Origin of the sequence: Serratia sp. 14-2641 (assembly GCF_001692375.1) — a bacterium.
In the GTDB taxonomy this organism is placed as follows: Bacteria; Pseudomonadota; Gammaproteobacteria; order Enterobacterales; family Enterobacteriaceae; genus Chania; species Chania fonticola_C.
Genome location: NZ_LXKR01000066.1, coordinates 57,860 through 171,179, shown reverse-complemented (window position 1 = coordinate 171,179; position 113,320 = coordinate 57,860). Strand labels below are relative to the sequence as shown.

The window sequence follows — 113,320 nt, the reverse complement described above, 5'->3', positions numbered from 1 at the left end:
TCTATGTCCATTACTCCCTCCCGCGCCCATGCCGCTTAGCGTCGATAGCCAATGCTTGCAGCAATTTTGTTAGTTCTTCCTCAGTCAGCCACTCGATCGCTTGCCGCCCCTTGAACATGCGCTTAGCCATAGACTCAGCGTATGGCCACGGACGGCCTGCGTCAGCCAAAAGGGCTTCAATCTTGCTTAAAAGCGACTTCTTGTTGACCGCAACACGGGGTTTTCGGCCATGTTTGGCTACTTTTCGAGGGTAACCTTGTTCATGCATATACTCACGAACGGCTTGCAGCTCCGACAGCGAACACTGCGTTGCAGAAGTTTTACCCGTGAGTCGCGATAGAACGCCGCGATAGGTCGCATCGTCCCAGCCCAGGTGAGACTGGCCCGCCTTAATCGCGCCAATCAGGCCGCGCGCGTTGGGTGTCTTGGTCATGATCTTGCTCCATCGGTGGCCGTGGTGGGGTTTCAAGGGTGCGCATCCTGGCACGATGGCGGCGCTTTCGCGCCGCTGTCAGTCGCTTACTCATCCCGCGCTACCGCTGGATTTTGTGTAATCCGCAATGACTTTCCCTTCGGCGTCAAAATACTTAACCTCACAGGTCGGGTGGCAGTTGTGCTTATGTTTCCCATATTTCAACTGATTGGTGAAAACGACATCGAGATTAGCGCTACCGTTCATGCCAACGATGGTTCCCTGGTCACCATAGACTTCAACCATCATTCCAAGGCGGGCAAAGTCGATACCCCTGCAACGGATCATATCTTTGATGAATTGCTTTTCCTTATTCATGACCCGCTCTCCGTAAAATGGACGGCCCCCAACGCTTGCAATACAGTTCGCGGGACTCGCACCAGTTGAAGTTCTCCGGGGTGATCGATAGGTCGGCCGCTTCGCGCCACAGGTTGGCAGCTCTATCAAATAAGCAAGCCTGCTCCGCCTTGGCCGCCAGGTTGCTGGCAACTTGAAACGCCACATTGTGGCAAGTGATGCGCCGAGTGCGCACCGCTGGCACATAAACGGGCTTTGCTTTGGCGGGTTTAAGCTGGCCTGGCAAACCGTAGAGCCGCTTGTTACCCTCCCAACCACATACAACCGTGCCAACGTTGGTACTACGCGTTAACAAAGGCCCGATGCGGCTAGCAGGAAAACCGGTAAACTCTTCCAGCTTTTTACTGGTTGCAGGGCCAATCATTGCCAATGCCTGGCGCAATGTTTCGGTTTTATTTAGGCTTTCCATCACGCGGCCCCTCCTATTTTTAGCTGCTCGGCACTTACACCCTGATTTAGCTTCGCGTTCTTACCGGCTGTATAACCCGCGTTAGCCGCACCATCAGCTCCCCGGCATTTATTCGCCGGGCGTGTATCTTTGGTTGTCAGCCCCTGGCTTTCAGTTAATTTATGGCGATAGGCCGCTATTAACGTTTCTTCGGCTTCGGTAACTGTCAGCGGGGTAATTGCCTGGTAAGCCCCGATAATCCAATACTCGCAGAACGTGTCCCCGCGTGCGGTTTTGGTCGCTGGTTTAGTGTTGGATCGCATCCCGCCGATATATTCACGGCGTCCGTTCATCATTTGACGGGACAAGACATCAAAGGCATAGGCGGCAATCTGCGGCCGCTCTGCTGGACCAAAGAACGTCACCACATTTTTAGCTGTAGAACGATAACCCGCTGGGGTGTGGGTGCAAAAATACCGCACACCGAAAGCCCTAGAAATCAACAAGCATAAATCAGCCATATAGGCTGGAACGCTGGCAGCGTTTGATGGTGCGCCTTTACTGTTAAATTCGCTGATTTCCAGCAAATCGACATCACCGGCGCTAATGTTGTGGGCGGCCATAAGTTTCTGCGCCTGCTGAATAGCAATCCCGGCCTCATTCGGGTTAGTGCTACGGCGGCCGAGATTCAACAGTTTTTTGATTTTCTGCAAATAGCGCTCTTTATTCATGGCAATTGCTCCATTTCATTAATTTTGATGAAAGTATTAAATACAGCGTGGCACTCGACGCAGGTGATAACAACATCAACTAACTGTTCATCGTGCACCGATTCTTCCGCTGCCATATCCAACACATCAGACACACCACAGGCTGGGCATTTAGCCCCTGATAAAGATATGCTCATGATTAACCCCAAATAAGAAAGCCGAGATAAACAGCGTTAGTAACAAAAACAGCAAATAGTAAAAAAATGCCAACCAAAACCGAACGCCGCGAAACATAGAATTCCATTTTCATTTCACACCTCACTTATTTTGGCGTAAGCGTGCCCAAGGCATGAATACGCCATGAATTTAATTAAGTGGCTTTAGTTTGCCGGTTTCAGACTATCGATATTAACGAAATGAGGTATAACGTTGATTTCAACGATTGTCCCACATTTTAAATCATTCGCTTTCGCAACAGTCTTTACCGTACGTCCATCGATAAGGTCGTGTTTCGATTGCTCAATAAACAACGTTCCTACCGGGTAAAGTTTATTGAACTGTGCGGCGGTCATATCACACCGCCGCGATATCTAATGGAATGCTGACCAGTTTCCCTTCATCATCCTTTTTCAAGAAACGAATGTAAGTTTTACTGACCGCAACCAATAAGGACTCTGAGATACAATCCTGAGCCTGAGTCCAACGAGGGTCATCAATCTTGATCCGGCGTAAGGACAGGATGCGCCCTGTATTCAATTTGCCTTCCTGGTCAACCTGGAAAGCATCAGTAATGACGGATTTAAGTTTCTTATCTGCACCTTCTGACCATTCGTTAAGGCACTCGTCAATTATGTCTTTGGCTATCTGCAGTTCCGGCCCGAACGTTAATGAGTCCTGGACAGCAATGCGGATTTGTTGGCTGCCATCAAACGAGGAAAAGGAAACGTTACCTTTCATACCGCCACGTTGGCGGTTATATTTTTCCGCCACCAAATCCAGCCAGGCGTAGCAATCATCAAAGGCTTTATTTTTAAATACTTTGATACGCATGCTTTCCGTTACGGCTTCATCAACTAAAGAGCGTACAAAGGCGTCCATTTCGAGATCGAACGGAGACACTTGCTCTGTTGGCACCAGGCGACCTTTACGGTCAGCCATATATCCCTCTGGGATTTGTAATTTAGTGGGCATGTATCACCTCTCTTTTAGCTATGTTACGTTCGCAAATGAAAACCTTGATTGCATTGGTGATTTCATTTGCCGTGTCCAACTCATGCTGACATGCAGCACGATCATTTTCACCGGATTGGTATTCAACTTTCAGTAACCCGTTTTCTTGCCTCTCTATGCTGACTAACACAAGCGCTGCCATTCATCACCCCAATTAATGTAATGATTCTGACCAAACAATGCGGCAATCATTGATTTCAAACACACCTTGACGGCCACGCCAACTATCGGAGGATGTATTAACATAGGCATAATTCGCCTTGCCATCTTTTATCCACTCTTCACAAATAGGACTTTTAACAATATTCACAACCACTTTGCCAGACCGGATAATCACATTCTGGATCGCAATGCCATTCTGGGTCATTGCGTCAACAATCGGCGCGGCTTTCAACAGCATTTGAGTGATATTCTGATTCCCAACGATTTTCATATGGTCACCTATAAATTATTGCGTTTCATGAATGCAATATCTTGCGGTGTTACAGCCCTCCAACCCTTATGATAAGCAGACTGCCACGTTGCATTACGGCTATAGAGAGGAACATTATTGGTGTCCAACCCTTTATATTCAGCAGCTAGGCGAGCCCGACGACCATCATCAAAAATTGTGCGCAATTTTGCATTCTTCAATTCGGGGTAAAACCGCTTTAATAATTCGACAGGACACAAATAGCTAATATCTGCACCCATATACCCTCCGCTAGTTGATTAGCATTTCGGTAAATTTATTAATCATGACCTTATCGATAGGTTTCTGATTAATCTCACTGGCACGACTCACGCCACGCGCTAATTTGAACATGCGCCGGGCATTCCCTTTAGCTGCCTTGCAGAATGCCTCACCAACAGCAATGTTCTCGGCTTCTGGCACCATACTGATCAGCATTTTAAGTAAATCTTCTTGCGGTAATTGTTCACCTAAATCCAGGGCAAACCCGACGCGGCTATAGAGTTGGGCGAATTCGCCACGCCTACCCTTAAGGTTGATAATAAGGCGTGGCATACCCGCCAGAACGACGCCTACACCGGCTTTATCATGGATGCGGCGCAACACTTCCAGGGCGCGATAAGGCAGCAACTCAGCCTCATCGATGAGTATTACGCGGCCCGATTCACGCAGAGCGGTGATACAGCTCTCACTCAGTTCATGCATGTTGCCGCGCTTGCTCTGGCCCAGACGGTTGCACAGCTCTTCGAGCAGAACGCGGGCCGTGTAGCCAGGATCAGCTTCAATCAGGATTGCATCGCGATAGCGGGTGGCGTACTCACGCAGGATCATGGTTTTACCCAATCCCGCTGCGCCATAAATCACGTTAATATCTCAGTCAAGGTGCGCCATACGTGCCACTTCAAGACCATGTAACGCCATGGACGTTGGTACAAATTTGGATGCAACGCGGCGAATACGGTCTTTATCCGTCTCGCGCTGAATAAATACGGCCAGTTCTTCTTCGAGATTATTTACGTCGCCGTTGTATTTATCATTGATGTAGCTACTGATAACAGCAGGACTCTTACCAATCGCCCGAGCAATATGAGATTGGTTATAACCTTTACGCTGCATGACCTCTTTTAACCGTTCGATAATCGCTGTCATTTAAACTCTCCTAACGGTGTGTGCCGGTTTTACGCAAATACTCGTCACGCTGTGACTGCAAAAGGAATATTTCTTCGTTTTCTATATGTTTAAAATCATCTGAGCCGATCAGACTGCCAAAATCAGGTACTACCTTGGCGTTAAGCATTGGCCTTGCTTCGGCTTCGATTTCGCTACGCTGCTCATCAACACGCTTCATGCGACGCTGACGACGTTTCTCAATGGCAGTCTCCATGACATTAACTGGAATAGCTGCTTTCTTATTACCGTTCCAAATGGCCTCACAAACAAAACTGCCATCCATTCGACGCACAATTACTCTGGTAGCATCGTGGATATCAAAAGCAACTCTGACGTCCTCACCATCTACATTAATCAGAGTTTCAGCGAAGTAATCATTATTAAATAACGAGAGCCACCCACGCTGAGCGGTACGGATTTGCTCGGGCATAAAGGCTTCGCGTAGCTCAAGCTCTGACAGATATTCAATTTCATCACCTTCAGCTTCTAACACAGCACGGCGGTATGCTGCCGGGGTAAGATGCTTGCCATTAACTTTCGGCAATTCGCTGTGCTCGTGATGGTTGTTATATTTATTGACCTCTTCTTCTACCGTATCAATCAACTGTCGCCAGGAAGGTAGCTTAGCGAGGGCATTACGCTGCCTGGATGAAAGCTCCCGGTCTTTATCCTGTGCATTGATTGCTGAGCCAATATCTCGCGAAGTCACGCGCACATACTCAGCATCGGCACCATGGCCATTATAGGTATCGTACTGTTGCGCTATTGAGCGCGGTATAACGCCGTTCAGACGTTCGATAATGCCGCGTGACTGTGCTCTACCGGGTATGCTGGTAGGGTGAGTTATCCCCATACGTGGTAATATCCCGGTAATATCCGCATCAAGTGCCAGGTTGGTTTCACCTCCCCCGTTATCGGAATAAACGAGTAGCGGCTTACCGTAATGCTGCATTCCGTGTCGGTAAGCATCGGCAACAGCAATCATGCTTTCTGATAGAGACAAACTCCAGCCGACAACAAAGCGTGTCCGGCCATCAATAATAATCGTCATTTCAGGCGTAAATGGGCGCCCATGTACGGGGTGCGCCACCTTCATGTTGAGCGACTTACCATCCGCTATCCAACACCCATTAACGGGCATCTGCGACCAGTCACGCTTCTGATACACCTCATACGCCAGCGCAGCAGAACCGGTTACACGGCCTCGCGCTTTCTCCCTGCGCGGCAGCTTGTCCATTGCTCGCCGAACGGCATCATAAGAGGGACAGACGCCCAACATTGCAGGCTGATCATGATAGGTCTGCCCCCATTCAGTACAAAACCGGTTATAAGCCTCCGTCAAACTCGGCCCACGCGGGTCACGCCAGTGGGCCAGGAAATCAGGCAACCATTTAATCTGCTCCGGCCGCTTGGCCTTGAGGTGACCAGGGGCCAATAAAGCCAGGCGCTCGCCACCTGATGTTGTGCTGAGAAATATACTCAGCCACTCCTGAAGGCTACGTTCGCCAACCCCGGTGCGTGTGGTGCCTTTACGGGCATTAGCAATATCGGCATGGCCTTGCAGATGTGAAGGGAGTGACCGATCACGGGAAGCCTTGACGATATATTTCACTGCGCCAGCACGGGACATACCAGCGCCACGCAGCCGTTCAACTTCCATGGCCAAGGCGGCACGTGCATCTGCAACAAGCTTCTGTTGCGCCGTCAGCGCTGAAACCTCGCGCTCAACCAGTGCCGGACACTGGCGCATAAGCGCCAACTCATCACTGGGCTTGATGGTGTTGCTGCGCTTGACTGGCACATCAGCAGACTTACACCCAGACTGTTCCAGCACGGACTTATAGTGCCGTTGCTGAACGACCTCACGAGCCTGCTCAGGCAGACAATCAATGTGATACTCAAAAGCCTTGGTGCCAGAGCGCTTACGAACAAACTCAGGTAAACCGCCAGCAGACTTATTAAGCGATTCGCGAATACCCTTGATTGTGGCGGGTAGCCCTGGAATCCCAACTAACTCTTTCGCGACAAGAAACATAATTTAGCCCCTGATCCCGAAGTGCATCATGCTTAACCAACCATCCAGATCGTCCTGGGTTTTAAAATCAACCACTGCCAACTTGTCACCCCAAAGATGTAAAACACGCCCATGAAACACAGGAACGCCGCTGTATTGAGTAACAGACGTACCATTTACGCGATACTCTTTGCCAGTGTGCTTGTCCGTATAAGTAGCTGTTTTCATATCCCACCCATCACGATGCTTTGCGCATGTAGCTTTCAGTTTGGTAACGGCTAGGCCAGATAATTTCAGGCTCAACCCCCAGAGCATCAGCAACGATCTGCTGATAGGGCTTACATGGCGTGCGTAACACGGTCTTTAGCGAATCTTTCTTGTAGCCAGCTTTGAGGGAAAGAGCGCGAAACGACAACCCACGCTTGTGGATTTCCGCCTTGATGATTTCAGGGTGCCAGTCAGCACCAGCACGCAGATCTTCTCTTTGGCTCATCATTCATCTATCCTAAAAAGTTATCCGTGCGGATAACCGGAGGGTTATCCCTACGGATAAAGATTAAGACACCAAAAGAACTAGATCAAGGTGTTTTTGGGGTCTTTTAATATTTGTTTTATTTATTGTTTATTATCAACACGTTAAATGGAAAGAAACGCCATATGAGAAAAGAACCAAAAGGTGTTTTTCATGAGGAAGGAAAAGAACCTGTCATTGAAAGGGTTTTCCAACTGATTGATAGGTATCCATCAAGAAGCGCCGCAGCTAGAGCCTGGGGGATAAACGTTAATACCCTCAAGAATTACTATCGCAGACAAGACATACAGCCCACGCCACGTAAGAGCCAGCTATCAAAGATTGCTGACGTAGAGGGCGTATCGCTTGAATGGTTGATGACAGGGAGCGGGGATGCACCAAAGAGCCAAGAAAGAGCCGATAGGAGCCAGGAGGGGGCCACTAAGAGCCAGGGTGGGGATCAGCTTATCAATGTGCTTTCTTTCTTAACTGAAAGAGAGCGGCAACAACTAACAGAGTTGCTGGTTCGTAAAGGGGTTGAAACAGTCCTTTACCTTCTTGATGACAATAATATCAAGCTGTTGCAGCTTCCAGATGATGAGAAAGAGCGCTTGATGGCGTTGCATGAGGCCAAAAAGGGGGCATTTGAAGATAATCAAGACAATGAGTTGAGCCGCCCAACGCACAAGGCCGGGTGAGGCGATCACGTCTCATCCGTGTGTAAATCCAGGGGATAAAAGTAGTTGCTATTATGGTTGTATCAAAGACCGTTTGAAATGTTTTCAAACTCCGATCAAACTGAATTGAACTACGATCATTTAAGTGCAAAATTAAACGCAAAAAATCACATTTTTGTTCATTTCTAAATGAGTAGTGCAAAATCAAAAAAACTCTCCCAGCCCACGTCCCTCAAGGCTTTCGCGCCGCGCCGAGCCTCCCTCTAACTGTGCAGAAATGATCACCTCCCCACACGGTGCCGTGGGGCAGAATGACACCCACCTCGGCCAGCCCCGGATTGACCAGCAGCACCGCCTCGACCACGCCCTCGGTGCGGCCATAATGCCGGTGGCAAAGCGCATCAAGGGTGTCACCCTGCAGTGCAATGACCTCCATCAGAGCTGCCCGACGATACAGCGCGGCTTGCCCTGCAACCGAGCCACAGCCCAGCGCATATCCCGCCAATGCTCATCAATCGACGCCTCAACGTCATCGGCCTTTTTATCGCCCTTGGCACTGGCATCGACGGTGCGGTAACGCTCGTACAGGACAGCGGTGGCCATGGCACAGACCGCGCTCAAGTAGTGAAAACACTTCTCGCTCTCCCCGTCGATATGCTCGGCGGGCACGTCCGTCAGGCACGTAAACCCGGCGGCCATCTGCTGCTCGCGGTACAGATACAACTCGGCATTGGTCTCCGCGATACCGCTTTGAATGGCGCGGCGCAGGCGCTGCGGGGTGACGGTATGCTCCAGGCGCATCAGCTCACGTACGCGCTTCGGGTCTACATCGGGGAAAAAGAAGGTGTTTCTAATCACCGCCTCCGCCACATCCGTGGGCGGAATAATGGCCGTCAGCTCGTCGGGCGGCGCAACGGGGTTATGCATAATCACTGTTGTCATGACGACCTCAAAATAGGGGGCGGTGGACGATGGCGTTGATAAGCCCTAAGGCAGTCGCGGCCATCGTGCCGCCCAGCGCGGGGCGCATTCAGTTAACCGGCGACTTTTTTCGCTTTCGGTGGCCGCCCGCGTTTTGCCGGGATGGCGGCAGTCTTACGCGGGCGCGCGGTTGTTCTTTTGGCGGCGGGGGTCGGTTTGGGCTTGAGCGCACTCTCACACCGTTGGATCTCTTTTTTTACCCCGGCGGCCTTGTCCTTTCGCATGGCGATGTTGAGGTGTTCCAACGCCTGCGCAAAATCACCCACCTCGCTGAACATCAGGCCAATGACCTTGTGCAGCTTGGCGCGTACCTCTTCGGGCATGTCCGCATCGCCGACCAGTTCCAACGTGGCCAGCAGGTCGCTGATGGCCACCGGCGTCCCCGCCTTGCGGCAGCGCTCGGCGGACAACGCAACATCTTCAACCAGCAAATAGGGTGCCGGACGCTTGTTGTTCGGTGTCGCAAGCCGGTGTTGCAGCGCATAGGGCGCAATCACCAGCGCGCCGGGGATGTCGTCGGCATCGAGCCGCCACTGCATGACGGTCATCAGGATGTCATCCTGTGCGCCACGCCCTTCGGCCAGCACGCCCGCCACCCAGGGTGCATAGGCAGGCAACATGGCCCGCTTGTGCTCGGCTTTCTTCTCGACGGAGTAGATTTGTTTTAACTTTGCGCGGTCTGCGGCCAGCTTGACGAGCATTTGCTCGTAGGCGTTGGCATGGCGCAGCGGATCATCCACCCGCTGCGCAGCCTCCATGGCCGAGACCCGCATCATGTGACGCTGTGCGGGACTCGTCATGGTTTACGCCTTATCGTCTGCAGGTTGTTCGCCGGTGGCTTCTTGCTGAGCAGCCTCTTTCATTTCCTTTACCAGTTCCCCCGCCAACGCTTTAACCGCGTCCGGGTTGGTTACGGTTGTCTGGGCCAACAATTTGATATTTTCAATCAGGCACCCGAAGGCGTAATCCTCAACCACATAGTCGATGTTCATTGACTCGTAGTTTTCCACGCGGTCACGCTTGGCGTTTTCTTCCATGTGACGGCGGTGGCTCTCGTCCATAAAGTAGATAGAGAGGTTTTCCAGGCTGGTGACCATGATGGCGTTGGCCGGGAAGAACGGCACGCGTACTGCTGGCAGGTTGCCGATGCGCTTTTGGCTGACAATCACGTCGGCGGCCATCGCCTCGGTGTTCGCCTGCTCCTGGTTAACAATCGGGAAATACTTGTCCGCCAGCAACTTGCGACCACAGATGACTACCAAGTCAGGTGACTCCTGATGCCACGGTGCAATCAGGTTGTTGGTGGCGTCCATCACCAGCGCATCCAGGTTGGCATAGTCACCTCCCTTACCGATGCGGATGGTATTGGAAATCACCTCCCCCGCCTCGTTTGTGACGTTGCTCATCACGCGCGCTGGCGCTTCATCGCGGTACTTTTGCAGCCAGCCAACGGCGATATCTTGTAGCAGGGGGGATTTGATGCGGTCAGAGGTGGGCGCGCGCTTGATGCCGTTGAACCCGGCCATGATGAAATCCAACGCCTGACGCTTCACGATGGCGTTACGGATACGCAACTGGAAATCCTGATAACGCGCCCAGAGGTCGAGCTGCTTATAGCGCAGGTGGAAATCAAAGTTCATTTGCTGACACTCGTAGCCTTTTGACTCCAGCGCGGTGAAATCAGCGGTCTGACGCTCTTTGCCACCGTCGGTGTCGGTGGTGCTGGCAATAGAGCCATTCACTCCGACGCCCACTTTTTCCCCTTTCAACTCATCCACCGGCACCATGTTGATACGGGTCAGAAAATCAGAGGTCTCCTGCACGGTATTCATCAGGGTTTGTGTGACCGACGGCTCCACGCTGAACTTGTTGGAGATGTCACCGACATCGATGCCGTTGAGCTTCGCAACCTGCGTCAGATAAGCGTTAAATTTAAAGCGGGTCTCTTTTTTCATTAGGGTTTCCTAGTCAATAAACAGGGTGACAACAGAGGGGGCGCACTGCGCCCCGATCAGTCGGTTAGCAGTTGGTCAGCAGGCTATCCCCACCCTCGCCACCGGTTGCCGCAGGGCGACCCGGCTGACTAAAGCTCTCGGTGTTGTCGAGCGTGGTTTTCAGCTCGGTAAACTGCTGCTGGCTCTCTTTTGCTGCGGCTTTCAGCCCGGCGATTTTCTGCTCCAGCTCGGTAAAACGCTGTGCGGTGCTTTCGCCGCTTGCCTGTACCTGCTCCACCACCGCCGTGACAGCCTCATGCACATCGCCGAAACGTGCGTCATCGCTCTCCTGCTTGCGGCTGAACATCGCTTTCACTTTTTCGCTCAGGCTGGACAGGAGGGTATCGGGCACCTCTTCGAACTCCAGATCGACCAGCGTGGCCACCGAGAACAAATCACCTGGCTCGGCCTTACGGCCCGCGAGGGGGTTGGTTTTGGCAGTTGAGCAGAATTCAAGGTATTCCGTACCCAGGCTGGCCGGGTCATCGGTCACCGCGAGGCCAACGAGATAGCACTTGCCGGTATTGGCAAAGTTCGGGCGGATCTCCATGGAGGTGTAAACCTTCTGGCCCGCCTTCACCATGGCCGCCAAATCGTCGGTGGGGGTCAACTTGGCGAACAACGCCCATTTGCCGTTAAGGATGGAATCGTCAGCGATTTTCTCGGCTTTCAGCTCGACCACATCACCTAGACGCTTGAAATCGCCGTTGGGGAATAGCCCTTTGATGTGTTCCAAATTGATGCGGCAGCCATAGACACGCGGGTCAAAGCTGTCACCCATTTGCTGGATATCATTGCCGTCAATCACACGGCCATCGCAGGTGTCACCTTCAACGCCAACGCGAAACCACTTTGATACTTTTTTTGCCATGGTCATTGTCCTGATTGGGAGTGTTATGTCGGGGGCTAGTTTCCCGGTCAAACACCCACGCGACCAGCGATGGCCGACGGACTACCCCTGACACAACAGCACATTAGCGCGCTGCCGGTGCCGGTTGCGTAGCCTTGCCCTCGTCACCACCACGAGGGCACAGCATGCACATTCAGACCGACACCACACTCCTGAGCGACCCGCGACGACAGGCGTCCTTGCTCTACTGGCAAGGGTTTTCCGTCAAGCAGATTGCCGAAATGCTCAACCAAAAGGCACCCACCGTTCAGAGCTGGAAGCAGCGCGAAAAATGGGACGCGATTGCGCCGATTTCCCGCGTGGAAACCAGCCTTGAAGCGCGGATTATTCAGCTTATTTTGAAGAGCAAGAAGGAAGGCAGTGACTACAAAGAGATTGACCTGCTCGGACGCCAGATTGAGCGCCTCGCGCGGGTTAATCGCTACATGGCCACCGGCAACGAGGTTGACCTCAATCCCAACGTGGCCAACCGCAACAAGGGCGAGCGCAAGAAGCCGAAAAAGAACACTTTCAGCGAGGAGGCTATCGAGAAACTGGAAGCCGTTTTTTATGACGAATCGTTTGAGTATCAGCTCGGCTGGCACAAAGCCGGACTGGCGCACCGTATTCGCAACATCCTGAAATCGCGCCAGATAGGCGCAACGTTTTATTTCTCGCGCGAGTCGCTGCTGCGTGCCCTAAAGACCGGCCACAATCAGATTTTCCTCTCAGCGAGCAAGACGCAGGCGTATGTGTTCCGTGAATACATAATCCAGTTTGCCCGGATGGTTGACGTTGAGCTGACCGGCGACCCGATTGTCCTGGGTAACAATGGCGCGAAGCTGATTTTCCTTGGCACCAACTCCAACACCGCACAGAGCCATAACGGCGACCTGTTGGTCGATGAAATCTTTTGGATCCCAAACTTTCAAAAGCTGCGCAAAGTGGCCTCCGGCATGGCCTCGCAAAAGCACCTGCGGTCAACCTACTTTTCCACCCCCTCCACCCTGGGGCATGGGGCGTTCCCGTTCTGGTCTGGCGAACTGTTCAACAAGGGGCGCAAAAGCACCAAAGAGCATGTGGAGATCGATATCAGCCACAACGCGCTCGCGGCGGGCAGACTTTGTGATGATGGCCAATGGCGGCAAATTGTCACCATTGAGGACGCACTCGCCGGGGGCTGCGACCTGTTCGACCTGGACACGCTTAAGCGCGAAAACAGCGCCGATGATTTCCGCAACCTGTTTATGTGCGAATTCGTGGACGATAAAGCCTCGGTGTTCCCGTTTGAGGAATTGCAGGGCTGTATGGTGGACAGCCTGGAGGAATGGACAGACGTTAACCCGTATGCGGCCCGGCCCTTCGGTGACCGCCCGGTATGGGTTGGCTATGACCCTGCGCACACCGGCGACAGCGCCGGGTGTGTGGTGTTGGCTCCACCGATGGTTGCGGGCGGTAAATTCCGCATCCTGGAGCACCACCAGTGGAAAGGCATGGACTTTGCCGCCCAGGCCGAGGCCATCAAAGCGCTAACAGAAAAGTACCGCGTGGAATACATCGGTATCGACGCCACCGGCATCGGCCAGGGTGTATTTCAGCTAGTGCGCGCTTTCTACCCGGCAGCACGAGAAATCCGCTACAGCCCGGAGGTCAAGACCGCCATGGTGCTGAAAGCCAAAGACACGATTGGCAGTGGCCGCCTGGAATACGACATTGCCCACACCGACATCACAAAATCGTTTATGGCCATCCGCAAAACCATGACTGCCAGCGGGCGCAGTGCCACTTATGACGCCAGTCGCAGTGAAGAAGCCAGCCACGCCGACGTAGCGTGGGCGACCATGCACGCCTTGTTAAACGAACCGCTCACCGCCGCCAATGGTCAGCCGTCAAAATCTATCCTGGAGTTCAACCGATGAGTAAGCGCAACCGTCGTAATAAAAAGGCCACCACAACCACCGCGCAGCCCGCCCAGGCTGCGCAGGCGTTCACCTTTGGCGAGCCGTCAGCGGTATTGGATCGCCGTGACATTTTGGATTACACCGAGTGCGTCGGTAACGGTAAATGGATAGAGCCGCCCATCAGTTTTTCCGGGCTGGCGAAAACCTTTCGCGCCGCCGTACATCACAGCTCACCGATTTACGTGAAGCGCAACATTTTGGCCAGCACCTACATCCCGCACCCACTGCTATCTCAGCAGGATTTTAGCCGCTTTGCGCTTGACCATCTGGTCTTTGGTAACGCTTTTTTAGAGCAGCGCTTAAGCGTCAGCGGCAAGCTGATGAAGCTTGCCACCTCCCCGGCCAAATACACCCGGCGCGGCGTGGAGCGGGGTGTTTACTGGTTTGTGCAATCCTTTACCGAGCCACACAGCTTCGCCCCGGACAGTGTTTTTCACCTGCTGGAGCCGGATATTAACCAGGAGCTTTATGGGATGCCGGAATACCTGAGCGCGCTTAACTCGGCATGGCTGAACGAGTCCGCCACCCTATTCCGCCGCAAGTATTACCAGAATGGCGCACACGCCGGTTACATCATGTATGTAACAGATGCAGCCCAGAGCACCACCGACGTCGATGCGCTGCGCGAGGCGATGAGCCACTCAAAGGGTTTGGGGAATTTTAAGAACCTGTTTTTCTATGCGCCGAACGGAAAGCCTGACGGGATTAAAATCGTGCCGCTCAGTGAAGTGGCCACCAAGGATGATTTTTTTAACATCAAGAAAGTCAGCGCGGCTGACCTGATGGACGCCCACCGCATCCCCTATCAGTTGATGGGGGGTAAGCCGGAAAACGTCGGGTCAACGGGCGACGTAGAGAAAGCGGCTAAGGTCTTTGTGCGCAACGAGCTGACGCCGCTACAGGAGCGCATCAAGGAGGTTAATGACTGGCTTGGTATTGAGGTCATCCGGTTTAAAAAATACAGTCTCGACAACGACGACGAGTAACTCTACAGCTGCCAATTTAGGTGTATTAGTCGCGACCTGACACGTCTACGGCACAGAGCCAAATCCAATCTGACAGGCAGCTCTGTGCCAGGAGCGGGCGTTGCTCATATCACATCGTATTAAAAAATGGGAAACAGGTCACCGCTAAACTAACAGTTTACTGGCTATGGCCGGTTGTGTAAGGGCAACATACCCGAGGCCCGATGCAACGCGGGCAGACAGAGATAACATCTTCAATGTCTTACCTAGTAAGGGGCAAGATGGAACTCTATTCCGCACCGCTATTCAGACGAACTCTTTTATAGTTATAAGTGAGTTATGCACCTTTTAGTGGAACACTATGTGTGTAAATTGTACAATGTATGTCCACATGTACAGAAGTCGAGATACGAAATGCAAGAATTTTGGAAAATCTTTGGCAGCGAACCTTTTGTAGCTATCGCTTGGGTCTGTACCGTCGCCAGTTGCATCTATGCCTTTGTCCAAAAAAGCAATGTTACCAAGATTGAACAGAAATTCAGTGATCTAAACATTACACATAGCGACCTAAAATTTCAAAACAGTACTCTTAAGCAGAAAAACGAGATCCTAGAAATCTCTAATAATGAGTTAAAGATCCAGAATACAATTCTGCAACAAAAAATAATCAACATAGAAAAAAATGATATCCATGATAACTATCAAGAAGTACACCAACACGGAAAAAATAACTTTAACCAAGGTGTAATTAAAGGCGACTTTATTTACAACAAATAAGATTCCTGGGCTTACCTATGTGTGAAACAAGATTTGACATTCATAGCATCGAAGGCGACTTCTACAATGTGGAGGCTCCGGAAAACAATGTTGACTCTATTATCAACGTTATAATAGGAGATATTGCGTCTACTAAAGTCAATATCGACCGCAGTGATCGGTCTTTTCCTGCTAATGTTGCTAACAAAATAGAACACAACATGCTTAACAGCAAGCGTCGCATAGTCTTGCAATATAAATCATACTCCTCTCATATTGAAAAAGCCTACACACTTGCAGAACAAAATATAATCAATGGAAAACAATCAGCTATGGAGCTGCTGAATGGAATGTACTGTAATTCATTAGACAAGTATGAGATCGATTCTTTTGAACCAGACATAGCAAAAGTACGACTGCATGCTGACGACATCATAAGTGATGTAATTAAACAGCTGAGGAAATTCGTTTATAGCTCAGCAAATGTAACTCAATACAAAGAACAAGTAGAAATTGGCTTAAATGTTGTTGTTGCACATGCCTTTGTTGAATGTTGTGTCTTGGAGAATCCGAATAATGCTACCAACTAAAGGCTCTCATCCGGAGATGAACGTGCTCTACATTGGTGGATTTATTCTGAAGCAGCTTCATGAGTGCAAAAGAGGACGTATGACGATCACTCAATTAATGAAAATTGGGGCCAAAGAGCTTTCTGTTTCTGTAGACCACATAATTTTAGCACTGGACTGGCTGTATATAATTTCAGCTATCGGCTACGATAGACAAGAGGTTTTTATTAATGAAGCTGCTTAGATTTCTATTGGAGATAGACGGTGAGGAAATACGATCGATACCGTTTTTCGACAACTTAAATATCATAACAAGCAAAAAGAAGTCTGATACTCCTGGCAACAGTGTTGGCAAATCCACGTTGGGAAGAATCTTAGACTATTTGTTTGATGGCTCAATTAAGCCTATCTATATTGATGAAGAGTTTCAAACACCTAAACAAGAGATTGAACGGCTTTTCACCCAAAATGAAGTATACGTTTCATTAGAATATTTAGGTTTGGACAACCAATACTGCATTATCAAGCGTAGACTTTCTACTAATGTTGAATTACAAAGTTATATTTTAAATGGAAGCGAAGTAACAAACAAAGAATACATATCTCATATCATGAGTAGTATTTTCAATGTTTACTCTGCTAAACCAACGCTCAGAAAACTTGCTCCAAAATTCTTTAGAACAACACAACACCGTATGACAAAAACAGTTAATTTTGACAATGGCAGGAACGTTTCCAAGTCGGATGTCAGTACTGTTTTTCTATATTTATTCAACTTTAATGACACTGAAATACTCACTAAAGTACATAAATTAAAGACTGCCATCAAAGGTTATGAAAGAAACCTAAAAGCATTAAAAAGCATTATTTCTCAAGACAAAATTGTTAGTTCGATAACTAATATGAGACGAGAAATTGCTAAGTTGGAAAAGTCTCTTTTATCGTCTGAAAAAGGAATCGACAAGCTAGAAATTGTATCTAAAATCAATACAGTAGATGATGAGCAAAACACCTTGTCTGATGAAATATTTTCGTTAGATTTAAAGATAAAAAACATCTTAGAAACTAATGAAATACTTAAGAGTGATGAACAAGTTTATTTGTTAGATGAATTACAGACAATTTATGAATACGCATCAGTTAAGATAGAATCCACACTTGAGGATTATCAACAAGCACTTGCGTTCCATGCCCAACTTCTAAACACAAAGCGTGAGTTTGTTTCTCATGGGCTAGATAAGCTTCAAGAGGAACATGAAAAAGCAACGGTTAAGTTCGGTCAGCTAAAAAATCAGAAGCAGAGTCTTTTCGACGAACTTAAGTCGAAAAAGAAAATTGAAGAGATTTCCGACACAATGAAGGAAATTGGTAAATTTGACAAAGAGTTAGCCAAACTGACAGCCATTATTGACAAAAAAGATGACATCGACTCAAAGTTGCTACTAGAAAGAAAAAACTTAACTGAATTGTCAGGGGAGCTGGAAACTGAGCTTACTAAAGTAACCTCTTTCGAAGATAAATTCATCGATAATTTCAAAGAATACACTCGTAATTTTTATGGTGTTGAATACAAATTCAGCCTCCATTTAGATCAAGATAAGGGCGAATGTACGCCACATGTAGATGATGTGGAGTCAAATAACGAAGGCGGGTTAAAGAGACTTGAGGTTGTTACGTTCGATCTAGCATACATCAAGACCGTTTGTGATAAAAAGGCTTTGAGGCCTAACTTTGTACTGCACGACTCTATTGATGAAATCGATATTCAACATATTCGCAAAGTTTTTGACATGTCGATTAAATTGTCAGGGCAACATATTGTATCTATGCTGTCTGATAAACTAATCCAAGAAGATTACCAGAAATATAAGAATTACATCATTCTGGAATTATCTCAAGATAACAAGTTCTTTAAAATTTGATGCCGCCGGATGCTAAATTAGCAGCCTTTTCTGGAATGTTATTACTTATAAAATCAATGATAAAAAAAGTAAAAATCTGAATCATCACTATTTTAACATTCATGATTTTCTAATTAATGATGACGTCCTCTCCTCGCTCAAATCCGACTGTCAGATAAGATTGTTTTCTATCCGCGGTAACTGTCAGATCTGGTCTGAGCTAATACAATTTTAGGCGGCTTTTCTATACCACGCTGTAACGCTCTCAGACGCCCGTCACGACGTGCAGTCCGTTAACCCTACCCTGATTTAACTCCAAAAATCCAACGCCGCCACGACGCGAAAAAACAATTATTTTTTGAAAATAAAATTCACTCTGCGCGCAATGCTATCCCCACCACGCCTGCCCGCTTCATGAGTCGGTTTTCATGCGAATGCAAGCTTAAGGAAAGCCTAGATATGTGCTGGCCTGCCACACCTCTTCTACCTATCCCCAAAGAATGCAAAATCATGCAGCAGCGCGATGCATGCCCCATTCCTTACTTTTTAAATAGCGGCCTATATTTTTCTAGCGGTTTTTTGAAAGCATCCCCCTCTGAAAGTTTAAAATCGCCACTCCCTCCTGGCAGATTGAAATTGTTGAACTTTTGTATATTCGCCCTAATTAACCAAGACATCGACAGCATCTCCAAAGAAACTCTCAGTAGCATTTGTCGAGAAACTCCCCATATCATGTCATCATTGAATTTTTTAAACAATAATGAATAGTCTCCATCCAAATCAATAACAAGCTCAACCCCTTCAGATTCTGAGGTTTTTTTCATCTCATCCAGAGAAATAAAGCAAAAAATCGACAAGTCACCACTTATGAAGTCACATAAATCTGATTCATCCTCTATCAGAAGAGTAAATGGACTCAACGGCATCCATTGCGAGGCATTTTTAATATCATTCAAATAAACACATTGTGTTTCACTCGTGATAAAATCAAATTTATCTTTAATTTCCTGAGGGTCATACTCTCGAACTGCAACTATATGAAATCCCTTTTCCGGCTCTACGACTGAATATCCATTTTCTTTGCATTCTCGCAGACAATCATTTAAAGCCTTTACATGATACTCTGCTGGCAGGTTCATGGCCTCTCTTTTGATTAACGGGATACCACGAAACCCTTTTGCTTCATCAGTCGTAATGAAATTGGTTATTTTTTCAAGACTGGCTTTCTGCCTCTCGATTCTTTTATTAACGTTTGAGCTAGATTTAACCTCTATAAGAAATGGCTCGTCATTTCCCAACAAAGAAATGTCACCATGTCTAACACTCATGGTAATATCATGTAATAAAGCCGGAATGCCTTGTCTAAATGCAATTTTTATTAGGGCCCACTCGTCACGTAATCCAGACTTACCGCCCAAGTCACCAGCATGCTCCTTAACATTATAATCCAATGAATTATAAAAAAGCTGCTTAATTGTAAACCTATCTATGTATATAAACGCCACGCCATCACCAAACATTCTATAGATATATACATCGAATTTCTTTTCATTGATTAGGCTGGCGATATTTTTTATTTCGGATTTAACTAAAGCCGACTCCTCCTTTGATAGTCTATTTTTCCTCAACGAGCTTTTTAACATGGCCGACTTTCTTTTAAGCCTCTTTATATCTCGCTCCCGCCTCAATATTAAATAAACTATTTTAAATTGAATTTCAAGCATCAAGGAAAAATCAGATGGATTAGAGCTTAATTTATTAAGCATGATTTTTAAATCGTATAATCCCCGATTTTTAACCGCCTCTTCCAAAACAACCCCCTATGTCAATCAATATTATTTCCGGGTTTACAATGACTTTATCAACCTTATAACAACCCGACTTCGCAAACTTATGCCTTACCTGTCCTGTAACCAATTCTTCAGATTAGATATGAAAACTTTAACCGTTGCAACTGTTCTCTCCGCCAAGTCTCACTGATCTCCATCGACTTGAATCGATGGAGCGCTCTATTCCGTCGTTTCAATGAATTTCGAACAGCCTATTGATCACTATTCATAACAATTAATACCGATCTTCCAGTTGAATGATTATCATTCTTCTTAATCAGATAGCCATCCCAGTCATTTTTCTATTTTGAGATTTCTAGATATTGATAACAAAATTTGTATATAACTTTATATTTTACGCTTCGATACTAAATCCCAACCAACAAGTGGTGGATACGAAAATTCTTTACCATTGAAGCTGAACTTAGCCCCTCGTGTAAGCGCTTTAAGTTCCCAACGCTCGGCGATGATGCCATCCTGCGCCAGTTCCAGGCGAATTCTAGAAATTCGGTCACGTTCAGCCGACGTCAGGCGGGCTGATGGGGCGTCAATTCGTGATTTATTGTGGTTTTTGATGCGCCGCTGGCCGCTGGTTTTTGGAAATTGCTCCCTTATTGCGTCCCTGAGCACCTTGGCGACGTCCGGGTCATTCCAGCTAAAATCCCCGCTCTCAATCAAATTCATCACCGCTGTGACGTACTCAGGCGGCGCAACAGTCAATACTGGCTCCGGTTCTGACCCAACCTCCCCACAGTTATTGACAGGACTCCGAGGCGCGCCAGAGGCGCTTTTTAAAGTCAAAGGCTCAACGTCAACGGCTTTACGGACAATTCGCCATTCCGTTGTACGGGTTTCAAATACGTGGCCATGGCCAAGATGAGGCGCGAAGATGCCGACCACCTTTTGCACCTCTTCATCGTAGGCATTCGGCTCATCGGCCACCTTACGTGCTACACGTACGGTCTGAACGTCACGCGGCACGTTTGCCCCGCCCTGCCCGGCGATGTATGCAGCAAAGTCACCGGCATCAGCAGCAGCCCGAACCGCCTCGACCCTCTCGTCAAAGGTGTCAGCCAAGCTAATCCCGCGCAGGCAACTGGCACGACACTCGCGATACGCACCCATGGTAGGAACACCAATAGATTTAAATTGAGGGATGCGCCACGTTGATGCCCAGGAGGTCACAGCGGCCGCCATATCCCGCAGGGGCTTACCGGTGTCGTGATCGATCTCACCGTCAAGCGCATAACCGTCGATATTCTTGGCAATGTATTTAGCGATGTAACCCGCTGCGCCGCCCTTATTCAGGTGCTTGCAGTCAAAGCGGTTTTTGGTTGCGCCACGCTCGTCGGCATCTTCTTTCATGGCATACCGGCGCATGATGTCGATAACTTGCTGGCGCTGCTTACGTTCGCAAAACAGCATCATGTGCCAGTGCGGCGTACCGTCGTGATGCGGCTCAACAACGCGCATACCATAAACATTCAGGTCACGGTCTTTAAACGCGGTACGCATTTTGCTCCAGATGCCAACAAGGTAGCGCTGACCGTCTTTAGGGGAAAATGCCTCTACATCCCAATTGTGGTTAAACTGAACCTGGGAATTGTTTTTCATACCGACGACGCGCGTCGGGTGGTATTTGGACGGCGTGGTAAGAGTGATAAACATGCCGACATCCCTCTCGCTGGCGGCATACTTTTCAATCCCCGCAATAGTGCTCATCAGCTCCATGCGTCGGATTTCAGGGTTAGAAATGCTCGCCATGACCTTATCAATCAGATCAAAGCGCTCACCGGTTTCGACGTTCTCTAGGTCGCACCCTTTCAGGTATTCCATATTGGCTAGTCGCCGCGCCTGCACATCCCTGATAGCCTGCTTGCTGGCGTATGGGTATTTGTTACGGTTGACCTCACCGGCAGCTATCAGCAACGCCTCGCGCCAGCGCGTGCGCAGTGCTTTCAACTGACGTTCCCACCATTCGGAGTTAACCAGCCGTGACAAGCTGGCAATCGCTGAGGGGGCATCAAGCGCACCCTTGCGATATTTGCGCCAGTGCATCGGGGTAACATTAAACGCGCGGGCCATATTGCCAACTTGGCCATAAAAATCAGCCTGCACGCTGTCGCTGATTAACCCGGTGTTATCGCCGCCATTGGCTTCGATAAACTCCTCGCAATAACGCTCATAGTTCTGCATTAACTGCCCAGCAATGCGGTCAGCAAAACGCCGCAGCTCTTTATCATCCATACCCGGCAGGCGTGCATAGTTGTCAACCTCCGCCATAAAGCACGGTGACGCATTGAGATCCATGGCATTTTTAGCGTTAACGATTTCGATACGCGGCCAGATGCGGCGCTGAAACTGGAGCATTAACCATTTATTGGCATCGTGTAGCCCTTTATCTTTCAGCAGGTAAGCATGACGCGACAGGAAAATCGCACTAAGGAAGTGCGGGAGGGATTGGATATTACGCAAAACAGCTTGCCCCTGAGCGTGTTGCTCACGGGTAAGCGGTCTCTCTTTGCCAATAGCTTTCTTGGGGGCATTCCATGGGTGAACACCGACGAAAGGCTCGCCGGTGTTGCCTGGGTAGGCAAGTGGTGGCGTGGGGGCAATGCGTCCCCGACCTGCCTCGCTCACTCAACAACAGCCGAGTGATTGGCGAATGCCGCTTGGCACAGCAGGCCAATGCGCTCAACCTCGGAAGCCAACTCGGCAAGAGTGGTAGCGTCAGAATCGCGGATACCCTGATGAATCAGACCCGAAACCAGTTGCGGGATAGTCGGGTAATAGCCAATGGCATCAAGCCACTCTTTGCCTACTTCTTTACCGGATTTAACGGTCTTTCTGCGGTTAAGGATGAATTGGAATGTGTCACTAGTGATTACCCAATTTTTATCGATTCTAATTTCCATGCTGTTTCCTCAATCGTAATTTTGGGTTTCTGGTCTGCGTGCAAATTCTGAATCACTCAAATCAGCCGCAATGAAATGACCTACCAGCAAAACCAGTAGGCCGAATAAAATAGAGAACTCCGTCATGACTGCCCCGCATAAATTTGACTTTTAGCCTCTCTAACCTCCTGGCAAGCCGTGCAAGTTTCCACACCCGGTAAAATTTCCCGGCGAGCATCTGGAATTAATTCCCCACAGTCATCACAAAAGAAAACATTACGACCAGCACGAACAGCGCGAGCTTTGGATATCTGCGCATCCAGCACCATCGCCTGTCGCTCTTGTGCTAAATCCATTAAATCCGGCATGGTTACCACACCTCATTTTCATTAAGTGGTTGACCCGCCTTTTGCGCAAGCGCCTCATGGTTTAACTTCTCAGACTCAGCGCGGAGGAGTTCGATAATTTCAACGCTAGAAAGGTGGTTCACTGTCGCATAGGTTGCCATGCGGTCTAGGTGTGACGAGAAACTGGTCGCAGCGTCAGCCTTGGCCTCGTTGCGGGCGTTTCTCAACATCCAATCACGTGACTCATTGTCGGCCTTATTACGCATTGCTTGGCCAACGGTTTTATACATATGCATATAAACCTCCAGATAATAGAATGCCCGACGCAATGAAGCGCCTTTAAAAAGAACAGGTATTAATTAATGTAAATACTTTTCGGGCTTAACAGCCGTTAATATTGTTGGAGCGTGCTCAAATAGGTTGAATAATTCACGTAGGGCCTTGAATAGAGCCTCTCGCCACGAGCATGATTCATCATCAATGCGCCAGTATGGTTGGCTGAATTCGGCCTCGGTCAATCCCGCATGAAGAAATAACGTGCGGCGCTGAGCAATGGTCAATCGGCCAATATAGCCAGACTTGCTAATGCCGTGCTTGCGGTACTTTGCAAACGCACTGCGTAACTCACCAATAGCACAGACAACGCGCTCGCAGTCGGCCTCAGTCATTTCCTCCAGTTTCAGCACAGAGTGACGCTGTTTGAGCTGCGCATGAAAACAGACAGTCAGACGCTCACGCTCCATCATGTCGTTATAGAAATTGCAGGTATCACGCCAGCGCGGAGCGGCAAGATGCTTACCGATAAGACCACGCAGCCCGGCGGGCTGACTACGGACGGTTGCAACAGTCATGACTGTCATTTGAACCCCCTCCGCAAAACGGATTTGATTGCAGGAATCCAACGGCCAGCGCGACGGGTGCGGATGATAATGCCCTGGCGGCCTTTGCCGTGGGTGATAGTGGTATCAAGCGTGCGGGCCGTCTGGTTGTTCCAGAGCAGCGGCGTGATAGATATTGGCTGTTGCATATAACTCCCTAATATTCCCCATTGGTAACCACCCACGTCGTAGGCTGTTGCAAATAGGTGCCGGGTTTTATTCATGCCCGGCGCATGATTCCTGTGGTAAGATTGAATCGCCAAAAACAACCCACCATAGATGGAACTAATAAATGTCCAATAAAGTTATCGAAGTTCACCCCAATAAGATTTTCACCGGTGCCGTTGCAAGCGAAAACAGGATTTCCATTACCGCTCAATTGCATTCCGACGTTAAGCTCGCCCCCGAAGGATTGCTCTCGCTGGTTATCGACGTCGAGCAAGCCAATGCCTTATATGATTCCTTAGGTAAATGGCTTAGCACGAAAGACAAGGAGTAAGCTGACTACAAACCCTGGGATTTGCATGAGCCTATTCAAATCCCGGGGCGCACCCTTCTAATAAATTAATGACAGACGTGACCTCACGCTCGCTCTGATTATTGTCTCCCCGACATAGGCTGATGCCATAAAGAACGTCTCCCACAACTTGTCTATTTTTATAAAATGACCTTGCGTAAACTCTCGCGCCACCGTAACCACCCACTACCATTCTCGCGTCTCCAAACGCATAAATGGCATCAACATGACCATTGGCCTGTACGTCCCCGCAAGCGCCAGCAGTCCTTAGCAAGTCGTTTTCATGAATCAGCTTACTGACGCATTCCTCAATTTTATCTATAAAGCCTGTTGCCGCTGCCGCCCCATTAATGGTAAGCGGCGTCTCGCGCAAGTCATTAATCAAGGTGAAAATAGGCTCGCGTGGGATGTTTTTTTCATTCTTGCTCATAGCTGGATATCTCCGTTGTTGAAAATAAAATTCATACCTATCGAACTGGTGAAGATGGCTCACCTAGTCCAAGCCACTGCAACCAGCCGTCGCGGATTTCTTTCGGGCGACTCTCGAAAGCCAATTTCATCCCCTCATTCCATGCAGGGAGGTAAACCCAGTATTCAGCGCGCGCCGTTGGCACTTCCGGGGTGCGCATTTCCACAACTGGCAGTTTGTTCTTATCAATCATGCCCTTTACCGCTTCAGGTGTTTTGCCGATGACCTTGGCAAATTCCTGATAGGGCAATGCGTCAGAAAGCCTTACTACTTGCTTTTCCATCTGGTAACCTCTCCGATTGTAGTAATCAGTTGCCTATAGGGGCTTATAGTCACCTATAGTGCTTTTGATACTACCAATAACAATTAATTACTACGATTTGCAAATAATCATGCAAAGGGAGTCCCATGTCAATAGACATAGCAGAGAAGTTAAAGCTGATTAGAGAGTCAGAAAGATTAAATAGAAAGGAATTCAGTGAGTTAACTGGGGTTCCTTATAGTTCACTATCCAGTTATGAGACGAGATCTAAAGGGATGGGACTAGATGCCGCGATGAAAATCCTGAGCCATCCACGGTTTGAAAAATATACTTTATGGTTTATGAGTGATCGAATTTCACCCGAATCCGGCCAAATAGCGCCGGCACTCGCACACTTTGGGCAAGACGCAACAACCTCGCAGCACTCAGACCAAAAGACTGGCTAAACATTCACTTAAATTATCTATTCAATAATTTTCGTGTAAAAGCCAGTTACATTCATGAAAGTAAAATCTTCCTCGGAGGGCTTCGCGATGGCGATTAAGAAGCTCGAAGATGGTCGATATGAAGTGGACATAAGGCCGAACGGGCGCAACGGAAAGCGTATCCGTCGGAAATTTGACAAGAAGCACGAAGCACAAGCTTTTGAGAAGTACACGCTTGTGAATTATCACGACAAGGGGTGGCTAGCAAAGCCAACAGATAAGCGGTCTTTATCTGAGCTAATTGAGCTTTGGTGGGTGTATCACGGTAAGACCATAGACCATGGCCAGTCTTATCGTTACAAACTCAACAAGATCAACCGGAGTATGGACTACCCTGCGGCGTTCCAAATAGATAAAAGGCGTCTTGCTAACTATCGGGTATTGAGACTGAGCGAGGGTGACCAGGCTTCTACGCTTAACCGTAATCTTGTTGTTCTATCGGGGATGTTCACCTTCCTGATTGAGGCAGGCTTGTACCACGGCGTTCACCCATTGCGCGGGATAAACAAACTCAAGGAAGCCCCGACGTCTATGGGATTTCTTTTACAACCCGAGATCGAACACCTGCTTGCAAGCGCGGAAGGTGATAACTACAAAATTGCAGTTTTGTGTTTAAGCACCGGCGCACGATGGGGAGAGGCTAGCCAATTACGTGTTGAAAACGTCATCGGCGGCAAAGTGACTTTTGTACATACCAAAACCGGTAAAAGGCGTTCTGTGCCAGTTTCTGAGGATGTTAGAGAGGCCTTGTTCACTCGAGAAACAGGCAAGCTATTCCCAGATGCAAGTTATGACGCTTTCCGCACGCTGATTAGGACGATAAAGCCAGATTTACCGAAAGGACAAGCGACGCATGTTTTGCGTCACACGTTCGCAACGCACTTCATGATGAACGGAGGAAATATTGTGACTCTGCAACGCATTTTGGGCCATGCCAAAATCACTCAGACAATGACATATGCACACTTTTCGCCGGACTTCCTGAACGATGCTATTTCGTTCAACCCATTGCAAGGCAAAGTCGCCGTTTAGCGTCCACATACTGTCCACACTTGAGTTGTTTTTGACGGCTTACAGATATCTGTAATGCTGATAAAACATAGAGTTAATGTCAGAAGGCAGGCCCAGCCTGCCGTAAAAAGGGCCTCGAACGAGGCCCTTGGGAAGATTACTTGGCACCCACCGCCTCTGGCACAGCAGAGCTGCCCATCGCCTTCTCATCGCGAATTATTGAGCGATCCTTACGCACGTCAGCCACATCGGAGGCACTGATGGCTTTGGCGTTGTTACCCCAACTGGAACGGATAAAATTCACCACGTCTGCTACCTGCTGGTCGTTCAAGCGCCAGCCAAACGGCGGCATGGTGAGGTTGGAAACCGACCCTTTCACCGCTGGCGTGGTATTGCCGACCAGCACAATGTGGATCAGCGAGGTCGCGTCTTCGGTCTGCACCACCGGGTTACCCTTCAGCGCCGGGAAGGCACGCTTGTAACCAACACCATCGGTACGGTGGCAAGCGGCACAGTTATCGACGTACAGCGCGGCTCCGGGCTTGCTGTCGTTACCACGCCACAAATCTTTGGCGACGCTGTCTTCAACCGGTGCGGCCTGCTGTTTACCGTCTTTCGGCGGTAAGGTTTTCAGATAGCGGGCGATCGCGGTCAAATCCTCATCGCTGAGATATTGCAGGCTATGTTCGACCACGTCGCTCATGCCACCAAATACTACCGACTTATCGTTGCGGCCGGTTTTCAGGAACTCGGTCAGTTCGCTCTCGCTCCAGGTGCCTAAGCCATCTTTATTATCGCCACGCAAGCTGGATGCTACCCAACCGTCGATCGGAGCGTTGCTGCCGGACAGGTAATCATCCCCTTCCGTATTGCTCAACGCCTTCTCTTGCATAGTCAAGCTACGCGGCGTATGGCATGCACCACAGTGCCCCAGCCCTTCGACCAGATAGCGGCCACGTTCGATAACCGGATCGGCGTTGGCGTTTGCCGCAAAATCGGCCGGTGTTGGTGCAAACATCGAACGCCAGATATGCAGTGGCCAACGCATGGACAGCGGCCAGGGAATATCAGAGTCTTGGTTCGCTTGTTCTACTGGCTGCACGCCGTGCATGAAATAGGCGTACATGGCACGCATATCCTCCTCTTTCACCAGCGCAAACGAAGGATAAGGCATCGCCGGGTACAGGGTGCTGCCGTTCTTGGCGACGCCTTTGCGTACCGCATTGTCGAAATCTTCAAAACTGTAATCGCCAATGCCGGTGGTTTTGTCCGGGGTGATGTTGGTGGAATAGATAGTGCCAATCGGCGTTTCCATCGCCAAACCACCAGCAAAGGGCACGCCGCTTTTGCCATTGGTGTGGCAGGCCACACAGTCACCGGCACGTGCCAGATATTCACCGCGTTTGAGCAATTCGCTGCTGACCGTCGCGTCTTGCGCCAAAACGGAAAAACTCAGTGCACTGAGAACCAGTGCGGGAACCAAAGCTTTCATCACTCGCATCCTCATGCCTGCACCAATGGGCCTGGGTTTTTCAGATACTGCTCGCGAATGGCGCGGGCAGACCAGTAGGCCAACGCGGCAACGGTGCCGGTCGGGTTGTAGCCCAGCCCCTGCGGGAAGGCCGATGCGCCGATCGAGAACACGTTATGCACGTCCCAACTTTGCAGATAACGGTTTACCGCGCTGGTCTTGGGATCTTCCCCCATCACCGCACCGCCGTTCATGTGCGTAGTTTGGTAGCTGGTGGTATCGAAATGGCTGTTGGCGTTTTTCGGGCTGCCGGAAATCAGTTTCGGGTTCATCGCCTTGGCGATCGGGGCCATCTTGTTAAACATAAACTGCGCCATCTTGATGTCGTTTTCCTGCCAGTCGAAGGTCATGCGTAGCAGCGGTTGACCAAAGACGTTCTTGTAGGTCGGATCGAGATCGAGGTAGTTGCTACGATAGGACTGGTGCGCGCCATGCGCATCCATAGAGACATGGTGCGTATAGGCATCCGCCACCGCGGCTTTCCACTTGCTGCCCCAAGCTGGAGTGCCAGGAGGCGTCGGCAACCCGGAGATAGGCTTGGTACCCGCCTGGTTAACCCAGAACGGTGAGCCACCGACAAAACCCTCTTTGCCGTGGTCAAAGTTATCCGCATTGAAATCGTCTACGCCGACGCCGTTACCACCCGCGCCAATAAACGGGTTGGTATGGACGTCCTTATCGAAGAACGCCTTGATGGTAGTCATGTTCTGGTAGGCAAAATTACGCCCAACCACCCCTTCACCGGTCTGTGGATCGTAAGGTTTGCCAATGCCGGAGAGCAGCATCAGATGTACATTGTGGAACTGGAAGGCCCCGAGGATCACCAGATCGGCAGGTTGTTCAATCTCGCGCCCCTTAGCATCGATATAGTTGACCCCGGTCGCCCGGCTTTTGTCGGCGGTCAGGTTAACCTTCAGCACGTTGGCGTTGGTGCGCAGCTCAAAGCGCTTCTCCATCCGCAGTGCTGGCAGGATATTGACGTTTGGCGAGGCCTTGGAATACATGTAGCAGGCATAACCGCTGCAATAACCGCAGAAGTTGCAAGGCCCCATCTGTGCGCCATAGGGGTTGGTATAGGAGTCTGAGGTATTGGCAGAGGGCAGATTGTAAGGGTGATAACCCACCTCACGCGCCGCCTTTTCAAACAGCTGCGCGGAGAAGGTGTTCTTCTGCGCTGGCAGTGGGAAATGGTCGGAACGGTCTGGTGCAAAAGGGTTTCCGCCTTTGTCTTTACCCACCAACTGTCCCTTCACCGTCCAGGCGGTACCTGAGGTGCCGAATACCTTCTCGGCCTTATCGAAGAACGGCTCAAGCTCGTCGTAGCTCACCCCAAAATCCTGGATCGTCATATCTTTTGGAATAAAGCTTTTGCCGTAGCGCTCTTCATAATGGCTGCGCATACGCAGCTCGATAGGATCGATACGAAAATGCACGCCAGACCAGTGCAGGCCAGCTCCGCCCACGCCGGTGCCCGGCAGGAAAGCAGCCAATTGGCGATAAGGCACTGCGGTTTGGCTGGTGTTGTGACGGATGGTCACCGTACTTTTGGAAAGGTCCTGGAACAGCTTGCGGCGGATATTATAGGTCAGTTCATCGATCACCTGCGGGTAGGAACCGTCTGGGTAGGTATCGCGCATCGGGCCACGCTCAAGCGCAACCACGTTCAGCCCAGCCTCGGTCAACTCCTTGGCCATAATGGCACCAACCCAACCAAAACCGACGATCACCACATCCTGCTTCTTCATTACCGTTGCCATAATTACCCTCTCTCCCCACGAATCGATACCGGTGGGAAGGGATAACGTTCCCCTCGCTCAACCCAGTCCATAAAGTCGGCGCGCGCACCCGGAAAATTAATCAGCTTCCATCCCACCATCTCTTTGTTACCGCCATGGATCGGATCGCTGAAAAAACCTTCACGGGTGTTTTGCAATAGATAAGAGAAGAATAGCTTGGCAGGCAGTTGCGCAAAATCGGCCTCACCGGATTCGAACTTCTGCAACAGCGCATCCTGTTGTGCGCCATCCAGCTCGGCGAATACTTTACCTGTCGTTTTCTTGCTGTAGGCATCCGCATCGCTGATACCCAGGTTATAAATCTGTTTCGGCACCAACGGCAGTTGATAACCCATTTCCGGTGCAACATCGGGATTGAACGGCCCTTGCATGTACCAGATTGAACCGGTGGCATAAGGCGTATTCATCTGCCGATCGATAAACTCCGGCACGCCTGCTTCCAAAGCGCCAGGGCCGCGCTCGTCCACAGGGATCAAACGCGCAACCGCCGCCTGAACAAAGGCCCACTCTTCGGGGGTAAAGAAGGTCGGTTGATACTCTGCCTGCTTGGGAGCATCGCTAGCGGCAAGCACGGGTGTGGGCGCCGTCAGGGCACTAACACCGCTGCCACCGATAACGGCTGCGGGGATCAGCGTCATCGACTTCAGCAAGAAATCACGCCGGGAGTTGTTGGTTTTATCGTTCGACATAGCACATTCCTTCCAAAAAAAATCACAACTATTTAACCTCAACCTCGCGATCTATACGGAGTTTAAACATATATTGTTACGTAATTGTTTATTTTTTGAAGGTCAAAATGTGAGCTTTGGCAGCAATGTTACCGGTAACTATTTGATTGAACGTAAAGTTTTCTTTGTTAATGTAAAATTAACAATTTGTGCGGTTTTTTAGTTCAAAAGGCGGGAGAACAGCGGAAATGGGATACAGAGCACATTTTTACCGGCAAGAAATAGCAAAACCGGCCCTTTATTGAGGCCGGCTGTAGGCAATCTGAGGCTAGTCGGCCATCGCTTGATAAGCAGTGGTAACCTTCCACAAGTAACGCGGCGCTTGCGGTGCCGGGTGTTTCTTCTGGATATGCTGATAAAACTCGTCCGGGCTCATCTGATTGATGCGGTTTACCGCCACACGTTTATCCGATGAGAAGGTCCGTAACATCGCGCCTGCCCCGTTCACATAGGAAACGATGGTGGCATAACGTAACGTTTGTGGATTAGTGATCCCGGCTAGCTGCTGGCTTTGAAGAATATTGATATAGGCTGTTCCCAGATCAATATTGACCGCCGGATCCTTCAACTCACGTGAACTAGGCTGCCCGTTCTTTCCTTTCATACGGTAAGCATCGCGTCCAGCGGTTGAGGCTTTCAGCTGCATGAGCCCCACGGCATTCGAGGTGCTGACCACATTCGGGTTAAACCCGGACTCCACCTGAATGATCGCTTTAATCAGCGTTTCGTCGACGCCATAGTTGCTGGCGGCCTGACGGATATAATCGTTATAAGCGACCGGTGTCCCGGTACGGTTGCTTGGTGTTTGCGGTGGGGTTTTTAGCCAACCGCCCGAAGTGCCACTGCCTGCCTGGTTGCCGGTTGTTTGCGGATCTTTCGCACAACCGGCTAATAGTACGATTGCCATCAGGCAACCTATTTTTGTTTTCACAGAATCCCTCACTCCTTTCAATGAGTTGCGTAGCATATACAACTGGTAAGGATACCTGCATAACTTTTTTGGTCTATTCTCAGGCTATCCATATACCAAGAGGTGATTTATGAGTCAATCTTCGTCCATAGGATTTGTGGTGTCTTTCACCTATCCGGAACAGAGCTTAACCGATTTAGCCAAATTAACCGGACAAATGACACTGGCCGGTTTTTCCACCATGCTCAGCGACAGCAATGGCGTACCCCATGAGCTGGGGATCAACAGTTTTTCGCTAACAACGCCATTAAATCAAGAAGATGTCAAACAGTTGGCACAAGGGTTGGGCGAGGTGGCATTGGGGGCAAAACCCGAGGTGGAGATAGTCACAGGCAGTGACTACTTTAAGCGGTTACATCCCGATACATAAAATGTTATAACTCACATGGCGGTACTATTTCATTAACAACAAAATAACCCCTTGGCAAAGCGTGGTGATGCTTGACTTCTGCTCAATTGATATTGATAATCATTTTCATTTGAATCAGGAGACGTCATCATGCCAATGAAAAACAACGTATTTACTCGTCGTCGTTTTAGCTTGTCCCACTTTCGCCCCCTTGCCCTGCTCTGCGTATGCCTCAGCGTTGTTGGTGTGAGCCAACCTGCTTTGGCAAAGGAAAAGCTGCGCGTGGTGACAACCTTCACCATTATCCAGGATATCGCCCAGAACGTGGCAGGCGACGCCGCTGTGGTAGAGTCCATCACCAAGCCTGGGGCGGAAATCCACGACTATCAGCCCACGCCGCGCGATATCGTTAAGGCACAGCACGCCGATCTGATTTTATGGAACGGAATGAACCTGGAGCGCTGGTTCCAACGCTTCTTCGAAAATATCAAACAAGTGCCCGCCGCCGTAGTGACCGAGGGGATCACCCCGCTGCCGATCCACGAAGGCCCGTATAACGGTAATCCAAACCCCCATGCCTGGATGTCGCCAAGCAATGCGCTGATCTACATCGAGAACATCCGCAAAGCGCTGGTACAGCACGATCCTGATAACGCGGAAACCTATAACCGCAATGCCAAAGCCTACGCTGAAAAAATCGCCGCGCTGGATGCCCCGCTACGCGAGCGTTTGTCGCGTATTCCGTCAGCCCAACGCTGGCTGGTGACCAGCGAAGGTGCCTTTAGCTATCTGGCCAAAGACTATCAGCTGCAAGAAGTCTATCTGTGGCCGATCAATGCCGACGAACAGGGCTCACCGCAGCAGGTACGCCGGGTGATTGATACCGTGCGGGCCAACCACATTCCGGTGGTGTTCAGCGAAAGCACCATTTCGGATAAACCTGCCAAGCAGGTGGCCAAAGAAACCGGCGCACAATACGGCGGCGTGCTGTACGTCGATTCGCTGTCTGCCGCCGATGGGCCGGTGCCCACCTATATCGATCTGCTCAATGCCACCGTGCAGACCATCGCCAAAGGATTCAATCAATGAGTGCAGAGACCTTTATCCGCCCCGAACTTAGCGTGGATGACGTATCGGTCACCTATAACAACGGCCATACGGCGATCCATAACGCCAGTTTTACCCTTAGTGGTGGCTCGATCTGTGCGCTGGTAGGGGTTAACGGCAGCGGAAAATCGACCCTCTTCAAAAGCATCATGGGCCTGGTAAAACCCACCTCTGGCCAGGTGATGCTGAGCGGCCAACCGGTTGTCGCCGCGCTGAAGAAAAATATTATCGCCTACGTGCCGCAGACCGAAGAGGTAGACTGGAACTTCCCGGTGCTGGTGGAAGACGTGGTGATGATGGGCCGCTACGGCAAAATGAACTTCTTGCGTATTCCTACCAAGGAAGACCGACTGCGGGTCGATAAGGCGCTGGAACGCGTTGGCCTGAGTGAATTGCGTAGCCGACAGATCGGCGAGCTTTCCGGCGGGCAGAAAAAACGCGTATTCCTGGCCCGTGCCCTGGCTCAGCAGGGAACGGTGCTGCTGCTTGATGAGCCTTTTACCGGCGTGGATGTCAAAACCGAGAACGCCATTATCGAGCTGTTACGTTCGCTTCGCGATGAGGGGCACCTGATCCTGGTATCGACCCACAACCTCGGCAGCGTACCGGAGTTTTGCGATCGGGTGATCCTGATTAACCGTACCGTGCTTGCCGCCGGCCCGCTCGAGACCACGTTCACGCAAAGCAATCTGGAACTGGCGTTCGGTGGCGTATTGCGCCATATCAACCTCTCCGGGCCCGATCTGCACGATGACAACGATCCCCGCACCGTGACGGTAATCACCGATGACGAGCGCCCTGCGGTGTTTTATGGCCATACCAAGAGCGATCCTCCGGCGCAAAGCCAGCAAAAGGAGAATAACCCCTGATGCTCGAGATCCTGCTGCAACCGTTCAACTACAACTACATGGTCAAGGCGATGTGGGTCAGCGCCATTGTCGGTGCGGCCTGCGCTTTTCTGTCGGCGTATCTGATGCTGAAAGGCTGGTCGCTGATGGGAGATGCACTTTCCCACTCCGTAGTGCCTGGCGTGGCCGGTGCCTATGCCCTCGGCCTGCCCTATGCAGCCGGTGCGTTTTTCACCGGCATGCTGGCCGCGCTGGCGATGACGTTGGTACGCCACGTTACCCGCCTGCGTGAAGATGCCATTATCGGTTTTATTTTCTCCACCTTTTTCGCCGTCGGCCTGTTGATCATTTCGCTCAATCCCACCTCGGTGAACGTGCAGTCGATCATCTTCGGCAACATTCTCGGCATCGCAGACGAAGACGTGTTGCAAGTGGAGATTATTATCGGCGTTTCGTTACTGATCTTATGCCTGGTGTGGAAAGACCTGCTGGCGGTATTTTTCGATGAAAACCACGCGGTATCGATCGGGCTTTCGCCACTAAAGTTGAAGATCCTGTTCTTTACCCTGCTGAGTGCCTGCACCGTGGCTGCGCTGCAAACCGTCGGCGCCATTCTGGTGATCGCCATGGTGATCACTCCCGGTGCTACCGCCTATCTGCTGACCGACCGTTTTGGTCGGCTGGTGATTATCGCCATCGCGATCGGTGCCTTAACCAGTGGCCTTGGTGCCTACCTCAGCTTCTTCGTCGACGGGGCAACCGGCGGCGTGATCGTCACGCTGCAAACGTTAGTGTTCCTGGCGGCCTTCCTGTTCGCACCGAAGCACGGGCTGTTAGCCTCAAAACGCCGCGTCACCCGTGGCAACTCTCCGGAGGGCAACTGATGGAACTCCTGTTGCAATGGTTCTCAGAGCCGTTCGCCTATCCCTTTATGCAACGCGCCATCATCGCGGCTATCGTCACCGGTGTCGTCTGCGCCGTGCTGTCTTGCTATCTGGTGTTGAAAGGCTGGTCACTGATGGGGGATGCCATTTCTCACGCCGTGCTTCCCGGCATTGTGTTGGCCTTTGTGTTCAGCATTCCGCTGGCGATTGGCGCGTTTCTTTCCGGCATTTTCTGCGCGGTCGCGACGGGCTATCTGAAAGAACACAGCCGGGTGAAAGAAGATACGGTGATGGGGATCGTATTCTCCGGCATGTTTGCCTTTGGATTGGTGCTGTTTGCCCGCATCGATACCGATCAACACCTCAGCCATATCCTGTTCGGCAATATGCTGGGGATCACCGACGGTGAACTGCAGCAAACATTGTGGATCGCCGGGATCACGCTGGCGATCGTACTGCTCAAGCGCCAGGACTTTATGCTCTACTGTTTCGATCCGAACCATGCGCGCGTCATTGGTCTGCCGGTGAAGTTACTGCACTACGGCTTACTGTGCCTACTGGCGTTAACCATTGTGGCCTCGCTACAGGCGGTGGGAGTGATCCTGGTGATTGCGATGCTGATCGCACCGGGGATCATTGCATTCACCCTGTGCCGCAGTTTCAACCGGATGCTGATCGTCGCCACCGTCGCTTCGGTTTTTTCCTGCGTGCTGGGCACTCTGATCAGCTTTCATATCGACGGCGCAACCGGGCCGTGCATCGTGATCGTGCAGGCGCTGCTGTTTGTCATCGCCCTGCTCTATAGCCACTTCAAACCCGTCGTCACGAAATCACCGTAGTTAAAACCAACCCGTAGGCGCCGCATGCGGCGCCCATTTATTGCTGCTGATAAATATCGGGCCGTGCGATCTGCCAGACAAAGTCCTGCTTATTGACCGGCTGATAGCCTACCTGTTGATACAGCCCCGGGGCACTGCTGACTCGGCTCCATTGCCCACTCCCGTGAAAATTGATTGGTTTGAAAGTAACGTCTAAACATCGTCGAGCTTTTGCCAAGTTGCAAGCTGAGACGTACTTAAATTAATCAATAGCGTATATACTTTGACCAGACACGCGGCGATGATATTTTCGTCAATAGATGGCGCAGCTGTGCGCCACATCGTGTTTTCGCCGCAGGAAAGACGCTAACCTAATGAAATCGCAGGCAACACAGAAGGGGATTACTATGTGGCAAGCCGTTAGCCGTCTGTTAAGTGAACATCTTGGCAGCGCAGAAATCCGCGAAAGGACTGAACTGCCCGGGGGAGAAATCCACCCGGCGTGGCGCGTGAGTTACGGTGACAGCGAGGTGTTTGTTAAATGTGATACCCGCGAAATGCTGCCGATATTCACCGCAGAGGCAGACCAACTGGCGCTGTTGGCGCGCAGTAAGACCGTGCGTGTCCCCGAAGTGTATGGGGTTGGCAGCGATCGCGATTACAGTTTCCTGCTGCTGGAGTATCAACCCCTTAAGCCGCTGGATGCGCACGGGGCGCACTGTCTCGGGCAACAACTGGCCCGCCTGCACCAGTGGAGCGAACAACCGCAGTTTGGCCTCGACTTCGATAACGACCTTTCCACCACGCCGCAGCCCAACGCCTGGCAACGCCGCTGGGCAGAATTTTTTGCCGAGCAACGCATCGGCTGGCAGCTACAGCTGGCGGCGGAAAAGGGCATGACCTTCGGTGATATCGACGAAATTATCGACGTGGTATACCTGCGGTTGCAACACCATCAGCCACAGCCTTCCTTGCTGCACGGCGATCTGTGGCCTGCCAACTGTGCTCAGGCCACGGACGGGCCTTTGCTGTTCGATCCAGCCTGTTACTGGGGCGACAGGGAGTGTGATTTAGCGATGCTGCCGCTTTATCCTGAATTGCCCGCCCAGATTTATGACGGCTATCAGAGCGTGTGGCCGCTGGAGGCCGGGTTTATCGAACGTCAGCCGCTGTATCAGCTTTATTACCTGCTCAACCGCAGCAACCTGTTTGGCGGCCAACATCTGGTCATGGCACAGCGGGCCATCGACAAGCTGCTGCATCCAGAAACGCTCTAAACGATAAGGTGCCGCATGCGGCACCCCAGATTGATGACAAAGCGGCAATATTACTGACTTATCTTAACGGGCGCAGTATGCAGCGCCCCTACGCCACTCCGGCCATTTGCCCTAGCAACTTGAGCACAAAATAAGCCACCACGGCGATCACCACCGGCAAGATATACAGCGGGAAGTATTGCAGCAAAATGGTGTGGTGCGGCAACGTCACCCGCTCTTCCAATTGTGCACGCGTGTGCCCTTCGCTACCCTTGGCCTGTTCCAGGATCATCTGATCTTCCAATCCTTCACGGATAAACTTCACCTGACGCGACATGCGCGCACCGGAAGTCTGCAATGCCAGGCCGACAAAAATCAGGAAATAGATAATGATAAACATCAGATTAGCGCCGCTAAACAGGCCCTTATCCACGTCCGGTACCGGTGAGTTGTACCAGAAAATATTCAGGAATGGCGTATTGAAACGCACCATGTCGACCATAACGTGGACAAAATCCAGCATCACGGCGTTGATCCCTCTGGACTTCTCACTGTGTTGATAAACAAAACCCAGCAGTGAAACCAGCGTTGAAAGTAACGCCGGGATGAAAACGACCCATCCGAAAATGCGTTTCAATATGGCAACGCGCCCAGCCTGTTGATACGTCATGTGTTCCCCTTGTAAGCGACGTAACCGTTGTTGCGCTAAGTCTACCTGTAGTTAATGAAACTCGCCCACCGTTTTCTTCGTCTTCCTGTCTGAATCCAGTGAGATCCAGCACTTTGAGAAAACACCCCGGGCCCGAAGGGTGCAGGTGTCTGAACAAAAATGATAGAGTGGCGAAAACATTTTCTTTTACTGGTGCTGCAGGAGTTAATTGTTAATGGCTTATTCGCAACGCATAGCAACCGCAATTTTTGATATGGACGGTCTATTGATCGACTCTGAACCCCTGTGGTTACAGGCGGAAATGGACATCTTCAGCTCATTGGGGCTGGATCTGTCCGATCGTCAGAACCTGCCGGATACGCTGGGTTTACGCATCGATCTGGTAGTACGGATGTGGTTCCAGGCCATGCCTTGGCAAGGGCCTTCCCAGGAGGAAGTGGCTGGCCGCATCATCGAGCGGGCCATCGAGTTGGTACGGGCAAAGCGCCCGTTGCTACCTGGGGTGCAACAAGCTCTGGAACTGTGCCGTAGCCTGGATTTGAATATTGGGCTGGCCTCCGCCTCTCCGCTACATATGCAGCAGCAGGTGCTGAAGATGTTCGATCTGGAGAGCTATTTCGATCAATTGGTTTCAGCCGAATACCTGCCCTACAGCAAACCGCACCCGGAAGTCTATCTGATCGCCGCAGAACGCCTGGGCAGCGATCCACAGCACTGCATTACTCTGGAAGACTCCTTCAACGGAATGATTGCCACCAAAGCGGCGCGTATGAAATCGATCGTGATCCCTGCGCACGAATACAGCCAGGATCCGCGCTGGGCCTTGGCCGACCTTAAGTTGCAAAGCCTCGAGCAGTTGACTGCCGCTCATCTTGCCTGATCTTGACGGCATCGGCCCCGCCGGTGCCCTTTTCCCTTCCCTGCATCCGCAAAATAAATAAAACGCCATTTCATTTTTATTGAATTAAGACACCATTCAAATTATGCTAGTCGCATAAAGAAAACACCGGGCAATTAGGTGACACTGTCACTGCCACGCGGTTGCCATCAAAAGCCCGGTGCTTTCTTCCCTCACGGCAAGAGAGCAAAGCTATGATTCTGAATTCCTTCGACTTAACGGGCAAAGTGGCGCTAATCACTGGTTGCAATACCGGCCTGGGGCAAGGCATTGCGATTGGGTTGGCGCAGGCCGGTTGCGATATTATCGGCGTGAACCGCAGTCAGCCCCTTGAGACCATGAGCAAAGTCACCCAGACCGGGCGTCGTTTCCTGAATCTGAACGCCGATCTCGGCAATATCGACGCCATCCCTTCTCTGCTAGCAGCCGCCGTTGAGGCGTTTGGCAGAATCGATATCCTGGTGAACAACGCAGGGATTATCCGCCGTGAAGACGCCCTGAATTTCAGTGAACAAGACTGGGATGAGGTGATGGACGTCAATATCAAGACCCTGTTCTTTATGGCACAGGCAGTGGCCAAACAGTTCATCAGCCAGGGCTGCGGCGGTAAAATTATCAATATTGCTTCGATGCTTTCTTTCCAGGGCGGCATTCGCGTACCGTCGTACACCGCGTCGAAAAGCGCAGTACTTGGCGTCACCCGGCTATTGGCCAATGAATGGGCACAATACCAGATTAACGTTAACGCCATTGCACCGGGCTATATGGCCACCAACAACACCCAGCAGCTACGTACCGATGAAGACCGCAGCCAGCAGATCCTCGAACGCATACCCGCCGGGCGCTGGGGCACGCCGGATGACTTGATGGGCCCGATAGTCTTCCTTGCCTCGGCAGCGTCCGACTACGTTAATGGCTACACGCTCGCGGTAGACGGTGGCTGGCTCGCTCGCTGATCTCCACAGCAAACATATCCCTCCCCGAATTTGGACGGGCGCAGCATGCAGCGCCCCTACATTACGAGTCTTCCTGTATACCGCGCCCGTCAGAAATACTGTTTCAACCCTTTGTAAAACGGCGTAAAATTAACAACTCGTTACAGGGTAACCGCTTCCGTAACTGTAAAAATTCCCATATACTGGATAAATTAACAGTTTAGTGACCGGAATATAGCAACATGACCGCGGAAGGACATCTCATATTTTCAGTTGCCTGCGCGATCTTTGCCAAGAAAGCGGAGGTGACTCCCGTGCTCGCCGCTGGCGATTGGTGGCACATCATTCCTGCCGCGCTACTGACGTCACTGCTACCCGATATCGATCACCCTAAATCCATCTTGGGCCAGCGCCTGCGTTGGATCGCTATCCCAATCTCACGCGCCTTTGGTCACCGTGGTTTCACCCATAGCCTGCTGGCGATCGTCGGCGGCATGTGGCTATTTCAGCTAGAAGTGCCGCGCGGTTGGCCTATCCCTGCAGACGTGCTACACGCCATGATTATCGGTTATTTCAGCCACCTGCTGGCCGATATGCTCACCCCTGCCGGCGTGCCGTTACTTTGGCCCTGCCGCTGGCGTTTCTGCTTGCCAATATTGAATTCACAAAAAGGCAACCAGCTGGAGCGGGTACTGTGTCTATGCCTGGTAGCTTTCGCCATTTACTGGCAAGGGGATTACACTCTTCCGGTGCAGTCATATTTTGAGCAAATAAAAAATATTAGACTGTGAACACAAAAAAACGCCTATTTTTCCGCCTTTCCGCTCATTGCATCGACGATTTTCAGTCAAAAGTTATATTAAATTCTTTTTAGATATAAGTGCGCTTCATCGCAAACTGTTACGATATTTACATCGCATTACATCGGTGCGTGGCACCTTTAATTATATAAAAACAAGATTGGAGACATTGGGGATGAATCTACCGCTCGTATTAAACGTGCTGGTTTTTGCCGCCCTCCTTTTGCTGTTGGCGCAAACCCGCCACAAGCAATGGAGTCTGGCTAAAAAAGTGCTGGTTGGCCTGGCACTGGGTGTGGTGTTCGGTTTGGCACTGCAACTGGTTTACGGCTCGGACAACCCGGTGCTGAAAGAGTCCATCAGCTGGTTTAACATCGTCGGTAACGGCTATGTACAGTTGCTGCAAATGATCGTGATGCCACTGGTTTTCGCCTCTATCCTGAGCGCGGTAGCCAAGTTGCACAACGCTTCTTCGCTGGGCAAAATCAGCTTCCTGACCATTGGTACCCTGCTGTTTACCACGCTGATTGCCGCACTGGTGGGCGTATTGGTCACCAACCTGTTCGGTCTGACCGCAGAGGGTCTGGTCCAGGGCACACAAGAAACTGCTCGTTTGTCGGCGATTGAAACCAACTACGCGGGTAAAGTGGCCGATCTGAGCGTACCGCAACTGATCCTGTCATTCGTACCGAAAAACCCGTTTGCCGATCTGACCGGGGCTAACCCAACGTCAATCATCAGCGTGGTGATTTTCGCTGCCTTCCTGGGTGTAGCTTCTCTGCAACTGCTTAAAGATGACCAACCGAAAGGCCAGCGCGTGCTGGTAGCTATCGATACCCTGCAAGCCTGGGTGATGAAGCTGGTCCGTCTGGTGATGAAGCTGACTCCTTACGGCGTACTGGCGTTGATGACCAAGGTCGTTGCAGGCTCCAATATCCACGACATTATCAAGCTGGGCAGCTTTGTGGTTGCCTCTTACCTTGGTCTGGCGATCATGTTCGTGGTTCACGGCCTGCTGCTGAGCTTCACCGGCGTTAACCCGCTGAAATTCTTCCGCAAGGCGTGGCCGGTGCTGACCTTTGCCTTCACCAGCCGTTCCAGCGCTGCCAGCATCCCATTGAACGTGGAAGCACAGACTCGCCGTCTGGGCGTGCCGGAATCAATTGCCAGCTTCTCGGCTTCATTTGGTGCCACTATTGGTCAGAACGGTTGTGCGGGTCTCTACCCAGCAATGCTGGCGGTGATGGTTGCGCCAACCGTAGGCATCAACCCTCTGGACCCACTGTGGATCGCAACGCTGGTCGGCATTGTTACCGTCAGTTCAGCCGGTGTTGCCGGTGTGGGCGGCGGCGCGACCTTTGCTGCGCTGATTGTGCTGCCAGCGATGGGCCTGCCGGTGACCCTGGTCGCCCTGCTGATTTCGGTTGAACCGTTGATCGACATGGGCCGTACCGCGCTTAACGTTAGTGGTTCGATGACCGCAGGTACCGTCACCAGCCAACTGATGAAGCAGACCGACAAAGCCATTATGGACAGCGAAGACGAAACGGAACTGGCTCACCGGTAACCCTAGACTGATCCGCAAACTGAACCGGTGCCCAGGCGCCGGTTTTTTTTCGCCAGGACTGCCAATGATATCTCATTAGTATTAGTGTGTAGCAAATAGGATCCGTGGAGCCCATTATGATTGAAACCCGCCTGCTACATCAGTTCATCGCCGTCGCCGAGGAATTGCACTTCAATCGCGCAGCACAACGGCTGCATATGGCACAACCCCCGTTGAGTCAGGCTATTCGTCGGTTGGAGCATGAGATCGGCGCTCCCCTGTTTGAACGCACCAATCGCTGCGTGTCGCTCACGCCTGCTGGAACCGACTTTCTGGCAACGGCAAGAAAGGTGTTGCGCCTGCTTGATGAAGGCGTCGAACAGACCAGGCGAGTTGCGCAAGGCATCGAAGGCCATCTCACGTTAACCTTCATCAATATCGCCCCCTATGACGCATTGCTAGGCGCATTGCAGCGCTTCCGCTCAGCATTCCCCGCCATCTCCTTCACGATGCGTGAGGCCACGACTCAAGAGCAGGTCGAGGCACTGGAACATGGCCGCGCCGAGCTCGGTTTCATGAGACCACCGGGCAGGACGGCTCCGGAGCTGCGCTTCGAGTCCATTCTGCGAGAACCCATCATGATTGGCCTGCCAGCCACACACCCTCTCGCGAGCCATGAGATCATTCCACTGGCCGCACTGCGAGATGACGCCTTCGTATCGTCACCACGGCACCTGGGCCAGGGCTTCCATGACCAGCTGGTTCAGCTTTGCGCAGCGGCAGGGTTCATACCACGCATTGCCCAACAGGCGCGTCAGCTGCAAACTCTGGTTGCTTTGGTGGCCAGCGGCTTCGGCGTTGCACTGTTGCCCGCGTCGTTGGCGCAGGAGGGTCGCAAAGACGTGGTATTCCGGCCAATCCAGGTCAATGCACCAGACGCACTGCGGCATGTGGAATTGCTGATGGCTTGGAACCCGCACTCGCCTTGTCCTATTCGAGACAAACTGATCGATGAGGTGCGAGATGCCATGGCATCGGCGCCCTTGATTGAAACCTGATAAGTCTTGTTTCGGTACAAATAAGATATTTTACACTCATGAGCGGTCGCTCCATCATCGTGCTATTGCCAAACGGAGGTACATGATGACAGATCGACGCTTAAACGAGCCGTTCAAAGACAAGGTAGCGATTGTCACTGGCGGTGGCCGGGGACTTGGGAAAGCTTACGCCAAGGCCCTCTTGGAGCGTGGCGCACGGGTAATCGTTAGCGACTTGGGAACCAGCCTTACCGGAGACGGGGCTGACCCAGACGTGATGAGCGAGGCGATGCATGCCTTGCAGGTCGACGGTGGACCGTTCATCACCCACAGCGGGCGCCTCGATAACGAGGATGGCTGCCAACAACTCGTAGCGCTGGCCATCGAGCAATTCGGCGCGCTGGATATCCTGATCCACAACGCTGGTTGGGTCGGCTATCAGCCCATTGAGACACAGGAAGAGGAATTCCTTGATCGCTCCCTTGGCATCAACGTGCGTACGCCGATCTGGTTGAGCAAGCACGCCTGGGCGCATCTCAAGCTTTCCCCATCACCACGGATCGTGCTGACAACCTCTGACCGTGCCATGTATCAACGCTACGCGCAGCCAGGCCTGACGGCCTACGCCGCTGGCAAGATGGCCCAAGTGGGCATCATGAATGCCCTGAGTATGGAAGGAAAACCGGACGGCATTCTGGTCAACACCATCTCTCCAGTAGCCAAGACCCGCATGTGGGGGATCACACAGCCACCCACAGACCTAAAACCCGAGTGGGTGGTGCCGGGCTTGCTGTATCTGGCCAGCTCGTTATGTCAGGACACAGGCGTTATCCTGCGCGCCAGCAACGGCCAGTTCACTGCAACCCGCTTTTGTGAAAACCCCGGCGTAACCTATCCTACGGATCTGGCGCGAATTGAGTGTGCCAGCGTGGAGGATGTCGCCCACAATTGGCCGCGCATCAAGGAGTTTGGCGATGCGTGACGAGTGTCGTCTGCACAAGATCGCCGAAGTCCGTGCCGACCTTGGCGAGAGTCCAGCCTGGGATAAAGACAACCGCCTTTTGTACTTCGTCGATATCTCTGGTGGCAAGATTAACGTCATGACCCCGCAAGCACGGCTGGCAACCGTCTATCAATCGACGGCACGCATCGGTGCCCTGGCCCTTACGGATAGAGGCAATCTGATCTTCACCGAAGATACGCGGGTTGCCATTCTGGATCCCAAGGAAGGCGTGGTCCGCACGCACTCTGCCGCTGCCCATAACAAAGGCTGCTATCGGTTCAACGACGGGGCCTGCGATCCGCAAGGACGCTTTATTACCGGCCTGATGCACGAGGGGCCGAACCGTGAGGCCGGAGCGTTGTATCGCTATGACAGTGAACTGAACGCCCAAGCGATCCAGAGGAATATCGCGCTGCCTAATGGCCTGGCCTGGTCGGAAGATGGCCACACGCTGTTCTTTGTCGATTCCATCGCACGTTCAATATTTCGGGCCGCATACACTCCCAACGGGGAACTGGAGGCCGTAATGCGCTTCGCCGAAACCCCGGCAAAACTTGGACGTCCCGATGGTATCGCCCTGGATCGAGCCGGAGAATTGTGGGTCTGTATGTTCAACGGTGGATGTTTGCTGCGCTACGACAGTAACGGCAACCTGAGCGAGTACGTCACCATGCCCGTGCCGCGCCCCACCAGTTGCTGCTTTGGCGGGGAAGGTTTGGAAACCTTATTCATCACTACGGCGCGGTTTGCCATGACGCCCTCTGAACTGGCTGAATACCCTGACTCTGGCGACCTCTTTGCTATTCGCCCAGCCATTGCCGGTGTTCCACGTCACTTGTTCAAAGAGTGCAAGATGGGCCGATAGCAGAACAGTGGGATTTTATAAACCGCGGGAGATAACAAAGGCTGGGAGGGGAAAGCGTAGGGGCGACGCTATGTTCGGCCCCCTACAACTACGGCAAGCTTAAAACGGATAGTCGTGATAACCCATTTGCGCTGAAATCAGACGAGCGGCGGTGTGCAACTGCGCCACGTAGCCCTCTTTGCCTTCTTCGGAGAAGCGGATGGTCGGGAAGGAGATGCTCAAGCCCGCGATCACCACGCCAAAACGGTCAAATACTGGCACCGCGATGCAGCGCAAGCCTTCTTCCTGTTCTTCGATATCTTCGCCAAACCCCTGCTCGCGGACCTTATCCAACAGCGGCAGTAATTCAGCGGCGCTGGCGATGGTGTGCGGAGTGCTGCGGGTAAACTCGACGTGGGACAGGATTTCTTCCACTTCGCCGCGATCGCGCCAGGCTAGCAGGACTTTACCAATCGCAGTACTGTGCAGCGGGTTGCGGCGACCGATGCGTGAATACATACGCAGGTTATACATGGAGTCGATTTTGTGGATATAGACGATGCTGTCTTCATCCAGCGCCCCCAGGTGGATGGTCTCACGCGTCTGGTTAGACAGTTCACGCATCTGGATGTCCGCGCTGCGGATCAAATCGACGTTTTGCAGCGATTTGGCACCCAGTTCAAACAGCTTGAGGGTCAGCGAATATTTCTCCGACTCCCCTTCCTGTGAGACATAACCCAGCGACTTCATGGTTTGCAGGAAACGGTAAACGGTACTTTTGGACATCATTACCCGCTGTGAAAGCTCGGTAATGCCGATCTCGCGCTCATCACCCAGTGCCTGCAGGATGCCAAACACTTTCAGCACTGATGAAACGGAATCCGGTTGTTTGTCTAGATCTGCGTTAGCCATGGTTAATACCTTAACTTAACTATTTTTGTTTTAGGAAATTTGAACAAGAGTTTCAGTATAATCGGAACATTTCACCCCATGCAATGGAAGTTGCGCAATATTCGCCATTATTGGTGGGATTAGCGGCAGACATCCCACTACTTTTTACATTTAGCACAGAAACGGCAGGTGCATTCGGCGAGAAATATGATTAGCATTGTAATATTCCCCCTGTTTAATAACTACCTCCATGACAACGCTTGCTCATTCCGACGGCTTACCCGTCCCGCAACGCTACGGAGCGATCCTGGCCATTGCGCTAGGTATTACCGTTTCAGTGCTTGACGGGGCGATCGCCAACGTGGCCTTGCCGACCATCGCCCGCGATCTTAACGCCAGCCCGGCCAGCTCGATCTGGGTAGTCAATGCCTATCAGTTGGCGATCACCATCTCGTTGCTATCGCTTGCGTCCTTGGGCGATCTGATTGGCTATCGTCGTATCTATCAGGCTGGTCTGCTGGTATTCAGCATTACCTCGTTATTCTGCGCCCTGTCCGATTCGCTATTAACACTGACGATTGCCCGCGTGCTGCAAGGGTTTGGTGCCGCGGCGATTATGAGCGTCAATACCGCCCTGATCCGCATTATCTATCCGCAACGCTTTCTTGGCCGTGGCATCGGAATCAACTCGCTGATCGTAGCTTTCTCTTCCGCCGCCGGGCCTACGGTCGCCGCAGCCATTTTATCCGTAGCCTCTTGGCAGTGGCTCTTTGCCATCAACCTGCCGATTGGCATCGTCGCACTGATGCTGGGAATGAAATACCTGCCGGCTAACAGCCAGAAAAGCAGCAATCAGCGCTTTGACCCTACCAGTGCGGTGATGAATGCCCTGACGTTTGGCCTGCTGATCACCGCCATCAGCGGTTTTGCCCAGGGGCAAAGCCTGCTGCAGATTGCCGCTGAAATCGCGGCGTTGCTGGTGATTGGTTACTTCTTTGTGCGCCGTCAGTTGCGGCAGACATCCCCTTTACTGCCGGTGGATCTGCTGCGCATCCCTATTTTTGCGCTGTCGATGGGCACCTCGATCTGCTCTTTTGCCGCCCAGATGCTGGCTATGGTGTCTTTACCCTTCTTCCTGCAGGCCTCTCTGGGCCGTGACGAGGTGGCGACGGGTTTGCTGTTAACCCCCTGGCCGTTGGCCATTATCGTGATGGCGCCGATTGCAGGCCGCCTGGTAGAGCGTGTTCATGCGGGGTTACTGGGAGGGATTGGTTTGGCGACCTTCGCGCTCGGTTTGTTCCTGCTGGCGCTGTTGCCACATAACCCGACGGATCTGGATATCATCTGGCGCATGGTGCTGTGTGGTGCGGGCTTTGGGTTATTCCAGTCGCCTAACAACCACACTATTATTTCTGCCGCCCCTCGCCACCGCAGCGGCGGAGCCAGTGGCATGTTGGGCACAGCACGATTATTGGGGCAAACCTCTGGCGCGGCGCTGGTGGCCTTGATGTTCAACCTGTTTCCCACCAGCGGCACACACGCTTCGTTGGTGTTGGCGGGGATCTTCGCCAGCATCGCTGCCGTAGTGAGTTGCCTACGTATCACTCAACCCCGTGCGAATCTCGCTGAACCTGGCAAATAGCTTATCGGACGCAGCATGCATACTATCTGTGGCGCCCATTCGAATAGCAAAAACCCCGGCAAGCCGGGGTTTTTGTTTAATACAGGGTTATTTCAGATACTGGCCGGAACGCAGCGCTTCGATACGCTTGTCCAACGGCGGGTGCGACATAAACAGCTCGCTGAACGACTTGGATTTGCCGTTGATGCAGAAAGCCATCAGGGTACCCGCCTCCTGCGGTTCATAACTGGTTTTCAAGCGTTGCAGCGCAGCGATCATCTTCTCGCGGCCGACCAGTTTGGCTGAACCCGCATCGGCGTGAAATTCACGATGACGTGAGAACCACATGGTGATAATGCTGGCCAGAATACCAAATACCAGCTCCAACACCATCGAAACGCCGAAGTAAATCATCGGGTTGCCGTTACCTTCACCTTCCCCATCACGGTTGCCGAGGAAACCGGCGGCCACCTGGGCAATCAGGCGCGACACGAAGATCACGAAGGTGTTCACCACCCCTTGGATCAGCGTCATGGTCACCATGTCACCATTGGCAACGTGGCTGATTTCGTGGGCGATCACCGCTTCCGCTTCATCACGGCTCATGCTTTGCAGCAGGCCGGTACTGACCGCCACCAACGATGCATCACGGCGTGCGCCGGTCGCAAAGGCGTTGATGTCCGGTGCCTGGTAGATGGCCACCTGCGGCATGGCGATACCCGCCTGCTGCGATTGGCGACGCACCGTGTCCAACAACCAGCGTTCGGTTTCGTTACGCGGCTGTTCAATCACTTCCCCACCGACGGAGCGCAGCGCCATCCATTTGGACATCAGCAGTGAAACAAACGCACCGCCAAAACCGAACAGACCGGCCATAATCATCAGGCCCTGAACGCTACTGGATTGGATCCCTGTCAGGCTAAGTACCAGCCCGAAAACCAACATCACCGCCAGGTTGGTGAGCAGGAACAAAGCTATACGCATCATAGAATGTTTACTTCCTCGTTATTTGTTAACAAAAGGCAACCTCAGATACCCAGATCTTATGGGCATTGGTCACAATTTCAAGATTGGCAGGCCATTAAGGCACTAAAAATACGTAACTTTACAAAGTCACGAAGAAACAAGGGTTTTACAAAGTGTAAACGATCTCGGAGCCCTGGGTGGAGAACTCAACAGAAATTTTAGTGCGGATATAGCGAAAAAAAAGCGCACCCGAAGGTGCGCTCGATAACGTTTAATCTGCAAATAACTTACTTGGCAGCGGCCGTCTGTTGCGATGGCTGCTGCTTTTCGTTATTGGCCAGATCCAGCGCGATCTTGACCGTTTCATCCAGATACGGATCCGGCTCCTTGTAGTCCTTTGGCAGGTCGTCCAGGGACTTCAGCGGTTTCTTACCCTCACGCTCCAGGCGCTCATTAATACGGTTCAGGCGCGTAGCATCATCGTCATGGTTCTCTTTCTCACGGGTAGCCAGATTAAGAGAAACGATGTTGCGCTTGTCTTTCAACGCCTTGTAATGGGCAATATCCTGCGCGATGTATTGGAACTCTGGATCCTTGGCGATACGCTGCGCATGGTCTTTCAGCAGTTGCGGTTCAAACGGCTTCAAATCACCGGTTTTGGTGTAGGCAGCTGCATTGACGCTATCCCACGGCATGGCGTTATCTTCGAAGCTCTCGCCGGTTTCTGCCGGATCGATACCCGTTGGCATCAGAATATCTGGCGTGACGCCTTTACGCTGGGTGCTGCCACCGTCAACGCGGTAGAACTTCTGGATGGTGTACTGGACAGAACCCAGTGCAGGCCATTCAGGGCGCAGCATCTGATCGTAAATCCGGTTCAGTGAACGGTACTGCTGCACCGTGCCTTTACCGAAGGTAGGCTCGCCCACGATCAGCGCACGGCCATAGTCTTGCATTGCCGCAGCAAATATCTCGGAGGCGGAGGCGCTGAAGCGGTCAACCAGCACCACCAGCGGGCCTTTGTAGTAGACAACGCCGTCGTTATCCGCATCTTCGCGGATCTTGCCGTTGTTATCACGCACCTGAACAACCGGGCCACTTGGGATAAACAGACCAGAAAGCGATACCGCCTCGGTCAATGCCCCGCCGCCGTTGCCACGCAGATCGATAATCAGACTGTCGACGTTCTGCTTGGCCATTTTTTGCAGCTGGACTTTTACGTCATCGGTCAGACCGACGTAGAAGCCAGGAATGTCCATCACCGCGACCTTCTGCTTGCCGACGGTCTTGATAGTCATTTTAACTGCGCGATCTTCCAGGCGGATGCGTTCACGAGTCAGCGTAACAGTACGTGTTTTGGTGCCTTTACCTGCCGGCAGGATCTCCAGGCGAACCTTGCTGCCCTTCGGCCCTTTGATCTGAGAGACGACGTCGTCAAGACGCCAGCCGATCACATCCACCATCGGTTTGCCTGCCTGGCCAACGCCGACAATACGGTCGCCGACAGCGATCGCCTTGCTCTTGGCTGCCGGGCCGCCTGCCACCATGGAGTTGATCACGGTGTAATCATCATCCATCTGCAACACGGCACCAATCCCTTCTAACGAGAGACTCATCTCGGTATTGAACTGTTCGGTATTGCGTGGCGACAGGTAGTTGGTATGCGGATCGATTTCGTGGGCAAACGCAGTCATGATCAGCGAGAACACGTCTTCGCTGTTGCTTTGCGTCAGGCGTTTGATCGCAAACTGATAACGCTTGGTCAATGTGTCACGGATCTCTTTATCCGTTTTGCCGGTCAGCTTCAGGTTCAACTGATCGTATTTGACCTTGGCATCCCACAGGCGGTCCAATTCAGCCTTGTCTTTCGGCCACGGCGCTTTGCTGCGGTCTACGTCAATGGTGTCATTGCCGGTGAAGTTCATCGGCTTGTCGAGCAGTGACAGCGCATACTGATAGCGCTCAAAGCGGCGTTTTTGCGCCAGATTGAACAGCGCATAAGGCGTAACCAGTTTGCCGGATTTCAACTCTTCACCCAGCGTGCTGCGTTTGTCGGCAAATTGCGCGACGTCGGAGGCCAGCAGCACATTGTGGCTGTAGTCCAGCATATTCAGGTAGCGATCGAAGATCTTGCCTGAAAAATCCGCATCCAGAGCAAACTGGCGATAATGAGAGCGAGTGAAGCGCGAGGTTACGCGCTCACTCACGGTTGCATGTTCAGCTTCCTGCTCAAGCTTGGGCAGTTGATCGATGCGGATGTTGGCTGTATCCGCTCCGTAACTGACACCCGCCCACAGCAAAGCCGCAACTGCGGTTAATCTGACAAATTTGTTCATGCCTTGGTTGGCCTCCGTATCAGAACTGCAAGTGTTCTGCGCGCACAATCATCGCCAGACCGGAGGAGAGCTGTACACGAACGCCATCTTTAGCGATTTCGAGTACGGTTGCGTCCATCGCGCTCTGACCTGCTCTGACTTTGATTTCCTGGCCAATTTGCAGTTTTGAGATGGCTGTGACTGGCACATGACGCGGCTGGCTGACCTCTTTGGCTACACGAGGTTCACGAGCTTGCTGTGGGCGTGCTTGTTGTGGGCGCGGCTTGCGGTTCTCTGCTGCGGCTCCGCCTTCACGACGTACGGCTGGCTTTTTGCCGGCAGGACGCGGACGACGAGGCTCGGCAGTGGCAGACTCACCAGCAGCTTCACGTTTTTTGGCATTCTGTTCGGCACGCTGTGCCTGAACGCGCGCTTTGGCTTCTTCAAGCTGCTGGCGAGCATGATCGACATGCTGCTGTTCCAGCTCACCGCACGGGTTACCGTCCAGGTCTACACGCTGGGCGCCAACTTTGACACCGTACAGGTAACGCCAGCTTGAGGTATACAGGCGCAGAGCTGAACGCAGCTGCGTTTTGCTGAGGTTCTCTTCCCCTTGTACACGTTCTACCAGATCCTGAAAAATACCGATTTTCAGCGGGCGTGCTTCGCCTTCGGCGCTAAAGCAGAGCGGGAAACGCTCGGCAAGAAAAGCAATGACTTCTTTAACTGTGTTCAACTTGTGTTGATTTTCCATGAAATTTCCTGATTACAACGGGTTGCCAACAAGCCGCAGGCATGAACAGGCGTCATTATAATGACGCCATCGCTAAATGCCACGTTAACCGTAGATCAACTTGCCGCTACAGTGACATATTTCGCAAAATTGCTCTGTGCCAGCCGTGCGCAAAGCCCCGCCACCACTGCTTTCAGGCCGATTTCGTCCTGTTCATCGAAGCGTTGATAAACTGTGCTGTCGATATCCAGAACACCGATGACCTGACCACTGACGTCTAACGGCAACACAATTTCTGCGTTGCTGGCGGCATCGCAGGCGATATGTCCAGGAAATGCATGAACATCGCCAACGCGCTGCACCTGGTTCTGCGCCGCTGCCGTACCGCACACGCCCTTACCCAACGGGATCCGCACGCAGGCAATCTTGCCTTGGAACGGACCTAGCACCAGTTGATGGCCTTCCATCAGGTAAAAACCGACCCAGTTTACGTCATCAAGACGCTCATTGAGTAGCGCACTGGCGTTAGACAATGCGGCGATAAAATTATCTTCCCCATCCAGCAATGCGCTCAAATCGCGTTTTAATTCCGCGTAGAATGATTCTTTAGTCATGATTAACCGTTCAAATACTCAAATAGCCCAGACTTAACCCGTATAAAATAAGCATTAAATGCGTATAGCCACAAGGTTAATCATCTGTTGCTTCACAAAACACGGTACAACAGGGTATGTTTGCCGTCTAAAAATCATTTGTAACCTGCGATGCCAATCCCTTTTTACCGGTTGATAGCATTGACGGGTTGGTTTTCCAGCTACGCTAAGTAGACCTCAGGTCGCCAAACAGCACTCATGATGAAGATACTCGCCATTACCGGCCCGCTCACCAAGGCTCGCCACCAACGCTGTTGTGAATGCGATTTGCTGTTCACGTTGCCGTCGTTAACCCGCAATCAGGCCGCCTACTGCCCACGCTGCAACGCCAAGGTGGTGAATGGCCGCGACTGGTCAATGACTCGCCTGACCGCCGTAGCCGTCACCATGCTGTTGCTGATGCCCTTTGCCTTTAGCGAGCCGTTGATCAGCATTCGCCTGCTCGGCACGAAGATTAACGCTAGCCTGTTAGAAGGCATCTGGCAAATGAGCAGCCAGGGGGATCCGTTTACTGCCAGTATGGTCGCCTTCTGCACCATCGGCGCGCCGCTGACGCTATCACTGTCATTGCTGTACCTGTGGTTTGGCCATGCGCTCGGCATGAACCTGCGGCCAGTGCTGCTGATGCTGGAGCGTCTGAAAGAGTGGATCATGCTCGATATTTACCTGATCGGCATGGTGGTCGCGGCGATCAAGGTCAAGGAATATGCAGATATTGAACCCGGCAGCGCCCTGATTGCCTATCTGGCACTGACCCTGCTCAGCCTGCTGACGCTGATCCACATGAACCTGGAGCAGATGTGGGAACGCTACTATCCGCAGGAACAGCCAGAGGGCAAACCAGAGGCGTTACACGTCTGCCTAGCCTGTCATTTTACCGGTTTTCAGGATGAGCGTGGCCGCTGCCCCCGCTGTCATGTGCCGATGTGCCATCGCCAGCCTTACAGCCTGCAAAAAACCTGGGCCGCGCTGATTGCCGCCATGGTGCTGCTGATCCCCGCCAACCTGCTGCCAATTTCGGTGGTTTACGCCAACGGCGCGCGTATGGAAGATACCATTTTCAGCGGCGTCGTTTCGCTGGCCAACTCGGGTAATATGCCGATCGCCGCCATCGTATTTATCGCCAGCGTCCTGGTGCCCTTTACCAAGGTGATCGTGCTGCTGGTGCTGCTGTTCAGCATTCATTTCAAAACGTCACACAGCCTCAAAACCCGCATCCGGCTGCTACGGCTGGTCACCTGGGTTGGCCGCTGGTCAATGCTCGATCTGTTCGTGATCTCGTTGATGATGTCGCTGATCAATCGCGACCAACTGTTATCTTTTACTATGGGGCCAGCAGCTTTTTACTTTGGGTCTGCGGTTATTTTAACTATCCTTGCCGTACAGTGGCTGGACAGCCGATTGATTTGGGATGCACATGCAACAGGAAACGCCGAATACGCCGACTGAGGCGCGGGTCAAAAACAAGCGCCGTATCTCGCCATTCTGGTTACTGCCGTTTATCGCCCTGCTGATTGCCGGGTGGCTGGTCTATACCAATTACCAAGAGAGCGGCAATAGCGTCACCATAGACTTCCAGTCTGCGGCAGGCATTGTCGCTGGCCGTACGCCGGTACGTTACCAGGGTGTGGAAGTGGGGACCGTGCAAAGCATTTCGCTGAGCAAGGATCTGCGTAGTATCGTGGTTGAAGCCAGTATCAAGAGCGATCTGGAAGACTCACTGCGGGAAGGCACGCAATTCTGGCTGGTCACGCCTAAAGCCTCATTGGCTGGGGTTTCCGGCCTGGATGCGCTGGTCGGTGGTAACTACATCGGCATGATGCCGGGCCGTGGCAAACCGCAAACCCACTTCACCGCGCTGGATACGCAGCCGAAATACCGCCTGAATACCGGCGAGCTGATGATCCACCTGCAAGCAGACGACCTCGGTTCCCTGAACACCGGGTCGCTGGTCTATTATCGCAAGATCCCGGTCGGTAAAGTGTATGACTACACTATTTCGCCGGGTAACAAGGGCGTGATCATCGACGTGCTGATCGACCGCCGCTTTGCCAATCTGGTAAAGGATAACACCCGCTTCTGGAACGTTTCCGGTTTTAAAGGCGATTTCAGCCTGTCCGGGGCCAGCGTGCAGATGGAGAGCCTGGCAGCGTTGGTCAATGGTGCGATAGCCTTTGACTCCCCGCTCGACGGCAAGCAGGCCAAGGCCGATCAAAACTATGCGCTGTATCCGGATCTGGCCCGTAGCCAGCGTGGGGTTAACATCTCGCTAGACCTGCCCGACGGCAACAGCCTGAGCGAGGGACACACACCGCTGATGTATCAAGGATTGCAGGTCGGCACCTTGACTCGTCTGGCTCTGCAACAGGATAGCAAGGTCACCGGCGAACTCACTATCGATCCTTCGGTGGTCGATCTGATGCGTAGCGGCACGCGTATCGAGATGCGCAGCCCAAAAATCAGCCTTAACGACGCCAAGCTGAGCCAGCTGTTAACCGGCAACACCCTGGAATTGGTGCCGGGTGAAGGTGAACCTCAGCAGCACTTTACCGTGTTGGACAGCAGTAAAACGCTGCTGCAACAGCCTGGCGTGGTGACGGTCACCCTGAATGCCCCGCAAAGCTACGGCATCGATGTTGGGCAGCCATTAATCGTGCATGGTATCAAGGTCGGCCAGATCCTGACCCGTACCCTGACCGACGGCGGTGTGACCTTTACGGCAGCGATCGAAGCACAGCACCGCAGTTTGCTGCACAAAGACAGTAAATTCGTGGTCAACAGCCGTGTGGACGTCAAATTCGGGCTGGACGGCGTGCAGGTGTTGGGGGCCAGCGCCCAGGAGTGGCTAGACGGCGGCGTACGCCTGATCCCTGGTGGTAAAGGCGAGCCGGACGCGCAGTATCCGCTGTACAGCAACGCGGAAAAAGCCGCCGAGGGCATCGTCGGCAACAACCCACTCCCCACCTTGACGCTTACCGCCACCAGCCTGCCAGATGTGCAAGCCGGCTCGGTGGTGTTATACCGCAAGTTCCAGGTGGGTGAGATTGTCAACGTACGGCCCAAAGCCAACGAGTTTGACGTTGAGGTCTATATCAGCCCTGAATACCGCAAGCTGTTAACCAGCGAAAGCATTTTCTGGGCGGAAGGTGGTGCCAAGGTGCAATTGAACGGCAGCGGCCTGACGGTGCAGGCTTCCCCGCTCAACCGCGCGCTGAAAGGCGCCATCAGCTTTGATAACCTGCAGGGCGTTACGCTGGATAAAGGGGCCAAACGCGTGCTGTACGCCTCTGAAACCGCCGCTCGCGCCGTGGGTAGCCAGATCACGCTACGTACCTATGATGCCAGCAAACTGTCCCCTGGCATGCCAATACGCTATCTGGGCATTGATATCGGCCAGCTTGAATCACTGAAACTGGCACCGGAGCGTAACGAGGTGCTGGCGAAAGCGGTATTGTACCCAGAGTATGTGAAAACCTTTGCTCGCCTCGGCAGCCGTTTCGCCATCGTTTCACCGGAGATTTCCGCCGCTGGGGTCAATAATCTGGACTCCCTGTTGCAGCCCTATATCAACGTGGAACCCGGCCACGGCGGAGCAATGCGCACTTTTGAGCTGCAGGAAGCCAGCATTACCGACTCCCGCTACCTGGATGGCCTGAGCGTGATCCTGGACGCCGCCGAGACTGGTTCGCTGCAAATCGGCACGCCGATCCTGTTCCGTGGCATTGAAGTGGGTACCGTGACCGGTTTCTATCTGGGGGCGATGTCAGATCGCGTACACGTCTCACTGCGTGTCAGCAAGAAATACCAGCATCTGGTGCGTAACAACACCGTCTTCTGGTTGGCCTCTGGCTATAACCTGCAGTTTGGCCTGACGGGCGGCGTGATCAAGAGCGGTACCTTCCAGCAGTTTATTCGCGGCGGTATTGCCTTTGCCACCCCACCTAGCATTCCGCTGGCCCCTAAAGCCACGCCGAACAAACACTTCTTGCTGAATGCGGAAGAGCCGAAAGATTGGCGCGAATGGGGCACCGCCATCCCAAGGGACAACTGATAGCTCTCGGCAGGGTTCACTGTTCTGAACCCTGCCGAGTTCGCGGTACCGCACCGCGCCCACCTAAATAATCCCTATCATTGCTGCTTTGCCATCCATCTATTGACCAAAACTTGCCGGTATTCTCAGGCAGGCTGTTTATGGTAAACTAGCCCCTTCGATTTTTTTCCGCCCTGAGAGCTCCCTGTGGCTAAACCTGCCCCTGCTTTTTTGCCTCCTGCTTTTCTCGACGCAACTCGCGCCATCATGCCTGACCATTTATCCATGGATGACTTCATCGCTATTTGCCAGAAACCCTTGCGGCGTAGCCTGCGGGTCAACACGCTGAAAATCAGCGTTGCGGACTTTCTGGCGCTGGTAAAAGACTACGACTGGCGACTGGACCCCATCCCCTGGTGCCCCGAAGGCTTTTGGATCGAGCGCGAGGACGAAGCATTACGGCTGGGTAGCGCGGCGGAGCATCTAAGCGGCCTGTTCTACATTCAGGAAGCCAGCTCCATGCTGCCGGTGAGCGCCCTGTTTGCCGGGCGTGAAACCCCGCGCCGGGTGCTGGATGTCGCCGCCGCGCCGGGTTCCAAAACCACCCAGATCGCCGCGTTGATGGGCAATCAGGGCGGCATTGTCGCCAATGAATATTCGGCCAGCCGAGTCAAGGTGTTGCATGCCAACATCAGCCGCTGCGGCGTCAAAAATACGGCGCTGACCCATTTCGACGGCCGGGTGTTTGGCGCAGCCTTACCGGAAAGCTTTGACGCCATCCTGCTGGATGCGCCCTGCTCTGGTGAAGGCGTGGTGCGTAAAGATCCGGATGCCATGAGCAACTGGTCGCCAGAAAGCGTAACCAGCATCGCGCAAACCCAATGGGAACTGATCGACAGCGCCTTCCACGCCCTGGCCCCCGGCGGCGTGATGGTTTACTCCACCTGCACGCTGAATGCCCAGGAAAATCAACAGGTGGTACATCAGCTGTTGGCAACCTATGGCAACGCCGTCAGCGTTGAGCCACTGGGCGAACTGTTTCCACAGGCGCAACTGGCCCTCACACCAGAAGGCTTCCTGCACGTTTTCCCACAGATTTATGACAGTGAAGGCTTCTTCGTCGCCCGGCTACGCAAAAATCATAGCGTTCCGGCTTTGGCCAAACCAAGCTATAAGTTGGGCAAGTTCCCTTTCGCCCCACTTTCGGCCCAGGAGTCCTCGCTGGTGGCGCAGGCGGCTGCAGCCTCGGGTTTAGTTTGGGATGAAACCAGTAAATTATGGGCGCGGGATAAAGAAATCTGGCTGTTCCCCGCCGCGCTGGAACCTTTAGTCAGCAAAGTGCGTTTTTCACGCATTGGCCTTAAGTTGGCGGAACGCTTCCCAAAAGGGTTCCGCTGGCAGCATGAGGCAGTGATCGCCTTGGCTGCCAGTGGCAACCCACAGACTTTTGAGCTCGATGCGGCACTGGCTCAGGAGTGGTTTCATGGCCGCGATCTCTACCCCTCGCAACCCCCACAGAGCAATGAGTGTATCGTCACTTATCAGCATCAGCCGCTAGGGTTAGCCAAACTGATTGGCAGCCGGATTAAAAACAGTCTGCCCCGCGAACTGGTGCGCGATGGAGTACTGGATTTCCATCAATAACGTTTAATAGGCCACGGTCACCGTTACGGTGTCACTATAACTTCCCGCTGGCTGGTTATTTTGCGAGAGATTAACCGAAGCAGTATAGGGGAAGGATTGCGAGGTGCCCGTGCCCGTCGCGTTGCTATTGGTGGCAGCGGTCCAAACGGTGCTATCCCCTTTGAACAGTTGATATTGAATATAGCTGGTGGTGCCGTTTACCGTAGACGCCATTTGCCTGTATTGGCCCGAACTGGCGACGCTGCTGGTCAGGTTGACCGAATAACTGGCGCTGAGGGTGCAACGTACGCTGATGGTATTGGAAACTACCGTAGTGAGGCCAGACGGCAACGCCGCGCTTCCGAACCCAACATTTGGCGCGCTGTCGATATAGCAATAGTTGCTGACAACCAGCGACAGGTTGATATTGGAGCCGGACGTTATACTCCCGGAGTCTGCGACACAAATGGGGCCAAGCGCAATCGAGCAGATGTTCCAGTCCCAAGAGATCGGGATAGTATCAGTATAAGTGCCAGCAGCCAGGTTAGAGTTCATTTGTGGCCGGATAAAAATCGGCAGCGTGCTGTTTGGTGCGGTAAAAAGACCTAGTAAATCCAGTGCAGTAGTACTGGTCCAGGTAATGACGCTGCCCTGATTATATAGGGTGCTACACCCCCCATCCTTGCACAGACTGTATGGCAGATACTGGCCGGTCGCCGCACTGTATAAACGTGGCTGGGTGCCAGATGGATGTAAAGTCGTACCGATGGTGGCCTTGATAGTGTTAGTGCCACCAAGATTAAGCAACGAGCCAGTACATTTCAGCCCGCTACTGACAGAGGTGGTTAACGGGGTACTGCTGACATCAAAGGAATTCTGCGTGCCCAGGCTGCCCGCGGTTGCCGGAGCCGTGCAGCCCGCCCAACCGAACGGCATTACCCCCGCTAACAGCAGCAATGCCAATCCTGCCCGCATCCATCGTAATTGCATAATCATGATTTTTTCTCTTCGGCACTGCCTTGGCAGACCAGCGGCCCGACCTGTTCAATGCTGTGATAATTGGGGTTCAGGTCAAAATCCACACGGCACATTGAGCGGTCGTCCTGCTGAATACTTAACTGGCCGTGGGATTGTAAATGTGAGAAGTACACCAGCCCGTCATAGCCGACAACGGTGGTTTGTTGCGTGGTTTGTTCCGTGACCAACGTGCCCAGTTTCAGCGGTTGCCCGACAGCGTCATGCAACGTGATATTGGCCGAGAGGACTTTTTGTACCGGGAATTTCACCACCATCCCGCTGCCTTGCTTAACGGCAATGCGATTGTTGACCTGATTGGCCACCACGTCCGCCGGTAACGGCAGCGTGTCGATCTCGACCTTGGCCGGATAGTACGAACTGATCGACGGGATCAGCAGATGCCCGTTGCTGTCGGTGGTGCCCATCTTCTGATTCTCGTACAGTACCGATACCCCGGCGTAACTGTCAGTATCCACCACGATAAACGCGTCGTTGATCTTGTCCGACAGGAACCAGGAGTTGGCCATGAACACCACTGAGCCGCTCAGGTCTGCCCAGTTGGTATATTCCCCTTGTGGGCCGAAGATGCCGCCTTGCAGCGTGGCATAACGGGTTTTCCAGGTGGCATCGGCCTGTTGATAGGCATCGCCACCGCCGCTGTAAGCCAGGTTCCAGCCCATGCCGCCATCCGTGGGAGCGGCCTTGCTGGCCCCCACCTGCTGCTGATAATGCCCAGTATTGTTACGTGCTAACCCCGCATTGAGGCTGACATCACTGCCCAGTGGAATAATAAATTGCAGTTGCGCACTGTAACCGTTATCCCCCAACGTTTTGTTGAGTGAGACAAACATGCTGCTCTGGCCCCACAGGGCACGGCTATAAGAGAGGTTCACCAGGCGGGTATGCGAGTTGTCATAGGCCTGTACGTCGTAATAGCCCAAGCCCAAAGTGCCATTACTTGAACCAAACGGCGAAGCACTGAAGGTGGCCTGATCGGATTGACGGCTCAGGCGGGTCTTGCTGGTGTAAGACGTGAGATCCTGGTAACCCACGGTGCGCGAGGCCCGCTGTGCCGAAAAGCTAAATAACGTCGAATTATAGGAGTAGCCCAACGTATACTGACTACCGTCTTTTTTGTCCGTCACGTTGGTGCCCAGCGGATTATCAATTTCCTGATTGGGATCAGGCATACCTGGCGTATTCGGCCGGACAATCTGGTCGTTCACCACGTTGCTGGTCGCCACCGGCGGATGATTAGCCTTGCTCTGGCTTCCTGACAGGCTCAGCGTCCCCCAGGTTCCCACCGCGATATCGGCCCCTAACCCGCCGAGTGCCAGCCCTTGTGTGGCCTCGCTGTGCCCAGAAAGCGTCAGATAATTACTCAGCCCATAGCGGTAAATCCCGCTGAAGGCTGCATCTGAATAATCGCCATTAGAGATGCCATAATCCTGGCGCACCGCGCCGAGTGACACATCAAAGTCGCTCAGGTTTTTACGCAGCAGGGTGTTGGAAACATAAAACGGCACCGTGGTCGATACCTGGCGCCCAACCGCATCGGTGGTGACGATCGTCGCTTCACCGGCACCGTTGATGTAAGGCACATTGGTGAGGGTAAATGGCCCGGAGTTAAGGTTATTGCTGCTAGCCTTAAAACCGTTGAGAAATAAATCCACGGTGCTGGGGACTGCGGCGGTACCGCTATATTGCAGTAACGGATAAGTCACCAGATCCGGGCGCAGGGCAAAATTGCGGCTGATACGTAATCCCCCCATGCGGGCCGAATTACTCCAGGTAAGCGAGTTGCTGACAAAATCCCCAAGCTGATAGCTGATCAGATCTTGTTCATCGCTATAACGCCAGAACGTATCGTAGCGCAGATAGCGGTCTTGTACGGCACTGCCACCCTCGCCCGATACGGTGTCGATATTGTAGCGATAGGTCCCGGTATTACTGATAAACCCCAGGTTGCTGAACAAACGCTGCTCCATCCAGGTGGCAACCGATCTGGAGCCTTCGTGGGGATCGGTATAATAGGAATCGTAGTTTAGCAGCAGACCTGTGCTGCTTTGCGCCACCGTGTAATTCATCAGGTTGCCGCCGCCGACGTCCTGTTTTGGCAGCCAGGCATCCGGTACCTGGAAAATCAGCTGCTGGGCGGCAGAATCATATTTCACCTTCACCCCAGGCAACTCCTCGACCTTAATCAACCCTTGCTGACCATTGGTCTGCACGTGGTTCTTCGCCAGCACGCCAGCCTCCACGTAATACGCGTTGTCCCGATAGGTCACGGGAACCACCTGCCCGTCGCTCTGGCCATTGACGACCAGGGTCAGGTAGAACATCGCATTGGTGATCACCGGTGCCGCACGCGGGGCATCGGGCAATGATGAGTATTCCTGCGCCTGAACGCTGAAGGTACTCAGGCAAAGCAGGCACAGACCGCCCCGGCAATACAGCGGATACTGATGACCGGGACGAGTAATGGCTCGGATCGGCATTCGTCGCGCTTCCTGCCGCTATTCGCCGCGCGGAATGACGATGGGTTTGGTGTTATCGGCAATTTGCGCATTGAGTTGCGCACCAGGACTAACACCGGCAGGAACCGGCCAGCGCATCGACTGCCCAGGCAAGACGTAGCCCATAAAACCGGCGATCATGGTTTTCACGCCCTGCTGTTGGTTGCCTTTCTCTGACCAGAACACATTACTCAGCCGCGCATGCACAATGCCGCTATTACGAACCTGTAAATAGGTTTTTCCACCGTCATTGACCGTGTGCCATTGCAACACTGGGCGCGTCGCCGTAGCAGCATCGCGTTTGATATCGCTACGTTCGTTGGTCCACAAGCCGCCACCATCCATAAACAGCGGCAGCAGATAGCGCATCTGTAACTGCAACCCGACTACCGCTTTACTTTGCCCCCCGGCAGCGCCGTTGATCGGCGACGGGATTTCATCAACGATGATGCGGTAGGCCTGCTCGGTATTGGCCGGTACCGGTGTATTGCGGATCAGCCTGATCAGTTGGCGTTGCCCCGGCGGTACGGTGGCAAAAGGTGGGCTGGCGACCACGTTATTCTGATCGGCATAGCGCTCGTTAAAATTTTCCTGTTTCCATGCCAGCACACGCACCTGGAGAGAAACGGGTTCTGTCCCGCGATTTTCCAGCCATAAGGCCGAGCCGTTCTGATCGGACTCAATGATTTGATACACCGGCCAGACCAGCACCGAGCTGGCGGCTTGTGCCGTGCTTGAAGCACACAGGGTGTAACTCAGTACTACAGCGCTGATAATGCGGGTAAACAAGGTCGACATGGCTCATATCCTGATGATTCAATAAGTTAATGTTACGGTGACCGTATCGGTATAAGTTCCTGCCGAAGGCAGTGTGGTCACGGCGTATAACCGGGCATAAACCGGGTAAGTTTGTGTGGTACTGGGAAAACTGGGGATAGACATCACCAATGCGCCATTGCCCCAGACCTGACTACGGTTGGCATCGCGAAACAGCTGATAACCCAGCGTGTCGCTATTGGCGCTGTTTTGCATAAAACGGCGGGTGGCACTGCCCCCGTGGATGCCGTAATCCATGGCAATGCTGACCGTCGCTCCCGGCGTGCAGGTCACCACCACCGAACCGGCACCGGCGGTGCTCACGGTATCGACATTACTGGCAATGGTCGTCATGGTGCCGAAATTGATGGTGCCGAGGTTGGAAGTGGGGCTGGAAAATGAGCTGCCAAAAGCACAGCCGTTGGTCAGGGTTGCCGTCACGGTAAAGGTCGTGGTGGTTGGCGTGGCAGCACGTAGCGCACCGCACATCATCAACGGTAGCAGGATCAAGGAGACATGGCGCATCAATGCCCCCGCTACCAGGATACGGTGACATTCACCGTATCCAGATAAACACCGGCTGCCGGTGTGGTTTGCGCCGGAACACGACCATAGACGGTGTGCCATTGATCGGCTCCGTTGCCCGTGTCACTCAGCCCGGTGGTGTTATCCCAAATCGTCCCCCCGGGTTGGTTGGTGTAAAGGTTGTACAACACGCTAGCCGAGCTATTGGTGGTATTTACCATTTTGCGATTCGTGACCACGCCGCTGCTGCCCCCATCCAGCAAGATTTTATAACTCAGACCACTGACGCATTTGACACGGATTGAACCCGCCAACTGGGCGCTGGTCGCGTTAATCACAGTGTTCACAGCGGCAAAATTGCCGAAATTCATCGTGCCAAAGCTGGTATTGCCAGACGTCGTTGTTCCCGCTTCACAGGCGGGCAGCAACGTGGCCGCAATGCCGATCGTCGCCGCCTGGCCTAAGGGAATGTTGAGCAGCAAAGACTGCGACAAGATCGCAGGCAACAGCAGCAATACCCTGATCCCCATGCTCATTCCTTCCCGTATAGAAAACCAGCCAGGGGCTGATTCGCCCCCGACGGAATAACAGCCTTACCAGGAAAGCGTGGCGACTACGGTATCGTTGTAAGTCCCTGCGGTTGGTGTGGTACTGAGTTGGTCGCCAGGTAATACGCGGCCATAAATCGGGATGTTTTGCGCCGTGGTGCCTGTCGTTAAAGCAATCGGCGTATTAATGGCGATTTCCGTGGTACGCGCACTATCAGAATAGAGGCGATAAGGAATGGTGTCGCCGCCGGAGCTCATGGCGCGCAGCGCGCCCGTTGCCGCCAGACCGCCATTGAGCGACAGCGTCGGGCTAAGGCCGGTGCTACAGGTGATGGTGACCGCGCTGGAGCCATCGGCACCAAACACCGTACCGTTGATTACGCTGGTCAGGTCGGAGTAACTGCCAAAGTTCAAGGTCCCCCATTGGTTGGTGCCGCCAGTCGCCCCGCCATTACCCACGGTACAGCCGCTACCGATCGTTAACTGAATACCGACTTGCCCTGTCAAGGTCCCCGCCGCCTGCACACCAGAAACCAACGTCAAGGTTGCAGCAGCCAGCAAGGCCAGTGATAAACTCTTTTTTTCGCCCATGATAACTCCCAATAACAACTTACACCGATGTGTATTCATGCAACCAGGTTGCGTATGGAAATTCTCTGGTGGACTCACGCACTGCCAAAAACTGCCAAAGGACGACGCTCAAGCCGGGTTCTGTTTTTTTGCAAGCGAACCCTGACGGTAACAACCTGATGACACAGGCTATCGTGGTTAAATATAGATTAATAAATTTAGCTTAAGCGGAATTTGTCTGCTTTCAATGAAATAAGAATAAAAAACCATTTTTCATATTATTAACAAATTTTACTCCAGCAAATCACGCCACACCTCGACTTTAAAATGGTTGAGAAGTGAGATAGTGAGTAACGTTAATATTTATCGTGGCAATCAAGTAAGCATTAATGGTTGGGTCTAGTGCTACGAGCAGCGTCAGGCGGGCCGATGGCTACTTTTTTTGTGACTTTTTCGCCTGTTTGTCTATGCTTAGTGGGTGGTCGCAACTGGTCACACCTCATACCACTAGCTTCAGCAAGGAGTTCCAATGGGCAAAACCGTCGTGAAAATAGGCAGCTTCGAGGTTGATGACGCGCATTTAACGCCAGCATCTGAACACGCCGAAGGGAAAAGCACCCTGGCGATCCCCTGCAAATCAGACCCCGACCTGTGCATGCAGCTGGACGGTTGGGACGAGCACACCAGTATTCCGGCTATGCTGGATGGCCAGCAGTCGCTGCTGTACAAACAGCATTACGATCGACATGCGGATGCCTGGGTGATGCGGCTGGAGTAAAGAAGAGATTCAGGAGAAAGGACGCGCCGTGTTCCCATTGGGCACGGCACGTTATTTTATGCGATGGCGATACCGCGCCCGGCAAAGAAACGGCCGAAATCCGACAGTGACATTGTCACTTTCTGGCGGCTGACGAGGCTATCACCGGAAGGATTATGAAAGGTAAGGCTATGCCGATCTGCAGCGAACACCAACACTAGATGTCCACCCCGCGCTGGCGGCTGTACCGCGGGTTGCCGGATACTCGGATGCACCGAGGCGATAAAATAGCGGTGTTGTTCCAATAACGGCGGCAACTGATGTTCATCGAGATTGACTTGCACCTCTGCCGTTAGGGAAAACTGTTCACGCACAAACTTCACAAAAGGCGCATAAATCAGCCCTTTGATCCGTTCGCCATCACGCACATAGGCCCCGTAAGGCAAGCTGCAGCGTGCCAGCGCCAGCAATGGCGGTGCCGTGCCGTCCCGGTGCGTCAGCACCATTTTCAGACAGGCCATACCGCACACGTGGTTAGCCCACTCGACATATTCCGCCGGGCTGGCCGCCCCGCTCAGCCCCCAGTTGGCATCATCCGCCAACGTGGCACGCCCGGCAATCAGATCGGCAGCCAGCTCTGGCGTCGCCCATTGGCACACATAGGGCACTTCAGGCAGTGACATCACTCAGAATTTTTCTATAACCTTGAAATGCATCAACACCAGCGTCATATCCGGTGAGAATAGTTCATACTCTTCAAAGAAGCGTTTGTGCTCTTTACGCCAGTAATCCAGCGAGCGATCGCCTTCACCTTCCGCCAGAGCATGAGCCGCATCCACCTGCTCATAGGTACTCATATCCACCGTCGTCAGCTCAATGGCACACACCGGCTCATTCTTGCCGTCCACCACCACAAAGACATCGCCAGGCTGTGGAATACCTTCGCCATCCAGATTTGAGCAGGTGGCGGTCTTGACGCCATCCAGCACCAGCTTTACCAACTCATCTGCCTGCTGTTCGGTATCACCAAACGCCCAACGTTCTACATTTTCATACTTTTCAGGAATGGCCATTGCTTTACCTTTATTGATTGAGTCACAGATGCTCAAGCAATATTACACCGTATTCCCTCACGTCTGCATCCATCACGTTGCTGGACCGGCTCGCAGCCCCTGCTTTTTACCTGACTTTACGGTAAAGTTCTGTGCGTACCGCAGTGCATCATTCATACTGTGGATCAACACGTCCTTAATGGCAGCCAACCTGCCAGGGCAGTAAAATGAACCAGGCAGAGCATGATCCCGATGACACCTTCAGTGATTTACTGAAAATCATCACAGTTATAGCCATCACCCTGATCGCTCTGGGTAGTTGGTACCTCTGCGTCTAAAGGAAAATAAGGAACCCCGAATTGCCAACCAAGCGTATGCGTACCAAACACTGGAAAATGTTTGTGATCCTGGTGCTGATCTGTCTGGCCCTGCTGTTATTGCGCTGGGCAGCTATCGTCTTCGGTTAATCCTGCATTCTATTAACCGCCTCTCCCGCTCGGGTAGGAGGCGATTTGGCCACGGGTTCCAACAGCTCACGCAAATAGGCGATCCGGGCCTCTCCCTGCGGTAGCCACCAACGGCACCAGCGATTCTTCACTTCAGCATCTCGGCTAAGTTGATAATAAGCCGCTAATTGTTCAACCAGTTTCATGGTTACGCCCCTCTCGTTGATTTGACCAATCCAGTATTGAATATAAAAACAAGAAGAAACACTGATGGGATGATTTTTATACTTCCGGTTTTATTTTCTCTGTGGCCTGACGGGTAGCGCAGCCGGTTGGCAACTGCTACATTGAGCAAAAATCACCCAGCCGAGGTTAACGATGAAGTTCTCGGAACAGGAGATCAAACCAGTATGGGATGAGGTTGCCCGATTGATTGGCGACAGCGTGATGCAGTTGCGTCATCGCGGCGAGGAATTGTCGGTGGAGAGCCTGTCCCGGCAGTTGGCGCAGCATCTGGCGGAAAGCCACGATATTGAGCAGCGCATCCTGATCGGTGCGGCGATCAACATGCTGAAAGAGGGAAAGTGAATCGCCAACCGAAGTGGTTGGCGATCCTGTAAGAGCCCAAGGTATGCAAGCCCGGCCTCTCTTGGTGTTATATTCTCACGTCAGCCCTGGCAGAGTAATCGGAATAGTCCAGATTGGTGACAAAGAATACGCGGGCGCGGCCTACAGCGCCTCTACAACAGCGTGGCAGGCACGATATCGGCCCATAAGGCCCGCGCATCATTGCCCTGAGCCACCAGCCGTAGCGGGCCATTCCCTGGTAGCCACCAGCAACCCTGGCGTGCGGCCAGCAAGCTGCCGTCCGGCAACTGCCATTCCCCTCGCAACACATACAACACGCCAGCATGTTGTAATGATAGCCCGATGGTTTCAGCAATGCGTTGCACCTGTGCCTGGTAGTGGCCACGCCGCGTCATGATGTTGAAGTCCTGGCTGCTGCCACCTAATAATCTGGCCTCTAGCGCCACATCCCCGGGAAAGGCAAACGGCTCACCGATGCGCTGCAACTGGTGGTCGATCAGGCCTTCGCTGTACAAATGTACGCCATCGCCTTCCAACAAAGTGATAGAACGGTCAATGCCGTTAAAGGCCGAGAAAGGTCCGTCCTGCGCGATGGTAGCAATGCTGGCGCGCCAGCCGAATTCGGCGTTGCCCGGCGGTTGGCAGGTAATTTCGCGTGTTTCTCCGCCGCCATTACGCCAAGGGCTGACCGGCAGATCGGCAAAATCGAAACGGTTCAGTTTCATTACGCCTCCTGTTGGAACGTTTTCAGCACCTGTAGGAACTCAGCGCTGCTTTGCTGTTGCAGCGCATGACGCCCCTGCTCAATCACCTGTCGGCCGGCAACAAATACGTCGCGGATCTGCTCTTTGCCCCCGGCAAACAGCCAGCGGTTAAGGATAGAAGCATCAGGCGCAGATGCCAGATACGGGTCGTCGCCATCCAGCACCAGCCAGTCCGCACGATAGCCTACCGCCAGCTTGCCAATTGCCGTACCACAGGCCTGAGCACCGCCCCGTAATGCCTGTTGATAGAGCACGTCTGCCACGGCGGGTTGCTCTGGCGTGGTCAGGCGGTTACGGCGTTGATCGCGCAGCCGCTGCCCATACTCAAACCAGCGTAACTCTTCCACCACGTTTAGGGAAACGTGGCTGTCCGAACCGATCCCCCAGCGCCCCTGGTGATGCAGGTAACTGTCGCCAGGGAAAATACCGTCACCCAGATTGGCCTCGGTAGTCGGGCATAATCCGGCTACCGCTTTGCTGCGAGCCATCTGCTCGAGCTCTTCACGATCAAGATGAGTAGCATGCACCAGACACCAGCGGCTATCCACCGGTAAATGTTCATACAGCCAGGCCACCGGGCGTTGACCGCTCCAGGCCAGGCAGTCGTTGACCTCTTTTTGCTGCTCAGCGATATGAATATGTACCGGCAAGGTCTGTTCAGAGGCCGCCAGGATCTGCTGCATCTGCCCCAGCTCAACCGCCCGCAGCGAATGGAAACATAACCCCTGATTCTGCAATGGCTGACCTGCCAGTTGGCGAGCTATCACCTGTTGCTGTTCGAGGTAGCTTTCCGCACTCTGAATGAAGCGCCGCTGCCCCGCTTGCGCAGGCTGGGCACCAAACCCTGCGTAACTGTAGAGCACCGGCAATAGGGTCATGCCAATGCCTGCCTGAAGCGCGGCCTCGCTGAGGCGCCCTGTCATCTCGCCCCGGTCGGCATAGGCTTTTCCTTCCGGTGTGTGATGCAGATAATGGAACTCGGCAACCTGGGTGTAGCCGCCCTTGAGCATTTCGATATACAGTTGACGGGCGATAACCCCAACCTGCTCCGGGGTTAAGCGCTGAACCAGGCGATACATCAGATCGCGCCAGGTCCAGAAGCTATCTTGTGGGTTACCAGCCACCTCTGCCAGCCCGGCCATCGCGCGCTGGAAGGCATGAGAGTGCAGGTTCGGCATGCCCGGCACCACATCGCCGTGCAGGCGCAGGCAACCGTCAGGGTCGGCATTGGGGGTCACTTGGGCCAATTGACCGTGCGCATCGACATCGAGCCGTACGTTATGGGCCCAACCGGTCGGAAGCAGTGCGCGAGAGGCAAAATAAGCAGGCATAGCAGTATTCCAAAGTAGGTGTAACGGCTAAGGACGCACGACTATCACGCCGCGCAGGTAAAAAATTTGTAAACCAGTTTCATTCATCTGGTGAACGGATGCTTACTTGTATATACATATACATATCTTCAACATCAACAGTAAACTGGTGTTATTATTTTTTTATTTGACGAGGTTAACGTCGTGGTAGATCAACAGACCGTGTTGCAACTGGCTGCAGCAATGAGCGAAACCCCCGCCCCGATCTATCAACGGGTCAAACAGGCCATCGTAAGCCAAATCCGTGCGGGCCACTGGCAGCCGCACCAACGTGTTCCCTCGGAAAGTGAACTGGTCAGCGAGCTGGGCGTCAGCCGCATGACCATCAACCGGGCCTTGCGTGAATTGACCAGCGAGGGCTTTTTGATCCGCATGCAGGGCGTTGGCACCTTCGTGGCCGAGGCCAAGGCACACACAGCGCTGCTGGAAGTGCATAATATCGCCGATGAGATCGCCGCCCGAGGGCACCACCACAGCAGTAAAATTTTGCAGTTGACCGCCCGCCCGGCCAGCGCGGAGGAGGCGACGGCATTGGGGATCCAGCCAGGCCAGCAGCTGTTCTACTCGCAGATTGTGCATTATGAAAATGACGTGCCGGTGCAGGTGGAAGATCGCTGCGTCAACCCGCTGGCCGCCCCCGATTATATGCAGCAGGATTTCGATCGGGTCACGCCCTATATTTACCTGACCCAATCCGCTCCGTTGACCGCAGGTGAACATATTGTTGAAGCCGTGGTGCCAACCAAGCAGGAGCGCGAACTGCTGCAATTGGAAGACCACGAGCCGGGTCTGCTGATCCATCGTCGCACCTGGTCTGGCAAAATGGTGGTGACCTCCGCCCGCCTGCTCTATCCAGGCAGCCGCTATCAGCTGTTTGGCCGTTTTACCAATCAGGTTTGAGTTAGAACGAGCGTACTACCAAGTGGGCGCAGCGTACAGCGCCCCTACGATCGAATCCAGTGACGTTAAATCCTGCCTTTTTCGCGTTTCATCACATCTCGGTAACAAATTTTATCCCCCTCTCTTGTCGCAGCCCGGCGAATGCGCTAGGTTGTTTTTAATTGTATATACAACCATGTGGGAGCGGGAACACCATGACGTCTGAGATCCACTGCGACAGCCTGTGGCACGGGGCCGATATCGTCACCATGCGTGACGGCAAGTATCACATCATCAGCAACGGCGCGATCGCCGTGCGCGCAGGCAAGATTGTCTGGATGGGTGAACAGGCCGCCATGCCTGCCTTGGCCGCGACCAAAACGGTGAAGCTTGACGGTGGCATCATCACCCCTGGCCTGGTGGATTGCCACACGCACCTGGTGTTTGGCGGCAACCGCAGTGGTGAGTTTGAACAACGTCTGAACGGGGTGAGCTACGCAGAGATTGCCGCTCAAGGCGGCGGGATTATCTCCACGGTCAAGGCCACGCGCGATGCACAAGAAGAGTTGTTGCTGGAACAAGCACTGTTCCGCCTGCGGCCATTGCTGGCCGAGGGTGTCACCTGCGTAGAAATCAAATCCGGCTACGGCTTAACGCTGGCAAGCGAGTTGAAAATGTTGCGCGTGGCACGTCAGTTAGGCGCGACATTGCCGGTCGAGGTGAAAACCACCTGTCTGGCCGCTCATGCCCTGCCACCGGAATATGCCGGGCGCAGCGACGACTATATTGACCTGGTGTGCAATACCATCATCCCTGAAGCCGCAGCAGCTGGCCTGGCAGATGCAGTGGATGCGTTTTGCGAACACCTGGCCTTCTCCCCTGAGCAGGTTGAGAGGGTTTTCGCGGCCGCTGAGCTTGCTGGCCTGCCGGTAAAACTACACGCGGAGCAGCTTTCTGCGCTCGGCGGTAGCGCATTGGCGGCACGGCATCATGCCCTTTCCGCCGATCACCTGGAATATGCCACCGAACAAGATGCGATAGCGATGGCGGCAGCCGGAACCGTCGCGGTGCTGTTGCCGGGCGCCTACTACCTGTTACGCGAAACGCAGTGCCCACCGGTTGAGCTGTTCCGCAAACACGGCGTAGCGATGGCTATTGCCAGCGATGCCAACCCAGGCACCTCACCCGCACTATCGCTGCGTCTGATGATTAATATGGCTTGCACCCTGTTCCGTCTTACGCCGGAAGAAGCGCTGGCTGGCGTAACGCTGCATGCCGCCAAGGCTTTGGGCTTGCAGGAAACCCACGGCTCGCTGGAAGTGGGCAAAGTGGCCGATTTTGTTCACTGGCCGCTGGCACGCCCGGCAGAGCTGGCTTACTGGTTGGGCGGCCAACTGCCCTGCACGGTGATTTTCCGAGGAGAAGTCCGTTAATGATTTGCGATCCTTTCGAGTTCCAGAGCGGCCAACTGCCGCTGTTGATCAGTATTCCCCATGCCGGCACCCGCTTGACGCCAGCGGTTGAGAAAGGGCTAACCGATGAGGCCCGCCCCCTGCAAGACACCGACTGGCATATCCCACGGCTGTACGATTTTGCCCGTGCCATGGGGGCCAGCATCCTGGTCGGTAACTATTCGCGCCTGGTGATTGACCTCAACCGCCCGGCAGATGACAAACCGCTCTACACCACTGCCACCACCGGTCTGTTTCCGGATGTGTTGTTCGATGGCCGCCCCAGTTTTCTTCCGGACGCCGCCCCTTCTGACGAAGAACGGGCCGGATACCTGCAAAACATCTGGCAGCCCTACCATCAGCAACTACAAAATGAGCTGGCACGGCTAAAAGCCCAACACGGTTACGCCTTACTGTTTGACGCCCACTCGATCGCCTCCGTGATCCCGCGCCTGTTCGAAGGCAAACTACCCGATCTCAACCTGGGCACCAACGGGGGGGAAAGCTGCCCAACGTCACTGAGTGACAGGCTGGTCACCTGTTGTCAGCAGCAGCAACAGTTCAGCCACGTACTCAACGGACGTTTTAAAGGGGGCTACATCACCCGTGCCTATGGTCAACCGCAGGAAAACCAGCACGCGGTGCAGCTGGAGCTGGCACAGGTGAACTATATGTCCGAGCAGACATTTGAATTTGATGCCGCCCGTGCCGCACCTTTACAACGCCTGTTGCAGCAGATGATAGAAAGCATGCTGGCCTGGGGCGAGCAACAACGCTAATCCGCCACAACTCCGGTGCCGCTATTGCGCCGGAGTTGACCTTGCCCTCACCATTATCCCCTCCTGTCTTTCACGCCCTTCCATGACGATTTGAGCACTGCATCCCAATTTTGATGGAAAGGTTGCCCACTGGTCTGAACAGCGCACAAAACAGCGGCCCATGACTTTTGCCTTGCGCCACAATTGGGCCTCTTTCATCCCATGCCCACCCGTTGCAAGCCAGAGATCAGGGATTGAAAGACCACCCTTGCCATACCCGCCATCCACTTCTTTATCCTGGCTGCGGTAGACACTCGTGTGTAGTCGGCCACGGTGATGTGTGGCGTTCGTTATCTCAGGAGGAAACTATGTCTGACACCCCGCTAAACTGGCGCGCCGCACAGGCAGCCGCCGCTCAACTGTTGGCAGGCTGGCAAACCGCAGGCCAACCCGGTGGGGCAATCACCCTGTTTGACACCGATATGACCCAGGCGGTGGTGTGTGCTGGGCTGGCCGATCTGGCACGCCGCGATCCTTTCACTGCCGATACCGTGGTGCGCTATGCCTCCATCACCAAACATATTTTTGCCGCGCTGGCGCTCAATGCCACCGATAACGCCCTGCAGCTTGACGAGCGCCTTGGCAGTCTACTGCCCGAATTGCAGGGACAACTGGCGGAGGTGACGGTAGGCCAGGCTTTGGACATGACCAGCGGGCTACCTGATATTCGGCAAACATTGGGGCTGCTTGGCGTCTCGGTCAACACCGTCAGTGAGGCCCAGCCAGTGATGGAGTTTATCCATGGTTTAACCCGGCTCAACTACCCGGCGGGCAGTGAGATCACCTACACCAATACAGGCTATCGTCTGGTAGAGGCGGCGTTGAAGACTAAAGGATACGCTTTTAATGATCTGGTTCAGCAGCATCTGGCCCGCCCTCTGGACGTACAGCTACAAGCCCCCGAAAGCTGGTTTGATGTGGTGCCTGGGCTAGCTCCAGGCTATTGGCACACGGGCAACGGTTGGCAGCAGACCAGCGCCGGTTTGCATCTCTCCGCCTCTGGCAGCCTGACAGGGAGCGCCAACGCCCTCACCCGCTGGTTACAATGCCTGCTGGCCAATAAAGGCCCTGGTAAAGGGATCCTGACGCAGCTAAGTGCCCCGCGTCGGCTCAGTCAAGGTCAAATAAGCCATTACGGACTAGGGCTGGCGCAAACGCCACTTGGCAGCCAGACATTGCTGGGCCATGGCGGTTCTCATGCCGGTTATAAGACCTATTTTCTGCTAGCGCCAGACCGGCAAGCGGGTGTCCTGCTGGTCGCCAACCGTGAGGATTGTGACAGCTTTGCCATCATTTTACAGGTGATGGCGGCGCTGCTGAATGAACCACTGCCCCAACGCAGCACGGCGATCCCAGATGGCATCTACGCCACCCGGGCGGAACCCTATTGGTTGGAAGTTAAAGGGGGCAACGTGGCTTATCTAGGCACCAACGAACCGCTGTATCAAAGTGAAGACGGTTATGCGGTATCTCTCTCGGCCCATCAGCCAATACGCCTTAAGTGGACGGGTGAAGCCGTAGAAGGTGAAGTTGGCCACGTTGCACGCCGCTTTCTGCCGGTGGCTAGCGAAACGGTTTGTCTCAAGCAGGTTCAAGGGCACTGGTATCACCCACAATACCGCACCGCATTCGAAATTTGCGGCAACCAGATCCACATCGGGGTCGGCCCGGCGGTGCAAACCGGCACCCTGAGTTCGCTGGGGGACGGGCGGATATTGGTTGAAAGCAACGATGGGCCCAACCTGAATCGGTTTTGTCTGTATTTCCGTGGTTACCAGGTCGATCTGATCGCCAGCCGCAGCCGGGTACTTACGTTCAAAAAGAACATCAGCGCCCGTGCGTAAAGGTTCGCCGTGCTCTGTAGGGGCGCCGCATGCTGCGCCCGCCTAGCAGTGCGGTGTATCATTCACGCTAATTATTAAAAAATAGATCGTGGCCATCAGACAAAAAATTGTTCACGCTCAAAACTACTCATGATATTCGAGCAAATGCCGTAGATTTTTCTTGCGGCAAAATAAGCCATCCAGTAATTTTAGTGGGCCTCAAAAATGAGTAAATCTGCTCTTTTTCGTTGCACCTCAAAAACCATCTTATGTCATCGATAAATGATACTACTCAATTTCCCGCCGTCCCGTGCGGGAGTTCTTTTACTACTTTTCACTACTACAACGCCACTTTTTAGTCTTTTTTGTTGCTGTTTTGTTGCGAATAATTTACCTTTAGGCCTTGAAAAGCTCAACCACTCAGCGTGGCGACACCGCTATTTCTGGGCGTTTAGGAGTTATAACCATGCACATGACGTTGATGGAGTACATCCAGCTGCACTTCAATGGTGATATTTATCGCTATGCGCAATTTGAAGGTGTCAGCCGTGAGCAAATCCTCAAGTGGATCGACAATGAGTGCTACGTTATCAAGGGTAAATTAGTTATGCCGGTTAAACATTTACCCGCGGAAAGTTAGCTGTAATGATGAAAAAAAACCCCGCCAGTGCGGGGTTTCCTGTTTCTGATACCACGGAAAATCAGAAGTTATAACCGGCAACCAGGTAGTAACCCCAGCCGGTAGACTTGATTGGCCCCTGCGGTGTACCGATATCCACCCCATCATTCCATTGACCACCGTTATGGAAGTAACGTGCCACGAAGGAGTAATGCCAGTGATCGTAGTTCAGCGCTAAAATGTGGCTGGAGGCGATAGAGTTGCTGGTACGCGCCTGGCGGCCATCCACTACGAAGTTGTCGCTGCCCAGATCGGAGTCAAAGTCAAAGTTGGTGAAACCGATATAGCTCAGGTTGCCACCCCACATTTCGGTCAACGGCACAAAGTATTTCACCTTGAAGCGATAGCCGTCCCAGCTGTTCTCGTTAGATGCACCATAGTTCTGCCATTGGTATTTGGCATAAATGTTCATCGACAGGCTCATCGGCAGACCGGTATCGATATCGGTGCCTAGCCCCATATACCAGGTGCTTTGACGGGAGGCGTTGTTACGCCCCATGTCGTAAATGTAGTTGTTGGCAAAATACCACTCTTTGAACGGCCCAAAGCCCAGGTTGGTGCCGGTCAGTTTGTCGATGGAGAAGCGCGGCTCGATCTCCATAAACAGCGGTGAGCCTTTATCCCAGATACCACGGTTTGGGGTGTTACCGGTGCCGAAGAATTTTGGCACATCCACGTAACCGTAGAAATCCAGCCAGTCTTTCTTGGCAAAGGCTTCATACTCCAGATACACGTCATTGTTCAGCTGCGGCCCGAAGCGGGTATGGTAGCTGCCTACTACGTTGACACTCTGATGCCACCAGTCTGAAAGATACTGGCTGTCTTTGCTTTCTGCCGCCATGGAAGCGGGGCTGAAAGACGCGGAGAGAAGCACACCTGCTGCGAGAGCTATTTTCTTCATTTTATTACCACATGCTGAGTGGGCCAATTCCCTGCCCGTTAGAATGATATGAGTCTGGCGACGCCTGCTGTAAACAAACGGTTACCTATTGCCGGTTGCCGTGCGCATTATAGAAAGCTCTCGCTGTAATAATCTGTGATCCAGTTAGGCATTTTACCATCGCGTAATCGATTGCGTTCTCATTTTATAAAATAAATTGCAGTGCAAAACATTTTTGATGTGATTTTCATCATATCGGTAAATTTCAAACGACGATTTTTGGTGTCTTTGTGTTCAACACCAAATTTTAACCTGGGGTTAAAAAGCGCGTAAAAAAGCCGACGCTTATGTCGGCTTAGTGGCTGGCGGGCCCCTTATGTGGCGGACCGGTTGGTTTTATCAGCGGGCTCCAGGTACGGCTTTGGCAATGTTCTCTTGCCGGAATACCACCTCATCACCCGTGGCAATTTCCCATTGGCTAACCGGGATATCGACTTTCGGCGAGGCCACGACTACCGAGCCATGGATCAGCTTATCGTCACGGCGCAGGATCATCACATCCAACTGGTATTCATGCGGCAGGTTAGCGGTGGTTAGACGAACGATATCGCCGGTGCTGAAACTATGGCCATTTAGCGCTGGCTGCTGAATAAATTGAATATCTTTTCTCATTTTCCCGTTCCTTCTGGCAGAACACTTACCTTGAGATTAGCTCGAAATTCATTATTCTGCCGCCTGCGCAGGTAAAAAATAGGCCTCAGTCGGCGCGGGTGGCCCGCCAGCAAATCAGCGATCCTAGCGTTACCATCACCACCCCCTGCCAGAAGTTGAGGGTCAGTGCGGTGCTGAGTACCACGGCGGCAAATACCGATGACAACACCGGGGTAAAGTAAGATACGGTCGCCAGCAGCGTCATATTGCCATGCAGGATCCCAACGTTCCAAGCAGCATAGCCAGCCCCCATCGCCGTCCCCACGCACAGCAACGCCACCACAACCGGCAGGCTAAAGTGCATGCCGCTTTCATTACTGAAAGGATAAATCAGCCACAGTGCCAGCGCGGTCAGCGAGATAAACAGCACCACCGCGTTTTTGCCCTGGGCGATCCTCTTGGTCACGTTGCAATAGATGGCCCAAATCACCGCACCACTGAATGCCAGCCCGTAACTCAACGGATTGCTGCGCACGTTGGCCAGCATTTGCGCTGGTGACCAACCGCCGCTGCCACTCATGATCCAGCCAATCCCGAACAGGGAAAGCAACAAACCAGGCACAACCCACCATTTGGCCTTTTGCCCATTGAACAGGATGGCCATCAATACGGTAAAACAGGGCCAAAGATAGTTGATCATCCCCAACTCAATAGCCTGTGTGCGGTTGCTGGCAAAGCCCAACGACAGCGAAAGGCAAATCTCATACAGCACAAACAGCAGGCTGCCGAGGATCAGATAGGAACGGCGGAACTCGCGCAGCTTGGGAATGCCCATCACCACCAGCAGAAACAGCGTGCCCACGCTATAGATCATCGCCGCCCCGCCTACCGGCCCCAGTCCTTCACTGACGCTGCGGATCAGGCCAACCACGCTGCTCCATAACACAATGGCCAACAGGCCGAGCAAGGTAGCTTTATGGGAAGCAGACAACGGAGGCATTAGCGTAGGATCCAATTGGTTATTTTTGTGCGGTTTTTTACTCTACTGCCCTACCGGGGAAAAAGAAAGGGCGCAACGCTGCGCCCATACCTTTACTGCTGAGGCTGGCGCTCCAACTGCGGAGGAGGCTGGCGGAAACGACGGGTGAGATAGGCAAGATAGCCAAACCCGAGCGCCGCCCACAGCAGCCCCATGGTCAAGGAACTTTTTTCCAGGTTCAGCCACAAGATCCCTACCGTCAGCGCTCCCACCAGCGGCAAAATCAGGTAATGGAAGCGGTCTTTCCAGCTCTTATTACGCCCTTGACGAATATAGAAGTGACTGATCACCGAAAGGTTGACGAAGGTAAAGGCCACCAGAGCACCAAAGTTAATCAGGGCTGTGGCCGTCACCAAATCGAAGGATAATGCCGATAACGCCACCAAACCAACCAACAGCACGTTAAGCGCTGGCGTGCGCCATTTAGGATGCACGTAACCAAAGAATTTTTCCGGGAACACATTATCGCGCCCCATCACATACAGCAGCCTGGACACGCTGGCATGGGAAGCCAGGCCAGAAGCCAGGGTGTTGATAAAGGTGATGCACAGGAATATGGACTGGAACAGCTTGCCACCCACATACAGCGCGATTTCCGGCAGTGCCGCATCCGGCTGTTTGAAACGCTCAAGTGTTGGGAAGAACAGCTGAATAAAGAACGATACGGCGATAAAGATCACCCCACCATAGAGTGCAGTAAGGAAGATAGCGCGGGGGATCACACGGGCGGCATCAGGCGTTTCTTCACACAGCGTGGTGACGGCGTCAAAACCCAGAAACGAAAAGCACAGGATGGTAGCGCCGGTAATGATCGGCAATAGATGGGCGTTTTCACTGATAAAGGGTTGCAGACTCCATACCTGGCCAACCCCTTCGCCATTGTGCAACCCCCGTACCACCAGGAAGATAAACACCACGATAATCGCCACTTGCGCCACCACAAACAGGGTGTTGAAGTTTGCCACCAGGCTGACGCTTTTCAGGTTGATGGCGGTGATCAGGATCACAAACCCGACCACCCAGATCCACGGTGGGACCTCTGGGAACAGGGCCGTAAGATAAATTTTGGCCAATAGCGTATTGATCATCGGCAAAAACAGGTAATCCAGCAGTGATGACCAGCCAACGAGAAAACCCACGTGCGGGTTGATAGCCTTTTGCGCGTAGGTGTAAGCCGAGCCCGAGGTCGGGAACTGGCGCACCAGCTTGCCATAGCTGATGGCGGTAAACAGCACCCCGGCCAATGCCAACAGGTAGGACGCCGGAACGTGCCCGTCCGTCACGCCAGAAACGATACCGAAGGTGTCAAACACCGTCATTGGCGTCAGATAGGCCAGGCCCATCATCACCACTTGCCACAGTTTCAATGTCTTGCGCAGTTGCGGTTTGCCCGCGCCATTATCGTCGATGGCACTTATCGTCATTGGGTTATTCCTCACCGGCGTCCTGTACGCCAAGTTGGAAGAAGTCATCACCGTCGCGCACGGCTTCGCCAGGCCACAGGTAGCCCGCGGGAATGCGCCGGCGCGCGGTAGGATCGGGCTGAGGACGTCAGGCGTTTTTCAGCATCCACTCGATTTCGGTTTCGGTGATCAGCCGCTCAAACTGCTCCAGCTCATCGGTCTTACAGGCCAGATAGACGTGGCTGAAACGTTCACCCAGCAGCGCATTGAGCACCGGCTGGTGTTCGAACTCATACAGCGCATCGCTCTGGCGGATCGGGAACGGTAGCCCCTCTTGCTCCAGCCCGTTGCCGGTGACTGGCTCAAGCAGCGGTAACTCAGTGTCGAGGCCGTAGACAATCCCGGCCAGAATGGTTGCCATCACCAGATAAGGGTTGGCATCGGCCCCCGCCACGCGATACTCCACGCGGTGGTTGTCGCGATCGCCACAGGGAATACGTAACGCTACGGTGCGGTTGTTATGGCCCCAGGATGCCTGGGTGGGAACGTACATCCCCGCCTGGAAGCGGCGGTAGGCGTTGACGTTGGGTGCCAGCAGCGCCATAGAGGCAGGCATCAAGGCGATCATGCCAGCCAGCGCCTGCTTCAACAGCGTGGAGTCTTCACCATCCGCATCGGCAAAGACGTTGTTACCTTGCTTGTCCAGCATGCTGATATGCACATGCATACCGCTGCCCGCATGTTCCTCGTAAGGCTTGGCCATAAAGGTTGCATGCATATGGTGCTTCTCTGCCACCATGCGTATCAGCCGCTTTAACGCCAGGGCATGGTCACAGGCCTGCAACACATCATTGGTGTGATGCAAGTTAACCTCAAACTGGCCCGGTGACGCTTCCGCTACCGTACCGTCGGCCGGCAGCCCTTGCAAGCGGGCCAGTTCGTCGATTTCGCTCAGCACGTCGGCAAAGTGGTTAAGGTTGTCTACCGAATAGACCTGGCTCTGGGTGTTACGCTCCTGGGTGCCGGGGGCACATGGGGGCTGTAGATACCCTTCCGGATCGCGCTGGCGATCGATGAGATAGAACTCCAACTCTACCGCTACTACGGGGAATAACCCGCGCTGACGCAAACGCTGCCACACTCGGTTCAGCACATTGCGCGGTTCAACGTCAAAGGGAGTACCATCTTCATCCAGCATGGTGAGCAGTACCTGGCCCAGATATTGCGGATCGGCCGCCGATGGCGTCAGGGTTCCGGCTACCGGCACACAAATATGGTCCGGCTCACCCATTTCCTGCCCCAAACCCGCCTCTTCCACCACGTTGCCAAGAATATCCATCGCGAACACCGAGGCTGGGAAGTAACAGCCCTTCTCCAGTTTACCCAGCCCGCTTACCGGGATGCGCTTGCCGCGGAAGCTGCCGTTGAGATCGGTCAGCAATACGTCGATATGCTGGGTTAACGGATAACGTTCCAGATACTTCTTCACTTCGCGCTGGAACGTGCTACTTCGCCTTTCTTCATTGTGTTGCACAAAGTTTTCGACTTCTACGATGTTGGTTTGCATGTTTCACCCGCCGTTGTGTTTGGTCTGTGGTTCTCACACTTACTGGCTTCGATGTTTTGACCATCTTGCTCAATATAATGTCCACCAATGAAACATAGATGCAACAAAAATGTTTTGCAAGTGTTAATTTTGGTTTGAATATTGGCCATTCGACTGCTAGATTTAGTGAATATTGAACAAAAAAGGCGATTAAACGGCTTATCGGTCATAATTTCGAACAACCTGTAGGGGATAGCATGGGCAATATATTTAACAGACCAATCGTCGGCGTCGTGATGTGCAGGTATAGGTTAAACCAGCACCTCACCCAGACCTTGCAAGAAAAATACCTAAATGCGGTGTTAGCTGCCGGAGGATTACCGATCGCCCTGCCGCACGCGCTGGCAGAGCCGGAAATGCTGGCAGAGTTGCTGCCCCATCTCGACGGCATCCTGCTGCCGGGCAGCCCCAGTAATGTGCAGCCGCACCTTTATGGTGAAAACGGCGATGAGCCTGACGCCGACCCTGGGCGCGATGAATTGAGCCTGGCGCTGATCGGCCAGGCACTGAGCAGGCGCATCCCCCTTTTCGCCATTTGCCGCGGTATGCAAGAGCTGGTGGTCGCGACTCAAGGTACGCTACACCGTCGTTTATATGAACAACCCGAGCTGCTCGAGCACCGTGAAGATCACGATCTGCCGCTGGAACAGCAATATGCCCCTGCTCATGAAGTTACTGTGCAAGACGGGGGATTGCTGGCGCAGCTGCTGCCGGATTGCCACCGATTCTGGGTGAACTCCCTGCACGGTCAAGGAGCCAAAACCCTTGGCCCAAGCGTGCGTGTTGAAGCCTATGCCGCCGACGGCCTGGTGGAAGCCCTCAGCATTCGCGATCAACCCTTTGCCTTAGGGGTGCAGTGGCATCCTGAATGGAACAGCGATGAATATGCCCTGTCTCGCCTGCTGTTTGAGGGATTTATTAACGCCTGCCAGCACTACCAAAAGGAAAAACGCCTATGAGCGACGTCAGCTTGGCACCGGGGAAACGCTTATCGCAGATCCGCCAGCAGTTAGGGCTATCACAGCGCCGGGTAGCCGAACTGTCTGGCTTGACGCACAGCGCCATCAGTACCATTGAGCAGGACAAGGTCAGCCCGGCCATCAGTACGCTGCAAAAGCTGCTGACAGTGTATGGGCTGTCGTTATCGGCTTTCTTTACCGAACCGGAACAGCCGCATGAGCCGCAGATCGTGATCGACCATGACCATCTGATCGAAATCGGCAGCCAGGGAGTTTCGATGAAGCTGATCCACAACGGTGACCCTAACCGCACCCTGGCAATGATGATCGAAACCTACGATCCGGGCACCACCACCGGTGAACGGCTCAAACATCAGGGGGAAGAGATTGGTACCTTGCTGGAAGGCGAAGTGATGCTGCAGGTCAACGGGCAAAGCTTTCACCTACGGGCAGGCCAGAGCTACGCCATCAACACCGCGATCCCCCATAGTTTCAGCAACACCTCGGCGCGCATTTGCCGAATTATCAGCGCACATACGCCGACGACATTCTGATTAACGGAGCAAGGTATGGACTTCCACCACCTGGAATATTGGCAACAACGGGCACAGGCCCTGAAGATTGAAAACCGGTTGTTTATCAATGGCCGCTACCTCCCGGCAGCCGAAGGGGAAACCTTTAGCGTTCAGGATCCTGCCGGGGTTCGTGAACTGGTACAAATGGCCCGTGGCAGCCACATTGATATCGATTTGGCCGTCAAGGCGGCGCGCGAGGTGTTTGAACGCGGCGACTGGTCGCAAGCCTCCCCTGCTAAACGCAAGGCAACATTGTTCAAACTCGCTAACCTGATGGAAGAGCACAGCGAGCAATTAGCGTTGTTGGAAACGTTAGATACCGGCAAACCCATCCGCCATAGCCTGCGCGATGATATTCCAGGGGCGATCCGCTGTATCCGCTGGTATGCCGAAGCCATCGACAAGGTGTATGGCGAAATTGCCCCAACCGGCCATGATGCGCTCGCCCTGATCCAGCGGGAGCCAATCGGCGTGGTGGGTGCCATCGTGCCGTGGAACTTTCCGCTGCTGTTAGCCTGCTGGAAGTTAGGCCCGGCGCTGGCGGCCGGGAACAGCGTAGTGCTGAAACCCTCGGAAAAATCACCGCTTACGGCGGTTTATCTTGGCGCTTTGGCACAGCAGGCAGGATTACCGGATGGCGTCCTGAACATTATTCCTGGTTTCGGCCACGATGCGGGCAAGGCGTTGGCACTGCATAACGACGTGGATGCTCTCGCCTTTACCGGCTCTACCCAGGTAGCCAAGCAGTTGATGAAGTACGCCGGTGAATCCAACATGAAGCGCGTGTGGCTGGAGGCCGGTGGCAAGAGTGCCAACATTATCTTCGCCGACTGCCCGGACCTGGATAAGGCGGCGCAGGGAGCGGCGGCCGGGATCTTCTATAACCAGGGCCAGGTGTGCATTGCCGGTACGCGGCTGCTGGTAGAGGAAAGTATTCAGCAGGCCTTTTTACAGGCATTGCAACGCCATGCAGAGGCCTTCACACCGGGCAACCCGCTCGATCCGCAAACGCTCATGGGTACGCTGATCGACCAACAGCACTGTGAAAAAGTCACCAGCTATATCGAACGGGGTTTGAACCAGGGAGCCTCGCTGTTCCTTGATGGACGTGCCCATCCGCAAGGCGATCATCACGGCTATCTCGGCCCCACCATTCTCACTCAGGTGGATAACGCGATGCACGTCGCACGGGACGAAATTTTTGGCCCTGTCTTGGCCGTCACGACCTTCAACGGTGAGCAACAGGCACTCACATTGGCCAACGACAGCGAATACGGGCTTGGCGCTGCCGTCTGGACCCGCGATTTGTCACGGGCACACCGCATGGCCCGCCAGTTGAAAGCAGGCACCGTGTTCGTCAACAACTATAACGATGGCGATATGACTGTACCGTTCGGCGGCTACAAGCAAAGCGGTAACGGCCGTGATAAGTCGCTGCATGCGCTGGATAAATTTACCGAACTGAAAACCACCTGGATTTCACTGGAATAAGGATTTGATGATGACTGAACACGTAAAAAGCTACTATGCGGCAACGGCCAATGACCATCAGCCTTATCCGCAGTTGAATGAATCGATCGACTGTGACGTCTGTATCGTGGGGGGCGGCTATACCGGCCTGTCATCGGCGCTGTTTCTGGTTGAAGCCGGTTATAACGTGGTAGTGCTGGAGTCTGCCCGCATCGGTTTTGGTGCCAGCGGCCGCAACGGTGGCCAACTGGTCAACTCCTACAGCCGCGACATCGACGTGATCGAAAGCCGTTACGGTGCAGAAAGCGCCAAGCTGCTTGGTAGCATGATGTTTGAAGGCGCAGAGATTATCCGCAGCCGTATCAAGCGCTATGCCATTGACTGTGACTATCGCCCCGGCGGGATCTTCGCCGCGCTGAACAATAAGCAATACCACGCGCTGATCGAACAAAAGCAGCACTGGGAGCGTTACGGCAATACGCAACTTGAACTGCTGGATGCCGACCGTATCCGCCAGGAGGTCAGCAGTGATCGTTACGTTGGCGCGTTACTCGATCACAGCGGCGGCCATATCCATCCACTCAACCTGGCGTTGGGCGAGGCCGAGGCCATTCGCCTGCAAGGAGGACGGATCTTCGAACAGTCCGCAGTCACCAATATCCGTCACGGAGAGCCAGCGGTGGTCAGCACCGCCAACGGCCAAGTCACCGCTCGTTACGTGATCGTAGCCGGGAATGCCTATCTGGGCGATAAACTGGAGCCAAGGCTGGCCAAACGCAGTATGCCGTGCGGGACTCAAGTGGTCACCACCGAGCCCTTGGCTCCAGAAGTGGCAGCCTCACTGATCCCACAAAACTATTGCGTGGAAGATTGCAATTACCTGCTGGATTATTACCGTTTAACCGGCGATAACCGGCTGCTGTACGGCGGTGGCGTGGTCTATGGCGCCCGCGATCCGGATGATATCGATAACCTGATCCGCCCTAAGCTGCTGAAAACCTTCCCGCAGTTGAAAGGCGTACGCATTGATTACCGCTGGACAGGTAATTTCTTGCTGACGCTATCACGCATGCCGCAGTTTGGCCGGTTGGAAAACAATGTCTACTACATGCAAGGCTACAGCGGGCACGGCGTGACCTGTACTCATCTGGCAGGCAAGCTGATAGCAGAGCTGATGCGTGGCGATGCAGAGCGTTTTGACGCCTTTGCCAAACTGCCACATCTGCCGTTCTTTGGTGGCCGTAACCTGCAAATCCCCTTCACCGCCATAGGCGCTGCCTACTACACCCTGCGCGATCGAATTGGGGTTTAATTCAACGCCACCTCAGCACAAATCTGCTACTTAAGTTGATACATTTTTCTAACTAGGCTGATTCTTACAGGTCGGACTAGTTAGATCCTTTGTTTAGCAAAATTATCAGTAAGTTAGCGATCTTAATTTTTATTAAATAGCGTTTAATATTTTACATGGCATTTACTTAATATTAATAACTACCGTAATGAATTAGAGCGGATTTTAAACTGAAATTTGCTGATTACACTATATTTTATATTGTTTCTTTCTTGCTCTACCGCCAAAAAAACAATATTATGAGACTTAGGATTAACGTTAATTAAGTTAATTATACTGTCTGACATGGAGTGAATCAGCATGACAAAGCCCCAATATCTCATCGAAGGAGATGTCCTTTTCTGCCCGAATAGCGTCGGTTTTTATCATCAGGAACTTCAAGAAGAAATCGTCACCATTTCCTCATCTGCAGCTCGACTTTTCTCCTTTCTTATTAAAAATAAAGGAGAAATTGTTGAGAGAGAAGTGCTTCTGCAAAGAGTGTGGGATGATTACGGTCTACAGGCCAGCAATAATAATCTCAACCAATGCCTGAGCACGCTACGGCGGATCATCAAGAGTATGGGCATTGATAAAAACATCATAGAAACCATACCAAAAGTAGGGTTAAGAATAGCCAATGACGTCGCCATTGAAGAGATCGCAATTAATCAGGGTGAAGCTGAATTGCCCTGTAAAAAGAAAAAGAATTTTCTGAGCAAAGTTAAAATCACTTACGTTTTAATTGCGCTGGTGATTATATTAACGGTGACTACCGTGGTACATATATTTCACATCTATCAGCACTACTACCAATCAGATGCGAACTATACCGCTATGAGGTGGAACAATGCGACCTGCGAGTTATCTGCAGATCCGTCAGTTGGTAATATGCCTAAGCTTTCCTCTTTTGCCAACACAGGCAGTCACCTATTAAAAAGGGAGCTGGTTAGCTCCCTGAAACTGTAGTCATTTTCGCCAAGTAGCGGCGCAGCATGCTGCGCCCGCTGATTCAACCGACAGGCTCTAGCTCACATCGCTACGCCGATAAAGCGCAACGCCTACGGCCAACACGCCAAGCATGCCGGCACAGCTACGGTTTACCCAGCGCATCACGTTCGCCGAGAATTTACGCATCGCATGGCGGCCGCCGTAGGCATAGATCGTCATCATCACGCAGTCGATCATTGCGCTGACCAAAGCCAGGATCAGGTATTGCATGGCGATCGGCTTTTCTGGCTGAATAAACTGCGGCAGAAAGGCCGAGAAAAACAGCAGGCCTTTAGGGTTGGACAAACCGACCATCAGGGAGCGCAGGAATGCCGTTTTCCCGGTCGCCGCAGCGGCGCTAGCGTTTACCGCCAAAGCCTTTACCGGCGCCCGCCACAGCACCCAGGCCAGGTAGACCAGATATAACGCACCGCCCCACTTCACTACGGCAAACAACTGCTCAGAGGCCTGCAACAACGCCCCTAGTCCGCAACCGACAGCGCCGATCAGCAACAGATCGGCCAATACCGCCCCCAGGAAACCGTAACTGGCAATACGCATACCGTGGATTGCACCATTGTTTAGCGCCAACAGCATGGAAGGGCCAGGCGTCACCATCACCGCACTGACGGCAATCACGTAAAGCAAAAGCGTAGTTAACTCCATCAACAACTCCGGATAAATGTAAAACTCTCTGCGCCGCTGCATCGCAATACGACAACATCGCTATGGGTGGGGAATATAGGGGATCAGCCCAATGTGATTCAAGTCACATTCTGTTTGGGAGGAGGTAATGGAGCAAGAAATCACCCCAAAAGGCATCAATTCAACAAAAAACAACCAACATGCGGACTTATTGCTCACAAATAACGAACAAATTCACAAAACGTATGAATAAGGCCAAATGCATACAAATTAATTAACTATAATGTTGCAATAATGCAGCAATTTATTGATGAACTCTCGTCTCAAAAAACATATAGTAATAGCAGATTAGTTATCAACGATTTCCCTGGTGTTGTTGTGTTTGCCCCTCATTTTTTGCGGGGCTTTTTTCTTCCCCTCCGCCCCTTCTCCCCACTTGTTACTCCCTTTTTAGCGCGCAGCTAGCTACGTCTCTACCAGTGGTTTACCAATCTATGTGGAGCTATCATCGAGCGATAAAGGTACACTGAACTCCTCCTACCTCTACCCGGTGAAAAAGATGTCTTTCTTTGATGCTTTTAAGCTATTCGGTGACGCCCCCGTTGATGTCACCTGCCCTGAATGCGCAAAAAGTTCGCCGCAAAATCGCAGCAAGGTGAAAAAAAACGTCACGCTGATCTGCCCCCACTGTGGACATTATTTCCGTAAACGCGAAGATTGAGAGTGCCAGGAACGAACTGCGTCGGCTGAGATAGACGAGAGTGGCTACGAAAAAACCGCTTAGGTGGACATGGCAAACACGGCCATTATCCCCATGAGCAACGATTGGGTAATGCCTGCCCTCTTCATTGAAGAATTTACCCCGGAATTTCACTCCAGGCTGACCCCATGACTATCGACTCCCAGTCTCTGACGCTCAAACAGGTTGGAAGCTAAGCACTGTTTGTTTGAATTGCTGGTAGGTTTCATCGTCATATGGCGCGGGGATGTCAGCATTTTTGATCGCTTTTATCGCAGCTTCACACAGCGGAGGATAGCCGTTGCCCTGCAGGTCATATACCTTCCCGTCTTTAGACATCTTGATGTTGATGTCACAGGTTTTACCGCGATAGTCATCCTCGATAAAAAGCTTCCGTTGAATGGCTGTCTGAACCTCACGTGCGTATCTGGTCGGCTTATCAACGAACGGTGCCACCTCTGCTGGCTTTAGCTCGATGGGTTTGTTATTGCTGCTTTTGTGGGGGCTACAGGCCGAGGCAAACAACATGCTGAGTAGACAAACAGAGGCAAGTTTTTTCATGTCTAAATTCCTTTTTAATGTTTGCATTAAATGTAGCAAAAAGGATCTTTCACGATAACAACCGAAGTTGATTTCTGTGCTGGCTGCATTGCAATGAGTATTGGTAGACACAAGGGATTCAAAGACTGCTGATAAACCCTCCCCGGCCTCAAACGTAGGGGCGCTGCATGCTGCGCCCGCTTTTTATCAATAGGTTAGCTAGTTTCGAACAGTTTGTACCGTTAAAAAACCAGCGACATTGTCATTTTGTCGCCAATCACAAGGGATTTAAAATCCCTTGTTTTCTGAGCTGCCTGCACGGCAGTGAACTGTTCCATCCTATCTCTAATTATCTGTTAATTAAACAATAATCTTTATAATCACTGATAAACCCTTTTTTGTGGCCGTCACCATCCCATCTGTAAAATCAATAAGTTATGAACCTCCCACAAAATTAGGGTCCAGCCAGAGACAGCGACCTGAGGCCGTATCAGAGGGGGGTTGAAGCGATCGGGTATTTATCAATACAGACGCTGGCTTGCACCTCAAGTGTATGCCCACCTTATCCTTCGCATCTGTATCCTTGGCGGCGAACTTACGGGCAAAACTACCGCCTGTGCTGGGGTAGAGATGATTAGAATTTGAAACCATTGAGCAGATTGTCTCACGGCCACAGGGACCCACCACATTCATAAATTTTACAGAATTAAAGTAAAACGAAAACCGGTTAAGACACCGGCCTTGCGTGAATAAAATTATTTATTATCAATTGAATACAAAAAAAAAGCAGAGTAAATTTTTTGATGCCCGCATCAAAATAGAACAAAAAACAATCAATAAATATAACTATGTCTATACTGTTTGAAGTGCGCACACATTCACTACATGAATACCCCCCTATGTCTTCCCTTACCTTAGATAAGGTTATGCTATGACGACTTACTACGCACCGACACAACAGCAACTTAATGATATCGTTAATAGTTTCACACAATACACGCAAGCCCCTTCAGGGGTTGCCATTGCCATCGGCTGGTCACTCACCGGCGACGAACCCGCGGAGGATATTTTTCTCGCGATCAAAGGCACGTTACGTACTGGTGACGACAATGAAATCACTCCCTCCAATCACATACTATTTAAATTAGCCTCCACCAGTAAATTATTCACCGCGACGGCGTTTGCCTATGCTTGCCAAGATGAGAATAGCCCTATACGGACTGACAGCCTACTTGGGCAATTCATTCAATTTACCGGCCCGATGGGAAATACGTTAAACAACCTGTCGCTAAAAAGCCTGGCAAACTATACCAGCGGCCTTCCTGCGGATAATGTCTCGTCTCCCCCAGGTCTTCTCCCACCACTCAGCCCCGACACACCGTATTGTGTACAGGAAATGATTAGCTTTTTAAATAAGACAGAATTTAACGTCGAGCCGGAAAACACCATTTATCAATACTCTAACCTAGGGTTTTCATTACTTGCCGTAGCAATTTCACGCGCCTACGGCACTAACGGTTTTAATATCTGGGTTCGCGACCACCTTTTTCAAAATGACACACTACAGATGCATGACTCTCGTTACTGTCCCATTCCTGAAGAACCGTGGCCAGAAAGCTTCCCTCAAGGTTATAACCTGGACCAATCCAACAACCAATATATCCCCATTACATCGCTCTACAACAGCAAATTTGGTGCTTATTATGGCGGTGGAGGGGTAATGTCTTCCCCCCATGATATGCTGACATGGCTTAACTATAACCTTGGTAAACTGCCTGAAGATCCCAGCATTCCTACCGGCCCTTTGTTATCCATGTTACAAAACCCCTCAACGGAGGTACGTACCAATAATCAAGGCTATCTCGGTCTAGGTTGGTTTATATCACCTGATAAAAGTATTCTGTCAAAAAATGGGGAGTTGCCCGGCACCAATACTGCCATAAGAATTGCCGCAAGCAGCGATGCAGGTACCAACCAGGCACCAGCGGGGGTTTTCGTCCTGATTAACATGTTAGAAGTAAACTCGACATCAACCGATCTGGCCACGCAAATTGCCATAAAAGTGCTGGCGGCCATGGAAACTCCAAGCTGAGTATTGCGCTATAGGTTAATTGCGTTTTTACTCCGAGCTCAATGTTGCAATAATGCTGTTTTAATATTAATCCGCTATGCAATACAGCATTAATATCAGCTACCAGCAGGAAATATTAAGTAAAATGTTATCACTATCATGACCTGGTCACAGGACGGTGACCAGGTCATCATACCACCAAAATTCTCATCCCTGATTTGCCCCCACTCGATATAAAACGATAATACTACCGCATCTCACAGGCCAGCTAGCTAAAATAGGATCAATCATGCTACACAGTGTAAGCTCCCCACGCCCGCCATTAAGTAAACCAACAGCATCACAGCCACCATGTTCATTTAACGCTAGGATTGCACTACCAGAATCATGTCTAGAGGGACACTACGAGTATCAGGGATAGATACAGGTTCGCGGGATGAAAACAGCTCGTTTTTTATACCACCGTGCGAAAGAGTTTCAGTGGAGAAAAGGAGATAGGAGCCATAGCTTCCGTCAGATTGATAACTAAGAGTGCTGTTCTCTATTGGCAAACTGAATCGAAGACCTGGATCGCCGAAACGGGACTGTTTTTTGCCTGCGGCATCAGCATATACCCCACAGTACATTGCATTTCACTACCGGCGCCCCACTTCACAACCAGTTCTCCTTTGTCTTCCGCTACACGAGCATACATTTGCCCACCTTGCCCCACAGAACCCACACTGTTGCCTTTGCTATCAAAGATATCGGCGCCGAACGGTACCGGTTCCCCCTGATAGGTCGCATTCACCAGAATTGCCGTCCCCTGCTTGGTGTTGTATTTCAATTTCACCACCGCCCCGGAATACGGCGCAACTTTCTGACTGGTGTTATCCAACTCAACGTCCGCCGCGGTGCCTTTCGGATCAATACTGATTTCGTTCATCTGGTAGGGATTCAGGTAAGGCACCATCGCATAGCCGCGGGAGTTAACGTTCACCCCTGGATACGAAGACACGCTAGCCCCTTCTGCTCCCTTGGCCTCTACCAGGGCAAAGGTGTCTGAGGTGTAGGGAGTGAAGGTAATTCCTCCTGCGTGGGCGATCACCGTCCCTGTCATACCGGCAGAGCCGCTCTGGTAGCCTTTCCCGGTGCTGTAGGTTCCACTCAGTGCGCTGACCCGGCTGCGATAGTTACCATTCACCGACCCGCTGGTCCCCATCCCCTGGTTGGCGTTCATCGCGGTTATGCCATAACTGAACTGATTCTCCACACCGGAGGTACCGGATACCGTGGCCTGCTGGCCATAACGCCCACTGCTGTCATGAGACAGGTCCATTCGCAGCTGTGGCGTGTGGAGTTCGTCATTCCGGCCCAGTGGCAGGCTGAAGCTTAGCAGGTAGTTGGTTTGCATCTGCCCGATGCTTGAGTGACTGCGGTTGGCACTGATGCCGTAGGACAGGCTCTTATAGCGGTTGTTATACCCCACCTGATACTGTATGTCGCTGCCATCCTGATTCCAATAATCCTGCACTGAGCTACTGACATACAGTTGCCCCCAGTTATCCGGCAAGCCTTGCCCTGCGGTCAGCGTCAGGCGGTTTTTGACACGTGATATGGAGTCCAGAAAATTCCCCTGCTCCGCCGCATCACGGGTTTGCGCGGCGGTCAGAAAATCCAGGTAGTTTTGGGAAGAAGAGCGATGGTATACCGCCGAAAGGTTGCTGTTGGTTTCGCTGATAAGCTTGCTGTAGCTCAGTTGGTAACGCTGCCCGCTCAGGGTGCCGCCTGGCTGATTCCGCCCATTGGCATCGGTGCTATCCCCCAGTTTAGTGCCTGCCTGCGTGACGTCAAAGGCCAGTGCCCCGATCGGGATCCCCAATGCCGCCCCTACCTGCACCGCATAGTAGTCCTGGCTGATTTGCAGCCCACCATAGCCGGTAATGGCATTGGTCAGGCCATATTGATAGGTACTCTGGAATAAAGTCGGTTCATCACGCAGGTTTTCGCTACGCAATTGACCGGCAGTGACGGAATAGCGCGATGACCCCGGGCGCAACAGTTGTGCCACCGAAGCATAAGGCACACTGAAGGTCTGTTCGGTGCCGTCGGACTCACGCACGGTAACCACAAGATCGCCACCGTAGCCGGTCGGATAAAGGTCATTAATCAGGAACTCCCCCGGCGTCACCGTGGTTTCATACAATACCTGGCCCCCCTGGGTCACGGTCACCCGGGCATTGGTGCGGGCGATCCCCCGGATCTCCGGCGCATAGCCACGCAGGGATTCCGGTAACATCCGCTCGTCGCTGGCCAGTTGAGCCCCGGTAAATGGCAAGGTATCAAACAATTGCCCGGTAGTATTCGATTCCCCCAGCAACATACGCCCTTTCAGTAGCGGGATGTCGCGCTGTAAATAGGTATTGATACTGCTGTATTGGCTGGGCCCGTCACTCATCTGGTTATAGGAGCCGTTGTGGCGTAAATACCAAGCCCCAACGTTCAGCCCAGCATTCACCCCGGCGAACAGCGAGTTAAAGGTGTCGCCGTGCGATTCGCTGGTGTAGCCATTAACGTTGTAACCAAACAGGAACGCCGGGATACCACTGTCCCATAATTCCGGGCTCACAGTGCCCCGGGCAATATTAAGCATGTAAATCTGAGGGATAATGATATCCAGGCGTTGTTCATTACTGTCGAAATTCACCTGGGCTTCGGGAAGCTTATTTTGCAGATCCATGCATAGGGCACCGCTAGACTGCTGTTTCAAAAAATCGGCGGGCAGTTTTTCGTAGTTGAACGCAATATTTTTAATAATGTCGCTGGTCAGGCAGGGATAGACCGATTTATCGGCCCGAGACTTGAATTCAATATCGGTATTGCTGATCAGTTGATCGTTGACATACAGCGCGGTTTTGTAAATTCCGGGCAACCCGGAGGCGCCTTCGGCGAAACGGCTAAGATCGACCGACTGTACGTCATCAACATTCAAAAAAGACGAGTCGAACTCCAGGCTCTTGGCACTGGTTTGCGGTGCATTTTCAGTTGCCGCATTGACGCCTCCCGCCACAAAAATCGATAGCGCCGCTACCGCCAAAGAGACGACCGGCACACGAATAGCGTAGCGCAAAAATTTTGACATCCCGCCCCCTCAAGAGCTTGATACCGGGTCAATCACTAAGACTTCAATATAAAAAATAGTGATAGATATTATTATGTTACTTTATTACAGCATCGAAAGCGTTGACCGCACCATAGTCATTAACAACGCTTCCACTGATTTTGTTGCCCCCATTGCCAGCCAGATTCAACACCATGCTTGAGCGCGGTGCCACCATGGCGTTGTCGAGTTTTTTACCGTTGACTGACAGGTTCACAAAATTGACATAAAACGGCGTGGGATTGGTTGCCTGTACTTTGCCGCCTTGCGTATTCCAGGTGACGGTTTTATATGCATCATTGGCATTGCCTTGCAGGCCCGCCGGACGATAGAACAGCTTGATCCGGGTACGGAAAGCCATTTGCAGACGGTTTTCGTTCGTTTTAGCTTCGCTCTTGGCCGGAACTTCCAGCACATTCAGCCAGAACACTGATTCCTTATCCATTGGCAAGCTTCCGCCGGCATAGCTGATACGCAGTGTCTGGCCTTTACCCTGCTCCACCCGGTTCATCGGTGGAGTCAGTACAAAGGGAACTTTGATAGCCGCAGGTTTGGCGTTGGGATCACCATTATCTATCCAGCTCTGCAGCAGTACCGGCGAGGGGCCGACATTATTGATTTTGACGCTGACTTCTTTGGCGTCCGACGGATAAATCACCCGTGTGCCGCTGAGTACCACGCTGGCGAGGCTACTGCTGCTGAATAGGGCAATCGCTGCAAAAGTGCCAACCTGACGCGCAATATTGAGAGGAAAAAGTTTCATAAAAAACCCCTGACCCAACGGAAGATAAGAAGGGGGACGACTCCCCCTTCGAAAACTGCTTATTGATACTGAATAGAATAGACTACATTGCTGATCACAGTGCCAGCAGTAGTGGCTCCTTCGGCATAATAACGCACTGCATAAGGCAGGGTAGCGCTACCGCTGGTAACATCTTGATAAGTGGTGTTGGTCACCTGGTTCGCGTTACCGGCCTCGATCACTGCCCGAGACGAGCTGGACGCGTCCAGCAGTTGCAGACTGACGTTGGAAGCCGTGCCAGTCAGGTTTTTCAGACGCCCGGTCACGGAATCTACCGAAGCACCCGCTTCAAAGAAGGCTGAGGCAGTCTGCAGTGTGCCTGAACAGTTGTTCAGTGCCATCACGAAACCTGTTTCACCTGCGGTTTGGGTCGCGCCATTCAACTGGCTGGTGCCGACGGTTGGCAGCACGACAGTGGCGTCTGCCGTCTGACCATCGACTACGACATCACAGGTGTTGGCGGTCAGTTCACCGTTAAAGGTGATGGTACCGGTAGAAGCGGCCTGAGCCAGACCCACAGAACCAAATACTGCAACCAGGGAAGCTACGATTGTTAAGTTTTTCATGTTTATTCCTATTTACCTTGCGTCATTAAACTATTAGGTTACCCACGGAGGGTAGATATCTTTGTGCAATACATAACTCTATAAATATGGCGAGTATATGTCGGCAATAACACAGCATTTAAAATGCAGGGCAATAACTGGCGTTATCAAATTAAATGAAGACAAACTACATTCACAAGATATCAATGAACGGCAGATCCTTGTTGAAAGCCTTTCAGCGTACCTTTATCCCTTACCTATCACGAACCATCCGTCCGGTACTGCATACTGCTTTGCTGTTGGAATAAATATTACCGCCGAATACAGAATATTCTGAGTGAAGTAGTATAAAACGCAGAAAAAAACCACTTATACGCATATCAATCAATAAGTTACATGAAATTCTTATATAAAAAAACGCATTTCTTAATTGTTCTAACAGCACTGAAACGCCATATAAGAAAAACAATAATCCCATTGATATATAACAGAAAGGTACAACATTGAGGGGTTTTGGCAGCGATACATCGATAGCTTCGCTTACCCGTAGGGTCTTTCATTAATCAGTAATAGTTAATTGTAAACGTGACTTTGCCGTTCGCCTTGCCTGGCGAAGTCCCAGAAGCGGTTTGAATATAACGGGCAGCCAATGGAACACGAATTGTCGGGCTACCGTCTTTTGGTAGCGATACTGACTGCTCTGCCGCAAAGTTAAACAGCGTCGGCGTTTGGCTGCTATTTCCCCAACCGAGCTGTATCCCCACCCCCGATGCTGCACCGGGTACCGTAGAGTCAATAGCCATAATCCCATTGGCAGCATCAATCACCGAAGTCGTCGGGGTCAGTCGCACGCCAATACTATTATTGGTTGAGTTGGCTACCTGCCCGGAGCCGATAGAATAATCAAACATTAATGTACTGTTGGCGGCATTATAATAACCATAGAAGGTTGGGCAGTTGGTCAAGGTGATCGAAGCATCAACCCACGGAGTGGTTGCCCCCTGTCTGGTAAAGTATTGCCGCGTGTCGTAACTCCCCAGATTAACATTCACATCTGGCGTAGTGCAGGTCTGGGCTGATACCGTTAACTGCCCCTGAAACTTGATAATGTACGCTTTAATAGGAAGCCCGGTTGTCGCCGGATAATTTATCGGATTCACAACCGAGAGTGCGGCAGTTGGTAGTGTGGTCGCATTGAGGGTGTAACTACCCGGTGTAATCGCACCAATTTTGATCAACGTTACATAGATCGTTCTGTTAGACAGAAAAGGTTTATAGGATCCCCCTGTCACCAGGCTGTTCACATCCGCCGGAAACTGATAGTTAGGTTTGCCTAATATGGCTGCATCGCCATTATTATTGCGGGAGATGGCAATTCCTACCCCAGGGATACTGGTCTGATAGACAGCGCCACCGAAAGGACTACCCGCCCAGTTGGCGAGGGGAAGAGGCGCCAGCTCAACGGTCCACGCAATGTTAAGCCACATTGAGGTATCCGTCGGCGAGTCACAGGACATCACCGAGAGGCCGGTAGCACCACTCACCCACCGGCCCTGATAAATCACAGTTCCGACTGGAAGATCACTCCCCGCCGAGATCGCTGAAGGAGACAGAGTCACATTATCGGTACGTGGGGAGCCATTCATCGGTGAACAGACTACCGCAGCCCAGGCACTATTGCTGGCGGACATGAGCAAAAGCAACCCGATCGTACCTTGTATTATCCCCTTCATTTTTACCTCTGGCGCTAAAGGCGCACTACGTTTGTCATTTTCAATGTCAGAACCCGATGCCAAGCCAGTTTAAGACCACCATATTCGCTGCGCGTCGTGGCTTTCAAGCTGACATTAACGAAACCCGTCACGTTGAGTAAGCAGCCGCAACCAGGCAACGAAGATAAAGCCTTTTCAATGCGACAGAACCGGCAAAAGTGCCAATCTGACGCGCCATATTTTGAGAAAAAGCTTCATCAAAACTCCTGGCCCAACGGGAGTTAAAAAGGGATGAGTCCCCTTCAACAACTCACTATTGATACTGATTAGAATAGACTACATTGCTGATCACGGTGCCGGCAGCGGTGACTCCTTCAGCATAAGGTAGGTTTCAAACCTTCCCATATAGCTGCGCTCCTCCAATATGCAGCACTCGTTTTTATGCAACCGATTCTTAGTCTGCGCTATTTTTGAAGTGTCTAAAGCCCATAAATCAGATCACCAATGTTGACTTAGCTGCCCAAATACTTCCTTATATTGCAGCTTTGTCGTCTCCTACCGGGAGACCAAGATTATCCAATAGCCAACTTGCTACGTTGGTGAACTAGCTGTGTTTAAAGGAATAAATATCAATGTCTTTGATTGAAATAGCTGCGAGTAGCACTTACGCCGCTTCAGTATGGATGGCTGCCCGTAATAATGTTCATACTTGGTGGATAGGCATTATTGGTTGCCTACTCTACGGGTGGGTATTTTTCTCTGTTCAGCTCTATGCCGATGTCACACTTCAGCTATTTTTCATTGCCAGTAGCATCGCAGGTTGGGTGAACTGGCTAACTGGCAATCAAGGTAAGGCAATCCATATCCGTAAAACCTCAGGGTGGTTGCTTGGCGGTTTTGCCCTGGCAGCCTTGCTGGTATCCTCTTGTTATGCCTACGTGCTTCACACTTATACCAACGCCTGGTCTCCCTGGCTCGACTCCTTGATCATGACATTCAGTATCATGGCGCAGTTTATGCTGATGGGGAGAAGGATCGAGAACTGGTATGTGTGGTTGCTGGTAAACACTATTGCGGTACCGCTTTACGCTTCACGTGAGCTTTACATCACGGCGATCCTCTATCTCATCTTCTGGTGTAATGCCTGGTACGGCCTTTATCAATGGCGTCAGGAGCTGAAAGCAAGATGAAACGCTTTGCTACTGGGCTGATCGTGGGCAAGTTTGCACCATTACATCATGGCCATGAAATACTGATTAACACCGCACTTGATGCATGCGAGAAGCTGGTCATTATCAGTTATTCCTTACCTGAACTCCCCGGCTTCGGCCCTGCTAGACGGCAGGCCTATCTACAGACCCGTTTTCCACAAGCATACATTCTGGTGATAGAACCCGAGGACGCTTTAGCTTGGGGCATTGGCCAGATGCCCCATAATGAAGGCGATGACGATTCACACCGCCATTTCGTCGCGTCATTGTGCCTACAGCACCTAAACATAATTCCTGAAGCCGTATTCACTGCCGAAGATTATGGCTCTGGATTTGCTCAGGTGCTTAGCAAACGTTTTCAACGGCAGGTTTCACATGTACGTCTGATGCGCGAGCTAGGGCCCGGAGCCGTGTCGGGAACACTGATTCGATCAGACATTCATCAATATCGACACCTGATGGCACCTGAAGTGTACGCCCATTTTGTTCACCGCATCTGTATCCTGGGCGGGGAATCTACGGGCAAGAGTACCTTGAGTATCGCATTAGCTACTGCACTGGACACTGTGTCGATCTGTGAGTATGGCCGCGAACGATGGGAACAAAGAAAGGGACATCTGATTTTCGAAGACATGCTGCATATTGCACATACCCAGACCTTATGGGAGATGACTGCATGCCCAAATCGCTATTTAGTTTGTGATACTTCACCGCTGACGACGTTATTTTACTCGTTGGCCATGTTTGGTAGTGCAGACCCTGCATTGGAGGAGTTAGCCTGCCGACATTATGACACAGTCGTGCTTTGTGCTGACGATTTCGCTTTCCATCAGGATGGCACACGCCAGGATGAGTCATTCCGTCAACGACAACAGCAATGGTATATCGAAGAGTTGACCAGACGTGGCATTCCCTTTTTATACGTTACTGGCAGTGTGACACAGCGAGTAGAGCAGATACTTGATCATCTTTCTCCCTCTAAGGTTTCGATTATTTGAACACAGAGTGTTACTACAAAGACACTGTTAGCTGGACTATCACGATAGTATAAAAATCTGCTTTATTTTTTCGTTTACGCTGCGCATCTCTGACTTCCTAAGCTTTCTTCAGTTCGATGGTTTAGCCCGCCTCGTCAGGGATACAAAGAACGGGAGCCATCAGGCTCCCGATATTCAATAGTGAATTTTTGATTTATTGGAAATTCAGCATGAAACCAGCTGCAGCCTGATAATCACCCGCTTGAATATTTCCCGGCACACCATCTCCCTGAAGGTAAACGGTAAAAGGAAGGGTGTTATTACCATTCTGGAGCGAAATGCTTTTGCTTGGTTTTCCCAGTTCAAGCACATTCCCTGAACCATCGGCCAACGCAACACTGGCACCACTAGCCGTACCTGTAATACCAAGGCGTCCCTCTTTTCCTTCCACGCCAACAAAAGTAACGGTCACACTATTGCCTCCAGAAACTTCACAATCTTCCAAGCGAATATTAAAATGTTGCGGAACCGACTTTCCAGAGCCATTGTTTTCAAGCAGTGCGGCATCGGCCACCTGCCCTAACGTAACCGTCTGGTCAATGGACTCAGGTGCTATAGCGCAAGATGTTTGCGTCTTAATAATGCTGCCTGACACGGTCATTCTTCCACTACCTTCGGCCATCGCCGCCGAGCTAAAAGCGAAGGTTGTTAAAAATAGTACAGCGAACAAGTTTTTAACTTTCATAATAAAATCCCTTATTAAAAAACAATTGCACCGAATGTGCATGTCAATAATCGCATTTCATCAGAAAATTAAAATTCATTTACGTTGTGTCAGCGACAGGCAAAAATCAATTTAATCCAGCTTGGTTTTGTGCGTTTTTTAGTCAATTTTGTACAACCTAAACGTGGAGGTAAATATTTATTGAGGGCAGTCGCGGCTATTGGTAACTCAACCAGCAAGATAAAAAGCCAGCTTTAATGCTGGCTAGGTTATATTGATAATAGGAAGAACGTTTAGAGACACCCTTTTATAGCGGAAATTAACGTTTTCTTAGTGCCCCAAATTTTATCCCCATTATGGTAAAAAATGACTTTGCTTTTACCATCAGCTGAAGGTGAAACATCAACTATTTCTGTATAATTAAGAGTATATAGTGTTATCATATCGCCAGTATTTCGCTGACTGACACCAGCTGCGGTAAGCCCCATGTGAACATCACTGTTTTGCCAAGCATTTTTTATACATGCCGCCGTAATTTCCGTATTCATAGATGAGGTGTATTCACTATCCATCCCGTTATACGCCCTTCCGGATTCAACGTTGGCAATGAAACAACCAGATAAAGCGACAGGAAGGATGAGGGCAATCCATTTATAAACTTTCATTTTTCCTCACATTAGCAAGTATTTATTTGCAGCGGCTTTAAAATTATTTAATTCTTGAGCGGCATCATTATTAACAGATATTTTTTGCATAAAGGTGACCCAGTCTGCATATGTATCTATAAGTGCTGCTTTTTCCTGTTCACTCATTGGCACTGACTTTAACTGTTGGAATTGTTGTTCTGAAAATTTAATAGCATTTTCGCGCGTTGTTAATGTACATGCGTGTACTTCTTCTATGTACGCTTGATCTGCTTTAGCTTGAGCGGTTTTTAGCTTTTTTTCCCCTATATCATTGAATAAACTAGCTAGAGAGGCCATTTGTTGCAAGTTGTTGATGAAGTCAGATTTACCAACCGTATCACGCTTCACATTTTCAGTTATATTAGGGCATTCAAACCTATGAAGATCCCAACCTTTACCTGTTACATCATATGTGCAACCTGATAAAAGAACCGTTCCTAAAAGAATAAAAGTTAAACTTACTTTCCTCACATCCTCGTCTCCATACCTAACATTTTGTAACATCCTAATGCCAATAGAACGCAAAAGAAAGTGAGAAAAACAGCAATCTGAACTAGCTAGTCATCTTTGTGATGAATAGAGCAATTCCCCAGAGGTAGCGCGCCGCGTTGGCGGTCTTTGCCGTACTGATGCCAACGTTGTTTGCGTAGTGGTTACCAGGAATTTGTTAATCATCTCGACAATAACTTTCAAAACCGAGGCGCTAATCTCCTTGAATGAGATTTTAGCGGTTGATTATTAGGCATGAAAAAGCTCATCTTTTGCACAGTCTTGCGGAGGGTTTTTGAGGGTAAAAAAACGGGAACCATTAGGCTCCCGTTCTTATTTAACGCCAAAACACACTTACATGTGCTTAACGATAGCGTCGCCAAACTCTGAACATTTCAGCAGTTTAGCGCCTTCCATCAGGCGCTCGAAATCATAAGTCACGGTCTTGGCAGCAATAGCGCCTTCCATGCCCTTAACGATCAGGTCAGCCGCTTCGAACCAACCCATGTGACGCAGCATCATCTCAGCGGACAGGATGATGGAACCTGGGTTCACTTTGTCCTGGCCAGCATACTTAGGTGCAGTGCCGTGGGTAGCTTCAAACAGCGCACAGTCGGAACCGATGTTGGCACCAGGGGCAATACCAATACCGCCAACCTGAGCTGCCAGGGCGTCGGAGATGTAGTCACCGTTCAGGTTCATACAGGCGATCACGTCGTATTCAGCCGGGCGCAGCAGGATTTGCTGCAGGAAGGCGTCGGCGATCACGTCTTTAACCACGATCTCTTTACCGGTGTTCGGGTTTTTGATTTTCAGCCATGGGCCGCCGTCGATCAGTTCACCACCGAACTCTTCACGTGCCAGTTCGTAGCCCCAATCCTTGAAGGCACCTTCGGTGAACTTCATGATGTTGCCTTTGTGAACCAGCGTCACTGAATCACGATCGTTAGTGATCGCATATTCGATGGCCGCACGAACCAGGCGTTTGGTGCCTTCTTCGGAACAAGGCTTAACGCCAATACCGCACTGCTCTGGGAAACGGATCTTCTTCACGCCCATTTCGTCACGCAGGAACTTGATCACTTTGTCGGCTTCTGCAGAACCCGCTTTCCATTCGATACCGGCATAGATGTCTTCGGCGTTTTCACGGAAAATCACCATATCGGTCAGCTCAGGCTGCTTAACCGGGCTTGGTGTGCCCTGGTAATAACGCACCGGGCGCAGACACACGTACAGATCGAGCTGCTGGCGCAGTGCCACGTTCAGAGAACGAATACCGCCACCCACTGGCGTAGTCAGTGGGCCTTTGATCGCTACGCGGTAGTCACGAATGAGTTCCAGTGTTTCTTCCGGCAGCCACACGTCTTTCCCGTAAACGTGGGTGGATTTTTCACCGGTATAGATTTCCATCCAGGAGATTTTACGTTCGCCGTGGTAGGCCTTTTTAACCGCTGCATCCACCACGTGGATCATGGCAGGAGTAACGTCAACGCCAATACCGTCACCTTCGATGAACGGGATGATAGGGTTATGCGGAACAACCAGTTTACCCTGGGCATCAACCGTAATCTTTTTACCTTCTGCCGGAACAACTACTTTGCTTTCCATCAACCTCTCCTTTCTGTCTTCAAGCGCAATTTTTGTTAATGCTTTGTAAGATGCGTGTCAATACTACTTGAATATTCAGCTCGCGCCAATCCGAAACGGATTAGGCTATAATGCGCTTAACATTCGAAATCGCAAAGACCATGACTAAATTCTCTGTTAAAAATCACCAAGTTAAACGATTCAGCCGCAGTAAACCCGCAGCACGCCAGAAATCCCAGGCGCCGCGGCGAGTGGTTATCTTCAACAAACCCTTTGATGTGTTACCACAGTTTACCGACGAAGCCGGCCGCGTCACTCTGAAAAAATTCATTCCTTTCAGCGATGTTTATGCCGCCGGGCGGCTCGATCGCGACAGCGAAGGCTTACTGGTGCTTACCAACGACGGTAAGCTACAGGCGCAGCTAACCCAGCCTGGCAAACGCACCGGTAAGATTTATTATGTGCAGGTGGAAGGCGAACCCCAAGAGAGCGATCTGGCTGCATTGCGCCTTGGCGTTACGCTGACCGATGGGCCAACCCTGCCCGCCGGAGCGGAGCTGGTCGAAGAACCAGAATGGTTATGGCCACGTACTCCACCCATCCGCGAACGCAAGACCATCCCCACCAGTTGGCTGAAAATCACGCTCTACGAGGGCCGAAACCGCCAGGTGCGTCGCATGACGGCACATATCGGCTTCCCTACCCTGCGCCTGATTCGTTACAGTATGGGCAATCTTTCCCTGGGGAGCTTGCAACCTGGGGAATGGCAGACCGTCGATTCACTATAAGGAACCGCCATGTTTAAGCCGCACGTCACCGTTGCCTGCGTGGTTCATGCCGCCGGTAAATTTTTGGTGGTCGAAGAAACCATCAACGGTAAAGCCCTGTGGAATCAACCGGCCGGCCATCTCGAAGCGGATGAAACGCTGGTCCAGGCCGCCGAGCGCGAGTTGTGGGAAGAAACCGGCATCCGCTCCACGCCGCAGTCTTTCCTGCGGATGCATCAGTGGATCGCGCCAGACCGCACGCCGTTTTTGCGCTTCTGCTTTGTGATTGAGCTGGAGCAGCCGCTGCCCACCGAGCCGCAAGACGATGACATCGACCGCTGTCTGTGGCTGACCGCCGAGCAGATCCTGGAGGCTGAAAACCTGCGTTCACCGCTGGTGGCCGAGACGATCCGTTGTTATCAGCAGCCGGAACGCTACCCGTTGTCGCTGGTTGCCAGCTTTAACTGGCCGCTTTAACGGCAAATAAGGGCCGTGCGCGCAGGCGGCCAACGTGGTAAAATCCTGCGCTTGTTTTTTATCGCACAGTACGTGTTCAAGTTCGTGAGATCCCCATGTCAGACAACAGCCAGAAAAAAGTGATCGTCGGAATGTCCGGCGGCGTCGACTCTTCCGTTACCGCCTATCTGTTACAACAACAGGGCTATCAGGTCGCTGGGTTGTTCATGAAGAACTGGGAAGAAGACGACGACGAGGAATACTGCTCGGCCGCCACCGATTTGGCCGATGCGCAAGCCGTCTGCGACAAGCTGGGCATCGAGCTGCATACGGTGAACTTCGCGGCGGAATACTGGGACAACGTGTTCGAGCTGTTCCTTGAAGAGTACAAGGCAGGCCGTACCCCTAACCCGGATATCCTGTGCAATAAAGAAATCAAATTCAAAGCGTTCCTGGAGTTTGCGGCTGAAGATCTGGGGGCGGATTTTATCGCTACCGGTCACTATGTCCGCCGCCAGGACGTGGATGGCAAAAGCCGCCTGCTGCGCGGCGTCGACGGTAACAAAGACCAAAGCTATTTCCTGTATACCCTGAGCCACGAGCAGGTCGCACAAAGCCTGTTCCCGGTCGGTGAGTTGGAAAAGCCAGAGGTACGCCGCATTGCGGAGCAACTGGAACTGGTTACCGCCAAGAAAAAAGACTCTACCGGCATCTGCTTTATCGGCGAACGTAAATTCCGCGACTTCCTTGGCCGCTATCTACCAGCACAGCCAGGCCCGATTGTTAGCGTCGACGGCCAAACCATCGGCGAGCACCAGGGCTTGATGTACCACACCCTCGGCCAGCGTAAAGGCTTGGGCATCGGCGGTATGAAAGACAGCAGCGAAGATCCGTGGTACGTGGTAGATAAAGACGTCGCCAACAATATTCTGGTGGTCGCTCAAGGCCACGAACATCCGCGCCTGATGTCTATCGGCCTGATCGCCCAGCAGTTGCATTGGGTGGATCGCCTGCCGTTGACACAACCTCTGCGCTGTACGGTTAAAACCCGTTATCGCCAGCAGGATATTCCCTGCACCGTGACGCCGCTAGACGCCGAGCGCATCGAAGTCCGCTTCGACGAGCCGGTCGCAGCCGTCACCCCAGGTCAGTCCGCCGTGTTTTATCAGGGCGATATCTGCCTGGGCGGCGGCATTATTGAACAGCGTATACAGGAGTAACCGTGGCGAAGAATTATTACGACATCACGCTGGCCATGGCCGGGATTAGCCAAGCTGCCCGTCTGGTACAGCAGTTGGCGCACGAAGGGCAAATGGATGGCGAAGCCTTCCATACCTCACTCAACAGCCTGTTGCAGATGGATCCCCCTTCTACCCTGGCGGTGTTCGGCGGCGAAGAGCGTAACCTGAAGATGGGGCTGGAAACCTTGATTGGCGTACTCAACGCCAATAACAAAGGCCCGGCTGCCGAACTGACCCGCTACACCATCAGCCTGATGGTGCTGGAGCGCAAGCTGAACGCCAACAAAACGGCGATGAATACGCTCGGCGAGCGCTTGAGCCAGTTGGAGCGTCAGTTGGCGCATTATGAACTGGGTTCAGATACCATCATCAGCGCCCTGGCCGGTATCTATGTCGATGTCGTGGCACCATTAGGGCCGCGTATTCAGGTAACAGGTTCACCCGCCATCTTGCAAAATCCGCAGGTGCAGGCCAAGGTTCGTGCCACCCTGCTCGCCGGTATTCGTGCCGCCGTGCTGTGGCAGCAGGTTGGCGGTAGCCGCCTGCAGTTAATGTTTTCCCGTAATCGTCTGCTCAAGCAGGCGCAAAATATCGTTGCTCATTGTTAAACTTCCCAGGAGTTGCTACCGATGGAATTATCCTCACTGACCGCCGTTTCCCCCATTGATGGACGCTACGGTGATAAAGTCAGCGCACTGCGCACCATTTTCAGCGAGTATGGCTTGCTGAAATTCCGCGTGCAGGTTGAAGTACGTTGGCTGCAAAAACTGGCCGCTTGCGCAGAGATCAAAGAAGTTCCCGCTTTTGACGCCGACGCAAACGCTTACCTCGATAAGATCGTCGCAGAATTCAGTGAAGAAGACGCCCAGCGCATCAAGACCATCGAGCGCACCACCAACCACGATGTGAAAGCGGTGGAATACTTCCTGAAAGAGAAAGTGGAAGCGGTACCCGCTCTGCACGCCGTGTCCGAGTTTATCCACTTCGCCTGTACCTCTGAAGACATCAACAACCTGTCCCACGCGCTGATGCTGCACACCGCGCGTCAGGATGTGGTGTTGCCGCACTGGCGCAAGATCATCGAATCCATCAAAGGTCTGGCGCTGGAATATCGCGATATTCCCCTGCTGTCCCGTACCCATGGTCAACCAGCTACCCCGTCTACCGTGGGTAAAGAGTTTGCCAACGTGGCCTACCGGATGGAGCGTCAATATCGCCAGCTAGAGCGCGTAGAGATCCTCGGTAAAATCAACGGCGCGGTGGGCAACTACAATGCCCACATCGTGGCCTATCCGGAAGTGGACTGGCACCGTTTCAGCGAAGAGTTTGTCACTTCGCTGGGGGTGACCTGGAACCCGTACACCACCCAGATCGAGCCGCATGACTATATCGCCGAGCTGTTCGACTGCGTGGCGCGTTTCAATACCATCCTGATCGACTTTGACCGTGATATCTGGGGTTACATCGCCCTGAACCACTTCAAGCAAAAAACCATTGCCGGTGAGATCGGTTCTTCCACCATGCCGCACAAGGTTAACCCTATCGACTTCGAGAACTCCGAAGGCAACCTGGGCCTGGCTAACGCGGTACTGGGCCATCTGGCTAGCAAACTGCCGGTTTCCCGCTGGCAACGTGACCTGACGGACTCCACGGTGCTGCGTAATCTGGGCGTGGGCCTGGGCTATGCGCTGATTGCCTATCAGGCCACCATGAAAGGCATCAGCAAGCTGGAAGTGAACCGTGCGCACCTGCTGGATGAGCTGGATCACAACTGGGAAGTGCTGGCCGAGCCGATCCAGACCGTGATGCGCCGCTACGGCATCGAAAAACCGTATGAGAAGCTGAAAGAGCTGACCCGTGGCAAACGCGTGGATGCGGCAGGTATGCAAACCTTTATCGATAGCCTGGAACTGCCAGAAGACGAGAAAACCCGCCTGAAAGCCATGACGCCAGCTAACTATATTGGCCGCGCCACCACCATGGTTGACGAGCTGAAGTAAGCGTCTTCCCTTGTATCTTTAAAGGCTCTTTAGTTACCCGCCCAAGGGCGGGTAAACTTTAACCGAGCTGAACCTGATCCCACAGCCGGATCACCTATGAAACAACAAGCCGGCAAGATCAGCGACCCTACGCAGCGAAAAGATTATCTTGCCGTTTTATAGTGAGCTATCTGTGAAACGCCGCCCTTTATGGTAGAAAACTCGATCGTGCTCACCGATTGGTCTTAGTACGCGGCAGGGAACGCCCACAGCAACCACGTCTGCAGGCACATCCTTGGTCACCACGCTTCCAGCACCAATAACGCTGTTACGGCCAATGGTAACGCCAGGGTTAATGATGACCCCACTCCCAATCCAGACATTATCTTCAAGGGTTACGGGCAAAGAAAACTGCTGGCCGGTAATACGCACCGCAGGATCCACCGGGTGCCCCGTGGTAGATATCGTGACATTCGGTGCAATCATCACATTATCGCCAATCTGAACCTTACCGTCGTCCACCACAACCAGATTAAAGTTGGCATAAAAGTTATCCCCAATAGTGATCTGGCTACCATAGGCAACATGCAGTGGCGGCTCAATCCAAGAGTTCTTGCCAATCCTTCCCATCAGTTGTTGGATCAGCGCTTCACGTTTGGTCCGCTCTGAAGGCCGCGTATGATTAAAGTCATAAACCAATTCTTTTCCGCGCAGGCGCTCTTCTGCCATACCTTCATCCATATCAGTGTATAAACACCCACTGGCTAACTTTTCCCGTTGCGTCATCATCGCATTATCCTTGTCGTTGACTATGCCATATCCCTTACGGCTTCAGGTTCACGTTTAAAAGCTGACAGCGGCCCACGTCCCGACAAAGTGAAGACTGATATCAGAGTAAACGTTAGCGCAATAAGCCCCAGGATAAGGTAGGTTCCGTGGAAGCCGACTTTTTCATACATGTTCCCGGCAAAGACCGACATAAACATGATGGCTAATTGTTTAAAGAAACAGAAGCAAACCAGATAAATAGTGGCAGAGAAACGCACCTCAAATACCGAAGTGATATATTTAAAACAGCCGACGATCAGGAACGGAATTTCAAACATATGCAAGGTTTTCAGAATAACCACTTCTAACGGCGTAGAGGCAAATGAAGAGCCGATAATACGTATAGACATGATTAGCCCCGCGAGCAACAGCGCATTTTTCCCACCGATACGATTCACAATGAGCGGTGCAAAAAACATGATTGAGGCATTCAGCAACTCCCCCATCGTGGTGACATAACCAAAAACACGCGTTCCTTGATCGGTAGAAGAGAAGAACGAAGTGAAAAAGTTGGCGAATTGCTGATCAAACACATCATAGGTACAGGAAACGCCTACCACGTACAGGGCTAAAAACCACAGTTTTGAGTCTTTCAATAATTCGAACGCCAAGCGTAAATTAAATGGCTTGGTGTTAGCGCCCAATTTGTCAGCAACCTGGGCGGTACTGCCGGTTTCAGGCTTGGCGATAAGTAACAGGATCGCCAGTATCACGGCACAACCAGAGCCTAACCAGAATACAAATTCGTTGTTGATGGTAAACATGATGCCAACCACAGAGGCACACAACGCCCAACCCACACAGCCAAATAAACGCGCGCGGCCAAATTCAAACGAGCTACGGCGGCTTACTTTCTCTATATACGCTTCAATAGCCGGCGCACCTCCGTTATAAATGAAGCCAAGATAAATCCCACCCGCAATGGAGCCTAAAACAATATTGGTGCGTAGTAACGGGCCAAAAACATAGATAAAGAACGGCGCAAACAACACCAGCATCCCTGTGATTATCCACAGCAAGTGTTTTCTCAACCCCAGCTTATCCGACAGCAAGCCAAATATCGGCTGAAACAGTAATGAGAAGAAGGAGATGCTGGCAAAGATAATGCCGGTATCGCTTTTACTGACCTGGTTGATGTCATGCAGCCAGATAGGGAAAAACGGAAAATAGGCGCCCATGATGAAGAAGTAGAAAAAGAAAAATAGCCCAAACATCCAGAAGTTAGTGTTTTTTAAATAGTACATGCGAACTCCTTGTGCAAAACCCAAGCGCGTTTGAGCTCATACTCAAGTACGCGACATTATTTATATTTTCATCAGGTAGGAGATAGATAGTTTTCCGTATTTTAAATACTCGAGTTGCGGGAAGGTGCTAAACCCACGCCCCCAGTCACATAGATAACCATGTGACTGAGGTAAACAAGTGCAACTAAGAATCCATCCCATGATGAATAAGTATTATCCGCCGTACTGCCAAACCAACTTATAGTTATAGTGCTCAGCATCCAAGATAAAATCCGGGCTCACACTCGGGCTCCATGAGTCATCACCGCCGACCCCCATATGGAAACCATCTATATTGACCCAAACCCCCTGCTCCGCACGCAACAAATGGTTATGCGAGGTATCAGCCAATTGTTGCTGGCCATATTGGCTGAGGCCAAAGTGGAAATCCCCCTGCCACTGCCAGTGGCCAAAATTCAGTTGCCGAGTATTGCAACGTAATCCATTCTCCGTTGGGAAAATGTATGGCGTATGTAGCTCAGAAAGCGGTAACGTCCACCGCCCAAGCTGAGCGGAAAGCTGGCGGTCAGGGTAGTTTTCGTGTGGGCCTAACCCCAGCCACGTTGCGCGTTCAGCAACCTCCGCAAGTTGGCAGCTCAAGCCAATCCGTGCAGGCGCTGGAATTCCATGGGCTACATCAACGTTGACATCAATATGCAGTTTACCCAGGCGGTTAATCAAAAAGGTCTTGCGGCTGATAAACATGATGTTGTTTTGGTAGGTATAAGCATGGGCTGTGCAGATCTGTACGCCTTGGGAAATCGCATCAACTTCACATTGCAGTAGGCGCGTTTCTAGCGCGTACATACCAGCTCTCTTCCAACGTTCTACCCATGCATTAGGATCGATGTGAGTGGTATCGCTCACCCCAATGTCATTATCAAGCGGTGCACGGGTAAAGTTGTCGCGTAACGGCGTCAACAGAGCGGCTTTTTCATCCTGCCACCACTGCTCAAGCAAACCGGTTTGCCGATTGAACTGCCAGCGCTGTGTCCCCCACTCAATGCTGAAAGCGTCATTATGCTCGTTCAACCGAGGTGACGGCGCCTGAACGTCACTGTGGTCGGTTGGTAAGGTTAATGGTCGAGATAAACGCCACTGGTCCCAGGCACAACGATGATGTTCTTCAGACCATGCTGTTGCCTTGATTTGGCGAACCTCCACGCTCAACCACAGTTCACCGCTCTCGTTCAGTTCGGGAATGTCACCCAGTACGATTTTCTGCGTACCCTGCGCCGCTAATGACAGTTCAACCTCGCCCTGTGCAATAGCTTTCCCGTCCAAGGCTACATTCCAATAAAGCCGCTCGTTATCGCTGGTACGGAATAAATACTCACTGTTCACTTCAATCGTTAACGGCTGCTGTTCGAGCATTTGGAACTGATAAAACTGCTGGGCACGTTGCGCTTCAAACAGTGCCGGGTGCGGACTGCGATCGGGGAATACCAACCCGTTTAGACAAAATTGGCGGTCATTAGGCGTATCACCGAAGTCGCCGCCGTAGGCCCAGTATGATTGACCATCATCGGCAAGACGCGTCAGACCTTGGTCGACCCAGTCCCAGACAAAGCCCCCCTGCAGTCGCGGATGTTTACGAAAAGCCTGCCAATAACGATCAAAACCGCCAAAGCTATTGCCCATGGCATGGGCGTACTCGCACAGGATCAGCGGACGCTGTTCGTCGGGTAAACCGATCCACTTGCTGAGCGACCATTTGGGTACCGCTGGGAAGGGTTGATCCTGCTCAACCCTTGCGTACATCGGGCAGATAATATCCGTTGCGGCTGTGTTGGCTCCGCCGCCTTCATACTGTACCGGACGGGTAGGATCCTCGCTTTTTATCCAGCGGTACAGAGCATCATGGTTGCCCCCATGGCCAGATTCATTGCCCAATGACCAGATGATAATACAAGCGTGGTTACGGTCACGCTGCACCATACGCGTAACGCGCTCGCTCATGGCGGGTAGCCAGAGCGGATCGTTGCTTAGCCGGTTCATCGGCTGCATGCCGTGGGTTTCAATATTAGCCTCATCCACTACATACAGGCCGTAGCGATCGCACAGCTTGTACCACAGCGGGTGGTTAGGATAATGGGAACAGCGCACAGCGTTGAAATTATGCTGCTTCATCAGCAGGATATCCTGACGCATAGTGGCTTCATCCATGACTTGGCCATGCTCTGGATGGTGCTCATGGCGGTTGGTGCCACGTATCAATAGCGGCTGTCCGTTAAGCTTTAGCAAGCCGTTGCTGATCTCAATCTGTCGGAAACCCACATCATAGGCTTCAGCCTCCACCAATTCACCGGTTGGGGAGAGCAACTTGACCACTGCACGATACAGTGCTGGCGTCTCTGCACTCCACAAGGCGGGTTGATCCACCGACAAACGCAGGGTCGTGCGCTCATCATAAGCGCCGCGCTCATCGATAATCTCGCTGCCGAAGTCCTGCATTTTCTCGGCGATCAGGGCATCTTTACGCCACAGTTGCACCTGCACCCGGTGTTGTTGTGGCTGATGAGCTCGCACCTCTACCACCAATTCCCCTCGGCGGAAACTGTCGCTTAATGGCGTGGTAATAGTGATATCGCTCAGATGAGTGGCGGGTTTATGCAACAGGCTGACATCGCGGAAAATCCCGCTCATGCGCCACATATCCTGATCTTCCAGATAACTACCGTCGCACCAGCGTAATACCATCACCGCCAGCCGGTTTTCCCCTGGAACCAAAACGTCGCTGAGATCGAATTCAGCAGGTAAACGGCTGTCTTGTGAATAGCCAACCCAGTGACCATTGCACCACAGATAAAACGCAGAATTGACACCGTCGAAAATAATCCGGGTCTGCCCCTGCGATAGCCACCCATCATCGACATTAAATGTGAGCGAATAACATCCTGTAGGGTTTTCTACCGGGACGAAGGGCGGGTTAACCGGGATCGGATAGGTGACGTTGGTATAAATCGGTGCGTCATAGCCTGCCAATTGCCAGTTTGACGGCACCTGTATTTCATCAGCGTTGTCCAGATCGCTCTGTAGCCAAGTCTCCGGCACCCGTTCTGGCTGACTAAAATAGCTAAACTTCCAGGTCCCATTTAATGAAACAGACTGCGCTGAAGCTCTATCTTCTCTGGCATCTTGCTCATTGCGCCAACTTTGAAATGGCGGGTGTGCTGGTAGGCGACGGTATTGCGTACAGGCAGGATTTTCCCAGTCTCGACGAGATAAAACAGCGCTGAGTGATTTCCCTGTTTGAGATGCGTTCATGCTTCCCCTCCAAAATGTTATGCGCTCACAATTAACAATAAAATGAACAGTACGCGTAGAGGTGTAAAGCAAATATCCTTGGGAAAGCGAGGTCAGTCACAAATTAAGCTCAGGGATCGCAACCGATCCCTGGCGTTGGCGGCTATTTTCCCTCGAGCGCGGAGATTTGGCGTGCGATACGCAGCAACTCCTGAGATAAAGTTTGCAGCGATACCTTCTCTTGATTCATAACCGCCGTTGTATGCCTTTGCACCAGACTGGTCGTCAAACGCAAAGAACCGGCATGAGGCACATGTCGCTCTTCCAGGCACTGAACCAGGCGTTTAACGCTTTCCTGCCCCAACATCCGAAAGTCCTGCTTAATGGTTGTCAGCGGGGGGTAATAATAAGCACTGTCTTCAGTATCATCGTAACCCACTACCGACATTTGCACCGGAATTTGCAACCCATACTCCTGCAGAGCACGCAGCACGCCTAACGCCATTTGATCGTTGGCAACCAATATCGCCGTTGGGTGTTTCGGCAAGCTCAGGATCTGCCCGGCAAGCTGATAACCGGAAGCCGCACTCCAATCGCCATGGAGTACCGAACAAGGCTTCAACTGACACTCCGCTAACGTAGTCAGCCACCCCTGATAGCGCAAACGCGCCGAAATCGAGACCAGCGGCCCGGTAATCAGTGCTATATCACGATGCCCAAGAGCAACGACATGTTCTACCCCTTGACGAGCCCCCTCATAGGGATCAAAAAGAATGCTGGAGACATCAGAATCCGGGTCGACGTCCAAAAACAGCGCAGGCACCTTGCCACAAACTTGTTCAATAGCGTGAGAATCTTCAGCGCAGAGAGAAACATTAATCAGTAATCCATCCACCCGCTGCGACAACAACTCATTTATCGCAGTGCGACAGGCCTGAACGCTAAGATCTTCAACCATGGAAATCACCACGTTAAATCCCATCTGGTTCGCCTGCGTTTTAATTGCCGAAGCGATTTGGGAAGGTGCGTGCAGCGCTAGTTCGGTGGTCGCCAGCCCTAGCGTAAAACTCTGTTTACCTGCAAGTTGCTGTGCGACACGGTTTGGTACGTAATTCAACGCAGCCATTGCTTGCTCGACCTTCGCGCGGGTTTTACCCGAAACGTGTTCAGCACGATTTAATACCCGCGACACGGTTTGATACGACACTCCGGAATAGTCGGCGACGTCATTCAGCGTGACAGATTTAGGCTTCATACAGTTTCTCGCGTCGATTAATTCAAAGAAATCAAGCTAATGAGTGTTAATCATAGCAGCTTAAGAAGCTATTCAACCAGGCATTATTGGCGGCACGGCCTGAAGGTATTGATTTCAGGCCTTCGGGCATATAAAACGTGAACCCGTAAATCCCGCAACCCTTATTTTTTACTAAAAACTAATGAAAGTTCGCCGACATCACTTACAATGCCAGATAACGAAGTTTGCCGTTCAGGCTGTGAGATAAGGATAGATATGGCAACGCTGAAAGACATCGCGGCCGAAGCAGGAGTTTCATTGGCAACGGTCTCCCGGGTTTTGAATGACGATCCCACGCTCAACGTCAAAGAAGAGACCAAACATCGCATTCTGGAAATTGCCGAAAAGCTGGAATACAAGACCAGCAGTGCCAAAAAGCATCTGACTAACGCGGTGGTGCAACATCACGTGCTGGCGCTATACAGCTATAAGCAAGAGATGGAAATCAACGATCCTTACTACCTTTCCATCCGTCACGGCATCGAAACCCAGTGTGAAAGGTTGGGGATTGAACTCACCAACTGCTACAAAAATAACCAACTGCCGGATCTGAAAAAGATCACCGGCGTGCTGATCGTCAGTAAACCTGCGCCTGAGATCCTGTGTAAGGCCGCAGCGTTAACCGACAACATCTGCTTTATTGATTTTAATGAGCCCGGTTCCGAATACGACTCGGTAGATATCGATCTGGCAAAAATCAGCAAAGAGATCATCGACTTCTTTATTGAGCATGGAGCCAAACGCATCGGTTTTATCGGCGGTGCCGACGAGCCGAACAAAGCGGATATCCGCGAAGCGGCCTTTGTGGAATATGGGCGGCTGAAAGGCGTAGTCCGCGAGCAAGATATCTACCGTGGCGATTTCTCTAGCGCCTCCGGTTATGAGCTGGCGAAAAAGATGCTGGCAACCACGGATTACCCTTCCGCACTGTTTGTCGCCTCAGACTCCATTGCCATTGGGGTGTTGCGCAGCATTCATGAGTTGAGGTTGAAAATCCCACAGGACATCGCCCTGATCAGCGTGAACGATATCCCGACCGCGCGTTTCACCTTCCCACCGCTTTCTACCGTGCGTATCCACTCGGAAATGATGGGGATCCAAGGGGTCAACCTGCTGCTGGAGAAATTCCGTGATGGCCGCGCCCTGCCGCTGCAGGTCTTCGTACCCAGCAAGTTAAAACTGCGTGAAACCACCAAGTAACTGACGACTCAATTCTCGCCATGTAGGGGCGCCGTATGTGCGCCCGCTAAAGCACCTGTCTCGCATCCAAACGCCTGGTTATTAGTAAAATATACTA

117 protein-coding genes and 2 pseudogenes (1 of these 119 only partly in view) are annotated in these 113,320 nt (G+C 52.2%); 50 read left to right on the top strand and 69 right to left on the bottom strand.

All coding sequences use genetic code 11. The features are described from left to right. The 14 genes and pseudogenes from A6U95_RS22040 to A6U95_RS21980 form a co-directional block, all read right to left on the bottom strand. Window positions 1-11: the beginning of a Mor transcription activator family protein gene (locus A6U95_RS22040; protein ID WP_065686026.1), read on the bottom strand. The gene continues 424 nt to the left of window position 1, outside the view; only the first 11 of its 435 coding nucleotides appear in the window; its start codon is at window positions 9-11; the stop codon falls past the left edge of the window. After that, window positions 11-433 (bottom strand): regulatory protein GemA, encoded by a 423-nt coding sequence (locus tag A6U95_RS22035; RefSeq protein WP_065686025.1) that lies wholly within the window; start codon window positions 431-433, stop codon window positions 11-13. The genes A6U95_RS22040 and A6U95_RS22035 overlap by 1 nt, the downstream gene beginning before the upstream one ends. Window positions 434-523: 90 nt before the next feature. Further along, entirely contained in the window at window positions 524-790 is a 267-nt protein-coding gene (locus A6U95_RS22030; RefSeq protein ID WP_065686024.1) for a hypothetical protein, read from the bottom strand. After that, window positions 783-1,238 (bottom strand): ANR family transcriptional regulator, encoded by a 456-nt coding sequence (locus tag A6U95_RS22025; protein ID WP_065686023.1) that lies wholly within the window; start codon window positions 1,236-1,238, stop codon window positions 783-785. The genes A6U95_RS22030 and A6U95_RS22025 overlap by 8 nt, the downstream gene beginning before the upstream one ends. Continuing rightward, window positions 1,238-1,948 carry a DUF2786 domain-containing protein gene (locus A6U95_RS22020; protein ID WP_065686022.1) on the bottom strand — a complete coding sequence of 237 codons (711 nt, stop codon included), beginning with the start codon at window positions 1,946-1,948 and terminating at the stop codon, window positions 1,238-1,240. Before A6U95_RS22020 ends, A6U95_RS22025 begins: the two co-directional genes overlap by 1 nt. Further along, window positions 1,945-2,124, bottom strand: coding sequence for a hypothetical protein (locus A6U95_RS30840; protein ID WP_139102437.1), 180 nt, complete (start codon window positions 2,122-2,124; stop codon window positions 1,945-1,947). Before A6U95_RS30840 ends, A6U95_RS22020 begins: the two co-directional genes overlap by 4 nt. Window positions 2,125-2,500: 376 nt before the next feature. After that, a complete protein-coding gene (locus A6U95_RS22010; protein WP_139102436.1) occupies window positions 2,501-3,085 on the bottom strand; it encodes a DUF3164 family protein in 585 nt (194 codons plus the stop codon). Window positions 3,086-3,107: 22 nt separating this feature from the next. Next, on the bottom strand, window positions 3,108-3,299 hold the full coding sequence (locus A6U95_RS22005; RefSeq protein WP_065686019.1) for a hypothetical protein: 192 nt from the start codon (window positions 3,297-3,299) through the stop codon (window positions 3,108-3,110). 12 nt (window positions 3,300-3,311) lie between these two features. Next, window positions 3,312-3,590, bottom strand: coding sequence for a hypothetical protein (locus A6U95_RS22000; RefSeq protein ID WP_065686018.1), 279 nt, complete (start codon window positions 3,588-3,590; stop codon window positions 3,312-3,314). 8 nt (window positions 3,591-3,598) lie between these two features. Continuing rightward, a complete protein-coding gene (locus tag A6U95_RS30835) occupies window positions 3,599-3,850 on the bottom strand; it encodes a hypothetical protein (RefSeq protein WP_074423393.1) in 252 nt (83 codons plus the stop codon). 10 nt (window positions 3,851-3,860) lie between these two features. After that, a pseudogene (locus tag A6U95_RS21995) lies at window positions 3,861-4,757 on the bottom strand (AAA family ATPase). A 10-nt stretch (window positions 4,758-4,767) separates the two neighbouring features. Further along, window positions 4,768-6,813 (bottom strand): Mu transposase C-terminal domain-containing protein, encoded by a 2,046-nt coding sequence (locus A6U95_RS21990; protein WP_065686017.1) that lies wholly within the window; start codon window positions 6,811-6,813, stop codon window positions 4,768-4,770. Window positions 6,814-6,816: 3 nt separating this feature from the next. Continuing rightward, the gene (locus A6U95_RS21985) at window positions 6,817-7,020 is read right to left on the bottom strand and encodes a hypothetical protein (RefSeq protein ID WP_065686016.1); all 204 of its coding nucleotides are present in this window, start codon (window positions 7,018-7,020) and stop codon (window positions 6,817-6,819) included. A gap of 10 nt (window positions 7,021-7,030) precedes the next feature. Beyond that, window positions 7,031-7,285, bottom strand: a complete 255-nt coding sequence (locus tag A6U95_RS21980) for a helix-turn-helix domain-containing protein (RefSeq protein ID WP_065686213.1) — start codon at window positions 7,283-7,285, stop codon at window positions 7,031-7,033. A gap of 164 nt (window positions 7,286-7,449) precedes the next feature. Here A6U95_RS21980 and A6U95_RS21975 point away from each other — a divergent pair, with 164 nt between their 5' ends. Continuing rightward, entirely contained in the window at window positions 7,450-8,001 is a 552-nt protein-coding gene (locus A6U95_RS21975) for a hypothetical protein (RefSeq protein WP_065686015.1), read from the top strand. Between the two features lie 211 nt (window positions 8,002-8,212). Here A6U95_RS21975 and A6U95_RS21970 read toward each other — a convergent pair whose 3' ends face one another. From A6U95_RS21970 to A6U95_RS21950, 5 genes are all read right to left on the bottom strand, one after another. Continuing rightward, window positions 8,213-8,416 carry a tail protein X gene (locus tag A6U95_RS21970; protein ID WP_065686014.1) on the bottom strand — a complete coding sequence of 68 codons (204 nt, stop codon included), beginning with the start codon at window positions 8,414-8,416 and terminating at the stop codon, window positions 8,213-8,215. Next, window positions 8,416-8,922, bottom strand: a complete 507-nt coding sequence (locus tag A6U95_RS21965) for a head completion/stabilization protein (protein ID WP_065686013.1) — start codon at window positions 8,920-8,922, stop codon at window positions 8,416-8,418. Before A6U95_RS21965 ends, A6U95_RS21970 begins: the two co-directional genes overlap by 1 nt. 92 nt (window positions 8,923-9,014) lie before the next feature. Beyond that, on the bottom strand, window positions 9,015-9,761 hold the full coding sequence (gpM, locus tag A6U95_RS21960) for a phage terminase small subunit (protein WP_065686012.1): 747 nt from the start codon (window positions 9,759-9,761) through the stop codon (window positions 9,015-9,017). Between the two features lie 3 nt (window positions 9,762-9,764). Continuing rightward, window positions 9,765-10,916: a phage major capsid protein, P2 family gene (locus tag A6U95_RS21955; protein ID WP_083196442.1), complete on the bottom strand. Its 1,152-nt coding sequence runs from the start codon at window positions 10,914-10,916 to the stop codon at window positions 9,765-9,767. A 64-nt stretch (window positions 10,917-10,980) separates the two neighbouring features. After that, complete coding sequence (locus tag A6U95_RS21950) at window positions 10,981-11,826, bottom strand: GPO family capsid scaffolding protein (RefSeq protein ID WP_065686011.1); 846 nt, start codon at window positions 11,824-11,826, stop codon at window positions 10,981-10,983. A 164-nt stretch (window positions 11,827-11,990) separates the two neighbouring features. Here A6U95_RS21950 and A6U95_RS21945 point away from each other — a divergent pair, with 164 nt between their 5' ends. The 6 genes from A6U95_RS21945 to A6U95_RS21920 all read left to right on the top strand — a co-directional run bounded on the left by A6U95_RS21945 (window position 11,991) and on the right by A6U95_RS21920 (window position 18,017). Further along, window positions 11,991-13,763: a terminase ATPase subunit family protein gene (locus tag A6U95_RS21945; protein WP_065686010.1), complete on the top strand. Its 1,773-nt coding sequence runs from the start codon at window positions 11,991-11,993 to the stop codon at window positions 13,761-13,763. Continuing rightward, window positions 13,760-14,791: a phage portal protein gene (locus tag A6U95_RS21940; RefSeq protein ID WP_065686009.1), complete on the top strand. Its 1,032-nt coding sequence runs from the start codon at window positions 13,760-13,762 to the stop codon at window positions 14,789-14,791. The genes A6U95_RS21945 and A6U95_RS21940 overlap by 4 nt, the downstream gene beginning before the upstream one ends. Window positions 14,792-15,184: 393 nt before the next feature. Next, on the top strand, window positions 15,185-15,547 hold the full coding sequence (locus A6U95_RS21935) for a hypothetical protein (RefSeq protein ID WP_065686008.1): 363 nt from the start codon (window positions 15,185-15,187) through the stop codon (window positions 15,545-15,547). Between the two features lie 17 nt (window positions 15,548-15,564). Continuing rightward, window positions 15,565-16,116, top strand: a complete 552-nt coding sequence (locus A6U95_RS21930; RefSeq protein ID WP_065686007.1) for a hypothetical protein — start codon at window positions 15,565-15,567, stop codon at window positions 16,114-16,116. Window positions 16,117-16,132: 16 nt separating this feature from the next. Then, the gene (locus A6U95_RS21925) at window positions 16,133-16,339 is read left to right on the top strand and encodes an ABC-three component system middle component 6 (protein ID WP_241810715.1); all 207 of its coding nucleotides are present in this window, start codon (window positions 16,133-16,135) and stop codon (window positions 16,337-16,339) included. Then, window positions 16,326-18,017, top strand: coding sequence for a DUF2326 domain-containing protein (locus A6U95_RS21920; protein WP_065686005.1), 1,692 nt, complete (start codon window positions 16,326-16,328; stop codon window positions 18,015-18,017). The genes A6U95_RS21925 and A6U95_RS21920 overlap by 14 nt, the downstream gene beginning before the upstream one ends. A 518-nt stretch (window positions 18,018-18,535) precedes the next feature. On the opposite strand, the gene A6U95_RS21915 is transcribed toward A6U95_RS21920, so the two are convergent. The 7 genes from A6U95_RS21915 to A6U95_RS31285 all read right to left on the bottom strand — a co-directional run bounded on the left by A6U95_RS21915 (window position 18,536) and on the right by A6U95_RS31285 (window position 24,093). Then, a complete protein-coding gene (locus A6U95_RS21915; protein ID WP_065686004.1) occupies window positions 18,536-19,807 on the bottom strand; it encodes a hypothetical protein in 1,272 nt (423 codons plus the stop codon). 366 nt (window positions 19,808-20,173) lie between these two features. Further along, window positions 20,174-22,465: a replication endonuclease gene (locus A6U95_RS21910; protein ID WP_065686003.1), complete on the bottom strand. Its 2,292-nt coding sequence runs from the start codon at window positions 22,463-22,465 to the stop codon at window positions 20,174-20,176. Continuing rightward, complete coding sequence (locus tag A6U95_RS21905) at window positions 22,462-22,740, bottom strand: DUF5405 family protein (RefSeq protein ID WP_065686002.1); 279 nt, start codon at window positions 22,738-22,740, stop codon at window positions 22,462-22,464. Before A6U95_RS21905 ends, A6U95_RS21910 begins: the two co-directional genes overlap by 4 nt. 122 nt (window positions 22,741-22,862) lie before the next feature. Continuing rightward, a complete protein-coding gene (locus A6U95_RS21900; protein WP_065686001.1) occupies window positions 22,863-23,087 on the bottom strand; it encodes a TraR/DksA C4-type zinc finger protein in 225 nt (74 codons plus the stop codon). Window positions 23,088-23,089: 2 nt separating this feature from the next. Next, window positions 23,090-23,362, bottom strand: a complete 273-nt coding sequence (locus A6U95_RS21895; RefSeq protein ID WP_065686000.1) for a DUF2732 family protein — start codon at window positions 23,360-23,362, stop codon at window positions 23,090-23,092. Window positions 23,363-23,425: 63 nt separating this feature from the next. After that, window positions 23,426-23,926, bottom strand: a complete 501-nt coding sequence (locus tag A6U95_RS21890) for a replication protein B (protein ID WP_065685999.1) — start codon at window positions 23,924-23,926, stop codon at window positions 23,426-23,428. Further along, window positions 23,923-24,093, bottom strand: a complete 171-nt coding sequence (locus A6U95_RS31285) for a hypothetical protein (RefSeq protein ID WP_198927317.1) — start codon at window positions 24,091-24,093, stop codon at window positions 23,923-23,925. The genes A6U95_RS21890 and A6U95_RS31285 overlap by 4 nt, the downstream gene beginning before the upstream one ends. A gap of 143 nt (window positions 24,094-24,236) precedes the next feature. On the opposite strand from A6U95_RS31285, the gene A6U95_RS21885 reads away from it, so the two are divergent. Further along, entirely contained in the window at window positions 24,237-24,443 is a 207-nt protein-coding gene (locus A6U95_RS21885; protein ID WP_065685998.1) for a hypothetical protein, read from the top strand. A 31-nt stretch (window positions 24,444-24,474) separates the two neighbouring features. On the opposite strand, the gene A6U95_RS21880 is transcribed toward A6U95_RS21885, so the two are convergent. Both A6U95_RS21880 and A6U95_RS21875 read right to left on the bottom strand, forming a co-directional pair. Beyond that, window positions 24,475-24,891, bottom strand: a complete 417-nt coding sequence (locus A6U95_RS21880) for a hypothetical protein (RefSeq protein WP_065685997.1) — start codon at window positions 24,889-24,891, stop codon at window positions 24,475-24,477. A 37-nt stretch (window positions 24,892-24,928) separates the two neighbouring features. Further along, window positions 24,929-25,213, bottom strand: coding sequence for a Cox family DNA-binding protein (locus tag A6U95_RS21875; protein WP_021178192.1), 285 nt, complete (start codon window positions 25,211-25,213; stop codon window positions 24,929-24,931). A 125-nt stretch (window positions 25,214-25,338) separates the two neighbouring features. On the opposite strand from A6U95_RS21875, the gene A6U95_RS21870 reads away from it, so the two are divergent. Both A6U95_RS21870 and A6U95_RS21865 read left to right on the top strand, forming a co-directional pair. Then, window positions 25,339-25,638 (top strand): helix-turn-helix transcriptional regulator, encoded by a 300-nt coding sequence (locus A6U95_RS21870; RefSeq protein ID WP_039995119.1) that lies wholly within the window; start codon window positions 25,339-25,341, stop codon window positions 25,636-25,638. An 87-nt stretch (window positions 25,639-25,725) separates the two neighbouring features. Next, complete coding sequence (locus tag A6U95_RS21865) at window positions 25,726-26,709, top strand: tyrosine-type recombinase/integrase (RefSeq protein WP_065685996.1); 984 nt, start codon at window positions 25,726-25,728, stop codon at window positions 26,707-26,709. Between the two features lie 136 nt (window positions 26,710-26,845). Here A6U95_RS21865 and A6U95_RS21860 read toward each other — a convergent pair whose 3' ends face one another. The 4 genes from A6U95_RS21860 to A6U95_RS21845 form a co-directional block, all read right to left on the bottom strand. Then, complete coding sequence (locus A6U95_RS21860) at window positions 26,846-28,180, bottom strand: cytochrome c (protein ID WP_065686212.1); 1,335 nt, start codon at window positions 28,178-28,180, stop codon at window positions 26,846-26,848. An 11-nt stretch (window positions 28,181-28,191) separates the two neighbouring features. Then, window positions 28,192-29,976: a GMC family oxidoreductase gene (locus tag A6U95_RS21855; protein WP_065685995.1), complete on the bottom strand. Its 1,785-nt coding sequence runs from the start codon at window positions 29,974-29,976 to the stop codon at window positions 28,192-28,194. A gap of 2 nt (window positions 29,977-29,978) precedes the next feature. After that, entirely contained in the window at window positions 29,979-30,704 is a 726-nt protein-coding gene (locus A6U95_RS21850; RefSeq protein WP_065685994.1) for a gluconate 2-dehydrogenase subunit 3 family protein, read from the bottom strand. A gap of 307 nt (window positions 30,705-31,011) precedes the next feature. Further along, window positions 31,012-31,674 (bottom strand): transglycosylase SLT domain-containing protein, encoded by a 663-nt coding sequence (locus A6U95_RS21845; protein ID WP_021178197.1) that lies wholly within the window; start codon window positions 31,672-31,674, stop codon window positions 31,012-31,014. A gap of 109 nt (window positions 31,675-31,783) precedes the next feature. On the opposite strand from A6U95_RS21845, the gene ghoS reads away from it, so the two are divergent. From ghoS to A6U95_RS21820, 5 genes are all read left to right on the top strand, one after another. Then, window positions 31,784-32,083: a type V toxin-antitoxin system endoribonuclease antitoxin GhoS gene (gene ghoS / locus A6U95_RS21840; RefSeq protein WP_024486844.1), complete on the top strand. Its 300-nt coding sequence runs from the start codon at window positions 31,784-31,786 to the stop codon at window positions 32,081-32,083. Between the two features lie 129 nt (window positions 32,084-32,212). Beyond that, the gene (locus A6U95_RS21835) at window positions 32,213-33,151 is read left to right on the top strand and encodes a metal ABC transporter substrate-binding protein (RefSeq protein WP_065685993.1); all 939 of its coding nucleotides are present in this window, start codon (window positions 32,213-32,215) and stop codon (window positions 33,149-33,151) included. Next, window positions 33,148-34,038, top strand: a complete 891-nt coding sequence (locus A6U95_RS21830; RefSeq protein ID WP_065685992.1) for a manganese/iron ABC transporter ATP-binding protein — start codon at window positions 33,148-33,150, stop codon at window positions 34,036-34,038. The genes A6U95_RS21835 and A6U95_RS21830 overlap by 4 nt, the downstream gene beginning before the upstream one ends. Continuing rightward, window positions 34,038-34,901 carry a metal ABC transporter permease gene (locus A6U95_RS21825; RefSeq protein WP_024486841.1) on the top strand — a complete coding sequence of 288 codons (864 nt, stop codon included), beginning with the start codon at window positions 34,038-34,040 and terminating at the stop codon, window positions 34,899-34,901. The genes A6U95_RS21830 and A6U95_RS21825 overlap by 1 nt, the downstream gene beginning before the upstream one ends. Next, a complete protein-coding gene (locus A6U95_RS21820; RefSeq protein WP_065685991.1) occupies window positions 34,901-35,740 on the top strand; it encodes a metal ABC transporter permease in 840 nt (279 codons plus the stop codon). Before A6U95_RS21825 ends, A6U95_RS21820 begins: the two co-directional genes overlap by 1 nt. A gap of 37 nt (window positions 35,741-35,777) precedes the next feature. Here A6U95_RS21820 and A6U95_RS31610 read toward each other — a convergent pair. Beyond that, a pseudogene (locus A6U95_RS31610) lies at window positions 35,778-35,879 on the bottom strand (N-acetyltransferase); the annotation flags it as partial. Window positions 35,880-36,126: 247 nt separating this feature from the next. Here A6U95_RS31610 and A6U95_RS21815 point away from each other — a divergent pair. Further along, the gene (locus A6U95_RS21815) at window positions 36,127-36,996 is read left to right on the top strand and encodes a fructosamine kinase family protein (RefSeq protein ID WP_065685990.1); all 870 of its coding nucleotides are present in this window, start codon (window positions 36,127-36,129) and stop codon (window positions 36,994-36,996) included. 88 nt (window positions 36,997-37,084) lie between these two features. Here the strand turns inward: A6U95_RS21815 and A6U95_RS21810 are convergent, their stop codons facing one another. Then, window positions 37,085-37,645, bottom strand: coding sequence for a YniB family protein (locus A6U95_RS21810; protein WP_065685989.1), 561 nt, complete (start codon window positions 37,643-37,645; stop codon window positions 37,085-37,087). A 214-nt stretch (window positions 37,646-37,859) separates the two neighbouring features. On the opposite strand from A6U95_RS21810, the gene hxpB reads away from it, so the two are divergent. From hxpB to A6U95_RS21775, 7 genes are all read left to right on the top strand, one after another. Further along, a complete protein-coding gene (gene hxpB, locus A6U95_RS21805; RefSeq protein WP_065685988.1) occupies window positions 37,860-38,525 on the top strand; it encodes a hexitol phosphatase HxpB in 666 nt (221 codons plus the stop codon). A 212-nt stretch (window positions 38,526-38,737) separates the two neighbouring features. Next, complete coding sequence (kduD, locus tag A6U95_RS21800) at window positions 38,738-39,499, top strand: 2-dehydro-3-deoxy-D-gluconate 5-dehydrogenase KduD (RefSeq protein ID WP_065685987.1); 762 nt, start codon at window positions 38,738-38,740, stop codon at window positions 39,497-39,499. 221 nt (window positions 39,500-39,720) lie between these two features. Beyond that, window positions 39,721-40,269 (top strand): metal-dependent hydrolase, encoded by a 549-nt coding sequence (locus A6U95_RS21795; RefSeq protein ID WP_024530036.1) that lies wholly within the window; start codon window positions 39,721-39,723, stop codon window positions 40,267-40,269. A 184-nt stretch (window positions 40,270-40,453) separates the two neighbouring features. Further along, window positions 40,454-41,845 (top strand): L-cystine transporter, encoded by a 1,392-nt coding sequence (locus A6U95_RS21790; RefSeq protein WP_065685986.1) that lies wholly within the window; start codon window positions 40,454-40,456, stop codon window positions 41,843-41,845. Window positions 41,846-41,949: 104 nt separating this feature from the next. Then, complete coding sequence (locus A6U95_RS21785; protein WP_241810710.1) at window positions 41,950-42,882, top strand: LysR family transcriptional regulator; 933 nt, start codon at window positions 41,950-41,952, stop codon at window positions 42,880-42,882. A gap of 82 nt (window positions 42,883-42,964) precedes the next feature. Beyond that, window positions 42,965-43,843: an SDR family NAD(P)-dependent oxidoreductase gene (locus A6U95_RS21780; protein ID WP_198927316.1), complete on the top strand. Its 879-nt coding sequence runs from the start codon at window positions 42,965-42,967 to the stop codon at window positions 43,841-43,843. After that, window positions 43,836-44,729: an SMP-30/gluconolactonase/LRE family protein gene (locus tag A6U95_RS21775; RefSeq protein WP_065685983.1), complete on the top strand. Its 894-nt coding sequence runs from the start codon at window positions 43,836-43,838 to the stop codon at window positions 44,727-44,729. The genes A6U95_RS21780 and A6U95_RS21775 overlap by 8 nt, the downstream gene beginning before the upstream one ends. A gap of 99 nt (window positions 44,730-44,828) precedes the next feature. Here the strand turns inward: A6U95_RS21775 and kdgR are convergent, their stop codons facing one another. Then, the gene (gene kdgR / locus A6U95_RS21770) at window positions 44,829-45,620 is read right to left on the bottom strand and encodes a DNA-binding transcriptional regulator KdgR (RefSeq protein WP_021178210.1); all 792 of its coding nucleotides are present in this window, start codon (window positions 45,618-45,620) and stop codon (window positions 44,829-44,831) included. Between the two features lie 229 nt (window positions 45,621-45,849). On the opposite strand from kdgR, the gene A6U95_RS21765 reads away from it, so the two are divergent. Next, a complete protein-coding gene (locus tag A6U95_RS21765; protein ID WP_065685982.1) occupies window positions 45,850-47,241 on the top strand; it encodes an MFS transporter in 1,392 nt (463 codons plus the stop codon). A gap of 87 nt (window positions 47,242-47,328) precedes the next feature. Here A6U95_RS21765 and htpX read toward each other — a convergent pair whose 3' ends face one another. The 4 genes from htpX to A6U95_RS21745 all read right to left on the bottom strand — a co-directional run bounded on the left by htpX (window position 47,329) and on the right by A6U95_RS21745 (window position 51,848). Then, window positions 47,329-48,207 carry a protease HtpX gene (gene htpX / locus A6U95_RS21760; protein ID WP_021178212.1) on the bottom strand — a complete coding sequence of 293 codons (879 nt, stop codon included), beginning with the start codon at window positions 48,205-48,207 and terminating at the stop codon, window positions 47,329-47,331. Between the two features lie 266 nt (window positions 48,208-48,473). Further along, a complete protein-coding gene (gene prc, locus A6U95_RS21755) occupies window positions 48,474-50,522 on the bottom strand; it encodes a carboxy terminal-processing peptidase (protein WP_065685981.1) in 2,049 nt (682 codons plus the stop codon). A 19-nt stretch (window positions 50,523-50,541) separates the two neighbouring features. Next, window positions 50,542-51,255, bottom strand: a complete 714-nt coding sequence (gene proQ / locus A6U95_RS21750) for an RNA chaperone ProQ (protein ID WP_065685980.1) — start codon at window positions 51,253-51,255, stop codon at window positions 50,542-50,544. Window positions 51,256-51,350: 95 nt separating this feature from the next. After that, window positions 51,351-51,848, bottom strand: a complete 498-nt coding sequence (locus tag A6U95_RS21745; protein ID WP_021178215.1) for a GAF domain-containing protein — start codon at window positions 51,846-51,848, stop codon at window positions 51,351-51,353. A 240-nt stretch (window positions 51,849-52,088) separates the two neighbouring features. Here A6U95_RS21745 and yebS point away from each other — a divergent pair, with 240 nt between their 5' ends. From yebS to rsmF, 3 genes are all read left to right on the top strand, one after another. Continuing rightward, window positions 52,089-53,336: a membrane integrity lipid transport subunit YebS gene (gene yebS / locus A6U95_RS21740; RefSeq protein WP_065686211.1), complete on the top strand. Its 1,248-nt coding sequence runs from the start codon at window positions 52,089-52,091 to the stop codon at window positions 53,334-53,336. Continuing rightward, entirely contained in the window at window positions 53,305-55,938 is a 2,634-nt protein-coding gene (locus tag A6U95_RS21735) for a PqiB family protein (RefSeq protein WP_065685979.1), read from the top strand. The genes yebS and A6U95_RS21735 overlap by 32 nt, the downstream gene beginning before the upstream one ends. A gap of 186 nt (window positions 55,939-56,124) precedes the next feature. Then, entirely contained in the window at window positions 56,125-57,561 is a 1,437-nt protein-coding gene (rsmF, locus tag A6U95_RS21730) for a 16S rRNA (cytosine(1407)-C(5))-methyltransferase RsmF (protein WP_065685978.1), read from the top strand. Between the two features lie 3 nt (window positions 57,562-57,564). On the opposite strand, the gene A6U95_RS21725 is transcribed toward rsmF, so the two are convergent. From A6U95_RS21725 to A6U95_RS21700, 6 genes are all read right to left on the bottom strand, one after another. Next, window positions 57,565-58,536, bottom strand: coding sequence for a spore coat protein U domain-containing protein (locus tag A6U95_RS21725; RefSeq protein ID WP_065685977.1), 972 nt, complete (start codon window positions 58,534-58,536; stop codon window positions 57,565-57,567). Beyond that, a complete protein-coding gene (locus tag A6U95_RS21720) occupies window positions 58,533-61,055 on the bottom strand; it encodes a fimbria/pilus outer membrane usher protein (protein ID WP_065685976.1) in 2,523 nt (840 codons plus the stop codon). The genes A6U95_RS21725 and A6U95_RS21720 overlap by 4 nt, the downstream gene beginning before the upstream one ends. An 18-nt stretch (window positions 61,056-61,073) precedes the next feature. Beyond that, window positions 61,074-61,871 (bottom strand): molecular chaperone, encoded by a 798-nt coding sequence (locus tag A6U95_RS21715; protein ID WP_065685975.1) that lies wholly within the window; start codon window positions 61,869-61,871, stop codon window positions 61,074-61,076. A gap of 18 nt (window positions 61,872-61,889) precedes the next feature. Continuing rightward, window positions 61,890-62,414: a spore coat U domain-containing protein gene (locus A6U95_RS21710; protein WP_065685974.1), complete on the bottom strand. Its 525-nt coding sequence runs from the start codon at window positions 62,412-62,414 to the stop codon at window positions 61,890-61,892. 11 nt (window positions 62,415-62,425) lie between these two features. After that, the gene (locus A6U95_RS21705; RefSeq protein ID WP_065685973.1) at window positions 62,426-62,944 is read right to left on the bottom strand and encodes a spore coat U domain-containing protein; all 519 of its coding nucleotides are present in this window, start codon (window positions 62,942-62,944) and stop codon (window positions 62,426-62,428) included. 63 nt (window positions 62,945-63,007) lie between these two features. Next, complete coding sequence (locus tag A6U95_RS21700; RefSeq protein WP_065685972.1) at window positions 63,008-63,553, bottom strand: spore coat U domain-containing protein; 546 nt, start codon at window positions 63,551-63,553, stop codon at window positions 63,008-63,010. 508 nt (window positions 63,554-64,061) lie between these two features. On the opposite strand from A6U95_RS21700, the gene A6U95_RS21695 reads away from it, so the two are divergent. Further along, window positions 64,062-64,310, top strand: a complete 249-nt coding sequence (locus tag A6U95_RS21695; protein WP_021178226.1) for a DUF1480 family protein — start codon at window positions 64,062-64,064, stop codon at window positions 64,308-64,310. Between the two features lie 56 nt (window positions 64,311-64,366). On the opposite strand, the gene A6U95_RS21690 is transcribed toward A6U95_RS21695, so the two are convergent. After that, entirely contained in the window at window positions 64,367-64,972 is a 606-nt protein-coding gene (locus A6U95_RS21690; RefSeq protein ID WP_065685971.1) for a hypothetical protein, read from the bottom strand. A 3-nt stretch (window positions 64,973-64,975) separates the two neighbouring features. Beyond that, on the bottom strand, window positions 64,976-65,362 hold the full coding sequence (locus A6U95_RS21685; RefSeq protein WP_021178228.1) for an ASCH domain-containing protein: 387 nt from the start codon (window positions 65,360-65,362) through the stop codon (window positions 64,976-64,978). 338 nt (window positions 65,363-65,700) lie between these two features. Here A6U95_RS21685 and yniD point away from each other — a divergent pair, with 338 nt between their 5' ends. Beyond that, on the top strand, window positions 65,701-65,808 hold the full coding sequence (gene yniD, locus A6U95_RS31605; protein ID WP_223499378.1) for a small membrane protein YniD: 108 nt from the start codon (window positions 65,701-65,703) through the stop codon (window positions 65,806-65,808). Here the strand turns inward: yniD and A6U95_RS21680 are convergent. After that, window positions 65,805-65,993: a hypothetical protein gene (locus tag A6U95_RS21680; protein ID WP_065685970.1), complete on the bottom strand. Its 189-nt coding sequence runs from the start codon at window positions 65,991-65,993 to the stop codon at window positions 65,805-65,807. The genes yniD and A6U95_RS21680 overlap by 4 nt on opposite strands. Before the next feature lie 172 nt (window positions 65,994-66,165). On the opposite strand from A6U95_RS21680, the gene A6U95_RS21675 reads away from it, so the two are divergent. Then, complete coding sequence (locus tag A6U95_RS21675; protein ID WP_021804636.1) at window positions 66,166-66,375, top strand: DUF2767 family protein; 210 nt, start codon at window positions 66,166-66,168, stop codon at window positions 66,373-66,375. Window positions 66,376-66,527: 152 nt separating this feature from the next. Here A6U95_RS21675 and A6U95_RS21670 read toward each other — a convergent pair whose 3' ends face one another. Then, complete coding sequence (locus A6U95_RS21670) at window positions 66,528-67,100, bottom strand: HutD family protein (protein WP_065685969.1); 573 nt, start codon at window positions 67,098-67,100, stop codon at window positions 66,528-66,530. Beyond that, entirely contained in the window at window positions 67,100-68,470 is a 1,371-nt protein-coding gene (locus tag A6U95_RS21665) for a formimidoylglutamate deiminase (protein WP_065685968.1), read from the bottom strand. Before A6U95_RS21665 ends, A6U95_RS21670 begins: the two co-directional genes overlap by 1 nt. 183 nt (window positions 68,471-68,653) lie before the next feature. Here A6U95_RS21665 and hutC point away from each other — a divergent pair, with 183 nt between their 5' ends. The 5 genes from hutC to A6U95_RS31280 all read left to right on the top strand — a co-directional run bounded on the left by hutC (window position 68,654) and on the right by A6U95_RS31280 (window position 74,120). Continuing rightward, window positions 68,654-69,409 (top strand): histidine utilization repressor, encoded by a 756-nt coding sequence (gene hutC / locus A6U95_RS21660; protein ID WP_065685967.1) that lies wholly within the window; start codon window positions 68,654-68,656, stop codon window positions 69,407-69,409. 194 nt (window positions 69,410-69,603) lie between these two features. Beyond that, window positions 69,604-70,821, top strand: a complete 1,218-nt coding sequence (gene hutI, locus A6U95_RS21655) for an imidazolonepropionase (RefSeq protein ID WP_065685966.1) — start codon at window positions 69,604-69,606, stop codon at window positions 70,819-70,821. Continuing rightward, window positions 70,821-71,618 (top strand): N-formylglutamate deformylase, encoded by a 798-nt coding sequence (hutG, locus tag A6U95_RS21650; RefSeq protein ID WP_065685965.1) that lies wholly within the window; start codon window positions 70,821-70,823, stop codon window positions 71,616-71,618. Before hutI ends, hutG begins: the two co-directional genes overlap by 1 nt. Window positions 71,619-71,965: 347 nt before the next feature. Next, window positions 71,966-73,501 carry a serine hydrolase domain-containing protein gene (locus A6U95_RS21640; protein ID WP_065685963.1) on the top strand — a complete coding sequence of 512 codons (1,536 nt, stop codon included), beginning with the start codon at window positions 71,966-71,968 and terminating at the stop codon, window positions 73,499-73,501. 445 nt (window positions 73,502-73,946) lie between these two features. Further along, the gene (locus tag A6U95_RS31280) at window positions 73,947-74,120 is read left to right on the top strand and encodes a hypothetical protein (RefSeq protein ID WP_021178238.1); all 174 of its coding nucleotides are present in this window, start codon (window positions 73,947-73,949) and stop codon (window positions 74,118-74,120) included. Window positions 74,121-74,181: 61 nt separating this feature from the next. Here A6U95_RS31280 and A6U95_RS21635 read toward each other — a convergent pair whose 3' ends face one another. From A6U95_RS21635 to A6U95_RS21615, 5 genes are all read right to left on the bottom strand, one after another. After that, window positions 74,182-75,060 (bottom strand): nucleoside-specific channel-forming protein Tsx, encoded by an 879-nt coding sequence (locus tag A6U95_RS21635; RefSeq protein ID WP_024529967.1) that lies wholly within the window; start codon window positions 75,058-75,060, stop codon window positions 74,182-74,184. Window positions 75,061-75,438: 378 nt separating this feature from the next. Beyond that, entirely contained in the window at window positions 75,439-75,711 is a 273-nt protein-coding gene (locus A6U95_RS21630) for a hypothetical protein (protein ID WP_021804644.1), read from the bottom strand. Between the two features lie 85 nt (window positions 75,712-75,796). Further along, the gene (gene yddG, locus A6U95_RS21625) at window positions 75,797-76,690 is read right to left on the bottom strand and encodes an aromatic amino acid DMT transporter YddG (RefSeq protein ID WP_065685962.1); all 894 of its coding nucleotides are present in this window, start codon (window positions 76,688-76,690) and stop codon (window positions 75,797-75,799) included. A 92-nt stretch (window positions 76,691-76,782) separates the two neighbouring features. After that, on the bottom strand, window positions 76,783-78,153 hold the full coding sequence (locus tag A6U95_RS21620) for an APC family permease (RefSeq protein ID WP_065685961.1): 1,371 nt from the start codon (window positions 78,151-78,153) through the stop codon (window positions 76,783-76,785). A gap of 127 nt (window positions 78,154-78,280) precedes the next feature. Next, window positions 78,281-79,699, bottom strand: coding sequence for a glutamine synthetase family protein (locus A6U95_RS21615; protein WP_065685960.1), 1,419 nt, complete (start codon window positions 79,697-79,699; stop codon window positions 78,281-78,283). A gap of 236 nt (window positions 79,700-79,935) precedes the next feature. Here A6U95_RS21615 and puuD point away from each other — a divergent pair, with 236 nt between their 5' ends. From puuD to A6U95_RS21590, 5 genes are all read left to right on the top strand, one after another. Beyond that, window positions 79,936-80,697, top strand: a complete 762-nt coding sequence (gene puuD / locus A6U95_RS21610) for a gamma-glutamyl-gamma-aminobutyrate hydrolase (RefSeq protein ID WP_021178244.1) — start codon at window positions 79,936-79,938, stop codon at window positions 80,695-80,697. Continuing rightward, a complete protein-coding gene (gene puuR, locus A6U95_RS21605) occupies window positions 80,694-81,251 on the top strand; it encodes an HTH-type transcriptional regulator PuuR (protein ID WP_021178245.1) in 558 nt (185 codons plus the stop codon). Before puuD ends, puuR begins: the two co-directional genes overlap by 4 nt. Before the next feature lie 15 nt (window positions 81,252-81,266). Continuing rightward, window positions 81,267-82,763: an aldehyde dehydrogenase PuuC gene (gene puuC / locus A6U95_RS21600; RefSeq protein ID WP_065685959.1), complete on the top strand. Its 1,497-nt coding sequence runs from the start codon at window positions 81,267-81,269 to the stop codon at window positions 82,761-82,763. 10 nt (window positions 82,764-82,773) lie between these two features. After that, entirely contained in the window at window positions 82,774-84,054 is a 1,281-nt protein-coding gene (locus A6U95_RS21595) for an FAD-binding oxidoreductase (RefSeq protein WP_021178247.1), read from the top strand. A gap of 339 nt (window positions 84,055-84,393) precedes the next feature. Next, the gene (locus A6U95_RS21590) at window positions 84,394-85,041 is read left to right on the top strand and encodes a winged helix-turn-helix domain-containing protein (protein ID WP_065685958.1); all 648 of its coding nucleotides are present in this window, start codon (window positions 84,394-84,396) and stop codon (window positions 85,039-85,041) included. Between the two features lie 57 nt (window positions 85,042-85,098). On the opposite strand, the gene A6U95_RS21585 is transcribed toward A6U95_RS21590, so the two are convergent. Beyond that, a complete protein-coding gene (locus A6U95_RS21585) occupies window positions 85,099-85,728 on the bottom strand; it encodes a LysE family translocator (protein WP_021804652.1) in 630 nt (209 codons plus the stop codon). A gap of 538 nt (window positions 85,729-86,266) precedes the next feature. On the opposite strand from A6U95_RS21585, the gene A6U95_RS31275 reads away from it, so the two are divergent. Continuing rightward, window positions 86,267-86,428: a YnfU family zinc-binding protein gene (locus A6U95_RS31275; RefSeq protein ID WP_021178250.1), complete on the top strand. Its 162-nt coding sequence runs from the start codon at window positions 86,267-86,269 to the stop codon at window positions 86,426-86,428. Window positions 86,429-86,623: 195 nt separating this feature from the next. Here A6U95_RS31275 and tolA read toward each other — a convergent pair whose 3' ends face one another. Further along, window positions 86,624-87,007: a cell envelope integrity protein TolA gene (gene tolA, locus A6U95_RS21580; RefSeq protein WP_065685957.1), complete on the bottom strand. Its 384-nt coding sequence runs from the start codon at window positions 87,005-87,007 to the stop codon at window positions 86,624-86,626. Window positions 87,008-87,917: 910 nt separating this feature from the next. On the opposite strand from tolA, the gene A6U95_RS21575 reads away from it, so the two are divergent. Beyond that, window positions 87,918-89,078, top strand: a complete 1,161-nt coding sequence (locus A6U95_RS21575; protein WP_065685956.1) for a serine hydrolase domain-containing protein — start codon at window positions 87,918-87,920, stop codon at window positions 89,076-89,078. 520 nt (window positions 89,079-89,598) lie between these two features. Here the strand turns inward: A6U95_RS21575 and A6U95_RS21570 are convergent. The 4 genes from A6U95_RS21570 to A6U95_RS21555 form a co-directional block, all read right to left on the bottom strand. Further along, complete coding sequence (locus A6U95_RS21570; RefSeq protein WP_083196439.1) at window positions 89,599-92,178, bottom strand: fimbria/pilus outer membrane usher protein; 2,580 nt, start codon at window positions 92,176-92,178, stop codon at window positions 89,599-89,601. Between the two features lie 76 nt (window positions 92,179-92,254). Beyond that, window positions 92,255-92,959 (bottom strand): fimbria/pilus periplasmic chaperone, encoded by a 705-nt coding sequence (locus A6U95_RS21565; protein ID WP_065685955.1) that lies wholly within the window; start codon window positions 92,957-92,959, stop codon window positions 92,255-92,257. Window positions 92,960-93,018: 59 nt separating this feature from the next. After that, window positions 93,019-93,564 (bottom strand): fimbrial protein, encoded by a 546-nt coding sequence (locus tag A6U95_RS21560; RefSeq protein ID WP_065685954.1) that lies wholly within the window; start codon window positions 93,562-93,564, stop codon window positions 93,019-93,021. 542 nt (window positions 93,565-94,106) lie between these two features. Beyond that, the gene (locus tag A6U95_RS21555) at window positions 94,107-95,030 is read right to left on the bottom strand and encodes a fimbrial protein (RefSeq protein ID WP_241810709.1); all 924 of its coding nucleotides are present in this window, start codon (window positions 95,028-95,030) and stop codon (window positions 94,107-94,109) included. Window positions 95,031-95,887: 857 nt separating this feature from the next. On the opposite strand from A6U95_RS21555, the gene pnuC reads away from it, so the two are divergent. Next, on the top strand, window positions 95,888-96,445 hold the full coding sequence (gene pnuC, locus A6U95_RS21550; RefSeq protein WP_065685952.1) for a nicotinamide riboside transporter PnuC: 558 nt from the start codon (window positions 95,888-95,890) through the stop codon (window positions 96,443-96,445). Next, window positions 96,442-97,464 (top strand): AAA family ATPase, encoded by a 1,023-nt coding sequence (locus tag A6U95_RS21545; RefSeq protein ID WP_065685951.1) that lies wholly within the window; start codon window positions 96,442-96,444, stop codon window positions 97,462-97,464. Before pnuC ends, A6U95_RS21545 begins: the two co-directional genes overlap by 4 nt. 193 nt (window positions 97,465-97,657) lie before the next feature. Here the strand turns inward: A6U95_RS21545 and A6U95_RS21540 are convergent, their stop codons facing one another. The 4 genes from A6U95_RS21540 to icd form a co-directional block, all read right to left on the bottom strand. Further along, complete coding sequence (locus A6U95_RS21540) at window positions 97,658-98,188, bottom strand: fimbrial protein (RefSeq protein ID WP_065685950.1); 531 nt, start codon at window positions 98,186-98,188, stop codon at window positions 97,658-97,660. A gap of 272 nt (window positions 98,189-98,460) precedes the next feature. Further along, complete coding sequence (locus tag A6U95_RS21535) at window positions 98,461-98,832, bottom strand: hypothetical protein (RefSeq protein ID WP_065685949.1); 372 nt, start codon at window positions 98,830-98,832, stop codon at window positions 98,461-98,463. A gap of 6 nt (window positions 98,833-98,838) precedes the next feature. Further along, window positions 98,839-99,324: a hypothetical protein gene (locus tag A6U95_RS21530; protein ID WP_138106354.1), complete on the bottom strand. Its 486-nt coding sequence runs from the start codon at window positions 99,322-99,324 to the stop codon at window positions 98,839-98,841. A gap of 372 nt (window positions 99,325-99,696) precedes the next feature. Continuing rightward, complete coding sequence (icd, locus tag A6U95_RS21525; protein ID WP_021804667.1) at window positions 99,697-100,950, bottom strand: NADP-dependent isocitrate dehydrogenase; 1,254 nt, start codon at window positions 100,948-100,950, stop codon at window positions 99,697-99,699. Window positions 100,951-101,090: 140 nt separating this feature from the next. Between icd and rluE the strand changes: the two genes are divergently transcribed. The 5 genes from rluE to purB all read left to right on the top strand — a co-directional run bounded on the left by rluE (window position 101,091) and on the right by purB (window position 105,393). Next, the gene (gene rluE, locus A6U95_RS21520; protein ID WP_065686209.1) at window positions 101,091-101,717 is read left to right on the top strand and encodes a 23S rRNA pseudouridine(2457) synthase RluE; all 627 of its coding nucleotides are present in this window, start codon (window positions 101,091-101,093) and stop codon (window positions 101,715-101,717) included. A 9-nt stretch (window positions 101,718-101,726) separates the two neighbouring features. Beyond that, complete coding sequence (locus tag A6U95_RS21515) at window positions 101,727-102,173, top strand: NUDIX hydrolase (protein ID WP_065685947.1); 447 nt, start codon at window positions 101,727-101,729, stop codon at window positions 102,171-102,173. 95 nt (window positions 102,174-102,268) lie between these two features. Continuing rightward, on the top strand, window positions 102,269-103,372 hold the full coding sequence (gene mnmA / locus A6U95_RS21510; RefSeq protein ID WP_021178255.1) for a tRNA 2-thiouridine(34) synthase MnmA: 1,104 nt from the start codon (window positions 102,269-102,271) through the stop codon (window positions 103,370-103,372). Window positions 103,373-103,374: 2 nt separating this feature from the next. Further along, window positions 103,375-104,001, top strand: a complete 627-nt coding sequence (hflD, locus tag A6U95_RS21505) for a high frequency lysogenization protein HflD (RefSeq protein ID WP_021804670.1) — start codon at window positions 103,375-103,377, stop codon at window positions 103,999-104,001. A gap of 21 nt (window positions 104,002-104,022) precedes the next feature. After that, the gene (purB, locus tag A6U95_RS21500; RefSeq protein ID WP_024529948.1) at window positions 104,023-105,393 is read left to right on the top strand and encodes an adenylosuccinate lyase; all 1,371 of its coding nucleotides are present in this window, start codon (window positions 104,023-104,025) and stop codon (window positions 105,391-105,393) included. 156 nt (window positions 105,394-105,549) lie between these two features. Here purB and A6U95_RS21495 read toward each other — a convergent pair whose 3' ends face one another. From A6U95_RS21495 to A6U95_RS21480, 4 genes are all read right to left on the bottom strand, one after another. Further along, window positions 105,550-106,158, bottom strand: a complete 609-nt coding sequence (locus tag A6U95_RS21495) for a maltose acetyltransferase domain-containing protein (protein WP_065686208.1) — start codon at window positions 106,156-106,158, stop codon at window positions 105,550-105,552. A 23-nt stretch (window positions 106,159-106,181) separates the two neighbouring features. Continuing rightward, window positions 106,182-107,444 (bottom strand): MFS transporter, encoded by a 1,263-nt coding sequence (locus A6U95_RS21490; RefSeq protein ID WP_065685946.1) that lies wholly within the window; start codon window positions 107,442-107,444, stop codon window positions 106,182-106,184. 213 nt (window positions 107,445-107,657) lie between these two features. Then, complete coding sequence (locus A6U95_RS21485) at window positions 107,658-110,750, bottom strand: beta-galactosidase (RefSeq protein ID WP_065685945.1); 3,093 nt, start codon at window positions 110,748-110,750, stop codon at window positions 107,658-107,660. Window positions 110,751-110,892: 142 nt separating this feature from the next. Continuing rightward, on the bottom strand, window positions 110,893-111,984 hold the full coding sequence (locus tag A6U95_RS21480) for a LacI family DNA-binding transcriptional regulator (RefSeq protein ID WP_065685944.1): 1,092 nt from the start codon (window positions 111,982-111,984) through the stop codon (window positions 110,893-110,895). Between the two features lie 255 nt (window positions 111,985-112,239). Here A6U95_RS21480 and ebgR point away from each other — a divergent pair, with 255 nt between their 5' ends. Further along, window positions 112,240-113,223, top strand: coding sequence for a transcriptional regulator EbgR (ebgR, locus tag A6U95_RS21475; RefSeq protein WP_065685943.1), 984 nt, complete (start codon window positions 112,240-112,242; stop codon window positions 113,221-113,223). Window positions 113,224-113,320: the final 97 nt, after the last annotated feature.

Excerpts from the sequence above, each read along its gene's own strand:
- mnmA (WP_021178255.1), top strand. The coding sequence starts at position 102,269 with ATGTCAGACAACAGCCAGAAAAAAGTGATCGTCGGAATGTCCGGCGGC.
- A6U95_RS21790 (WP_065685986.1), top strand. The coding sequence starts at position 40,454 with ATGAATCTACCGCTCGTATTAAACGTGCTGGTTTTTGCCGCCCTCCTT.
- A6U95_RS21950 (WP_065686011.1), bottom strand. The coding sequence starts at position 11,826 with ATGGCAAAAAAAGTATCAAAGTGGTTTCGCGTTGGCGTTGAAGGTGAC.
- A6U95_RS21885 (WP_065685998.1), top strand. The coding sequence starts at position 24,237 with ATGTCCAATAAAGTTATCGAAGTTCACCCCAATAAGATTTTCACCGGT.
- A6U95_RS21795 (WP_024530036.1), top strand. The coding sequence starts at position 39,721 with ATGACCGCGGAAGGACATCTCATATTTTCAGTTGCCTGCGCGATCTTT.
- A6U95_RS21635 (WP_024529967.1), bottom strand. The coding sequence starts at position 75,060 with ATGAAGAAAATAGCTCTCGCAGCAGGTGTGCTTCTCTCCGCGTCTTTC.
- A6U95_RS21640 (WP_065685963.1), top strand. The coding sequence starts at position 71,966 with ATGTCTGACACCCCGCTAAACTGGCGCGCCGCACAGGCAGCCGCCGCT.
- A6U95_RS21565 (WP_065685955.1), bottom strand. The coding sequence starts at position 92,959 with ATGAAACTTTTTCCTCTCAATATTGCGCGTCAGGTTGGCACTTTTGCA.
- A6U95_RS22005 (WP_065686019.1), bottom strand. The coding sequence starts at position 3,299 with ATGGCAGCGCTTGTGTTAGTCAGCATAGAGAGGCAAGAAAACGGGTTA.
- A6U95_RS21700 (WP_065685972.1), bottom strand. The coding sequence starts at position 63,553 with ATGGGCGAAAAAAAGAGTTTATCACTGGCCTTGCTGGCTGCTGCAACC.
- A6U95_RS21540 (WP_065685950.1), bottom strand. The coding sequence starts at position 98,188 with ATGAAAGTTAAAAACTTGTTCGCTGTACTATTTTTAACAACCTTCGCT.
- A6U95_RS21615 (WP_065685960.1), bottom strand. The coding sequence starts at position 79,699 with ATGCAAACCAACATCGTAGAAGTCGAAAACTTTGTGCAACACAATGAA.
- A6U95_RS21720 (WP_065685976.1), bottom strand. The coding sequence starts at position 61,055 with ATGCCGATCCGAGCCATTACTCGTCCCGGTCATCAGTATCCGCTGTAT.
- prc (WP_065685981.1), bottom strand. The coding sequence starts at position 50,522 with ATGAACAAATTTGTCAGATTAACCGCAGTTGCGGCTTTGCTGTGGGCG.
- tolA (WP_065685957.1), bottom strand. The coding sequence starts at position 87,007 with ATGAAAAAACTTGCCTCTGTTTGTCTACTCAGCATGTTGTTTGCCTCG.
- A6U95_RS21585 (WP_021804652.1), bottom strand. The coding sequence starts at position 85,728 with ATGGAGTTAACTACGCTTTTGCTTTACGTGATTGCCGTCAGTGCGGTG.
- A6U95_RS21680 (WP_065685970.1), bottom strand. The coding sequence starts at position 65,993 with ATGAAACTGGTTGAACAATTAGCGGCTTATTATCAACTTAGCCGAGAT.
- A6U95_RS21665 (WP_065685968.1), bottom strand. The coding sequence starts at position 68,470 with ATGCCTGCTTATTTTGCCTCTCGCGCACTGCTTCCGACCGGTTGGGCC.
- A6U95_RS21515 (WP_065685947.1), top strand. The coding sequence starts at position 101,727 with ATGTTTAAGCCGCACGTCACCGTTGCCTGCGTGGTTCATGCCGCCGGT.
- A6U95_RS22025 (WP_065686023.1), bottom strand. The coding sequence starts at position 1,238 with ATGGAAAGCCTAAATAAAACCGAAACATTGCGCCAGGCATTGGCAATG.
- A6U95_RS21590 (WP_065685958.1), top strand. The coding sequence starts at position 84,394 with ATGACAAAGCCCCAATATCTCATCGAAGGAGATGTCCTTTTCTGCCCG.
- A6U95_RS21545 (WP_065685951.1), top strand. The coding sequence starts at position 96,442 with ATGAAACGCTTTGCTACTGGGCTGATCGTGGGCAAGTTTGCACCATTA.
- A6U95_RS21495 (WP_065686208.1), bottom strand. The coding sequence starts at position 106,158 with ATGACGCAACGGGAAAAGTTAGCCAGTGGGTGTTTATACACTGATATG.
- A6U95_RS21985 (WP_065686016.1), bottom strand. The coding sequence starts at position 7,020 with ATGAAAACAGCTACTTATACGGACAAGCACACTGGCAAAGAGTATCGC.
- A6U95_RS21825 (WP_024486841.1), top strand. The coding sequence starts at position 34,038 with ATGCTCGAGATCCTGCTGCAACCGTTCAACTACAACTACATGGTCAAG.
- kduD (WP_065685987.1), top strand. The coding sequence starts at position 38,738 with ATGATTCTGAATTCCTTCGACTTAACGGGCAAAGTGGCGCTAATCACT.
- A6U95_RS21705 (WP_065685973.1), bottom strand. The coding sequence starts at position 62,944 with ATGGGGATCAGGGTATTGCTGCTGTTGCCTGCGATCTTGTCGCAGTCT.
- A6U95_RS21940 (WP_065686009.1), top strand. The coding sequence starts at position 13,760 with ATGAGTAAGCGCAACCGTCGTAATAAAAAGGCCACCACAACCACCGCG.
- A6U95_RS21555 (WP_241810709.1), bottom strand. The coding sequence starts at position 95,030 with ATGTGGCTTAACATTGCGTGGACCGTTGAGCTGGCGCCTCTTCCCCTC.
- A6U95_RS21780 (WP_198927316.1), top strand. The coding sequence starts at position 42,965 with ATGATGACAGATCGACGCTTAAACGAGCCGTTCAAAGACAAGGTAGCG.
- icd (WP_021804667.1), bottom strand. The coding sequence starts at position 100,950 with ATGGAAAGCAAAGTAGTTGTTCCGGCAGAAGGTAAAAAGATTACGGTT.
- A6U95_RS21695 (WP_021178226.1), top strand. The coding sequence starts at position 64,062 with ATGGGCAAAACCGTCGTGAAAATAGGCAGCTTCGAGGTTGATGACGCG.
- A6U95_RS21735 (WP_065685979.1), top strand. The coding sequence starts at position 53,305 with ATGCAACAGGAAACGCCGAATACGCCGACTGAGGCGCGGGTCAAAAAC.
- A6U95_RS21690 (WP_065685971.1), bottom strand. The coding sequence starts at position 64,972 with ATGTCACTGCCTGAAGTGCCCTATGTGTGCCAATGGGCGACGCCAGAG.
- A6U95_RS21865 (WP_065685996.1), top strand. The coding sequence starts at position 25,726 with ATGGCGATTAAGAAGCTCGAAGATGGTCGATATGAAGTGGACATAAGG.
- A6U95_RS21535 (WP_065685949.1), bottom strand. The coding sequence starts at position 98,832 with ATGAAAGTTTATAAATGGATTGCCCTCATCCTTCCTGTCGCTTTATCT.
- A6U95_RS21920 (WP_065686005.1), top strand. The coding sequence starts at position 16,326 with ATGAAGCTGCTTAGATTTCTATTGGAGATAGACGGTGAGGAAATACGA.
- A6U95_RS21775 (WP_065685983.1), top strand. The coding sequence starts at position 43,836 with ATGCGTGACGAGTGTCGTCTGCACAAGATCGCCGAAGTCCGTGCCGAC.
- A6U95_RS21745 (WP_021178215.1), bottom strand. The coding sequence starts at position 51,848 with ATGACTAAAGAATCATTCTACGCGGAATTAAAACGCGATTTGAGCGCA.
- hutG (WP_065685965.1), top strand. The coding sequence starts at position 70,821 with ATGATTTGCGATCCTTTCGAGTTCCAGAGCGGCCAACTGCCGCTGTTG.
- hutI (WP_065685966.1), top strand. The coding sequence starts at position 69,604 with ATGACGTCTGAGATCCACTGCGACAGCCTGTGGCACGGGGCCGATATC.
- A6U95_RS30835 (WP_074423393.1), bottom strand. The coding sequence starts at position 3,850 with ATGGGTGCAGATATTAGCTATTTGTGTCCTGTCGAATTATTAAAGCGG.
- A6U95_RS21670 (WP_065685969.1), bottom strand. The coding sequence starts at position 67,100 with ATGAAACTGAACCGTTTCGATTTTGCCGATCTGCCGGTCAGCCCTTGG.
- A6U95_RS21895 (WP_065686000.1), bottom strand. The coding sequence starts at position 23,362 with ATGCATATGTATAAAACCGTTGGCCAAGCAATGCGTAATAAGGCCGAC.
- A6U95_RS21480 (WP_065685944.1), bottom strand. The coding sequence starts at position 111,984 with ATGAAGCCTAAATCTGTCACGCTGAATGACGTCGCCGACTATTCCGGA.
- proQ (WP_065685980.1), bottom strand. The coding sequence starts at position 51,255 with ATGGAAAATCAACACAAGTTGAACACAGTTAAAGAAGTCATTGCTTTT.
- A6U95_RS21875 (WP_021178192.1), bottom strand. The coding sequence starts at position 25,213 with ATGGAAAAGCAAGTAGTAAGGCTTTCTGACGCATTGCCCTATCAGGAA.
- A6U95_RS21715 (WP_065685975.1), bottom strand. The coding sequence starts at position 61,871 with ATGTCGACCTTGTTTACCCGCATTATCAGCGCTGTAGTACTGAGTTAC.
- A6U95_RS21980 (WP_065686213.1), bottom strand. The coding sequence starts at position 7,285 with ATGAGCCAAAGAGAAGATCTGCGTGCTGGTGCTGACTGGCACCCTGAA.
- A6U95_RS21990 (WP_065686017.1), bottom strand. The coding sequence starts at position 6,813 with ATGTTTCTTGTCGCGAAAGAGTTAGTTGGGATTCCAGGGCTACCCGCC.
- A6U95_RS21850 (WP_065685994.1), bottom strand. The coding sequence starts at position 30,704 with ATGTCGAACGATAAAACCAACAACTCCCGGCGTGATTTCTTGCTGAAG.
- A6U95_RS21965 (WP_065686013.1), bottom strand. The coding sequence starts at position 8,922 with ATGACAACAGTGATTATGCATAACCCCGTTGCGCCGCCCGACGAGCTG.
- A6U95_RS21485 (WP_065685945.1), bottom strand. The coding sequence starts at position 110,750 with ATGAACGCATCTCAAACAGGGAAATCACTCAGCGCTGTTTTATCTCGT.
- A6U95_RS21620 (WP_065685961.1), bottom strand. The coding sequence starts at position 78,153 with ATGACGATAAGTGCCATCGACGATAATGGCGCGGGCAAACCGCAACTG.
- A6U95_RS22035 (WP_065686025.1), bottom strand. The coding sequence starts at position 433 with ATGACCAAGACACCCAACGCGCGCGGCCTGATTGGCGCGATTAAGGCG.
- htpX (WP_021178212.1), bottom strand. The coding sequence starts at position 48,207 with ATGATGCGTATAGCTTTGTTCCTGCTCACCAACCTGGCGGTGATGTTG.
- A6U95_RS22000 (WP_065686018.1), bottom strand. The coding sequence starts at position 3,590 with ATGAAAATCGTTGGGAATCAGAATATCACTCAAATGCTGTTGAAAGCC.
- A6U95_RS21710 (WP_065685974.1), bottom strand. The coding sequence starts at position 62,414 with ATGCGCCATGTCTCCTTGATCCTGCTACCGTTGATGATGTGCGGTGCG.
- gpM (WP_065686012.1), bottom strand. The coding sequence starts at position 9,761 with ATGACGAGTCCCGCACAGCGTCACATGATGCGGGTCTCGGCCATGGAG.
- puuR (WP_021178245.1), top strand. The coding sequence starts at position 80,694 with ATGAGCGACGTCAGCTTGGCACCGGGGAAACGCTTATCGCAGATCCGC.
- A6U95_RS21890 (WP_065685999.1), bottom strand. The coding sequence starts at position 23,926 with ATGACAGTCATGACTGTTGCAACCGTCCGTAGTCAGCCCGCCGGGCTG.
- puuD (WP_021178244.1), top strand. The coding sequence starts at position 79,936 with ATGGGCAATATATTTAACAGACCAATCGTCGGCGTCGTGATGTGCAGG.
- yddG (WP_065685962.1), bottom strand. The coding sequence starts at position 76,690 with ATGCCTCCGTTGTCTGCTTCCCATAAAGCTACCTTGCTCGGCCTGTTG.
- A6U95_RS31280 (WP_021178238.1), top strand. The coding sequence starts at position 73,947 with ATGCACATGACGTTGATGGAGTACATCCAGCTGCACTTCAATGGTGAT.
- A6U95_RS21675 (WP_021804636.1), top strand. The coding sequence starts at position 66,166 with ATGAAGTTCTCGGAACAGGAGATCAAACCAGTATGGGATGAGGTTGCC.
- A6U95_RS21880 (WP_065685997.1), bottom strand. The coding sequence starts at position 24,891 with ATGAGCAAGAATGAAAAAAACATCCCACGCGAGCCTATTTTCACCTTG.
- A6U95_RS21945 (WP_065686010.1), top strand. The coding sequence starts at position 11,991 with ATGCACATTCAGACCGACACCACACTCCTGAGCGACCCGCGACGACAG.
- kdgR (WP_021178210.1), bottom strand. The coding sequence starts at position 45,620 with ATGGCTAACGCAGATCTAGACAAACAACCGGATTCCGTTTCATCAGTG.
- A6U95_RS22020 (WP_065686022.1), bottom strand. The coding sequence starts at position 1,948 with ATGAATAAAGAGCGCTATTTGCAGAAAATCAAAAAACTGTTGAATCTC.
- A6U95_RS22030 (WP_065686024.1), bottom strand. The coding sequence starts at position 790 with ATGAATAAGGAAAAGCAATTCATCAAAGATATGATCCGTTGCAGGGGT.
- A6U95_RS21975 (WP_065686015.1), top strand. The coding sequence starts at position 7,450 with ATGAGAAAAGAACCAAAAGGTGTTTTTCATGAGGAAGGAAAAGAACCT.
- A6U95_RS21570 (WP_083196439.1), bottom strand. The coding sequence starts at position 92,178 with ATGTCAAAATTTTTGCGCTACGCTATTCGTGTGCCGGTCGTCTCTTTG.
- A6U95_RS21595 (WP_021178247.1), top strand. The coding sequence starts at position 82,774 with ATGACTGAACACGTAAAAAGCTACTATGCGGCAACGGCCAATGACCAT.
- A6U95_RS21900 (WP_065686001.1), bottom strand. The coding sequence starts at position 23,087 with ATGCCGGATTTAATGGATTTAGCACAAGAGCGACAGGCGATGGTGCTG.
- A6U95_RS21970 (WP_065686014.1), bottom strand. The coding sequence starts at position 8,416 with ATGGAGGTCATTGCACTGCAGGGTGACACCCTTGATGCGCTTTGCCAC.
- yebS (WP_065686211.1), top strand. The coding sequence starts at position 52,089 with ATGAAGATACTCGCCATTACCGGCCCGCTCACCAAGGCTCGCCACCAA.
- A6U95_RS21870 (WP_039995119.1), top strand. The coding sequence starts at position 25,339 with ATGTCAATAGACATAGCAGAGAAGTTAAAGCTGATTAGAGAGTCAGAA.
- A6U95_RS21725 (WP_065685977.1), bottom strand. The coding sequence starts at position 58,536 with ATGATTATGCAATTACGATGGATGCGGGCAGGATTGGCATTGCTGCTG.
- A6U95_RS21925 (WP_241810715.1), top strand. The coding sequence starts at position 16,133 with ATGAACGTGCTCTACATTGGTGGATTTATTCTGAAGCAGCTTCATGAG.
- A6U95_RS21930 (WP_065686007.1), top strand. The coding sequence starts at position 15,565 with ATGTGTGAAACAAGATTTGACATTCATAGCATCGAAGGCGACTTCTAC.
- A6U95_RS30840 (WP_139102437.1), bottom strand. The coding sequence starts at position 2,124 with ATGAGCATATCTTTATCAGGGGCTAAATGCCCAGCCTGTGGTGTGTCT.
- A6U95_RS31285 (WP_198927317.1), bottom strand. The coding sequence starts at position 24,093 with ATGCAACAGCCAATATCTATCACGCCGCTGCTCTGGAACAACCAGACG.
- A6U95_RS21855 (WP_065685995.1), bottom strand. The coding sequence starts at position 29,976 with ATGGCAACGGTAATGAAGAAGCAGGATGTGGTGATCGTCGGTTTTGGT.
- A6U95_RS21685 (WP_021178228.1), bottom strand. The coding sequence starts at position 65,362 with ATGGCCATTCCTGAAAAGTATGAAAATGTAGAACGTTGGGCGTTTGGT.
- A6U95_RS31275 (WP_021178250.1), top strand. The coding sequence starts at position 86,267 with ATGTCTTTCTTTGATGCTTTTAAGCTATTCGGTGACGCCCCCGTTGAT.
- A6U95_RS21575 (WP_065685956.1), top strand. The coding sequence starts at position 87,918 with ATGACGACTTACTACGCACCGACACAACAGCAACTTAATGATATCGTT.
- rluE (WP_065686209.1), top strand. The coding sequence starts at position 101,091 with ATGACTAAATTCTCTGTTAAAAATCACCAAGTTAAACGATTCAGCCGC.
- A6U95_RS21935 (WP_065686008.1), top strand. The coding sequence starts at position 15,185 with ATGCAAGAATTTTGGAAAATCTTTGGCAGCGAACCTTTTGTAGCTATC.
- A6U95_RS21560 (WP_065685954.1), bottom strand. The coding sequence starts at position 93,564 with ATGAAAAACTTAACAATCGTAGCTTCCCTGGTTGCAGTATTTGGTTCT.
- A6U95_RS21765 (WP_065685982.1), top strand. The coding sequence starts at position 45,850 with ATGACAACGCTTGCTCATTCCGACGGCTTACCCGTCCCGCAACGCTAC.
- purB (WP_024529948.1), top strand. The coding sequence starts at position 104,023 with ATGGAATTATCCTCACTGACCGCCGTTTCCCCCATTGATGGACGCTAC.
- A6U95_RS21820 (WP_065685991.1), top strand. The coding sequence starts at position 34,901 with ATGGAACTCCTGTTGCAATGGTTCTCAGAGCCGTTCGCCTATCCCTTT.
- A6U95_RS21810 (WP_065685989.1), bottom strand. The coding sequence starts at position 37,645 with ATGACGTATCAACAGGCTGGGCGCGTTGCCATATTGAAACGCATTTTC.
- hxpB (WP_065685988.1), top strand. The coding sequence starts at position 37,860 with ATGGCTTATTCGCAACGCATAGCAACCGCAATTTTTGATATGGACGGT.
- A6U95_RS21905 (WP_065686002.1), bottom strand. The coding sequence starts at position 22,740 with ATGGAAATTAGAATCGATAAAAATTGGGTAATCACTAGTGACACATTC.
- A6U95_RS21955 (WP_083196442.1), bottom strand. The coding sequence starts at position 10,916 with ATGAAAAAAGAGACCCGCTTTAAATTTAACGCTTATCTGACGCAGGTT.
- A6U95_RS21490 (WP_065685946.1), bottom strand. The coding sequence starts at position 107,444 with ATGTACTATTTAAAAAACACTAACTTCTGGATGTTTGGGCTATTTTTC.
- ghoS (WP_024486844.1), top strand. The coding sequence starts at position 31,784 with ATGAGTCAATCTTCGTCCATAGGATTTGTGGTGTCTTTCACCTATCCG.
- A6U95_RS21835 (WP_065685993.1), top strand. The coding sequence starts at position 32,213 with ATGCCAATGAAAAACAACGTATTTACTCGTCGTCGTTTTAGCTTGTCC.
- A6U95_RS21860 (WP_065686212.1), bottom strand. The coding sequence starts at position 28,180 with ATGAAAGCTTTGGTTCCCGCACTGGTTCTCAGTGCACTGAGTTTTTCC.
- A6U95_RS21630 (WP_021804644.1), bottom strand. The coding sequence starts at position 75,711 with ATGAGAAAAGATATTCAATTTATTCAGCAGCCAGCGCTAAATGGCCAT.
- pnuC (WP_065685952.1), top strand. The coding sequence starts at position 95,888 with ATGTCTTTGATTGAAATAGCTGCGAGTAGCACTTACGCCGCTTCAGTA.
- A6U95_RS22010 (WP_139102436.1), bottom strand. The coding sequence starts at position 3,085 with ATGGCTGACCGTAAAGGTCGCCTGGTGCCAACAGAGCAAGTGTCTCCG.
- puuC (WP_065685959.1), top strand. The coding sequence starts at position 81,267 with ATGGACTTCCACCACCTGGAATATTGGCAACAACGGGCACAGGCCCTG.
- ebgR (WP_065685943.1), top strand. The coding sequence starts at position 112,240 with ATGGCAACGCTGAAAGACATCGCGGCCGAAGCAGGAGTTTCATTGGCA.
- A6U95_RS21815 (WP_065685990.1), top strand. The coding sequence starts at position 36,127 with ATGTGGCAAGCCGTTAGCCGTCTGTTAAGTGAACATCTTGGCAGCGCA.
- A6U95_RS21830 (WP_065685992.1), top strand. The coding sequence starts at position 33,148 with ATGAGTGCAGAGACCTTTATCCGCCCCGAACTTAGCGTGGATGACGTA.